The organism is Pseudomonas sp. (assembly GCF_050739775.1).
Lineage (GTDB): Bacteria > Pseudomonadota > Gammaproteobacteria > Pseudomonadales > Pseudomonadaceae > Aquipseudomonas.
The window spans coordinates 162,448-273,788 of record NZ_JBOICA010000001.1 but is presented as its reverse complement, the minus strand read 5'-3'; the positions used below and the strand labels follow the sequence as shown (position 1 = coordinate 273,788).

Below are 111,341 nucleotides of genomic sequence, written 5' to 3'. Positions count from 1 at the left end.
GACGACTGAGCTTCGGATTGGGTGATGGTGGTCGTTCTGATTCGGGTCGATGTCGAGGTAATTTTTTGGGGGAAGGGTGGGCAGTCCGCTCACTTCCTCTCCATCATTCCGGGTCGCACGATGATGAGATCTGAGGCGATCCCGGCTGGCACCGAAAAGAGCTTTTAGGGGTTTATTGGGTGGCCGCAGGGAGGCGACGGTCTGTCGATGCGTCATTTTGGACGGAGTCGACGGTGCACCAAATTTTGGTGACTATTTCGAGGGGCTTGGGGAGCTGGATTCGAGGGCTGCAATGAGGCTTTGATGGGCTTCGTGGTTGGGGGGGGATCCCCTGGGCGGCCCGGAAACACTGGCTGGAAGGTGGAGCGGGTAGAGGGAACCGAACCCTCACCGATAGCTTGGGAAGCTATAGTTGTACGATTCAACTATACCCGCTTTTTCTTGCCTTCACGGTGCACTAAAACGGCGTGTCCAATAAGAACCTGCGGCCTTCTCGTCCCGAACGAGACGCGCTACCTGGCTGCGCTACACTCCGATGGAGAAAATATTACTCAAATTCTTTTCCTCGACAAGCCCCCTCGGTGGGGGTTGCCGCAGGTATCAGAGGTCCTTGACGGTACGAACCTGATCCTTGTTGATGCGGGTGCGCTTGCCATCGAGCTGTTCGAATTCGTAGAAGCCCGACTCATCATCATAGTGCGGCGTGTCGACCGCCTGGATTTCGCGCCCGTCGTTCAAGGTGATCACGCTTGGCGAAGCGCAACCAGCCAGAGTGCCCAGGCCCAGGGCGAGCAGGAAAGCGGGAAGAGTCCGTTGAATCATTGTGTTTCTCCACTAAAGGATGGTGCGTAATGTTCATGAGACGCAGGGTGCCAGCGCAAGTTCCTTGCACATTGCAGCATAGCGAACGCTCAGCGTTATTGACCGGCAACAATCATCTGCAGGGCTGCGGGCGCGAGCCAGGCAGGGCTGTGATATAACACCGCCCATACTCCCTCAATGGATCAAGGTCCCATGAAAGCCAAGGCAGATGTTCCTTTCGTGCCGCTGAATATCGCGGTGTTGACGGTCAGCGATACCCGTACCCTGGAAACCGACACCTCTGGCCAGGTGTTTGTCGATCGCCTGACCGAGGCCGGCCACGGCCTCGCCGCCCGAGTATTGCTCAAGGACGATCTGTACAAGATTCGCGCCCAGGTCGCCACCTGGATTGCCGATGAGCAAGTGCAGGTAGTGTTGATCACCGGCGGCACCGGTTTCACCGGTCGCGACAGTACGCCCGAAGCGGTTGCATGCCTGCTGGACAAGCAGGTCGATGGCTTCGGTGAGTTGTTCCGCCACATCTCCCTGGCTGATATCGGCACCTCTACCGTTCAGTCTCGCGCCCTGGCCGGGCTGGCCAATGGCACCCTGGTCTGCTGCTTGCCTGGCTCGACCAACGCCGTGCGCACCGGTTGGGATGGCATTCTCGCCGAGCAGCTTGATGCCCGTCATCGTCCGTGCAACTTCGTCACCCACCTCAAGCAGGCCGAACCCTGCGCAAGCCGTGGTTGAGGTGCCTGTGAACAAGCCGCTGATGGCAGTCGAAGACGCGCTGGCACGCTTACTGGCTCTGGCCGAGGCTGCGCCCATCGTCGGGACCGAGCAGGTTGCCCTGGCGCAGGCCGAGGGGCGGGTGCTGGCCGAAGAGCTGATCGCCAGTCTGGACCTGCCGCCTTGGCCAAACAGCGCCATGGACGGCTATGCCTTGCGCCTGGCTGACTGGCACGGCGAGGGGTTGCCAGTCAGTCAGCGGATTTTCGCCGGCCACGCCCCTGAACCCCTGCAGCCAGGCAGCTGTGCGCGGATCTTCACCGGCGCGCCGTTGCCGCTGGGTGCCGATTGCGTCGAGATGCAGGAAAACGCCGAGGTCCTGGAGGATCAGCGGGTGCGCTTCAGCGAGCCGATGCACGCTGGCCAGAATATTCGTCCGCAAGGCCAGGAAACCCGCGTCGGTGAGTCGGTGTTGGCGGCGGGTACGCGCCTGGGGCCGATTGAGCTGGGGCTAGCGGCAACACTAGGTTGCGCCACGCTCACGGTGGTACGCAGGGTCAAGGTTGCCGTGCTGTCCACGGGAGACGAGCTGGTAGAGCCGGGCTTGCCGCTGGGGCCAGGTCAGATCTACAACAGTAACCGACGCCTGTTGGTCAGTTGGCTACAGCGCTTGGGCTGTGAAGTGGTCGATGCCGGGATTCTTGCCGATGACCTGCAAAAGACCCGCGATTGCCTGGCGGGCTTGAATCAGGTCGATTTGATCCTCTCAACCGGCGGTGTTTCCGTGGGTGAGGCTGATTACCTGGGGCTGGCCTTGCGCGAAGAGGGCGAACTGGCACTCTGGAAGCTGGCGATCAAGCCTGGCAAGCCATTGACCTTCGGCCACTATAAAGGTGTGCCAGTAATCGGCTTGCCAGGTAATCCAGCTTCGACGCTGGTGACCTTCGGCCTGCTGACCCGTCCGTACCTGCTGCGCCGCCAAGGTGTAAGGGAGGTGACACCCCTGCAGTTTCCGGTACCTGCCGGTTTCGACTGGCTCAAAGCTGGCAATCGCCGGGAGTATCTGCGGGCACGGTTGGACCAGGGCCATGCATTGATCTACAAGAACCAGAGTTCCGGCGTGCTGCGCAGTGCTGCCTGGGCCGAAGGCCTGGTGGAGGTCCGTGAGGGCACTACACCTGCCAAGGGCGATACCGTGCAGTTCATTCCCTTGAGCGAATTACTCGGTTGAGCGACTGAGCAAGCCATGGTCGCCCAGTTCACTTAGCATCGGTGCGCGCTGACTCAGGCGCGCATGCACGCTTTCCAGTTGCGCGGTGGCAATACTCCAGTCGTGCCGGTCATTGACGAACTGGCGTGCAGCCTCCGACAGCTGGCGCATGCGCCAGGGTTGGTTGAGCAACTGGGTGATGAGCAAGGCCAGTTGATCGCCGTCGTCACTGCCCAGGTAATGTTCGCCCTGGGTCACCTGCAGTCCGCATACACCTTGGGCTGTGGTGACCACCGGTAGTCCGGCGGCCATGGCTTCCAGTACCTTTATCTTCGAGCCGCCGCCATAGCGCAGGGGCGCGAAGAAAATCGCCGAATGACGTTGCAGCTCGCGCAAGTCAGGCAAGTAACCGACCCATTCGATTCGCGGATCGCTCCAGCGGGATTTCCAGCTGTCGGGCAAGGCATGTCCCACCACGGCCAGGCGTACGGCCGGGTTGCTCTGCCAGACCTGCGGAAGGATGTCCTCCAGCGCCCACTCGATGGCTTCGAGGCTGGCGCTGTACTCGAAATTACCGACGAACAATAGGCGCTGGCTGTGCAGCGATGGGTGGATATCCTGATAGTGCGCGCAATCCACGCCATTGATCACCAAGGAGGCGGGGTGGCCGGTCAGGCAACTGATGTGCTCGACATCCTTGGGGCTGACCGCCACCACTTCATCGGCCTGGCTCAGTACGCGGTTTTCCCAGCGCCGGTAGCGCCAGCGGTCGAAGGCATTGAAAGGTCGCAGCCACAGCGGCAGGCGGTCATGGCAGGCGGCACCGGACACTGATTCGATGGTGTGCTCACTGAGCAAAAAGGGCAGGCGCCGGGCTTGCAGGGCCTTTTCGAACGGCTGGAAGCTATAGCTGTGCTCGATCTGGATCACATCCCAGCGTTCTTCCAGCAGTTGCTCGAAACGATGGCGCAGATGCGGTGCCAGGCCATTTACGCTGGCGCGCACGGGGTAGCCGGCATACAGCGCTGCAAGCAGGTTCAGAGGGCTATGCAGGGGGCGCCTGGGTAACACGATCAGGCGTTCGAGCAGGGGCTCGAGCGCCTGGCGTGCCGCCTCGCTGGGCGGGATCTTTGACTGCACCAGCAAAGTGATCTGGTGGCCACGCTGCGCCAGGCTGCGTAGCAGGTGGTATTGCCGGGTTTTGCCGCCACTGGTGGTTGGCCAGGGCAGGTAAGGCAGTGTCCAGAGTACGCGCATGACCCCTTTCCTCTTGCCAGGCGAGTAACGGCATGGAGATATGAATGGACGCGCCTGGGGTGTCAGCTGCTGGCTGATTCCGGGGCGCGTCCATAGATATCAGTAAAGCGCACGATGTCGTCCTCGCCCATGTATTCGCCACTTTGTACTTCGATCATGATCAGGTCGATCACGCCGGGATTGGTCAGGCGATGTACCCGTCCCGGTTTGATGAAGGTCGATTCGTTAGTGTCGAGCAGAAACTCGGATTCACCGTTGGTCACGCAGGCCATGCCGCTGACCACTATCCAGTGTTCGCTGCGATGGTGGTGCATCTGCAGCGATAGCGAAGCTTGAGGGCGAACCATGATGCGCTTGATCTTGAAGCGTGGGCCTTCCTCGAGCACCGTGTACATACCCCATGGGCGGTTTACGGTACGGTGCAGGCGATAGGCGTTATGGCCCTGGTGTTTGAGCTGCTGGGCGATCACCTTGACCTCCTGGCTGCGCGAGGCATCGGCGATCAGCAGGGCGTCGGGTGTATCGATGATGATCAGGTTGTCCAGGCCCACGGCGCCGACCAGTCGGCGTGGCGAGTCGATGTAGCAATTGGTGACGTCGTGCAGCGCGGTCTCGCCATTGCACTGGTTGCCATTATGGTCGGCTTCCTTGAGTCCACGTACCGCCTGCCAGCAGCCGATGTCGCTCCAGCCCAGGTCGGCGGGCAGCACGGCCACTTGGCTGGAGGTTTCCATGACCGCGTAATCGATGGAAATGTCCGGTACTTTTTCGAAGGTCTGCGGGTCGAGCTCCAGTTGCAGTTCGCCCTCGCCCTGTTTACACGGGCTTTGCTGCAGGCAGTGATGGACGCTGGCGAGCACGTCCGGTACATGCCGGTCCAGTTCCGCCAGGATCGCGTCCACACGCATGCAGAATATGCCGGCATTCCACAGGTGTTGGCCACCGTCCAGATAACGCTGGGCAGTGATCGCGTCAGGCTTTTCGACGAAGCACTCGACTTTGTAGCCTTGGGCGCCCAGGGGTTGGCCCTTCTCAATGTAGCCAAATCCGGTCTCGGCGTGACTGGGTACCAGGCCAAATGTGGTCAGCCAACCTTCCTGCGCCAGATTACGGGCCTCAGCGACCGCGCGTTCGAAGGCTGGCAGATCGCTGATCAGGTGATCGGCGGGTAGTACCAGCAGCAGGGCGCTTTCGCCATATAGGCTGGCACAGTGCAGGGCGGCGGCGGCAATGGCTGGTGCGGTATTGCGACCAAAGGGTTCGAGGATGAAGTCCAGCGCCACGCCGGCCTGGTTCAACTGGCGGTACTCATCTTGAGTGCGGAAATACACTTCACGGTTGGTCACCGTCAGCACCCGCTCGACGTCTGGCAGGGCGCTGGCGCGGGAAAAGGTCTTTTGCAGCAGGCTCTGGCCGTCGGACAGGCGCATGAAGGGTTTAGGCATGGTTTCGCGGGAAACCGGCCAAAGGCGAGTGCCGGCGCCACCGGCGATAATGCAGGGGATCAGAACGCTCATTTCACAGCCTTGAGTCTGGGCACTGAGGCTACAGTGCAGTAAGGGGAAACCGGGACCTGACAGGCGTTCGCGCAATTAGTCAATAAAATGACTTTTGCCATCGGCATCTTCCATGGTGGCCAAATATTTGTCGAATGATGCGCCCAGGCGTTCGCGCTTTCAATGATATTTGTGTGAAAGCTCGGCAAATTTTTCTTTCAGTCGATCATTGGGCGTGCAGCAAAAGCCCGGGCTCTGTGGTCGAGATACTCGAGTTTTCCTTCACGGGGGAGGCAAGATGACGCAGCACAAAACCTTAATGATCCTGCATGGCAAACAGGTCATGAACGAGCAGGTGCGCCTGCCGTCCGATTCGTTGCTACTTCAATCGTCGAGGCTGATGATCTGTTCGCGTACGGCGAACAGCACAAGGCCGGCAACATCGTAGATCTGCAGGCGTTTCATGATCTGTGAGCGGTGAGTCTCAACGGTCTTGATGCTCAAACCCAACCCGTGGGCAATTTCGCGGGTGGATTTGCCGCGCACGATCAAGCGCAGGATTTCCAGCTGGCGGGCTGTCAGGTTGTGGTTTTCCGAGGCCCGTGGCTTGGTTGTCTGGGCCCGCAGCAGGGCCTGGTTGATCACGGTGTGGGCAATCGCCGGGCTCAGGTAGCGCTCGTCGTTGCGCAGTGCCGCCAGGGCCTGTTCCAGTTCGGTGGCAGTGGTGTCCTTGAGCAGGTAGCCGTGGGCGCCGCTTTCCAGGGCCTGCATGATCAGTTCGGGGTCGGTGTGCATCGACAGGATCAGCACCTTGCTGCGACAGCCCCTGGCGCGCAACTGGGTGAGGGCGTCGAGGCCGTTGGTCGAACGCATGGAAATGTCCAGCAGGACGATGTCCGGGTCCAGTTGCAGTACAAGCTCGGCCACTTGGCTGCCGTCATTGCCTTCACCAACCACTGTGTACCCGGGAATATCTGATACCAAGGCGCGAACGCCGGCGCGAATCAGTGAGTGGTCATCTACCAGCAGCAATTTACAGGTCATGGGGCATTACTTGTCTTGGCGCGTTCAAGGGTGCGTGGAGGCCAGGGAAACAGGGCGTCGATTCGGGTGCCTTTGCCTGGCTGGCTGCTGACTGACAGTTTGCCATCAAGCAGGGCGGTTCGTTCGAGCATGCCGGCCATGCCGCGCTGTCCTTCATCAGCCGGGTTGCTGGCGGGCATGAAACCCTGCCCGTCGTCGCTGATGGACAAGGCAAGGCCTTCGGGCTGGCGCTGAATGCATACGACCAGGTTGCGTGCGCTGGCATGGCGGAGGATGTTGGTGACCGCTTCCTGGGTAATGCGAAAGGCTGCGATGGCCATGTCTTCGGAAATGCCGCCCAGGCGCTGGCGGCATTCAAGGCTCCAATGCACGCTAGTGTTTTCCAGGGTGCGCACCAAGTGTGCGCGCAGACTGGCCTCCAGTCCCAGACTGGACAGCTGGCGCGGATTGAGAATGGCCGAGACGTCACGGACATTGGCCAAGGTGTCGTCCAGGGTACTGCGCAGGGTGCTGCAGTGTTCCTGCAGTTCGCTTGGCACCCGGCGTTGCAGCCAGTCTGCCTGGAGTTTGGCGGCTGTCAGTAGTTGGCCAATATCGTCATGGAGCTCGCGGCTCAGGCGTTGGCGCTCGCTCTCCTGAACCTTGAGCAGGCGATCGGCAAGTTCTGCCGGGCGTATGGCAATCGAACGCGCCCAGTGGCGCAGATGCCAGCCAATGCTCAGCATCGCCACCAGGTGCAGGAGCAATACGCCGACCGTCATTGGCAGCGCGTAGAGGTACAACGCCAGGTTGGCGATGATCGAGACCAGGCACAGGAGTGCGGTCAGCCCGCGCAGTAGAGCGGCTCCGGGGCGCCAGAGCTTGAATCTATTGAGGCTTGAGAGCATAGAAAATGAAGCCACTGAAATATCGCTGAAGAAAGCCTTGAAAAGGTCAAACTAGAGACGTTGTCGTATTGCCTTCAATATCATTTAAATGTCGGCGCCGGGCGGTGTGATGAATGCCTGCGCCAAGAGAATGAATCTACGAGGGCATGATCGGCCAAAGTCTGACTAGCCTTCATCAGCGCGCATGGTATCACTTCAAGTACCAAGGGTGGCGAACTCTGATAACTGTCTGAATCGTCAGATTTTACGGGCTGGTACGGGGGTTCCGCTGAGCGTTCTGATCTAGCACTTTGCCACCATTTTTTAGGTGGTAAAACTTTCACACAATAAAAAAGATCTGCAGTTGCGAAAGCGACTGCAGCAATGATTGGTAAGCGGGAGAAGTTTCGGGTTAGTGCGTAGCGCAGAACATTGTGAGCACCCGGCAATGGATCTTTGCCTATTAGTCTTTAGTTACCCGTAGTTGGACGCTCAGTTGCCTCGTGCAGTACGTGCGGCGGGTGTTCGCAGGGGGTCATGCTCGAGGCACAGGAAGTGCAGGCCGAAGTCGGATTCAGGGCTGCTGCCAGATTATCCAGTAGCACCACTTGTTCATCGGTATCCAGGCCCAGGCGGCCGGTGCACGGGTCAACCAGTTCCAATTGCCAGGCCAACAGGGTCAGGCACTCTTCCAGGGCCGGCAGGGCACTGCCTGGCAAGCGCGCCGGATTCTGGGCCGTGTCCAGCAAGTGCTGCAGTTGCGTGCTGTAACTGGCCACTTCCACCAGCCCCAGGGACTGGGCGCGAGTGACCAGCGTGGCCAAGGTGTCGTTGAGGCAGTGGCAGGCATCCGGATCGTTGTCGATCAGTTCCAGATGCTGCAAGCACTCTTCGGCCTGGGTCAACAAGACCTGGGCATCCACCAGAAAGTCCTGCAGGACGCTGCTGTTCAGTGATTCGTTAGCCATCATTTGGCTCCAGCGCAAAGGGCTGGAGCAGGGGCTGGCCACAATGAGGCGATCGCTGACAAAAGCCTGACTCCGTTCATGCAATGAGAATGGTGTCACATTAATGGCTAATGGATATCGCGAACATCAGGTCTCACCCGATTGTTGCTAGGGGTTTCCCTGATAGGGTGATTTGTTTACGACCCTTTGCGGGGGTAAGCGACAGGAAGGGGCTGAGCGCAGTAAAGCATGATGTTAAAGTGACATCAATGCCCGGTTTAGCATTTTCTTCCGGGGGTCAAGCTGCGCCCGATCTGGCCGATACAGGGCCAATGGATTCATTTCTTGGAACAAACCTGGGGGTTCTTCAATGGCTGGCATTCTCGACACAATAGATCAAAGAACGCAGCTGGTGGGTGAGAATCGCCTGGAAATCCTGATGTTCCGCCTGGCCGGCCGACAGTTGTTCGCGATCAACGTGTTCAAGGTTCAGGAAGTGCTACAGATGCCCAAGCTGACCTTGATGCCGCAGCGCCATGCGTTCGTTTGCGGCGTGGTCAACCTGCGCGGTCAGACATTGCCGGTGATCGACCTGTCCCAGGCTATCGGCATGCGTCCGCTGACGCCTGGGCCAGGTAGCACCATTATCGTCACCGAGTACAACCGTTCGGTGCAGGCGTTTCTGGTCGGTGGGGTCGATCGCATCGTCAATATGAACTGGGAAGCCATCATGCCGCCGCCCACTAGTGCCGGCCGCCAGCACTACCTGACGGCGATCAGCAAGGTTGACGAGCAACTGGTGGAAATCATCGACGTGGAAAAGGTACTGGCCGAAATCGTGCCGTATAGCGCCAAGGTTTCGCGTGACAAACTCGAGGATCCAGTGCTGGCGCGTGCCCGTGGCCGCGAGGTACTGCTGGTGGATGACTCCACCGTAGCCTTGGCCCAGCTGCGCGATACGCTGTCCCAGTTAGGGGTGAAAATGCATGTCGCCAGTGATGGCCTCAAGGCCTTGCGCATGCTCAAGGCCTGGGCTGACGCCGGGGAAGATATGTGTGAAAAGCTGTTGATGATTTTCACCGATGCCGAGATGCCGGAGATGGACGGCTACCGGCTGACCACCGAAATCCGCAATGATCCACGCCTGCGTCCGCTACATGTAGTGTTGCACACCTCGTTGTCGGGTAGCTTCAACGAATCGATGGTGAAGAAGGTCGGCTGTGACAACTTCCTCTCCAAGTTCCAACCCGACAAGCTGGTCGATGTCGTACGCCAGCGTCTGATGCTGGATGAAGCGACGGCCTGAGTCGGTATAAGCTAGGGCTTTAAACCGGCAAAAGGACAGGTCACCCATGCAATTGAGTGCGTTGTACCGATATCCGCTCAAATCCGCGCGCGGTCAGGCGCTGCAATCGTCTTCACTGGGCCTGCTGGGATTGAGCGGTGACCGTCGCTGGATGCTTGTAGAACGCGACAATGGCCGCTTCCTGACCCAGCGTGCGTATCCGCAGATGAGCCAGTTGACAGCGTTGTACGGGGTAGGCGGCGATCTGATCCTGGAGGCGCCGGGGCGGCCTGCGCTGAAAGTCGTCGTGCCGCAGGCTGACAGCGATCTGCGTGGAGTCACGATCTGGCGCGACACCTTTCGCGTGCCGGATGCCGGTGATGACGCTGCGCAGTGGCTCAGCGAATTTATCGGCAAGGACGTGCGCCTGGTTTATGTGCCAGAGGCGCGCACCCGCTTCCTGCCGGGTGGTTATGGCCTGAACAGCGACCGGGTAGCCTTTGCTGACGGTTTCCCCTTGCTGCTGATCGGTCAGGCGTCGCTCGATGATCTGGTGCAAAAGGTCGGACGGCCGCTGGAAATGCTGCGTTCTCGTCCCAATCTGGTGGTGGAGGGCGCAGAAGCCTTTGCCGAGGATAACTGGAAGCGTATCCGCATCGGCGAGGTGGAGTTCCGAGTGCTCAAGCCTTGCGAGCGCTGCATCCTGACCACTATCGATCCGCAGACCGGCGAGCGCAGCCCGGATCGCGAACCCCTGACCACACTCAAGACCTATCGGCAGAAGGAAGGGGATGTGCTGTTTGGGCAGAACCTGGTTGCTGCTGGCAATGGGGTGCTTGAGGTGGGGATGCCGGTGACGGTGCTGGAATAGTCATCGCAGGGCAAGCCCGCTCCCACTGTGGGCTTGCCCTGCGGTTGCATTCAACTACTGATCATCAAAATACCGCTCATGCCAGTCCACCAGCGGCTGCGGCGAATTGAGCTTCTGTCCGTAGATCACCGAGTAGGACAGTACGTTCTGTACATACTGACGGGTTTCATCGAACGGAATCGACTCCACCCAGACATCGAAGCTGAGGTGGTCGGCGCCGCGCAGCCATTGTCGCACACGGCCCGGGCCTGCGTTATAGGCAGCCGAAGCCAGCACCCGATTACCGTTGAACTGACTGTGCACCTGGCTCAGGTACGCCGCGCCAAGCTGGATGTTCTTGTCCGGGTTGAACACCTGGGCCGGGGAGGCCAGCGGGATGCTGAACTTGCGCGCAGTTTCCTTGGCGGTGGCCGGCATCAGTTGCATCAGGCCGCTGGCGCCAACGCTGGAACGGGCATCCTCCATGAAGGCACTTTCCTGGCGGGTAATGGCGAACACCCAGCTTGAGTGCAGGCCGCGAACCTTGGCTTCGCGCACCAGGGTATCGCGGTGGGCCATGGGGAAGCGGATATCCAGGTCGTCCCAGTATTGCGCCTGGCTGATGGTACGAATCGCTGGGAAGTACCAGCGCATGTCATAGGCCAGGCGAGCCTGGGCCACCATTTCGTCGCGACTGAAGTGACGGCTGACGTGGTACCACTCGCGGCGACCGTCGACGATTTGACCGCGGGCATGGAACTCCAGAGCACGACGGATGCCCGGTGTGTTGCGAACCTTGTTCATCAAGGCCTTGCTCAGCACCAGTGGCTTATTGTTCAGCTGATAAGGCGTTTTCGCCCGGTCGGCGGCAAGGAAGCCATAGAAGTCACGCTCGCGGGCCACGGTTTTGTACAGTAACGGGATCTGCGGGTTCTGTGGTTGCGCCAATTCAAGGCTGCGCGCTTGCCAGTAACGCCAGCGATTGCTGCTGGCCAGGTCCTGGGGCAGGCGCTTGGTCAGTTCATAGGCATCTTCCCAGCGACCCAGGCGCAGCAGCAGACGCAGGCGCCATTCGGTGACGGTGTTGTCGCGCAGCTCGGGGTCGTAGCGGGTCATCAGCTCCAGGGCCCGCGGGTCGTAGCGGCGGGCCAGGGTCAAGCCGATTTCGCGGGCGATGGCGACTTTTTCGTCGCGAGAGAAATGCATGCGATTGGCGTAGTCGTCCAGCAGGCTCATGGCCCGCTCCGGATCCTGGCGCGCCAGGCGGCGCAGGCCCAAGCTGACCACATCGGACATGGCCTCGTTGACCGGTACGAAACGACCTGGCTGGTTCAATAGCTGTGGCTTCTGTGCCACCTCAACCAGCAAGCGACCTTGAGGTGCCAGCGTGGAGAGGGTTTTGGTCAGGCTGTTGGCCAGGGCATAGTTGCGGGCTTGGGCTGCCAGCTTGGTGCGCTCCCAGCGCTTGCGCTCGCTGAGTTGCCCTTCAGCTGCCCAGCGCTCGAACAAGGCATCACAGGCGGCGGGCTGGGACTTGCCCACCAGCCACAGTTTTTCTGCCGAGGCATAACCTTCGGCGCGCTGGCCCTGGATCAGCTGACGCTGACCATTGAGGCAGTCGAGTTCGGTGAAGTTCAGCTTCGGATCGTAATAGCGGCTGAAGGTGTCCCACTCGCCCCGCTCGGCCAGCCAGCGCAACCAGCGCAACTTCATCCAGTTGGCCTGGGGCAGGTCGCCATGGGTGGCGAGGAATTTCTCGATCTCCGCATTGCTGGCGGTTTTCAGGCGCGCGGTCAGTTCGTCGTAGGCCAGGTAGGGCGTCAGCGGATAGTCGCTCAGCGCCTGGGCGTAACGCAGGTACGGACCTTTGTCGCCCTTGGCCAGGGCGCGCTTGGCCTCGTCGTAGTACTGGCGCTGCACGGTGATATCGGTGGCCTGGGCGACGCTGGCCGCGGAGGCCGAGAGAAGCAGGCAGGAAACTAGGTTGAACAGGCGGCTGCGCATGAGACTTCCGGGCAGATTGACCATGAAAAGTGACGGCGAGGCCAGCACTGTTGGATTACGTTGCTTTAGCTTAGCCGTTTGCCGTAGGCGGATGAAAGCATTGTGCTTGTATCGAGTTGTAATCAAGCGGTCTGTCGGCGGATCTGTCTGTAGGAGCGCCTGCTTAATGTGAAGCAGGCCCAAGTCGGGTAGAATGCGCGCCCGGTTTTTGGAGAAGATCATGACCCTGCTCAAATTAAGCGATGTGTCCCTTGCGTTCGGCGCCATGCCGTTGTTGGACAAGGTGTCCTGGCAGATCGCCCGTGGTGAGCGGGTGTGCATCATCGGCCGCAACGGTACAGGCAAGTCGAGCATGCTGCGCCTGGTCAAGGGTGACCAGAAGCCTGATGAAGGCGAGGTCTGGCGCGCGCCTGGGCTGAAGATCGGCGAGCTGCCGCAGGAGCTGCCGGTAGCAGACGGGCGCACGGTGTTCGATGTGGTCGCCGAAGGCCTCGACGGTGTCGGCGCCTTGTTGGCCGAGTACCACCACCTGAGCCAGAACATCCATACCGATGCCGACCTGGAAAAGCTCATGCACGTCCAGCACGACCTGGAAGCGCGTGATGGCTGGCGCCTGCAGCAACTGGTCGACAGCACCCTGAGCCGCCTGCAACTGCCAGCCGACAAGACCCTGGCCGAACTTTCGGGTGGCTGGCGCCGCCGCGTGCTGCTGGCCCAGGCACTGGTGTCCGAGCCAGATCTGCTGCTGCTCGACGAACCGACCAACCACCTGGATATCGGCGCGATCGCCTGGCTCGAAGATGCCCTCAGTGGTTTCGGTGGCGCCGTGCTGTTCATCACCCACGACCGGTCCTTCCTGCAGAACCTGGCCACGCGTATCCTCGAACTGGATCGCGGCGGCTTGATTGACTGGAACGGCGACTACGCCAGCTTCCTGGTGCACAAGGAAGCCGCACTGGCCGCCGAAGAAACCGCCAACGCGCTGTTCGACAAGAAGCTGGCCCAGGAAGAAGTCTGGATTCGTCAGGGCATCAAGGCTCGACGCACCCGCAACGAAGGCCGCGTGCGCGCCCTCAAGGCCCTGCGCGTTGAGCGCAGCGAGCGCCGTGAACGCCAGGGCAAGGCCAATATCATGCTCGACGTTGCGGAGAAATCCGGCAAGCAGGTCATGGTCCTGGAAAACGTCAGCTTCAGCCATCCGGGCGGCCCGCAGCTGGTCAAGGACTTCTCCATGGTCCTGCAGCGCGAAGACCGCATCGGTCTGCTCGGCGCCAACGGTACCGGCAAGACCACCTTGCTCAAACTGATGCTCGGCGGTCTTGAGCCTACCAGTGGCAAGATCGAGTCCGGCACGCGCCTGGAAGTGGCCTATTTCGACCAGCTGCGCCATCAGCTGGACCTGGAAAAGACCGTGATCGACAACCTGTCCGAAGGTCGCGATTTTATCGAAATCGACGGCCAGAACCGTCACGTGCTGAGCTACCTGGGCGACTTCCTGTTCAGTCCGCAGCGTGCCCGTACCCCGGTCAAGGCGTTGTCCGGTGGTGAGCGTGCGCGTCTGCTGCTGGCCAAACTGTTCAGCAAGCCGGCCAACCTGCTGGTGCTCGACGAACCGACCAACGACCTCGACGTGGAAACCCTCGAACTGCTCGAAGAGGTGCTCTCGGCGTTCAAAGGCACCGTGCTGATGGTCAGCCACGACCGGGCCTTCCTCGACAACGTGGTCACCAGCACCCTGGTCTTTGAAGGCGAGGGCAAGGTGCGCGAGTACGTCGGCGGTTACCAGGACTGGATCCGCCAGGGCGGTTCGCCGAAGTTGCTCGGTGTCACCGAGAGCAAGTCGGGCAAATCGGAACTCAATACTGCAGTGGTCGAAGCCGTAGCGCCTGAACCGGTAGCCGCGCCAGCAACTGCTGAGGCGCCGAAAAAGAAGCTCAGCTACAAACTGCAGCGCGAACTGGAAGCCTTGCCGGGTCAGATCGACGAACTGGAACAGAAGATGGCGGCGGTGCAGGAAGAGATTTCCGATCCGGCCTTCTACCAGCGCCCGATCGACCAGACGTCCGCGGTGCTGGCGCGTCTGGAGCAGTTGCAGGCCGAGCTCGATGTGCTGGTAGAGCGCTGGGCCGAACTCGACAGCTAAGGGGAGGGGCCCGGCGCAGCCTGCGCCGGGCTGCCCTGGTTACTCTTTTTTCAGCAGGCGTACGGCAAGCACATCGCAGGGCGCGCCGTGCAGTACGTCGTTGGCGGTAGAACCTAGCAACAGTGCCAAGCCGTGCCTGCCGTGACTGCCAACCACGATCAGGTCGCACTGCTGGTCCTTGGCCAGTTGGTGGATTTCCTGGCGTGGCTGGCCGTAGGTCAGGTGCGAATCGCCGCGGTTGATTTCCGGGTACTTGTTGAACAGGCGATCCATGCGCTCCTTGGCCTGGTCGAACTGTTGCTGTTGCAGTTGGGACAGGTCCATCGGCACGTCCCCGCCAAAAGCCATGGCCATCGGCTCGACGATGTGCACCAGGGAAACCTTGGTACTGCCGGATATGGCCAGTTCGCGGGCGCGCTTGATGACCGGGTCGCATTCTTCGGTCAGGTCGACGGCAACCAGTATATGTTCGTAGGGCATGGGAGGCTCTCCTGACAGTCGCGGTAGTTCAAGTATGGTCGGTTTCAGGCTGATCGCTTGAAACCTCGGCTAACCAGCTCATTTGCAAAGCTTTATGGGAACAACAGATATGACGGTCTGGGTAGTGGTGTCAATCCTTGCGCTGATTCTCAGCCCTTTGGCCTGGTTGCGTCCTTCACGCAACCAGAGTGGTCGGATGGCCCTGCGCATGGAAGCGCGGCGCATGGGCTTGAATATGCAACTGGCGCCTCAGCAGTGGCCGCACTGGTTGCCCAAGGAGCCGCCAAGCCCCTGCGCGCAGTACGTGCGGCCGCGGCGCCAGGGCAGGGTAGACAGCTGGAGTTACTGGCAAACCACCCCGGGCACCTGGCTTAACCAATGGCGTGAGCCTTGTAGCGATCCTGTGCATGCAGAGCATCTTGCCCGCTTGCCTGAAAACGTCTTCAAGGTCGAAGCGGGCCCGCAGATGGTTGCTCTCTATTGGGGGGAGCGTGGTGAAACGGCTGTATTGCAGGATATTGCTGCAGTGTTGAAAGCCCTGGCCTGATCACGCTCGATAAAAAGCCCGATATACGCATCGGGCAGGCGGGCCAGGCAGGCCGGTATAAGTCTTGATTCCTTTCCAGTGTAGCGGGCTCCCTGCTACCCGCAGTTTTTCGTGCCCCTTTTCATTACACCCAGTAGGCGTAGATCCTGCGTTTGTGCGTGTAAGCCTTTAACCACTATTGCTGACGTGAATACGGTTCGATCACCGATGCCGAGGTTTGCCCGTGGTCAGCGGAAAATGACCGCAAAGTCGCGTTTTCACGCCGCTTTTGGGGATTTGACAACGGCGGTCTTTTCGTTGAATGTGTGCATACCCAAATCAAACGGGCGTATGAATTGAGCGTTTGTATTGTCAGAAGGCTCTTACAGAATCCCGACTATCGCGCTGACGGGTGTGCCTGGCGCAAGGATTCGGCAAATCACGGCCAGCGGCCGGCCGGGTCTTTCACCAGCGTTCGGCGTGTACAGTTCAGCTTCCATATCGTGGAGATCAGTTGATGATTTACGAAGGTAAAGCCATCACGGTTAAGGCTCTTGAAAGCGGCATCGTCGAACTGAAGTTCGACCTCAAGGGTGAGTCCGTCAACAAGTTCAACCGTCTTACCCTGAACGAATTGCGTCAGGCCGTAGACACCATCAAGGCCGACGCATCGATCAAAGGCGTGATTGTCAGCAGTGGCAAGGACGTGTTCATCGTCGGCGCGGATATCACCGAGTTTGTCGATAACTTCAAGCTGCCCGAGGCCGAACTGGTCGCCGGCAACCTGGAAGCCAACCGGATTTTCAGCGACTTCGAAGACCTGGGCGTGCCGACTGTTGTCGCGATCAACGGCATTGCCCTGGGCGGCGGTCTGGAAATGTGCCTGGCTGCCGACTACCGCGTGATGTCCAGCAGCGCCAAGATCGGCCTGCCGGAAGTCAAACTGGGTATCTACCCGGGCTTCGGCGGTACCGTGCGCCTGCCGCGCATCATCGGTGCCGACAATGCCATCGAGTGGATTGCCGCCGGTAAGGAAAACCGTGCTGAAGACGCCCTGAAAGTCGGCGCCGTCGATGCCGTGGTCGCCCCCGAGCTGCTGCAGGCCGCGGCCCTGGACCTGATCAAGCGCGCCATCAGCGGCGAGTTCGATCACAAGGCCAAGCGTCAGCCGAAACTCGAGAAGATCAAGCTCAACGCCATTGAGCAGATGATGTCCTTCGAAACCGCCAAAGGTTTCGTCGCCGGTCAAGCGGGCCCGAACTACCCGGCACCGGTCGAAGCGATCAAGAGCATCCAGAAGGCTGCCAACTTCGGTCGTGACAAGGCCCTGGAGGTCGAAGCCGCCGGCTTCGCCAAACTGGCCAAGACCTCGGTTGCACAAAGCCTGATCGGCCTGTTCCTCAACGACCAGGAGCTCAAGCGCAAAGCCAAGGCTCACGACGAAATCGCTCACGACGTGAAGCAGGCCGCTGTACTCGGTGCAGGCATCATGGGTGGCGGTATCGCCTACCAGTCGGCGGTCAAGGGCACCCCGATCCTGATGAAGGACATCAACGAAGCTGCCATCCAGCTGGGCTTGAACGAAGCCTCCAAGCTGCTCGGCAAGCGCGTTGAAAAAGGCCGCCTGACCCCGGCAAAAATGGCTGAAGCGCTGAACGCGATTCGCCCGACCCTGTCCTATGGCGACTTCGCCAATGTCGACATCGTCGTTGAAGCGGTGGTCGAGAACCCGAAGGTCAAGCAAGCGGTACTGGCTGAAGTGGAAGGCCAGGTGAAGGAAGATGCCATCCTGGCCTCCAACACCTCGACCATCTCCATCAACCTGTTGGCCAAAGCCCTCAAGCGTCCGGAAAACTTTGTCGGCATGCACTTCTTCAACCCGGTGCACATGATGCCGCTGGTAGAAGTCATCCGTGGCGAGAAGTCCAGCGACGTGGCTGTTGCCACCACCGTTGCCTACGCCAAGAAGATGGGCAAGAACCCGATCGTGGTCAACGACTGCCCGGGCTTCTTGGTCAACCGCGTGCTGTTCCCGTACTTCGGCGGTTTTGCCAAGCTGGTCAGCGCCGGTGTCGACTTCGTGCGCATCGACAAAATCATGGAAAAGTTCGGCTGGCCGATGGGCCCTGCCTACTTGATGGACGTGGTCGGTATCGACACTGGCCACCACGGCCGTGACGTGATGGCCGAAGGCTTCCCGGACCGTATGAAGGACGACCGTCGTTCGGCCGTCGATGCGCTCTACGAAGCCAACCGCCTGGGCCAGAAGAACGGCAAGGGCTTCTACGCCTACGAGACCGACAAGCGCGGCAAGCCGAAGAAAGTCGCCGACGCGGCTGTCCTCGAAGTGCTCAAGCCGATCGTCTACGAGCAGCGTGAAGTCACTGACGAAGACATCATCAACTGGATGATGGTCCCGCTGTGCCTGGAAACCGTTCGTTGCCTGGAAGACGGTATCGTCGAAACCGCCGCCGAAGCCGACATGGGTCTGGTCTACGGTATCGGTTTCCCTCCGTTCCGTGGCGGTGCACTGCGCTACATCGATTCGATCGGCGTAGCTGAATTCGTTGCCCTGGCAGACAAGTACGCCGATCTGGGTCCGCTGTATCACCCCACCGCGAAGCTGCGTGAAATGGCCAAAAACGGTCAGAGCTTCTTCGGTTAAGCGCCCAACGATAGAGAGCGAGAGAATATATGAGCCTGAATCCAAGAGACGTGGTGATTGTCGACTTCGGTCGCACACCGATGGGCCGCTCCAAGGGTGGCATGCACCGCAATACCCGCGCCGAAGACATGTCCGCGCACCTGATCAGCAAGGTGCTGGAGCGCAACACCAAGGTCGACCCTAATGAAGTCGAGGACGTGATCTGGGGCTGCGTTAACCAGACCCTGGAGCAGGGCTGGAACATCGCCCGTATGGCGTCCTTGATGACCCAGATCCCCCACACAGCTGCCGGCCAGACCGTCAGCCGTCTGTGCGGTTCGTCCATGAGCGCGCTGCACACCGCAGCACAGGCGATCATGACCGGCAACGGCGACGTCTTCGTCGTCGGTGGTGTCGAGCACATGGGGCACGTCAGCATGATGCACGGTGTCGATCCGAACCCGCACATGTCGCTGTACGCCGCCAAGGCCTCGGGCATGATGGGCCTGACCGCCGAAATGCTGGGCAAGATGCACGGCATCAGCCGTGAGCAGCAGGACCAGTTTGGCCTGCGTTCGCACCAGCTCGCTCACAAGGCGACGGTCGAAGGCAAGTTCAAGGATGAAATCATCCCGATGCAGGGTTACGACGAGAACGGTTTCCTCAAGGTCTTCGACTACGACGAAACCATTCGCCCGGACACCACCCTGGAAAGCCTGGCGGCCTTGAAGCCTGCTTTCAACCCTAAAGGGGGTACCGTGACTGCCGGTACGTCCTCGCAGATCACCGACGGTGCCTCGTGCATGATCGTCATGTCGGCCCAGCGTGCCCAGGACTTGGGCATCCAGCCGCTGGCCGTGATCCGTTCCATGGCCGTGGCCGGTGTCGATCCGGCGATCATGGGCTACGGTCCGGTCCCGGCGACTCAGAAAGCGCTCAAGCGCGCGGGTCTGACTATCACCGATATCGACTTCTTCGAGCTCAACGAAGCCTTCGCTGCACAGGCCCTGCCAGTGCTGAAAGATCTGAAAGTGCTCGACAAGATGAATGAGAAGGTTAACCTGCACGGCGGCGCCATCGCTCTGGGTCATCCTTTCGGTTGCTCTGGTGCGCGGATTTCCGGCACTCTGCTCAACGTCATGAAGCAGAATGGCGGGACCTTCGGTGTTTCGACCATGTGCGTCGGCCTGGGCCAAGGCATCACCACCGTCTTCGAACGCGTTTAAGCGTTTCGCGGGTGGAAACCGGGGCCTGGTGCCCCGGTTTTTGTTTTTGCAGGATTTTTTTCAAGAGAGTGAGCAACATGCAGATACAACCAGGCGTATACCGGCATTACAAGGGGCCTGAGTATCGTGTGTTCGGTACGGCGCGCCATTCCGAAACCGAGGAGTGGGTGGTCTTCTATCAAGCCCTGTATGGCGATTTCGGCCTCTGGGTCCGGCCACTTTCGATGTTCATGGAGTCGGTCGAGGTTGACGGCGAGCAAGTGCCGCGCTTTGCTTTGGTCAAGGCTGAAGCCGAGCTGTTTTCCCGGCCAGATGCTGAGGGTGGCTAACGCCTCGCGCTTGACCTCACTCTGTTGCCACTATATATAGCGGTGCCGCGTCAGGTACCTGCCGTGTTTTTATTTTCAGTATTCAGGAATTTTCCGATCCATGGGCAAATCGCTGGTCATTGTGGAATCCCCGGCTAAGGCCAAGACCATCAACAAGTACCTGGGCAGCCAGTACGTGGTGAAGTCGAGTATCGGCCATATCCGAGACCTGCCCACCAGCGGTTCGGCCAGCGCCAGCAAAGAGCCTGCCGCCAAACGTGGCAAGGCCGCCGCAGGCGAAGCGCCAGCGCTGTCGCCGAAAGAAAAGGCACGCAAGCAGCTGGTCGCGCGCATGGGGGTCGATCCGGACCACGGCTGGAAAGCCAAGTACGAAATCCTGCCGGGCAAGGAAAAGGTCATCGACGAGTTGCGTCGTCTGGCCAAGGATGCCGACACCATCTATCTCGCAACCGACTTGGATCGCGAGGGGGAAGCCATTGCCTGGCACCTGCGCGAAGCCATCGGTGGTGACGACAGCCGCTACAAGCGTGTGGTGTTCAACGAAATCACCAAGAAGGCCATCCAGGAAGCGTTCTCGCAACCGGGCGAGCTGGATATCGATCGGGTCAATGCGCAGCAGGCGCGTCGCTTCCTCGACCGCGTGGTGGGTTACATGGTCTCGCCACTGCTGTGGCAGAAGATCGCCCGTGGCCTGTCAGCCGGTCGCGTGCAATCGGTGGCGGTGAAGCTGGTGGTCGAGCGTGAGCGTGAGATCCGCGCGTTCATCCCCGAAGAATACTGGGAAGTGCACGCAGACCTTGGCACTGCAAAGGACGCCAAGGTGCGTTTCGAAGTGGCTCGGGAGAAGGGCGAAGCCTTCAAGCCGCTCAACGAAGCCCAGGCCATGGCTGCGCTGGAAAAGCTCAAGTCCTCCAGCTACACCGTCGCCAAGCGTGAAGACCGTCCGACCAGCAGCAAGCCGTCGGCGCCCTTCATTACCTCTACCCTGCAGCAGGCCGCGAGCAATCGCCTGGGCTTCGGGGTGAAGAAGACCATGATGATGGCCCAGCGTCTGTACGAAGCCGGCTACATCACCTATATGCGTACCGACTCGACCAACCTTTCGGTCGATGCGGTGGAAATGGCTCGCAGCTATATCGAAAGCGAGTTCGGCAAGAAATACCTGCCTGAAGCGCCGATCGTCTACGGCAGCAAGGAAGGCGCCCAGGAAGCGCACGAAGCGATTCGACCTTCCGACGTCAACACCCACCCGACCAAGCTCAGTGGTATGGAGCGCGATGCCGAGCGCTTGTACGAGCTGATCTGGCGCCAGTTCCTGGCCTGCCAGATGCCACCGGCGCAGTACCTGTCGACCACCGTCAGCGTCACCGCTGGCGACTTCGAGCTGCGCGCCAAGGGCCGTATCCTCAAGTTCGACGGTTACACCCGTGTGCTGCCGCAACAGAGCAAGCCGGGCGATGATGACGTGCTGCCGGAGATGAACCAGGGCGAAGTACTCAAGCTGATCCAGATCGACCCGAGCCAGCACTTCACCAAGCCGCCCGCGCGGTTTTCCGAAGCCAGCCTGGTCAAGGAAATGGAAAAGCGTGGCATTGGCCGTCCTTCCACGTACGCGGCGATTATCTCGACCATCCAGGATCGCGGCTACGTGACCCTGCACAACCGGCGTTTCTATTCCGAGAAGATGGGCGATATCGTCACCGAGCGCCTGTCCGAGAGCTTCTCCAATCTGATGGACTACGGCTTTACCGCCGGCATGGAAGAGAACCTCGATGACGTGGCCCAGGGCGAGCGCGACTGGAAAAACGTACTGGATGAGTTCTACGGTGATTTCAGCAACAAGCTGAAACTGGCTGAGGATGGCGAGAAGGGCATGCGTGCCAATCAGCCGACCCTGACCAACATTGCGTGCAAGGATTGCGGGCGGCCGATGATGATCCGGACCGCGTCCACTGGCGTGTTCCTCGGTTGCTCGGGCTACAGCCTGCCACCCAAAGAGCGTTGCAAGGCCACCGTGAACCTGGTGCCGGGCGATGAAATCGCCGCCGACGACGAGGGTGAATCAGAATCGCGCGTATTGCTCAACAAGCATCGCTGCCCGATCTGTGCCACGGCGATGGACGCCTACCTGCTCGACGAAAAGCGCAAGCTGCACATCTGTGGTAACAACCCGGATTGCACCGGTTATGAGATCGAAGAAGGTAACTACCGTATCAAGGGGTACGAAGGGCCGAGCCTGGAGTGCGACAAGTGCGGTAGTGAAATGCAGCTCAAGACCGGCCGTTTCGGCAAGTTCTTCGGCTGTACCAATGCCGAGTGCAAGAACACCCGCAAGCTGCTCAAGAGCGGCGAAGCAGCGCCGCCGAAGATGGATGCGGTGAAGATGCCGGAACTCAAGTGCGAAAAGGTCAATGACACCTATGTGCTGCGTGATGGTGCTTCAGGGTTGTTCCTGGCTGCCAGCCAGTTCCCGAAAAATCGCGAGACGCGTGCGCCGCTGGTGATCGAGATCGTTCCGCACAAGGACGAAATCGATCCCAAGTACCACTTCCTCTGCGAAGCGCCGAAGAAGGATCCTGACGGTCGTCCGGCGGTGATTCGCTACAGCCGCAAGACCAAGGAGCAGTACGTACAGACCGAAGTCGAGGGTAAGCCGACCGGCTGGCGTGCCTTCTACGACGGCAATGCTTGGAAGGTCGAAGACAAGCGCTGATCAATCTTTATTGATCCAATCGCGGGGCAAGCCCGCTCCCACAGGTGCTCCCTGTGGAAGCGGGCTTGCCCCGCGATGCTTTTCAGGCGTGCAGTAGTGTAAATTGAAAGACCGCCTTGCAGCCTTTCGGAGGGCACTCAGATGGCCCAGGAACTCTATACCCGTACCAATCAGAAGATTTACTTCGCAGGCCTGGCTCTCGAAGCCCTGGGCAAGGCGCAGGAAAGCCGGGCGATGAACTCCCAGGCCTTGATTCAGGCCGAACGCGAGTCGGCATTGTTCCACTTGTATGGGGCACTGCTAGGGCTGTGTCACGAGATTGCCGGGTTTTACCGTTTGCCGCAGGCCGGTGCGCCACGCGCAGAGCTACTGTTGACTCGTGAAGTACTCGAAGCGGTGGCGATTCCGGAAATGGCCGAGCTGGTCGAGTTGGCGGAGCAGCGGGAAACCTGGCTGGCGCAACTGTTAGGCGCTTATGCCGATTTGTTCCGACCGCTGGTCGTGAAAAAAGCGCCAAAAACCGACGTCAGCCAGCCTCTGATTCAGGCTGTGAGCCTTGATGAGCCTGAGGTGGTGGCGCTTTCGCGGGAAGAGTTGGAGAGCTGGCGGCAGAACCTCAAGGGGCTGACCGTTCGTTTTCGCGAGGGCTTGAGTGAGTGCTGATTGGGGCGGTCGCTGGTACAATGCTGGCCTTTCGTGGAGAACTGCCCTTTATGCCAACGTCCTTTCTAGAAATTGTCGAGTTGCCTGATGGCCGGATCGAGTTGCGCCGTGCCGAGGACGAAGGCTCCCTGGTAACCCTGGATTTCTCCGAGGACGCCAAGGCTTTCCTGCAAGGTCAGCACGTGGAAGTGGCCAAGGCCATGCTCAGTGTTGGCGTACAGATGGCTGGCAAACTGGTGGAAGGCGAAGTCGAGCGAGACGAAGGGCCACGCGTCCTGCATTGATCGCCCTGCGTGGCTTCCTCGTCCTGAGGAAGCCTGGCGAAACCAACCGATACTTATCCTGAATATCAGCCGAGGCGGATGTTCAGACTTTGTGCGTCTCCCGCACGGGCGGCGTTGCTCAATTGCTGGCGGGCGCTGCTGCTGACGGTGCTCAGCCAGCTGACCACGGTATGGCTGCGCCCCAGGCGCAGAGCCTCACAGGCCAGTTGCAGGGCGTTCTGGTTGCCGCGCGGTTGCAGCAGCAGGATGCGCTCGCGGTTCAGGCCAGCTTCGCGCAGCCACGCCTGGGTCAGGCTGGCCGGTGGGGCGATCAGGGTCAGCCAGCGGGCGTCCTGCTCTTCGCTCAACTCGCTCAGCTCACGCAGCATGGGGGCCAGCAGGCTCTGGCAGCTGCCCAATGCGCCGCGCAAGGACAGCTCGCTGAAAACCTGAGCGGCGCCAGGGTGCGGCGCAGGCTTGGCGGCTTTCAGTCCGGGCAGAACTGGCTGAGCCAGGAACGCTTCGAACAAGGGCAATTGTGCTTGCTGTGGTGCATGGGGGAACTGCATGACGCCTCCTTTACCGGCGAATGACGCCGACACTCAAGCCCTCGATCACCAGCTCCTGTTCTTTCAGGTCAACTTCGATAGGGGCGAACTCGGGGTTTTCAGCAATCAGCCAGACTTTGCTGCCTTCACGCTGGAAACGCTTGACCGTAACCTCATCACCCAGGCGGGCGACCACGATCTGGCCATTGCGAGCTTCGCGGCAGGTATGCACGGCGAGCAGGTCGCCATCGACAATGCCGACGTCCTTCATGCTCATACCGTGAACGCGCAACAGGTAGTCGGCCCGGGGATGGAAGAAGGCCGGGTTGATGTTGCAGGACTCTTCGATGTGTTGCTGGGCAAGAATCGGTGCACCGGCGGCGACGCGACCGATGATCGGCAGGCCGCTGTCTTCGGCCTTGGCTTCAAGGCCAGGGATGCGGATGCCGCGCGAGGCGCCGGGGGTCATCTCGATCGCGCCCTTGCGGGCCAGGGCCTTGAGGTGTTCCTCGGCAGCGTTGGGCGACTTGAAGCCCAGCTCCTGGGCGATCTCCGCACGGGTGGGCGGGAAGCCGTTGTCTTCCAGGCAGCGCTTGATAAAAGCCAGAATCTCAGCTTGGCGTGGCGTCAGTTTTAGCATGTCGATCGCTCTGTCTTTTTATACAGTGACTGTAATTATATACAGTGAGTGGCAAGCTGCAAGCGCCATGCTTCAAGAAAAAGCGGGTGCGGTACTCTTATGCCTTGCAGCTTGCGGCCTGCAGCTGTGATTTAATACGTGACCGGGTAGACGCAAAGCGGCTGTGCGGACTTGACAAATCACTGCTTTGAAACGTATGTTTCAAACAAGTGTTTGTCAGGCGGAGTAGTCATGGCCCAGTCGGAAACCGTTGAACGCATTCTCGATGCTGCCGAGCAGTTGTTCGCGGAAAAAGGTTTTGCCGAAACCTCATTACGGCTGATCACCAGCAAGGCCGGCGTCAACCTGGCGGCGGTGAACTACCATTTCGGTTCCAAGAAGGCGCTGATCCAGGCAGTCTTCTCACGTTTCCTCGGTCCTTTCTGCACCAGTCTTGAGCGCGAGCTGGAGCGTCGTCAGGCTCGCCCCGAACACAAGCCAAGCCTTGAAGAACTGCTGGAAATGCTGGTCGAGCAGGCGTTGGTGGTGCAGCCGCGTAGCGGCAACGACCTGTCGATCTTCATGCGCCTGCTAGGTCTGGCCTTCAGCCAGAGCCAGGGTCACCTGCGGCGTTACCTGGAAGACATGTACGGCAAGGTGTTTCGTCGTTACATGCTCCTGGTCAACGAGGCCGCGCCGCGTATCCCGCCCATCGAGCTGTTCTGGCGTGTGCACTTCATGCTCGGTGCCGCGGCGTTCAGCATGTCCGGGATCAAGGCCCTGCGCGCCATCGCCGAGACCGATTTCGGCGTCAATACCTCGATCGAGCAGGTCATGCGCCTGATGGTGCCGTTCCTCGCCGCCGGCATGCGTGCCGACAGTGGCGTCACCGACGAAGCGATGGCCGCCGCGCAACTGCGCCCACGCAGCAAGTCAGGCAGCACCCCGGTCGCCGCCAAGGCCTGAGCCACGGCTGGGCGCGGCGAGCTGCATCGGCTAAGCTAGCGCCCCATGGCCAGTCTCGATTTTTTGCACATTTCCCTCGCTGATCAATGCCTCTACGGGTTCTCCCAGGGGCAGTTGTGCCTGCGTCTGGCGGTTTCCACCGCGCGCAATGGCGCCGGTGAGCTCAATGGCTCGGGCTGCACGCCACGGGGTCGTCATCAGGTGCGGGCCAAGATTGGTGCAGGCCTGCCACAAGGTGCGGTGCTGCGCGGGCGGCGCTGGACCGGCGAGACCTGGTCTCCCGAACTGCACGCACAATTTCCCGGTCGCGACTGGATCCTCACGCGTATTCTCTGGCTCAGCGGTTGCGAGCCGGGCTTCAATCGCCTGGGGGCGGTCGACACCTTTCGTCGTTACATCTACTTGCATGGCACGCCCGATAGTGAACCTATGAGCGTGCCGTTGTCCCATGGCTGCGTGCGCCTGCGCAACACCGATTTGCTCAGCCTGTTCGACCAGCTGCCGGCGCATTGCCCGGTGCAGATCGATGAAGCCGCGTGCCCCCAATGGGCTCACATCAGCGTCAACTGAAGGATCAATTATGAGTGCCAGCCTGCAAGGCTCCTTGATGGTGGACATCGCCGGTACCTGGCTGACCGCCGAAGATCGCCAGCTTTTGCGCCAGCCCGAAGTGGCCGGCCTGATCATCTTTGCCCGCAACATCGAAAGCCCGCGCCAGGTGCGCGAGCTGACCGCCTCGATCCACGCCATTCGCCCGGACCTGATCCTGGCTGTGGACCAGGAGGGTGGTCGGGTCCAACGCCTGCGTCAGGGCTTTGTGCGGCTGCCGGCGATGCGTGCGATTGCCGATAACGACAACGCCGAGTATTTAGCCGAGCAGTGTGGTTGGCTGATGGCGACCGAAGTGCTGGCGGTCGGCCTGGACCTGAGTTTCGCGCCTGTGCTGGACCTGGATCATCAGCGTAGCGCTGTGGTCGGCAGTCGTGCCTTCGAAGGTGACCCGCAGCGCGCCACCACCCTGGCCGGTGCCTTTATTCGCGGCATGAATGCCGCGGGCATGGCCGCCTGCGGCAAGCACTTTCCGGGGCATGGCTGGGCCGAGGCCGACTCCCATGTGGCCATTCCTACCGACGAGCGCAGCCTGGAACAGATCCGCGCCGTCGACCTGGTGCCCTTTGCGCGCCTTAGTGGCCAACTGGCGGCGGTGATGCCGGCGCACGTGATCTATCCGCAGGTCGACAACCAGCCGGCGGGCTTCTCGCGGCGCTGGCTGCAGGACATCCTGCGCGGTGAGCTGGGCTTTGATGGAGTGATCTTCAGTGATGACCTGTCTATGGCTGGCGCCCATGTGGTCGGTGATGCCGCCAGTCGTATCGAGGCAGCGCTGAGTGCCGGTTGTGATATGGGGTTGGTGTGCAATGACCGGGCGGCGGCCGAGCTGGCGCTGACGGCGGCCCAGCGCCTGAAGGTCAAGCCCTCGCCACGTATTGCACAGATGCGCGGGCAGGGCTTTGCACGTACCGACTATCGCCAGCAGCCGCGGTGGCTGGAGGCGCTTGGAGCGCTCAAGGAAGCTCAGCTGATAGATTGATTTGCAGCCCATCGCGGGCTTGGCCCGCGATGAATTCAACTCGCTTTCGACGCTTTGCGCTTACCGGGCAGCGGCGCAAACAACGCGTCAATATCTTCCGTCGCCAACCGCCAGTCCCCCGCCTGGCGCCCATCCAGCACCCCGGCCGCCAACGCCGACTTTTCCTGCTGCAGTTGCTGGATCTTCTCTTCCACCGTGCCTCGGGTAATCAGCTTGTAAACAAACACCGGCTTTTCCTGGCCGATGCGATAGGCGCGGTCGGTGGCCTGGTTTTCGGCTGCCGGATTCCACCAGGGATCATAATGGATCACGGTATCGGCAGCGGTCAGGTTCAGGCCAACGCCACCGGCCTTGAGACTGATGAGGAATATCTGCAGGCGACCGCTCTGAAAGTCTTGCACCGGCGCCCGACGGTCACGGGTCTCGCCGGTCAGCAGGGCATAGGCGATGTTCCGTTGCTGTAGCTCGGCCTCTATCAGCCGCAACATGCTGGTGAACTGCGAGAACAGCAGCACCCGCCGCCCTTCGGCAAGCAGCTCTTCGAGCATTTCCATGAGGCTGGCGAGTTTGCCCGAATGGGCGCCGCGGGCGGTGCAAGCCTGGCTATTGACCAGGCGCAGGTCGCAGCAGACCTGGCGCAGCTTGAGCAAGGCTTCAAGGATGATGATCTGGCTGCGCGCCACGCCCTTGCGGGTGATCTCGGCGCGTACCTTCTGGTCCATGGCCAGGCGCATGGTCTCGTAGACGTCGCGTTGGGCGTCGCTGAGGTCAACCCAGTGGATCATCTCGGTCTTGGCCGGTAGCTCGGTGGCCACCTGTTCCTTGGTGCGCCTGAGCAGGAAGGGCTTGATCCGCGCATTGAGGTGTTGCAGGCGCTCATCGTTACCCTGACGCTCGATCGGTACCCGATAGTCGCGGTTGAACGCCTTGGCGTCACCCAGCCAGCCAGGCAGCAGGAAGTGGAACAGCGACCACAGCTCGCCCAGATGATTTTCCAGTGGCGTGCCGCTCAGGCACAGGCGCTGGCGTGCCTGCAACTGGCGCGCAGCCTGGGCGGCCTTGCTGCTCGGGCTCTTGATGTACTGCGCCTCGTCGAGGATCAGCACGTGGAGCATAAGGTCCTTGAAGTGCTCCAGGTCTTTGGGCAACAGGGCATAGGTTGTTAGCAGCAGGTCATAGTCCTGCAAGTTGTCAAAGTGCTTGCGTCGGCCGATACCTTGCAGGGCCAGGACCCTCAGGCCAGGGGCGAAGCGCGCCGCCTCATCCTGCCAGTTGGGAATCAGGCTGGTGGGCATCACTACCATGGCCGGGCGGGTCAGGCGTCCGGCATTCTTTTCGGTGAGCAGGTGAGCGAGGGTTTGCAGGGTCTTGCCCAGGCCCATGTCGTCGGCAAGGATGCCGCCGACTTCCAGCTCGCGCAGGGCTTGCATCCAGCTCAAGCCTTCGAGCTGGTAGGAGCGCAGGGTTGCGCTCAGGCCGTCCGGTGCCTGCACCGAATGCAGGCGGATGTCGCGCAGGCGTTCGGCCAGGCTGCGGACCTGGGCGCCGCCTTGCCAGCTCAGTGGCAGATCTTCCAAGGCGTTGAGGCGGGTGGCGTCGAGGGTGGGCAGGCGCAGGCTGGTGTCGCCCGGTTCTCGCAAATAGAAGTCGCCCAATGTCGCCAGCACAGGTTTAAGCCGGCCATAGGGGAGCGCCACCTGCAGGTTGTGGCGAACGCTGCCTGGCGGGGCGGGTATTTGCACCAGCAGTTGTTCATCGTCTCGACGCTTTTGCAACTGCGCCGGATTGAGTAGTTCCGGATGGCTGCGCAGTACGTTGAGCAGGATGGGCAGCAGGCTCAGGCGCTCACCATTGACCTCAATGCCTAACTCCAGGTCGAACCAGTCGCGGCCGCTGGTCTCGTCGATCTGGACATACCAGTCATCTACCTGGGCGAGATTGAAGGCGAAGTCATCGGTGTATTCAACTTCCCATCCCTGCTCGCGTAGTACTGGCAAGTCATTGAGAATGAAGCGTAACCAGGCGCCTTCGGAAGCAAGTTCAAGCAGGTCTCCAGCGCTTTCCGGCAGGGCTTTGCTTTGCCGCGTGGCGACCTTGAATCCCAGGCGCTGAAGTGTCAGTCGGATCAGGTTCTCGGCTTCCGGGTGGCGCTGGATGCGTTGACTGGTGTTGCCGTCGAGCCGCGTGACTTCCTTGGCATGCCGGCCACTGGCCCGAACACCGTCGTAGACAAATGACAGAGCGGCCCTGTGCTGGTGCTGACGCTGCATCCTGCCGCTTTGCGGTACGTATGCACTGAATTCGTGGCTGCCCAAGGTTAGGTGGGGCGTGGGTGTAATGCCTTCGATGATCTTTTCGCTCAATGTTCTGGGGGTGGGGATCTGACGATTGAGGGTCTGAATCCGATGGCTGAATTTTACCACCTGGCTTTCTGGGACTACGGGTGCTGAAGCGAGATAAGAGGCAATGATTTCATCGTAGTTGTGACGTAAGCGGCCAATCTGGTCCTCGGTTTCATCGAGGTAATAAAGCGGCTGTAAGGCCAGTACGTGCTTGAGCAATTTGCCATGGCTGTACCAGCAGCCCTTGTAGTGATCGTCGTCAAGCTTCACCCAGCGGAACTCGCAGGCAAGTGGCGCTCCTCGGGTGATGGGTTGTCGGCTGGTGGCGAGGGTCAGGCGCTCGGTTGCCAGGGCCAGTTCGAGCAGCTCGGCGCCTTCATGCCCTTCCAGTTTCACGTCGCTGTTGAATGTGCCGATCGGAGATCTGGCGACCACCAGTCGCAGAAATTTGGCGTCGGGCTCTTGCAAGTAGCGCGGCTTCAGTCGCAGGACTTCGTCCGGATAGTAGACGGGTTTGAGGTCCGTGAAGCTGCCATCTTTGAGGCGATTGCACTTGTACGGTGTAATGGATGCCTTGCCGTCTGCTATCAAGTCCAGTGCGTACATCAGGGTGCGTCCGCCAGATTTTGCGGATTTTCCCGTGTCGAGGTCGGCCTTCGCCAGGTTGTCGATCCAGTGCTCCAACTGCGGGCTGAGGCGATCATCTTTATCGGACTGCGGTGTTGTATCTTCTTCTGGCAGTCCCAGCAGGTAGTACAAGGCTGCAGCGCAGTGTTTGCAATTGAAGCCTACCGGGCAGCTACAGTTGGCCTCGAGAAACGCTCCTTGTTCGAGCCCCTCCATCTCAATGAGCTGCGTGTAGACATTGTTTCCAGAACCGCGGCAGGTTGAGGTGATCGTGCCATGTACCAGCGAGACGAGCTTTATGCGGTCTTGGGTCGCATACTCAAAGCCTCTGTCCAGCGCTCGCCCACTGAAAGCTGAGGGCCAGTCCTCATTCTCAAGCAATTGCCGCAGTTTTTTTTGCATCAGGCTACTGCTCCATCATCTCCGGTTGAGGGCTGGGCGCGCTGACTGGCCTGTTGGCTGTGACCTTGAGCAGCAAGGCCAGGTGGCCGCCGTCAAGGAAGGTCAGTTCTCCGTTTTTCACCGTGCTGTTGCTCTGCTTGAGCTGCTCGCTCTGGATCACCGCGCCATTGCCATCGAACTGGTTGACCCAGAGGCTGGCCTCGACGCTGATGAAGCGCTCTTCCTTGAGGTGCAGGTTGCCCTCGATAGGGAAGTGCCCGAACTGCTTTTTACCGTCACTGATGGCGACAGTGCCGGCATCCTGTTGCCAGGCTTTGTGCAGCAGCACGGTGTATTGATTGTCGGCGCTCAGCTTGGCCGCTTCGTCGGTCATGGCCGGTTGGCGCAAGTCGCCTTCGGCAATGGCCTGGGCGCCGTTGCTCCAGTCTTCCGGGGCGAACTGGCTGGTGATTGCTGGCACGGCGTTCTGCCGCACCAGGATCATTTCGACCCGATAAACGCCGTCAGCAAAAGCGCCTGGCGCGAACAACGCCAACAGCAGGGTCAGGCTACGCAATGCACGCATGGATCTTCCTTCACACAGATTGTGGGGTCAGGCGCTCAAACAGCGCCTCGAGGTTGTTGAAGCGTTCTTCCGGGTGCTCCATCGGCACCATGAACTTGAACTGGGTTGCACCTTCGAACTTGTAGCGCTTGGGCTGGCCCTGGATCAGCTTGATCAGCGCCAGCGGATCGACCGGCGTCTCGGTCTCGAACTCGATCTTGCCGCCGTTGGGGCCGGCATCGACTTTCTTGATACCGAGCTTTTCCGCCTGCAGCTTGAGCAAGGTCAGGCGCACCAGGTTTTTGGTTGGCTCTGGCAGTAGACCAAAGCGGTCAATCATCTCAACCTGCAGGTCCTTGAGGCCGTCTTCGTCCACCGCCGAGGCGATGCGTTTGTACAGGATCAGTCGTGCGTGCACATCCGGCAGGTAGTCTTCGGGGATCAGCGCTGGCAGGCGCAGGTTGATCTCCGGGCCACCGCCCAGCGGCTGGTCGAGGTTCGGCTGGCTGCCCTTGCGGATGGCCTTGACCGCACGCTCGAGCATTTCCATGTACAGGGTGAAACCGACCGCCTGGATTTGCCCGCTCTGGCCCTCGCCGAGCAGTTCGCCGGCGCCACGGATCTCCAGGTCGTTGGTGGCCAGGACGAATCCGGCGCCCAGGTCCTGGGTGTTGGCGATGGCCTCCAGGCGCTTCTCGGCGTCCGGGGTGATCTGTTGGCGCGGCGGCGTGAGCAGGTAGGCGTAGGCCTGGTGGTGGCTACGTCCGACCCGGCCGCGCAGTTGGTGCAGTTGGGCCAGGCCGAACTTGTCGGCGCGCTCGATGATGATGGTGTTGGCGCTGGGTACGTCGATACCGGTCTCGATGATGGTCGAGGCGATCAATACGTTGAAGCGCTTGTGGTAGAAGTCGCTCATCACCTGTTCGAGTTCGCGCTCGCGCATCTGTCCGTGGCCGATAGCAATGCGGGCTTCGGGCACCAGTTCGGCGAGGTCGGCGGCGCATTTCTCGATGCTCTTCACATCGTTGTGCAGGTAATAGACCTGGCCGCCGCGCAGCAGCTCACGCAGCAGCGCTTCCTTGACCGTGCTCTTGTTCTGCTCCATGACGAAGGTGCGCACCGACAGTCGGCGCGCGGGCGGTGTGGCAATGATCGACAGGTCGCGCATGCCGGCCACGGCCATGTTCAGGGTGCGCGGGATTGGCGTGGCAGTCAGGGTAAGGATATCCACCTCGCTGCGCAGGGCCTTGAGCTGTTCTTTCTGGCGCACGCCAAAACGGTGTTCTTCGTCGATGATCACCAGGCCCAGGTCCTTGATCTTGACGTCGTCCTGCAGCAGCTTGTGGGTGCCGATGACGATGTCGATCTTGCCTTCGGCCAGGTCGGCGACGGCGGCAGCGACTTCCTTGGGCGACTTGAAGCGGCTCATCACTTCCACGCTCACCGGCCAGTCGGCAAAGCGGTCGCGGAAGCTGTTGTAGTGCTGCTGAGCGAGCAGGGTGGTCGGTACCAGGATGGCGACCTGGCGACCGCCGTGCACGGCGATGAAGGCGGCACGCATGGCCACTTCGGTCTTGCCGAAACCGACGTCGCCGCAGACCAGGCGGTCCATCGGCTTGGCTGCCAGCATGTCATCGCGCACCGCCTCGATGGCGCTTTGCTGGTCCGGGGTCTCCTCGAAAGGGAAGCCGGCGCTGAAGGTGGCATAGTCGGCCGAGGGGTCGGCGAAGGCATAGCCTTTGCGCGCGGCGCGGCGGGCATAGATGTCCAGCAGTTCGGCCGCCACATCGCGAACTTGCTCGGCCGCCTTGCGCTTGGCCTTCTGCCAGGCCTCCGAGCCAAGGCGGTGCAGCGGCGCCAGGGCGTCATCGCTGCCGGTATAGCGGGCGATCAGGTGCAAGTTGGCCACCGGCACGTAGAGCTTGGCGCCCTCGGCATATTCCAGGGTGAGGAATTCGGCGGCCTGGTTGTCGATTTCCAGGGTCGCCAGGCCCAGGTAGCGGCCCACGCCGTGGTCGATATGCACCACCGGCGCGCCTTCGCGCAGCTCGGCGAGGTTCTTGATTACCGCATCGTTATTGGCGTCGCTGCGTTTGTCCCGGCGTCGACGCTGCATTACCCGCTGGCCGAACAGCGGGCTCTCGGCGACCAGGGCGATGGCCGGGTCGTCCAGCAGCAGGCCCTCGTCCAATGGCGCGATGGTGATTGCCAGGCGCTCTTTGCCCGCGACGAAAGCGCTCCAGCTGTCGACGGTTTGCGGGCGTAGCTTCAAGCGCTCGAGCAGTTCCAGCAATACTTCACGACGGCCAGCAGATTCGGCGGTGAACAGCACACGGCCGGGGAACTGCTCGAGAAAGCCTGACAGCGCCGCCAGCGGCTGGTTGGCTTTGGCTTCGATGGCCAGGTTCGGTAGCGCCTGGGCTGGGAAGCGCTCGCGACCGACACCGCTGTCGACGTCACCCTGGCTGACGACCACGCGTGGCCAGCTCTTGAGGCGGGCAAAGCAGTCTTCCACCGGCATGAACAGTTCGGCCGGTGGCAGCAGGGGCCGCGACGGATCGATGCGCCGCTCCTCATAGCGGTTGCGCACATCGCTCCAGAAGTGCTCGGCGGCCTGCTCGACGCCTGGCAGGGAAAACACCTGGGTGTCCTGAGGCAGGTAGTCGAACAGGGTCGAGGTGTCTTCGAAGAACAGCGGCAGGTAGTACTCGATACCGGCTGGAGTAATGCCGCTGGACAGGTCCTGGAAGATCGGGCAGCGGCGGAAATCGACATCGAAGCGCTCGCGAAAGCGCGCCTTGAAACGGGTCACCGCATCCTTTTGCAGCGGGAACTCGCGGGCTGGCAGCAGGCGTACCGAGTCGACCTTGTCGATCGAGCGCTGGGTCTCCGGGTCGAAGGTGCGCAGGGTCTCGATTTCGTCATCGAACAGATCGATCCGGTACGGCAGCTTGCTGCCCATCGGGAACAGATCGATCAGCGCGCCGCGCACGGCGAATTCGCCATGCTCATACACTGTATCGACACAGCGGTAGCCGCTGGCCTCCAGGCGCGTGCGCATCTGCTCGACGTCGAGCTTCTGGCCGATGTCCAGCACCAGGCTGCTGCCCAGCAGGAAGCGGGTCGGCGCCAGGCGGTGCAGGGCGGTGGTGATCGGCACCACGAGAATGCCGTGATCAAGCTCCGGCAGCCGATACAGGCTGGAGATCCGCTGGGAGATAATGTCCTGGTGCGGCGAGAACAGGTCGTAGGGCAGGGTTTCCCAGTCGGGGAAAGGCAGCACCGGCAGCTCGGGCGCGAAAAAGCGCAGCTCCTGCTCAAGCCGGTCAGCGCTCTGGCTGTCGGCGGTCAGTAACAGGGTGAAGCGCTTGGCGGCGCTGGCAGCCTCGGCAATGGCCAGGCTCAGGGCGGCGCCCGGCAGGTTGCCCCAGGTTTGTTTGCCGGCAGTGGCCGGCAGGTGCGGTAGACGCAGAACAGGCACGGGAGGTCAAGCTCCAAGCGTTGCGACAAAGACGCCAATTGTACCGGCCACAGCCCCGTGCTGTCAGGTTTGCGCAGGCTAAAATATATGTAGTGACTGAGCGGCGACAGGCGCTCATTGCTCGATGGGCTGCGGGGCGTCATAATGTAGCCCCTTTTTTCTGTCCCTACATGTGGAAGGTTCCCGTGACTCAGAAGCCCGACCAGTGTCTTGGTGAGTGGATTGATCGTGAAGCACTTGCAGAAGCGATGATCCCGCTTATCGGTCAGCTCTACCGCAATAACAATGTGGTGAGTTCGATCTATGGCCGCAGCCTGATCAACCGTTCGGTGATCTCGATCCTCAAAGCGCACCGCTTTGCTCGTCATCGCCAAACCGACGAAACCGAACTCTCCGTCCACGAGACATTCCCGCTGCTCAAGGCCATGAGCGAGCTGAAACTGGGCGCCGCTTCGGTCGACCTGGGCAAGCTGGCCAACAAATTCAAGCAAGAAGGCAACGGCCGCAGCGCCGAGCAGTTCGTGCGTGAAGAAATGGCTGACGTGGTTGGTCAGCAGAACGCTTCGGCGCGCAAAGGCACCGACGTTGTGCTGTACGGCTTCGGTCGTATCGGCCGTCTGCTGGCGCGCATCCTGATCGAAAAAACCGGTGGTGGTGACGGCCTGCGTCTGCGCGCCATCGTCGTGCGCAAAGGCGCCGAGAACGATCTGGTCAAGCGTGCCAGCCTGCTGCGTCGTGACTCGGTTCACGGCCCGTTCGATGGCACCATCACCATCGACGAAGAGCACAACACCATCACTGCCAACGGCAACCTGATCCAGGTTATCTACGCCAAGAGCCCGAGCGAAGTCGACTACACCCAGTACGGCATCGAAAACGCGCTGATCGTCGATAACACCGGTGTATGGCGTGACGCCGACGGCCTGGGCCAGCACCTGGCCTGCCCGGGCGCTGCCCGCGTGATCCTCACCGCACCTGGCAAGGGCGCGCTGAAGAACATCGTGCACGGTATCAACCACGGTGATATCACTGCTGACGACAAGATCATCTCGGCAGCTTCTTGCACCACCAACGCCATCGTGCCGGTGCTCAAGGCTGTCAATGACAAGTACGGCATCGTCAACGGCCACGTCGAAACCGTTCACTCGTTCACCAACGACCAGAACCTGATCGACAACTTCCACAAGGGCAGCCGTCGCGGCCGCGCCGCGCCGCTGAACATGGTCATCACCGAAACCGGTGCTGCCACCGCAGCCGCCAAGGCGCTGCCAGTGCTCAAGGGCAAGCTGACCGGTAACGCGATTCGCGTTCCAACGCCGAACGTGTCGATGGCCATCCTCAATCTGAACCTGGAAAAGGCCACCAGCCGCGAAGAAATCAACGAGTACCTGCGCCAGATGGCCATGCACTCGGATCTGCACAAGCAGATCGATTACGTCAGCTCCCAGGAAGTGGTGTCCACCGACTTCGTTGGCTCGCGCCACGCCGGTGTGGTCGACGCTGAAGCCACCATCTGCAACGATAACCGTGTTGTCCTGTACGTCTGGTACGACAACGAGTTCGGTTACAGCTGCCAGGTTGTGCGCGTGATGGAAGACATGGCCGGCGTTAATCCGCCAGCTTTCCCACGCTAAGCTTGGCTTGGTTGTGAAAGACGGGAACCTCAGGGTTCCCGTTTTTTTTGCCTGAATTTTCCAGGAGGACGAATGCGCAACGCGTTGCTGGTGAGTGTGCTGGTGAGCCTGATCGGCTGTGGGCAGAGCGAAACGCTTGAGCGTATCAGTGGCCCGACCATGGGCAGCAGTTACACCGTGCAGTATGTGCGCACGCAGCAGGGACCGGCCCCGGAGCAGATCAAGCGTGAGGTGGAGGGTATCCTCGAGGGCGTCGACAAGCGCTTCTCCACCTATCGCAACGACTCGCTGGTCGAGACTTTCAATCGCTTGCCCGCCAACAGCTGTCAACACATGCCCGCTGACGTGCTGGAGCTGGTGCGCGTCGGCGAGCAGCTGTCGCGGCAAAGCGAAGGCGCGTTTGACCTGACTGTGGAGCCATTGCTCAACCTGTGGGGCTTCGGCCCGCAGTCGCGCAGGGAAAAAGTACCTGACGCACAGGCACTGGCCAGCGTGCGCCAACGCGTCGGGCATGGGCATTTGCGCATAGTGGGCGAGCAGCTGTGCAAGGACGCGCCGGTGGAAGTGGGCTTCAACAGCATCGCCGCAGGGCATACGGTGGATCTGCTGGTTGAACGGCTAAAAGCCCTGGGTGTCGCGGATTTGCTGGTCGAAGTCACGGGTGAGCTCAAGGCATTGGGGCGAAAACCTGATGGCAGCAGCTGGAAGGTGGCCCTGGAGTTGCCCCGCGACGATCGCCAGATTGCCCAGCAAGTGGTGGCCGTGGATGGTTTTGGCGTTTCTACCTCCGGTGACTATCGCAATTATTTCGAGGAGAATGGCCAGCGCTATTCGCACACCTTCGATGCGCGCCTGGGGCGGCCAGTGAAACACGATCTGGCGGCGGTGACGGTGTTTGCTCGCTCGACGCTGATGGCCGATGGTTACTCGACCCTGCTGTTGATCCTTGGGCCGCAACAAGGCTGGGAGTTTGCCCTCAGGCACGAGATTGCCGCGGTGTTTGTGACCCGGGTTGCTGACGGTTTCGTCTCCCGGAGCACGCCGGCGTTCGAGAGTGTGATGCAGTAGGAGCGGATTTATCCGCGAAGGGGCGCGGAGCGGCCCCGGATCGTGAATCGGGGCGACGTTGTCGCCCTTCGCGGATGAATCCGCTCCCACAGGTTTGCATAAATAACATGTAGTGCAGAGAAAAATAGCCTACGACGCGACCAAGGGTTAATGTGCGCGGCGTTCAAGCTTGATTAGACTGCACCCGAATTTTTTCATGGCGCCGCTGGCGACATGATCTAGCCCCGATCGCCGGCGTGGCGAGCGGGCCTGTTCTGAAGGAGTACGCATGGCTGTCTACAACTACGACGTAGTGGTGCTGGGTTCCGGTCCAGCAGGAGAAGGGGCGGCAATGAATGCTGCCAAAGCAGGACGCAAGGTGGCGATGGTCGATAGCCGTCGCCAGGTCGGCGGCAACTGCACCCACCTGGGCACCATCCCGTCCAAGGCCCTGCGTCACTCGGTGCGCCAGATCATGCAGTTCAACACCAACCCGATGTTCCGGGCCATTGGTGAGCCGCGCTGGTTCTCGTTCCCTGATGTGCTCAAAAGCGCCGAGAAGGTGATCTCCAAGCAGGTTGCCTCGCGCACCGGCTACTACGCGCGCAACCGGGTCGACGTGTTCTTTGGCACCGGCAGCTTCGCCGACGAGCAGACCATTGAAGTGGTCTGCGCCAATGGCGTGGTCGAGAAACTGGTGGCCAAGCACATCATCATCGCCACCGGTTCGCGTCCGTACCGTCCGGCCGATATCGATTTCCATCACCCACGCATCTACGATAGCGACACTATCCTCAGCCTGGGTCACACCCCGCGCAAACTGATCGTTTACGGCGCCGGTGTCATCGGTTGCGAATACGCCTCGATCTTCAGCGGCCTGGGTGTGCTGGTGGAACTGGTGGACAACCGTGGTCAGTTGCTGAGCTTCCTCGACTCGGAAATCTCCCAGGCGCTGAGCTACCACTTCAGCAACAACAACATCACAGTTCGTCACAACGAAGAGTATGAACGGGTCGAGGGCCTGGACAACGGTGTGATCCTGCACCTGAAGTCGGGCAAGAAGATCAAGGCCGACGCCTTGCTCTGGTGCAACGGCCGTACCGGCAACACCGACAAGCTGGGTCTGGAAAACATCGGCATCAAGGTCAACAGCCGTGGCCAGATCGAAGTCGACGAGAACTACCGCACCCACGTGCCGAACATCTACGGTGCCGGTGACGTGATCGGCTGGCCGAGCCTGGCCAGTGCTGCGCACGACCAGGGGCGCTCGGCGGCTGGCAGCATTGTCGACAACGGCAGCTGGCGCTTCGTCAACGACGTGCCGACCGGTATTTACACCATTCCGGAGATCAGCTCGATCGGCAAGAACGAGCAGGAACTGACCCAGGCCAAGGTGCCTTACGAAGTCGGCAAAGCCTTCTTCAAAGGCATGGCGCGGGCGCAGATCGCCGGTGAGCCGCAAGGCATGCTGAAGATCCTGTTCCACCGTGAGACCCTGGAAATCCTCGGTGTGCATTGCTTCGGCTATCAAGCGTCGGAGATTGTCCACATCGGTCAGGCGATCATGGACCAGCCGGGTGAGCGCAATACCCTGAAGTACTTCGTCAACACCACCTTCAACTACCCGACCATGGCCGAAGCCTATCGGGTAGCGGCCTACGACGGCCTCAACCGGCTTTTTTGAGCGGCTCCGGCCGGTGGCCTGAGCCGGCCGGGGAGACCGATTTCAGCGATTCTCGAGGGTGGCGCTGGCCAAACCGGGAAAGTCTGTAATCAGGCTGTCTACGCCGAAGTCGGCGAGCCTGCGCATCAGCGCCGGCTCGTTGACTGTCCACACCGACACGTGCAAACCCTGGCGCTGGGCCTTGATCAGACGCTCAGGGGTGCATAGTGTCCAGTTCAACGCCAGCAAGTTGCAGTCATAGTTCTGGGCGACCTTCAACGGGTCGAGCCAGGCGTACTCGGCTACCAGTCCCCGCGAAATATCCGGCGTCAGCTCAAGCGCCGCACCCAGCACTTCCCGTGAACTGGAGGTGATGGTGACCCTGTCGAGCAGGCCGAACTGCTGGGCCATCTCGCGAATGGCCAGCACCGTGGTGACGGCGCGGGTACGCGAGGCGCTCTTGACCTCCAGTTGCCAGTGATCGAAGTCGCACTTTTCGAACAGCTCTTCAAGCCGTGGAATGGGGCTCGGCGATACCCAGCCCGGTCCCCCCTTGCGTGCATCGTAGGTTACCAGGTCAGCCGCCCTGTGTTCGGCCACCTTGCCACGTCGGCCGGTAGTGCGTTTGAGCGTTGGGTCGTGGATCACCATCAGCTCGTTATCGGCCGACAGGTGCAGGTCCAGTTCGCAGCGACGCACGCCGTGTTTGAGGCACTGCTGGAAGCTGGTCAGGGTGTTCTCGGGGGCTTCGCCCTTGGCGCCGCGGTGGCCGTAAATCTGGGTCACGTTTGTTCCTTCAAGAATAGGTGAGACTCAAGAAGCGCTCGGGGTGTTCTGTTCCAGCGTCTGGCGTCGTTGTTGCGCCTGTCGTTGCAGGATGTAGCGAGCCAGCAACTGGCGCTGGGCGTCGGTTATGTCGACGAATTCAGTGCCGATCTCGTACAGGCCGTCGGCCTGGTGGTCGCAGTGGGTGACCCTGGCGCGCAGCAGCAGGCCCAGGGCCTGAGGCATCAATACCATCTTCACCGCAACCCGGCTGTCAGGGGCAATGGGCTGGGCCTGGTTGAACTTTATACCGCCTTCGGACAGCACCACAGTTCGTGGTGCGCTGAGCTGTCCCAGCAGGGTTTGTGCAACCACGGCGCTGAGCAGGTCGATACGTTTGTTCTGGGCCTTGAGAAAGGCGGCCAGGGTGCGATCCTTGTCGCTGAGCTGACGCAGCAGGTGCTGGGACTCGAATTCGCTCAGGTGCAGTTCGCTGAGCAGGTTGAAAAGCGGTGAATCATCTTGCAACAAGTCTGGGCCAAGGGCTTCGGCAGCGCTCAGCGGGCTAATTTCCAGTGCGATCCGATCCTCGATACGGTAGTATTCGCGGCGATCTTCTTCATCTAATGTCGACATGGCGAACCCATGGTAGCGGCGGTGGTCTGAGTGTAAAGCTGCTATTCAAGCCCCGCCACAAGGACGTTCCTCTTTCATCCGAACAAGCCCCGACATGTTCAGACCTCTCTTCGTATTCATCGGTACGCGTTACACCCGTGCCAAGCGTCGCAACCACTTCGTCTCGTTCATTTCGCTGACCTCGATGATCGGCCTCGCCCTGGGCGTGGTGGTGATGATCGTGGTGTTGTCAGTCATGAACGGATTCGATCACGAGATGCGCACCCGGGTGTTGGGCATGGTGCCCCATGCCACGCTGGAAACCGGCCAGCCGATCAATGACTGGCCCGCCCTTGCCAAGCAAGTAAAGCAGAACCCCCAGGTTGTTGCGGTGGCGCCCTTCACCCAGATGCAGGGTCTGTTGACCCATGCGGGCAAGGTGCAGAAGGTGCTGCTCAACGGCATCGACCCGGCCCAGGAACGGCAGGTCTCGATCATCGACAACTTCATCCGTGAAGGTAAGCTCGACGCCCTGGCGCCGGGCGAGTTCGGCATCATGATCGGTGACAAGGCGGCGGCCAAGCTGGGTGTGGGCATCGGCGACAAGCTGACCTTCGTCGCCCCGGAAGTCACCGTGACCCCGGCCGGCATGTTCCCGCGCATGAAGCGCTTTACCGTGGTCGGCATCTTCCACGTCGGCGCCGGAGAAATCGACGGCTACCTGGGCCTGACCAACGTCGCCGACCTGTCGCGCCTGCACCGCTGGAAAGCCGATCAGGTCCAGGGCCTGCGCCTTAAGTTCGACGACCTGTTCCAGGCGCCGCGCACGGCCTGGGATATCGCCCAAAAGTTGGGTGACCGGGAGTTCTACGCCCGTGACTGGACCCGTACCCATGGCAACCTGTACCAGGCGATCCGCATGGAGAAGGCCATGATCGGTCTGCTGTTGCTGCTGATCGTGGCGGTAGCGGCGTTCAACATCATTTCCACCCTGGTGATGGTGGTCAACGACAAGAAGGGCGATATCGCCATCTTGCGGACCCTGGGTTCAACCCCGGGGCAGATCATGGCCATCTTCATGGTCCAGGGCACGGTGATCGGCGTGGTTGGCACCCTGATCGGCGGCGTGGTCGGTATCGCCGCCGCGCTGAATGTCAGCGCGGCCATTGCCGGGCTCGAGACCCTGATCGGACACAAGTTCCTCAATGCTGACGTCTACTTCATCGACTACCTGCCGTCCCAGGTCATGGCTGAGGATGTGTGGATGGTCTGCGGTGCGGCATTGGTCCTGAGTTTCCTCGCCACCCTGTATCCGGCTTGGCGTGCGGCACGCACCCAGCCTGCGGAGGCGCTACGTTATGAGTGAGTTGGGCATGAGTGATAAAGCAGTGCTGAGTTGCCGCAACCTGGGCAAGTCCTACGAGGAAGGCCCAGAGTCGGTGCAGGTGTTGTCCGGCTTGCAGCTGGAGTTGCATCCCGGTGAGCGGGTGGCCATCGTCGGCAGTTCGGGCTCGGGCAAAAGTACCTTGCTCAACCTGTTGGGCGGTCTCGATACCCCAACCGAGGGTAGCGTCTGGCTGGCCGGTGAAGAACTGTCGGCGCTCGGCGAGCGTGCCCGTGGTCTGCTGCGCAACCGCGCGTTGGGCTTCGTTTACCAGTTCCACCATCTGTTGCCAGAGTTCACCGCCCTGGAAAACGTGTGCATGCCGTTGCTGATCGGCCGTACTGCGATCCCGGACGCGCGTGAACGCGCTGGGGCGCTGCTCAAGCGCGTTGGCCTGGCTCATCGCCTGAGTCACAAGCCGGCCGAGCTGTCCGGTGGCGAGCGCCAGCGGGTGGCGATTGCCCGCGCCTTGGTCAATCGCCCGGGGCTGGTGATGCTCGACGAGCCGACCGGCAACCTCGACCATCACACTGCCCAAGGCATTCAGGATCTGATGCGGGAGCTGAGCAGCGCGTCGCAGACTGCCTTCCTGGTGGTCACCCATGACCTCAACCTGGCGCGGCAGATGGACCGTGTTCTGCGCCTGGAAGACGGGCACCTGGTAGCGATCTGACCTGGCCGTGCAGCGTGCCCGCAGGCTTTGGCGGGCACCTTGTTCCTTTTCTTTACCTGGGTGCTTCCGTTCATGTTCAGACCCTTGTCTATTTTCATCGGCGCGCGCTACACCCGCGCCAAGCGCCGCAACCATTTCATCTCGTTCATTTCCATGACCTCGATGATCGGCCTGTCCCTGGGCGTGCTGGCGATGATCGTGGTGTTGTCGGTGATGAACGGTTTCCAGCGCGAAATGAGCGTGCGGATTCTCGGCATGGTGCCTCATGCCAGTATTTTGGGTGTGCAGCCGCTGGATGACTGGCGTCCTGTGGCCGAAGCTGCATTGGAAGACCCGCAAGTGATTGCTGCCGCGCCGCTGACCGAGATGGAGGGCATGCTGTCCTACAAGGGGGCGATGCAGCCGATCCAGGTCAGCGGCATCGATCCGGCGCAGGAGGGCAAGGTCTCGATCGTTGGTCAGCACATTGTCCAAGGCAGTCTGCAGGCACTGGAGCCGGGCGAATATGGCGTGGTGATCGGCGAAATCAGCGCCCGGCGTTTTCGCTTGAACGTCGGTGACAAGCTGACCCTGATCGTGCCGGAAGTGAGCAGCGCCCCAGGCGGTATCACACCGCGCATGCAGCGCCTGAACGTGGTCGGGGTGTTCAAGGTGGGGGCCGAGCTGGATGGCTCCATGGCCTACATCCATATGGCCGATGCTGCGCAGATGCAGCGCTGGCAGCCGGACCAGGTGCAGGGCGTGCGTCTCAAGCTCAAGGACCTGTACAGCGCGCCGCAAGTGTCCAAGGCCATTGCCGCAGGCCTGGGCGAGCGCTACCGCGCCGATGACTGGTCACACACCCAGGGCAGCCTGTTCAGTGCCATGAAGATGGAAAAGACCATGATCGGCCTGTTGCTGCTGATGATCATTGCCGTGGCGGCGTTCAACATCATTGCCACGCTGATCATGGTGGTCAATGACAAGGGCGCGGACATCGCCATCCTGCGCACCATTGGCGCGACCCCGGCGCAGATCATGGGCACCTTCATGGTTCAGGGCACGTTGATCGGGATTGTCGGTACCTTGATCGGCGGCGTGCTTGGGGTGATTGCTGCGCTCAATGTCAGTCAGATTGTCGGCTGGCTGGAGCGGGTCAGCGGGCAACACATCTTCACCTCCGATGTGTACTTCATCAGCAGCCTGCCGTCGGAGCTGCAATGGGGGGATGTGGCGCTGATCTGCAGTGCCGGCCTGGTGATGAGCTTCCTGGCGACCTTGTACCCGGCGTATCGGGCTTCGCAAGTTGAGCCGGCGTACGCCTTGCGCTACGAGTAATGGTTTGCAGCCTATCGCCGGCATTGCCGGCGATAGGGGCTATACAGCTGGCAGGTCAATCACAAACCGCGTCCATCCCGCCGCCGACTCGGCACGAATACTTCCGCCATGGGCCTGGACAATCGAGCGAGTAATCGCCAGGCCCAACCCCGCATGCTCGCTACTGCCTTCACGACGCGCCGGGTCGGCCCGATAAAAACGGTCGAACAGTCGCGGTAGCAACGGCGGATCTATGGGGTTGCCCGTATTGGCCACCTGCAGGCGCACCTGGTCGTCCCGCACCTCGATACTTACCCGAATCTCCCCCTGTGCGGGGGTAAAGCGCAAGGCATTGTCCAGCAAATTGGACAGGGCCCGGCGCAGCATGTGCCGGTCGCCTTCCAGGCTGGCCTGGCCATCCCGATGTAAAGTTACCCCGGCCTCTTCGGCCAACGGCATGTAGTACTCGAGCAAGGCATCGGCTTCCTCTTCCAGGGCAAGCCTCTGGCGGCTAGGCATCAACAGGCCGTGATCGGCCTTGGCCAGGTAGAGCATGTCGTTGACCAGTTGCGCCATCCACTGCAGTTCTTCAAGGTTGCTGTGCAAGGCTTCGCGGTATTCGTCCAGGCCGCGTGGGCGGGTGAGGGTGACCTGGGTGTGGGTCAGCAGGTTTGACAGTGGCGTGCGCAGTTCATGGGCGATGTCGGCGGAGAAGGCCGACAAACGCTGGAAGGCGTCATCCAGGCGCTCCAGCATGGCATTGACGGTCTGCGCCAGTTCGGCCAGCTCCACTGGCATCTGGCTCTCGGGCAGGCGTGTGGTCAACGAGCGCGCCGATACCTTTGACGCCACTTCACCCATCTGTCGCAACGGACGCAGGCCGCTACGCGCAGCCCAGGCACCCAACAGGGCAGTGGCCAGGGCCGAAAGGCCGACGGTCAGCCAGATCAGTTGCTGCATGCGCTGGAGAAAGTGCTGGTGGTGAGTGATGTCGAGAAACAGCGTCAGTTGTGCCGACTGCGGGTCGCCATTGTCCAGATTGACGCACAGGCTGCGGTAGTCGCTACTGGTGCTACGCAAGGTGCTGAGCCCGGGCACCTGAGGCGAGTCGGGCAGGTTGGCCTGGCTGTCGAACCATACCCGGCCATCACTGCCGCGTACGCGTACAGCGAGGTCGGTCTGATGGCTCAATTCGCTTTGCAGGGCAGGCAGGCGTGGGGCAAGGCTGGCCGGGTCGTGGACGCCGTCGAGCATCTGGCGCAACACTGACAGGCGACTTTCGAGCAGTTGCTGGTCCAGCTCGATGAAATGGTGCTGGCTGGCGCGGCTGAACAGCACACCCGCCGTCAACGACACCGCCGCGGTGCAAGCGGCGAACAGCAATGCCAGGCGGCTGCCCAGGGACAATCGGCGCATCAGGCAAGCCGCTCTTCAAGCACGTAGCCCATGCCGCGCACGGTATGGATCAGCTTGTGCTCGTGGTGGTCATCGATTTTCAGTCGCAGACGGCGGATCGCCACTTCGATGACGTTGGTGTCGCTGTCGAAGTTCATGTCCCAGACCTGGGAGGCAATCAGTGACTTGGGCAGCACTTCGCCCTGACGCCGCAGCAGCAGTTCGAGCAGGGCAAACTCCTTGGCGGTGAGGTCGATGCGCTGACCGCTGCGCTCGACCCGGCGACGGATCAGGTCCAGACGCAGGTCGCCAAGACCCAGGCTGGTTTCCTGGGGCGGGCTGCTGCCCCGGCGCAGCAGGCTGCGCACCCGAGCCAGCAGCTCGGAGAAGGCAAACGGCTTGACCAGGTAATCATCGGCGCCCAGCTCCAGGCCATGCACGCGGTCTTCCACGGCATCGCGGGCGGTGAGGAACAGCACGGGAACCTCACTACCTGATGCGCGCACGGCCTGGAGAATCTGCCAGCCATCGCGGCCGGGCAGCATCACATCGAGGATCAGCAGGTCGTGGTCGCCAGTTAGGGCCAGGTGCTGGCCAGTATTGCCGTCAGTGGCCAGCTCTGTGGCAAAACCTGCTTCACTGAGACCTTGGCACAGGTAGTGGCCGGTCTTGCTCTGGTCTTCGACGATCAACAGTTTCATCGGGTGGCTCTTGGAGATGGGTTGCCGGGTGGTTATACCGCGCCGGGCGTTGCGGGTGGCCAAGCTGACAAAGTTGTAATCTTTTTGTCAGGTAGCTGCCAGCGCCGATTTTCTACAGTGAAGCCTGATTCGTCGCAACCCTGGAAGTGGGCCTGACATGAAACACCTTTTATTTGCTGGCGTCTTGGCGTTGTTCAGTTTGCCGGCACTGGCGTCTCCAGCACATTCGTTTGCTTTTGGCGCGCCTGCACCTGCTGCCAAGGCAGATCGCAGCGTGGAAATCGTCATGGGCGATATGTATTACGAGCCGCGCAGCCTGCAGGTCAAGGCCGGGGAAACGGTACGCTTTGTGCTGATCAACAAGGGCGCGGTGGCGCATGAGCTCAGCCTCGGTGACGCGGTCATGCATGCCAAACACCAAAAGGAAATGATCGCCATGCAGGGGCAGATGGACCATGCGGCCATGGGGCACGGTGGCATGCAGCATGGTGGCAGCATGAAGCATGACGATCCCAATACAGTGATGGTCGATCCCGGCAAGCGTGGCGAGTTGACGTGGACCTTCAGCCAGGCCACTCCCATCGAGTTCGCCTGCAACGTGCCGGGCCACTATCAGGCCGGCATGGTCGGCAAGCTGACTATCGGCCAATAACAGGCGATTACCCAATGTATGGCACAAACCCGATAAACTAGGCGTATTTCGTCCTTCAGGTTTGAGCCATGCATCCCGCCGCCGAACATTCCCCGCTGGGCAAGTCCAGCGAATACATCGCCACTTACACACCATCGCTACTGTTCCCGATCCCCCGAGCGGCCAAATGGTCCGAGCTGGGCGTCAGCGCCCAGACCCTGCCTTGGCAAGGTGTGGATTTCTGGAACTGCTTCGAGTTGTCCTGGCTGCTGCCGTCGGGCAAGCCGGTAGTGGCCATTGGCGAGTTCGCCATTCCCGCCGACTCGCCAAACATTATCGAGTCCAAGTCGTTCAAGCTCTACCTGAACTCCCTGAACCAGACCGTGTTCGAAACACCAGCAGCGTTGCAGGCGTGCCTGGCAAAAGACCTCTCGGCTGCAGCCGGCAAACCCGTGGCGGTGCAGGTCCGCAGCCTGGCCGAAGTCGAAGGGCAGGGTGTGGTTGCCTTGCCGGGCCTGTGCATTGACGCGTTGGACGTCAGCATCAGCAACTACGAGCAACCGCAACCGGAGTTGCTGCGTTGTGACAGCAGCCGCATCGTCGAAGAAACCCTGCACAGCCATCTGCTCAAATCCAATTGCCCGGTCACCGGCCAGCCGGACTGGGGCAGCGTCACCGTGCATTACCGTGGAGCGGCGCTGGATCATGCCAGCTTGTTGACCTACCTGATCAGCTTCCGTCAGCACGCCGATTTCCATGAGCAGTGCGTGGAGCGCATCTACCTGGACCTCAAGCGCCTGCTCAATCCTGAGTTTTTGACGGTTTATGCCCGTTACGTGCGTCGCGGTGGGCTGGACATCAACCCGTACCGCAGCACCGAAACCGTGACACTGCCAAACCTGCGTCTGGTTCGTCAGTAGCTGTAAATTATCGCGGGGCAAACCCGCTCCCACAGCTCAACTTCCTGTGGGAGCGGGCTTGCCCCGCGATGGGTATTCAGATACCCATGCTTTGCAGGCTTTGAACGATATTGCGCAAAGTGGCGGTCAGGCCTGGGTGCTCGACTTCGAAACGCTCCACCGCCAGGTTGATGCCGTCGACCAGATTGTTGTCTGGTGTCACGGCCTCCAGTTTGATCTCGGCCTCGATCTTCTGCATCAATTCCTGCAGGTGTTCGCGCTCTTCCAGCGAGAGCGGCGGATTTTGCTCCAGTTGCTCGCGCAGGGCGTTGATTTGCTCTTGCAGTTCGCGGGCAGGCATGGGTGATCTCCCTCTATGAATAGGCGCAGTCATGGACCCGGTAGTGGCCGAAAGGTCCATGCCTTGCCTACTAGAGTAATCCACTGGGCGATGCTTTGCATGACCCGGATCAACAGCCCTGTGTCAGGGTCTTTCGCCCTTGAGGCGGCGCTGGGCGATGTCGGCCAGGCAGTCTCCCAGTGCTTCGAGGTGGTCAATCACCGAATGCACGCCCAGGGCGAACAGTTGCAGGGTCGCCTTGCCGCGCTTGCGTTCCTGCTCCTGGGGGCTGAGCGCCTGCCAGTGCTGGCTATCGGTACCGCAGAGCGAGCCGCTGGTGGCAAGGCCGATGGTCCAAAGACCGGCATTGAGGCCCGATTGCAGCAGGCGCGGCTCGCCACTGACCAGTACACAGCCATCCAGAGTGTGGGTCTTGAGGGTCATTAACGCCTGCCAGCAGGCGTCCGGCGCTGGCCAAGGGTTCGGGGTGTGATACTGAGCCTTGATCCAGGCAGGCAATAGCCTGGCCAGGTGCTCGGCGTCGGCGCTGGTCAGCTCGTCAACCCAGGCACAGGGCACCTGCTGCTGACTCAGCCAGTCAAGGGTCTGCAGTGCGCCGGGGGTGGGTTGCGGCTTCGGGTTGATGCCCGCTTCGACGAGGCAGCCGCGTAGGCCGAATAGCAGAGCGGTAATGGCGGGGGAGTCTGGCATGGCAACGTCCCTGAAATAGCCTGCAGGCTACGCGCGATGTATTACACCTGAGTTACGACGCCGCAACACAGTTGTTCACAAAATCCTGACCTCGTTTATGTCAGGCTGTTTATCAGTGGAAGACCCTTTATACTTGTTTCCTTTTAAGCGTAGGACGCGCAACGTCCGGCGCAGTGACTGTCGAGGAGTAACTCTATGCGTAGGACCGGTACAGGTGTGATTGAGCGGATGACCCGGGCCTGTGTCTGTGCCAGCCTGCTGCTGGCGCCGATGGGCGCAGCCCAGGCGGCGACCGAGGAAGATCCGTGGGAGCGCATCAACCGGCCGATCTTCACCTTCAACGATACCGTCGACACCTACGCGCTCAAGCCGCTGGCCAAGGGTTACCAGGCGGTCACCCCGCAGTTCCTCGAAGATGGCATCCATAACATGTTCCGCAACCTGGGTGACGTGACCAACCTGGCCAACAACGTTCTGCAGCTCAAACCCCATGCGGCGGGTGTCGATACTGCGCGCTTGATCGTCAACACCACGTTCGGTCTGGCCGGCTTCTTCGATGTCGGCACTCAGATGGGCCTGCAGCGTAACGATGAAGATTTCGGCCAGACCCTGGGTTACTGGGGCGTAGGCAGTGGTCCTTACGTGATGCTGCCGTTGCTTGGCCCAAGCACGGTGCGTGACGCCATCGGCAAGTACCCGGACACCTACACCGAACCCTACCGCTACATCGATCACGTGCCAACCCGCAACACCGCGTTTGCCGTGGATGTCGTCGATACCCGCGCCAGCTTGCTGTCGGCGGAAAAGCTGATCAGCGGTGACAAGTACGTGTTCATTCGCAACGCTTACCTGCAGAACCGCGAGTTCAAGGTCAAGGATGGCGAAGTCAAAGACGACTTTTAATCCTTGCTTGACCTTTGCTTGCAATAAATCGGAATCCGATGCCTGCTCTGGCATCGGATTTTTATGCGTCTCGCTTAGGCGTTGGCGCTGGCCCTCAGCGCGCAAAACTGAACCGATCATGGCGTTGGCCAATATGCTCTCTGGTAACTGAAAGTGAGCGCCTAATAACTCTTGGTGATTTAGCCTGCAAAGAGCAGCCGCGAGCATCGGCGTACCCTTGAAACCCCCGGCGGATGGGAGTACCGTCTGCGCCTTAGAGGGCACCTCTGCTAGTTGCCGGACAGCCTGACTTGTCCTACAACTTTTATAAGAGTGGCTAGAAGCGAATCCAGTACGTGTGCTCATGCCTTGTCGAGCCACCTACGCCAACCTAATTCTGGCGCCGTTTGCCCACATGCAGAAAACCAGTGCAACGCTGCTGATAATCGATGACGACGACGTCGTACGTGCGAGTCTTGCCGCCTACCTTGAAGACAGTGGTTTCAGTGTCCTGCAAGCGAGCAATGGCCAGCAGGGCCTGCAGGTCTTCGAACAGGAACAGCCTGATCTAGTGATCTGCGATCTGCGCATGCCGCAAATGGGCGGCCTGGAGCTGATTCGCCAGGTAACCGAGCTCGCGCCTGAGTTGCCGGTGATCGTGGTCTCCGGTGCCGGGGTGATGAACGATGCGGTGGAAGCGTTGCGCCTGGGCGCTGCCGATTACCTGATCAAGCCCCTGGAAGACCTCGCGGTGCTGGAACACTCGGTACGCCGTGCGCTGGACCGGGCTCGCCTGGTGCTGGAAAACCAGCGTTACCGGGAAAAGCTCGAAACCGCCAACCGCGAACTGGAGGCCAGCCTGCACCTGTTGCAGGAAGACCAGACGGCCGGACGCCAGGTGCAGATGAACATGCTGCCGGAAAGCCCCTGGGTGGCCGACGAGCTGTCGTTCGAGCACCAGATCATTCCATCGTTGTACTTGTCGGGCGACTTTGCCGACTATTTCCGGGTCGACGAGCGACGCATCGCCTTCTACCTGGCAGACGTTTCCGGTCACGGCGCTTCTTCGGCGTTCGTCACTGTATTGCTGAAGTTCATGACCACCCGGCTGTTGTTCGAATTCAAGCGCAATTCCAGATTGCGCGACTTCAGGCCTTCGGAAGTGCTCGGGCACATCAACCGCGGCCTGATCAACTGCAAGCTGGGCAAGCATGTGACCATGGTCGGCGGCGTGATCGATGAAGACACGGGCCTGATGACCTACAGCATCGGCGGCCATCTGCCATTGCCGGTGCTCTATACCCCGGGCCAGAGCCGCTACCTGGAAGGGCGCGGGTTGCCGGTCGGACTGTTTGAAGAGGCGACCTACCAGGATCATGTTCTGGAGTTGCCACCGCAGTTCAGCCTGACATTGCTCTCTGATGGCATTTTGGACCTTTTGCCCGGGGGAACACTCAAAGATAAAGAGGCCGCCTTGCCTGAAATCGTCAAGGCCGCGGGGGGTAGCCTGGATGGGCTGCGCCAACGATTCGGATTGGCTACGCTTGGGGAGATGCCGGATGATATCGCCCTATTGGTGTTGAGCAGGAACCTTCAATGAGTACGGGAAGAATCCAGTTCGCCGAACAGAACGGCACCTTCGTTCTGAAGTTTGTCGGCGAAGTGCGCCTGACCTTGTGTTCGGCGCTGGATGCGACTATCGAAAAGATCTTCACAGCGCTGAATTTCTCGGCGATCGTCATCGATCTTACTGAAACCGAAAGCATCGACAGCACCACCCTGGGCTTGCTGGCCAAGCTCTCGATCCTGTCGCGGCAGAAGGTCGGGCTGCTGCCGACCGTGGTGACCATCAACCCGGACATCTCGCGGTTGTTGCAGTCCATGGGCTTCGATCAGGTGTTCAACATTGTTGATCGGAAGATTCCGTGCCCCGAGCGCCTGACTGATTTGCCGTCCCAGGATCAGAGCGAAGACGTGGTGCGCTCCAAAGTGCTTGAAGCGCACAAGATCCTCATGGGCCTGAACGACTCCAACCGCGAAGCCTTCCACGACTTGGTCAACGCCCTCGAGCGTACCTGACCTGGCTCACAGGCGCCGTTAGGCGCCTGTATTGCCTGACTAATCCGTTGCCCTGGGTGGGAACTCGGTCGGCGCCGTACCGTTGGCGTTGAGCTGGAAGATCCGCTGAGGCTGCCCCTGCTCATTGAAAAACACCTGGCCCAGGCCTGCGCTGTTCCACAGCCGCTCGCCAGCCTTGCTGTGGCTGGGCGTGCGCGGAATCACCTGCATCTGGCGGCGCTTGGTGAACCAGTTGAGCGGTGAGCGTGGAGAGTAGAGCCAACGGTTGAGGCGGTCGAAGGTGTCCAGCAAGCGCTTGGGGAACTGGTTCTTGATGCCGCTGCTGGTGATTTGCCACAGGTGTGGGCTGCGCTGTCGATGACGGATCAGCACTTCGTAGACGAAGGAATAGTGCACGTCGCCGGACAGAATCACGTAATGACCCGGCGTGCGCGAGTGACGGAAGATGTTCAGGATCACCTGCGCCGCGCCCCGATGGGCCATCCAGTTTTCAGCGTCGACCAGCAGTGGATAGCCCAGCCAGCTGAACACCCGTTGCACCGTTTCTATCAGCTTGACACCGAATATCGGCGCTGGGGACACGATGATTGCCGAGGGGTGGTCGAGCAGGGCCTGTTGCAGCTCACTCAAGGCTTCCCAGTCGAGTAGCCCTGAAGGCTTGTTGAAGTTGCTTTCGCTGCGCCAGCGGCGAGTGCGGGTGTCGAGTACCAGCAGCGGTGGATTGCTCGGCAGTACGAACTGCCAGCCTTGAAAGCGCAGCACTTCATCGATCAGCGCGTCCTGCAGTGGGGTGTCCAGGCTCTGATCACTCAGGGCGCTGTGGCTCAGTGCCTGGCATTTTTGCACCAGCTCGCGACAGGTATCGGGATCATTGCCCCAGCCTTGGCACAGCAGGTAAGCAAGCAGCGCGTTGCCAATGATGCGCTTGGAAAAGGGATGCCCATAGGCAGTTTCTTCCCACTGTGCTGACAGGTTCCAGTCATCAGTGATGTCGTGATCGTCGAAGATCATCAGGCTAGGCACATGGGCCAGCACCCGTGCTACACCGCCCAGACCGCTGACAAATGCGCGGATCAGCTGTTGTTCCTGCTGGTAGCGCGCCTGGCGCTGTACCGTGAGCCCAGGTGGCATTTGCGGCTCGATCAGGGTCCAGGGCACGGGCGACCAGACCAGCAGGTACATGGCCATGACCTCGGCAAAGGTCACCAGGTGATTATCGGCATTGCTGCTGGTGAAGATCGGCTTGCGTGCGCCGCCGAAGAAGCGCTCACGCAGGGTTTCATTGCTTTCCAGTGCCGGTAACAGGTCGGCCCGGTGGTAGTAGCTGGCAGGGTGCCGATAGAGCGCGGTGCTGTTATCGACTACCGCACCTTGCAGGTGCTCGCCAAACAGCCCGAGGCGTTCAATCAGTGTATGTATCGCACGGAGCATGGGTCCGGCGACATCGTCGGCGTAGACCTGATCGCCGCTCATCATCAGCAGGACCGGGCGCGACTTGGGTTCGGTACATTCCATCAGCAGCCGGTCAGCACAAAGCAGGCCATCGTCGGCGGGGTGGTGGGGTTTGCGGCAGGAGCCGTGGAGCAGTTGCTCAAGGCGCGAATGCAGGACGAAGCTGGGCTGCCGGGTGCCGTCGTAGAGCAGGTGTGGCGCCCATTGGGCAATGCCCTGGGCACCGTCGGCGGTCTGCAGGATCAGGTCATAGTCGATCTGCACATCGCAGGGCAGCGCATTGTCGAGGTGAATGTCGATCAGGTGTACGAATGCCTGGCGGCCGATGGCAATGACCTGGCAATCGATGTCGGGCGTGATGCCCGGGCAGCTCAGCGACAAGGTCGGTTGCAGCGCTTGCGAGCCGACCAGCCAGAACACCATCCGCGAGGGTTCGAGGCGGCGCAGTAGGGGACCGGCCAATACTGCGGGCAATGCGGAAGGTTCAGGCATCAACATCTCTGGAAGCACAGTCAAAAGCATCGCGGGTCAAGCCCGCTCCTACATGCAGGGTAGGAGCGGGCTTGACCCGCGGTGAGGCCCTCAAGGCCGTAAAAAAGCAAGGATACTCAGCATTCCTCGCCGTAGTGGCAAATGCCGTTTTGTATCAAGCCTTTGCCGCCAACAGCGCCTCAAGCTTTTCCTGATCCCGGGCAAACTGGCGAATACCCTCGGCCAGCTTCTCGGTAGCCATGGCATCTTCATTGGACGCCCAGCGGAATTGGGCTTCGCTCAGCTGCTGACGGGCTTCACCTTGGTTGCCCGGCTTGAGAATACGTGGCAGCTCGCCCTGATCATCGCTCAGCTGCTGCAGCAGTTCGGGACTGATGGTCAAGCGGTCGCAGCCAGCCAGTTGTTCGATCTGGCCGATATTGCGGAAGCTCGCTCCCATGACCACGGTGTTGTAACCGTTGGTCTTGTAGTAGTCGTAGATTCGCGTGACCGATTGCACACCCGGGTCTTCGGCACCGACGTATTCCTTGCCGGTGGACTTCTTGTACCAGTCGTAGATACGGCCCACAAACGGCGAAATCAGGAACACTCCGGCATCGGCACAGGCCTGGGCCTGAGCGAAAGAGAACAGCAGGGTCAGGTTGGTCTGGATGCCTTCTTTCTCCAGCACTTCGGCGGCACGGATACCTTCCCAGGTCGAGGCGAGTTTGATCAGCACCCGATCGCGACCGATACCGGCTTGCTCATAGAGCGCGATCAACTGCCGGGCCTTGGCCAACAGGGCAGGCTGGTCGAAGGACAGGCGGGCGTCGACCTCGGTGGATATACGCCCCGGAATCACCTTGAGAATGCCGGCACCCACCGCCACGGCAAAGGCGTCACAGGCAAGGCCGACATCACCTTTGCTGTGTTCGACCGATTGCTTGAGCAGCTCGGCATAACCGGGCATGGCTGCGGCCTTGAGCAGCAGGGAAGGGTTGGTGGTGGCATCGACTGGTTTCAGGCGGCTGATGGCATCGATATCACCTGTGTCGGCAACCACAGTGGTGAACTGCTTGAGTTGTTCCAGCTTGGAGGTCATGGGCGTGCTCTGTCCTGTGCAATGGATCGACATTACCCGAGCGCTGCCAACCGCTCAAGGGCTGGTTGGCAGGCGGGGCGAAGGGATAAGCCTTCGAGTGTCCAGGTGCGCACAGGTTCCGGAGCTAGCGCCCCTGCAACAGTTCGCCGGCCTGGTCGAGCAGGGCCAGTGGATCCGTGCTCTTGTGGATGTCCACCGAGAGCAGCTGCCGGAACTTGCGCGCCCCCGGGAAGCCCTGGCCGAGGCCGAGGATATGACGGGTCACATGGTGCATCGCGCCGCCGGCAGCCAGGTGTGCGGCGATATACGGACGCAACTTGGCCAGGGCTTCACTGCGGCTGATCACCGGTGCCTGGCTGCCGAACAACTGCTGGTCGACTTCGGCCAACACATAGGGATTGTGGTACGCCTCGCGGCCCAGCATCACCCCGTCGAAGGTCTGCAGGTGTTCCTGGCACTCGGCCAGGGTCTTGATACCACCGTTGAGGACAATCTCCAGCTCTGGAAAGTCAGCCTTCAGTTGCGCGGCCACGTCGTAACGCAGCGGCGGAATCTCGCGGTTCTCCTTCGGTGACAAACCTTCCAGGATCGCAATGCGTGCGTGCACGGTAAAACTGCGGCAGCCGGCATCACGTACCTGGCCGACGAAATCGCACAGCTCGGCATAGCTGTCGCGGCCATTGATGCCGATACGGTGCTTGACCGTCACCGGAATCTGCACGGCGTCCTGCATCGCCTTGACACAATCGCCGACCAGCGCCGGATGGCCCATCAGGCAGGCGCCGATCATATTGTTCTGCACCCGGTCGCTCGGGCAACCGACGTTGAGGTTGACCTCATCGTAGCCGGCGTCTTGTGCCAGTTTGGCACAAGCGGCGAGGTCCGCCGGCACGCTGCCGCCCAGCTGCAACGCCAGGGGATGCTCGGCCTCGTCATGGCGCAGGAAGCGCTCGGCATCACCGTGCAGCAGGGCGCCGGTAGTGACCATTTCGGTGTAGAGCAGGGTGTTGCTGGAGAGCAGGCGCAGGAAGAAGCGGCAATGACGGTCCGTCCAATCCATCATCGGCGCAACGCTGAAGCGGCGGGAGGGTTCAGGGCATGGATTTACGGATGTTGATGCAGTAGTGGCTAGCATTGGTGCTCGGGATCTGTCGCATTAAGCCGACATTCTATCAAACTGCGAGGCATCCGCCTGTCAGTTGCTTTGCTGGCGGTCGTGAAACCGCGAGCCAAGCAAATGACGATCAATCAAGCCGGCCACCTCGCGCGCATGGCTAAAACCCAAGTCATGGCCTGCTCCTGGCAAAACATGCAGCGTTGCGCAGGGCAACAGACGGGCAAGGTGTTCACCGACCTCGACCGGACTGATTGGATCATTGTCCCCCCAAAGCAACAGCACCGGCATCTGCAGCTCGGCCAGGCGGTCGCTGAGGTCGCTGTGATCATCGATGAACCAGCGCGGTAAGCTCGGATACTCAGCAGTGAACTCCGGACGCCAGTCCTGTGCGCCAAAGGCGGGCATGTTGACCCCGCCAGAGGTGGCGCTCAGCACCAGGTGCGTTATTTGCTCAGGCCTTTGCAGTGCGGCGCACACCGCAACGATCCCGCCCATCGATTGCGCGATCAGCGCAGTCGGCTGGTCGATGTCGGGCAGCAGACGGGTTACCAGGTCGTCCATGCTTTGTACGCTTGGATCCGCCGGTGTACGGCCGAAGCCGGGCCAGCCGATATGCAGCTGTGTTGCCGGGTAGACAAGGCATTGTGCTGCCGGGTGCCAGAACTCGGTGTTGCCGGAGGCGCCGGGAAGGAAGATCAGTCTGGAGGGTAGGGTAGACACCAGGACCTCTGTGCACACGCGGTTGCAAGGGCGGCAGGATGCCGAAAGCCGCTGCAAGTATACATTGCCCAGGATGGGTATTTTCGAGTACGCATCCTGGGCCTGAGCCGATAGTTGAGTGCTTGGCTGCTGCTCTTCAGAACGCCAGCTTGTAACCGATCATCAGCAGCATGCCGGCCAGGCACGGGCGCAGGACGCTGTCGGAAATGCGTCCGGTCAGATGGCTACCCAGGTAGATGCCCGGCAGCGAGCCCAGCAGCAGGTAACCGAGCAGCGACCAGTCCATGTTGCCCATGCTGGCGTGGCCCAGGCCTGCGACCAGGGTCAGGGGCACTGCGTGAGCGATCTCGGTGCCGACCAGGCGGCGGGTGACCAGGTAGGGGTAGAGCAGGAACAGGGCCACAGTACCCAGGGCGCCCGCGCCGATGGAGGTCAGCGAGACCATGACACCGAGTAAGACGCCGGTGACCACAGTCAGCAGATTGAGGCTGGTGCCGCTCAAGTGATAGCGGTCGCCAGCATGTTTGCTGGCGAAGGCTTGCAGTTTGCTTTTGAACAGGATGGCCAGGGCGGTGAGTACCAGGACTACAGCCAGGCCTTGTTTGATCACGGTGTTGGCGGCCTGGGTGTCGGTGTCCAGGGTGCTGAGGAACCACAGGGTTACAGCAGCGGCCGGGACGCTGCCCAAGGTCAGCCAACCGGTGATTTTCCAGTCGATGTTTTTGTTCTTGCTGTGGACCCAGACGCCGCTGGCTTTGGTAATGGCGGCATACAACAGGTCAGTGCCCACCGCGGTGGCCGGGCTGATGCCGAACCAGAGCAGGATCGGTGTCATCAGTGAACCGCCGCCGACGCCGGTCATGCCGACGATGAAACCTACCACGAGGCCTGCAATGCTGAAGCCGAAGGAACCTACATCCATAATCTACCTAATCGCCCATCGTGCCCGTGATCGGATGGCAGCCAGCATAAAGGTTTTTTTATAGCCAAATAGACTAGTTCGTTATTAGGTTATAACTTGATGTAGTGGAGATCGGGGGCTTTGCGATTCAGGGGGTATCCGTTTGCAGCAACAGACGCCTGGCGAGGGCACTGTCAGCCCCCGCCGGCGCGCTTGCTCAGATCTTGAAGCTGTCGACCAGTTGCTTGAGGCGACCGGCCTGTTGGGCCAGGGCATCGCAGTGACGCAGGGTGTCATTGAGGTTGGCCACGCCTTGCTGGTTCAACACGTTGATCTGGGTGATGTCCAGGTTCAGGCTTTCGACTACGGCAGTCTGTTCTTCGGTCGCTGCAGCCACCGACTGGTTCATGCCGTCGATCTCGCCGATGCGCTGGGTAACGCTGCTCAGGCGTTCACCGGCCTGGTTGGCAACCATCACGCTTTCCTCGCTCGACACCTGGCTGGCGTTCATGTTGTGCACCGCCTCGCGTGAACCGACCTGCAGGGTGGTGATCATCTTGTGGATCTCTTCGGCCGACTCCTGGGTACGGTGCGCCAGGTTGCGCACTTCGTCGGCGACCACGGCGAAACCGCGACCGGCTTCCCCGGCACGGGCAGCTTCGATGGCGGCGTTCAAGGCCAGCAGGTTGGTCTGCTGGGAGATGCCCTTGATCACGTCGAGGATCTGCCCGATGTCGTCGGTGCTGGCGTTGAGGGTTTCGATCTGTTCGCAGGATTCGCTGATCTTCTGCGACAGCGAAGTCATCGCCGAGATGGTTTCTTCCACCACCTGGCGGCCGTCGTTGGCCTGTTCGCTGGCACCGCTGGCGTGCTGCGAAGCATCGGCGGCGTTGCGGGCGATTTCCTGGGTAGCGGCGCCCAGTTCGTTGATCGCCGCGGCCACGCTGTTGGTGCGCATGCTCTGCTCTTCGGAGCCGATGATCGAGGCGTTGGACGCGCTCATCACCCGTTCGGAAAGGTCATGCACCTGGCGGGTGGCTGACGACACTTCGGCAATCGAGGCGTGAATACGTTCGACGAACTGGTTGAAGGCACCCGCCAACTCACCGAACTCGTCCTTGTTCTCCACGACCAGGCGGCGGGTCAGGTCGCCTTCACCCTGGGCGATGTCCTGCATGGCGCGGCCCATGGTGGTCAGCGGACGCATCAGTACCGGAATCAGCAGGCTGAGCAGGCCGGCAATGGCCGCCACGGCGATGAGCATGGCGATGATGGCCGAGGTGCGGAACTGGCTGAGGGCGACGTAGGCTTTGTCTTTGTCGATGGACAGGCCGATGTACCAGTCGGCCGATGGCAGGCCGCTGACCGGCGCGAACGAAATGATTCGCTCTTTACCGCCCAGGGTCACGTCATGAATGCCCGGCGCCACTTGCACGCTGCTGCCCGGATAGATGTCCTTGAGGTTCTTCATCACCTGGTCTTTGTCCGGGCTGACGATCACCTGGCCATTGCGGTCGACCAGGAAGGCATGACCGATACCGCCGAAGTCCACAGCATTGATGATGTCGACCAGGGTCGCCAGGCTCAGGTCGCCACCGACCACACCGAGCAGCTCGCCGCTGGTCTTGCTCTTGACCGGCATGGCAATGGTCACCACCAGGCCACCGACTGCGGCCATATAGGGCGGGGTCAGCATGGTCTGGTTGGCGGCGACAGCGGCGGTGTACCAAGGACGCTGGCGTGGGTCATAGCCGTCAGGCATCTTCGCATCCGGGCGCTGGGTGAAGACACCGTTGGCCTGGCCGACGTAGGTGAACTGGAAGTTGCTGGTGAACGAAGGCTGGTCGACCAGTCCCGGGAAATCGGCGTTGGCGCCCTGGTGGGCAACGTCCTGGGCTAGGTTTTCCAGGACCAGGATGCGGCCGCTCATCCAGTTCTGCACGCTACTGGCGGTCAACGCTCCGGCTTGTTTGACCGACGACTCGATGTTCTGTCGGATGGTGTTGCGTTGCAGGTAATCGTTGTAGAGGGTGAACAAAGCAAATGCCAGAACCACGACGCCGCAGGCGCACAGCAGGATCTTGTGGCGGAATTTCAGGTTCATGTTCCGAGACCTTGTGCCAGTAAGGAGGAGTGCCGAGCGGTGCTTTTGGCGAATGCTCGTACCTATCCACATGGCTATCGGCCGCAGCGGTGAAAAATTGAAAGGCAGAATGCCGCAGGGGCTGACAGGTTTTTCCCTCGCAGAGACCTAGGCAAACCCCTACACCCCAAGCAACCTGACCAGTTCCTGTGCCGCTTTCTGCAGCGGCTGGTTGTGCCGCCAGAAGGCATGCACCGGCAGTTGCAGTTCGTTGCGGGTGTTCTTGAAGTCCAGGCGTAGCAGACGCCCTGCCTCCAGCAGTGGTGCCACCCGTGACAGCGGAAAGTCGCCCCAGCCCAGACCCGCCTCTACCATCTCCAGGGCCATGCTCAGGCTGTCGGTACGCCAGTGGGCCTTGCCGATCAGGGCGCGGGTGTCGGTGATTGGCAGGTCGCGGCTGGCCACCAGGATCTGTCGGACATTGACCAGGTCTTCGAGGTAGGCGATCTGCCGGGGTTGGCGCTGCAGGGCAGGGTGTTGCGGCGAGATGGTCGCCACCAGCGACTCCATGCCGATGTTCTGGAAACGTTGCTGCGGATCGACCGCCAATCCGGCGAATGCCAGGCACAGGCTGACCCGGCCGCTGTGCAGCAGATGCAGGGCTTCTTCCTGAGGGGCGCTGAATATCTCGACCTCCAGCATTGGGTAGCGTTCGCTGATGGTCTTGATCGCCGCCAGCAGCGGACCGTGGTCGATGTCCGGGACCACGCTGATGGCCAGGGTGCTTTCCAGTCCCAGGGACAACTCCAGGGCGTGCACCTGTAATTGCCCCAGTTGCGCAGCGATCATCCGCGCGTGAGGCTCCAGCGCCAGGGCCAGCGCGGTGGGCCGGGTTTCCCGGTGCGTGCGCTCGAACAGGGCGTAGCCCAACTCGGCCTCGAGGTTGCCGACCGCCATGCTCACGGCTGAAGGCACCCGGCCCAAGGCGCGGGCGGCGGCCGAGAATGAACCACGGTCAAGCACTGCAAGGAAGAGTTCGATGTTGTCGCTGGAAAAATTCAAATGGGCAATCTCCTGTCAGTAGATCTGATAGCTGCTGACTTTTTCTGTCAAGAAGATTGACGCACGCTTGCGCACCTCTGCCGCCTGGACGGGTGGCGATTGATGATGCAATCGAGGTAATACGGTGCAAGGTGTAAAACGCAAACTGGTCTACGTGACCGCCTACGAAGTGATTGGCCTGTGCATGTCGACCCTGGGTCTGGCCTACCTGTCGGATACGGCACCGAGCAATACCGGGCCGCTGGCGGTGATGATTACTACCATCGCCATGGCCTGGAACTTCATCTACAACACCCTGTTCGAGTACTGGGAAAGCCGCCAGGTCAAGCGCGGGCGCAGCGTTGCCCGGCGGGTCGCCCATGCCATCGGCTTCCAGCTGACCCTGGTGGTCTACCTGATTCCGCTTATTGCCTGGTGGCTGGACATGAGCCTGGTCGAAGCCTTCCTGGTGGACTTGGCCTTCATCATCCTGATCCCTTGCTACACCTTCCTCTACAACTGGCTGTTCGATCGCATTTTCGGCCTGCCGACTTCGGCTCAAGCTGTGGACGACAGCCGCGTCGCCGCCTGAGACGGGTTATTGCGCCGGCAGGACGATGCGCAATGAACCGCTCTCAGGTTCATCGTGCAGGCGCCTGGCGCCGAGCAGGCTCTCCTCGATCTCGCCGGACAAGTAGTAGACCCCGGCCATGGCACCGGTCTTGCGGTTCTCCGTGAGTTCGCGCCATTCCTCGTTGAGCGCCACATTGAGGATCACCCGTAGCTGCTCGGTCATGGCCGGTTGTTCCTGGCTATGGGTCACAGCGCCGTAGCCGGCCGCTACCACCGAGATCAGGGCGCCCGCGACGCGGCCCACGGCGCTGGATACGGCACTGGCGATGCCGCGCGGCGCCAGGGTCGCGCCGAGCTTTTCACTGGCCTGTTGTGCCACCGATGACAGGCCGACGTCCGAGCGCTGGGTGCCGGCGCGCACGGCGCTGTGCATGTGCCCGACCAGTGCCGCATAAGCCGGCTGCTCGACCAGCGACTTGCTGTAAAGCAACTGGTAGAGCGAGGCATTGCGTGCCGCCGGTGGCCCCAGGTTGATCGCCTGGGTCCGGGTCAGGCGCAGGTTGAATTGCTCGGGCGGCGCCCGGTAGCGCTGGGCAAGCTGTTGCAGCTGCTGGCCAAGCAACTGGATATACAGCTCCATGGCGCGGTTGCGAATGCCTTCGGGGTCGATCTCCTTGGCCACCTGGTCGAGCACCCGGCGGTGATACTGCTCTTGCAGGTATAGGGCCAGGCGCTTCTGCGGCGGCGCCTTGCCTTCGCCGCTGTTCATTTTGTACCAGACCACTTTCATGGTCAGCCATTGCTGGGTCCAGTAGCCGGTGAACCAGGGGATGAAGTCGCTTTCGGTGAATTGCTGCACGCGCTCTTTCCACACGCGCATGGAGCGTCGGGTGTAGTCATTGACCGAACTGGTACTGGCCAGAGAGGCGTCGATGATTTCCCGGTCGATCTGCTCCCAGGTGGCGGGGCTCAGTTGCACAGGGGGTGGCTCGGCGGCTTTTTGCCGCGAGGTGCAGCCGCCCAGCGCAAGCAGCAGGAAAAGCAGGAAGAGAAGGGCACGGGGGGTCACAAGCGCTACCCCCTCGTGACGGAATTCTTGGCGGGTTCGATGCCTCGGTGTCTTCAGTATAGGTGGGAGGTGATTGCGGGATGCATCAGAAGGTAATAAGACCGGCCAAGGATTACTTGTGCCTTGCTCAGAGATCCCGCAGGCCTCAAGCCTCCAGGTCCAGCTTGGCCTCAATATGATCCAGGTGCTGGTGCATCAAGGCCAGGGCCGCTTCGCCGTCACCCTGCTCGAGCGCATCAATGATTGCTGCATGCTCTTGCCAGGCGCAATGGCTGCAGGGGCGGGTTTCGTACTGGGCGATAATCAATGAGGTTTGCGGCACCAGACCGTTGAGAAAACGTGTCAGCGGAGCGTTGTTGGCGATCTCCGCCAGTTTCAGGTGGAACTCGCCTCCGAGGCGGATTGCCGTGCAACGCTGGCCCTGTTCGTGGTGCTGGCGTTCGCGCGCGACCAGTTCGCGCAACTGGCGGATTTTCGCGGGTCGCGAGCGTTGCGCGGCAAGGGTGATCAGGGTGGTTTCAGCCAGGCGCCGGGCGCTGAGGATCTGCCGCGCCTGTTGCCGGTCGGGGGCTGCCAGGCGCGCGGTGTGACTTGGGCGCTGGACGATCACCTGCTGGTCGCACAGGCGGCCCAGCACCCGGCGAATCACGGTGCGACTAACCCCAAATGCCTCGCCCAGCGCCTGCTCGGGCAGGGCGCTGCCCGGCGCCAGGCGCTGTTCGAGTATGGCGTCGAACAGGCGCGGGTAGATCTGCTCGGCCGACAGGCGCACTTCGCCATGGGCGAGCAGGGGAGGCAGAAAAGTCACAGGGGCTTGGGCGCTGGCGTTCATCAATGCTCTCCTGAGTTCAAGTGGCCGGATGTTCGTCCGGGATGTTCAGTTCGATACCCATGCGCCGGCCTTCCTGGAGGATGTGGTGGCGCATTTGCGCACTGGCCTGGGCGCTGTTCTTGTTACGGATGGCACGGACCACCGCTTCGTTTTCTTCCAGGCGCGCCGCCAGGTGTTCGGGAGAGTTGCGCAACACTGCAGCGCTCTGCTTGAGGGCGTTGCTGGTCTGCTGCACCACACTCTGGAAAATCGGGTTGGCGGTGAGGGTGAACAACTCTTCGTGGAAGGCGATGTAGGCGTTGACTCCGGCTTCGCTGTCCTCAGCCTCAAGGGCTTCGCGCATGTCCATCAGGGTCAGGCGCAACTGGCCGATCTCTTTGCTGCTGATCGACTGGGCAACCAGGCCGACGATGAACGGCTCCAGGGTGTAGCGCAGTTGCAGGACGTCTTCCAGGCTGGCTTCGGCCACCCCGGTCTGCGGCAAGGTGGTTTCGGCCATGTCGGCGTCGAGCACCAGCACTCCTTTGCCCGGCATCGAACGTACCAGGCCGAGGGTTTCCAGCACGGTCACCGCTTCACGCAGGCTGGGGCGGCTGATACCCAGTTGCTCGGCCAGCTCGCGCTGGCCCGGGAGCATGTCGCCGGAACGCCACTGGCCGCGGGCCAGGGCCTGGCGGAGTTTCTCCACCACGGTATTCACTACTGTCGATGAAGTAATCACAGTTCACTCCATGAGCACGCTTGCATGGTTTGCTCCTGTGGCCGGCGCTGTCAGCGCCGGCCATTTCACTCAGAACTCTTGTTGATGGGCATTGGGCGTCTTGCGTTGGGCAAAGCCAAAACCCTGTTTGCCGGCCAGTACATTATTGGCCCGTTCCATGTCGATATCCCCTTCCCAGCGGCCGATGGCGACGGTAGCCACGCAGTTGCCGATCAGGTTGGTCAAGGCCCGGCCGATGCCCATGAACCAGTCCACTGCCAGCACCAGCACCAATCCGACTACCGGGATTGCCGGAATTGCGGTCAGGGTCGCGGCCAGAATCACCAGCGCCGAACCCGGGATGCCGTGGGCGCCCTTGGAGGTGATCAGCGACACCAGCAGGATGGTCAGCAGGTCAGTCATCGCCAGTGGTGTGCCGGTGGCGTTGGCGATGAAGACAATGGCCAGGGTCAGGTAGATCGAGAAGCCATCGAGGTTAAAGGAATAGCCGGTCGGGATCACCAGGCCGACGGTGGAATTACCGATGCCCAGGTGCTCGAGTTTGCGCATGATCTGCGGCAGCACAGCGTCGGAGGACGCGGTGCCAAGGACGATGGTCAGCTCTTCGCGCAGGTACTTGATGAACGGCAGGAGGCGCAGGCCCGACAGGCGCATCACCGTACCCAGGATCAGTAGCACGAAACCGGTGCAGGTCAGGTAGAACAAGGCGACCAGGCCACCCAGGTGCTGCAGCGATTCCAGGCCATATTTGCTGGTGGTGAAGGCGATGGCTCCAAACACGCCGATCGGCGCCAGGCGCACGATCATGCCCATGATGCGGAAGATCACATGGCTCAGTTCGTTGATCAGCCGCGAGATACCTGAAGCCGCTTCGCCGACCAGGTTCAGGGCGCTGCCGAACAGCACCGAAAACAGCAGTACTTGCAGGATGTTGTTATCAGCGAAGGCACCGATCACCGAGGTCGGGATCAGGTCCATGAGGAAGGCCGCCGTGCCGTGGATATGCTGGCCTCGCTCGGCCAGGTTGCCGGCTTCAGCGCTGGACAGTTGCTCCAGATGAATGTTGGCGCCGCTGCCGATCCCGGAGGTAAAGGCAAACACCAGGCCGATGACCAGGGCAATGGTGGTGAGGATTTCGAAGTAAATCACCGATTTGAGGCCGATCCGTCCGACCTTCTTCAGGTCGCCGGCGCCGGAAATACCGCTGACCACGACACAGAACACGATCAGCCCGATGAGCATTTTGATCAGCTTGATAAAGCCGTCACCCAAGGGTTTGAGCTGCAGGGAAACTTCGGGAAAGCTGAGGCCACAGGCGACGCCAAGCGCCAGGCCGAGCACTACTTGGAGGAAGATCGAACGCGAGCACCATTTGAGCATGGGAGGGATCTCTGATCGGTGTCCTTGCTTCGAGGCCGGAGGAGGGCGAAAGAGCTGAGGACTTAATTATTGTGGTCTTACCGGTATGTCCAGTGCGTGGTCAGTGTAGGCGTGGGTTTTCCAGGTTTGCAATAGATTCTTGGATGTGCGTTTAAAGCCAAATTTCCAAGCTAGGTAGATCAATAGATTACGAAGCTTTTAGCGCCGGTTTTTGTTTTGCTTTTGCGCCCATTTCGCTGCTAAGGGCACTTTTGCTCATCCAAACACGCACCTATACTATCGGTCTGGTCAGACCGGTTTGTCCAATTTTTTGATGACGAGCTTGTGCAGCACGCGAACGACGGGGTTCAAGATCATGCACCAGCTGCGCGTGCCCATGATCAGGCGCGAAGTCTTGGAGGCCGAGGAAGCCAGGGCAGCCAAAATGCTTTCGGGGAGTCTGAAAACGATGCACAGCGACGCGATTCCGTCAGCACGGCCGAAGTACATGCACTGCGGATATAGAGTGACTACAGATTATGCAAATCAGGAGTCGGTTTAGAATATGGTTTTCTTGGTCGCCGTACAGGGGCACGTTGGCGTTGATCTCCAGCCAGGTCGGGTCGAACGGTGTACCGAAGGCGAGCTGCGGTTTGACCGCCCAAGCAGTTGGCGTCGATGTTGATCACTTTGTCCTTGTCGTAATCACCGGTTGGCGCGATGACCCACAGGACGCCGGAGAAGAAGGTGCCTGGGGTCCAGGTGGCAAACTCTTCCTGGGGCAGCGCCGGTGCGCCATAGAAGTTGTGCGCGAAGATCACCTGGGTGTCGCCCATGCCGCCATTGTGCTTGATGCCGGTGAAGAACCTGGCGTCGTCGAACGAAGCCAAAATATCAACATAAGGCTGTGCAGGATCTGGACCGTATTGTCACGCCCGTCAAGCCCAAAGGAGTGGGCCACGCAGCCCGTCCAGGGGCAGCGAGGTGTCGATGGAGGTGTTGGTATCAATGCGGTTGTAGTAGCCGAACACCATGTTTAGACCAATTGGCAGGTTCTGCCAGTCCCGCGCGTTGTCGGCAACGTCGACTATAGATGAGAGCGCCAATGCATCAGCGGCCAGGCGGACCCGCGGTGAGACAACCCATGGTGGTGTTCCTGGCTTACAAGCAGGTTGGCGGGATGTGTTCATGGGCTGGGGATATAGATAGCGTTCTAGACATCTCAATCAAGACGAGGGGTCGGACAGGCAAGATCTGCTGTGCCTGGACCCTTGGCGAACGCTGTTCATCCCGCCAAGGGGCCGGCATTAGCCAATTACGCCACTTGCGCTAGGCAGGCGTAGACCACCAGCTCCACGAGCATTTCCTCACGGGCCAGCCCCGCCACCACGACCGCTGCGCGGTTGGGGTAGGGCGCCTGGAAGTACTGCGCATACACCGCATTGACCGTTGCCAGGTAGCTGCGGTCGGTGACGTAGATCAACACCTGGGTCACGGCGTCGAGCGAGCTGCCTGCTGCCTCCAGGGTGTGGCGCAGGTTGTCCAGGGTCTGGCGGGTCTGGGCTTCGATGCCGCCGGCGACCACCTGGCCCTGTGCATCAATCGGGATCTGTGCGGTGTAGAGCGTACCGTTGCCGACGACAGCCCATTCCAGCGGGGCTTTGGAGGCAAACAGATCGGTCTTGATGGCGTATTTCATAAGGGGATTCCTGAGTGAGCGGGATGGGGGCTGTCAGTCGCTATCACTGCCGCCGCCAGCGCCATGCTGGCGTGAGGCTGCGGTGCTTTCGACGAGGACGTTGTCGGCCAACTGCTTGAGCCGCTGCCAGGTCTGCTCGCTGACGTTGAAGCCCAGAGCGAGCGCCGATTGCGTGCTGGCCTGGAGGCGCGCCGGGGCGGCCGGGCGGCTGAACACCACAGTGACGCTCTGCTCGGCACCTGCAGCGGCAGGCAGGTCTTCGATGTGCAGGTCAGGGCGGTTGTTACCTGCATCGAACGACGCAATGTGCACCTGGCGAGCATCGCCCCAGCGGGCCTGCACTTGCAGCCCCAGTTCGGCGGCCCGACACAGGTAGCCGAGCAGCAGCAACCGGTTGTGGCAGTGATGGATGCGCAGCACCGCCTGGCCGTTGCTCAGTGCCTTGCCCAAGGCCAGCTCCACCGCAGTCGCGGCGCAGCGCAGGACACTCTGGCCTTTGGCGTCGATTACCAGCAGGGCGCTGTCTTCGAAGCACAAGGCAAACGGCTGGTCGGCTTCCTTGTGCAAAAAGTCCAGGGCCTTTTCCAGCGCACCGATGCCATCCAGCCCTTGCAGTTGCAGCCAACCGACCATGTCGGCGGCGTCCTCGCAATCGCCCATGGCAAAGCCCATGCCTTCGAACGCCTTGCGGCACATCACCTGAATTTCGTTGAGGGATACACGCATGGTCACTGATCTCCGCCCGGCATCACCGCAAAGTTCCAGTCGTCCTCGAACGGCTGACCAATCTCATTCACCAGAGGCGCACCCTGGAACAGGGTGATACGCACCCAGCGGCTGGATTTCGGGTCGAACTTGCCTGCGCCGAAGAAGGCCAGTTTGCAGCGCAACAGGTGGATCGGCAGCATGTCGCGCGCCAGCAGGTTGGCGCGGATCTCGCCAAAGGCGCACTGCGCCATGCCTTGCAAGCGGCGCACGGTGCCCTTGTAGGCCGGCTGGGCGATCAGAAAATGCGCGGTCAGTTCGCCTGGGTGCGCGTGCAGATGCTCGAGCAACGCGGTATGGCAGCGCTGAATATTGCGGGCGATGCCCAGTTGCATCTCCTTCTCGGCGCCCGGCTCCTCGGTGCGCATACCCAGGCGCGGCTCTTCTTTTTCTGCCGAGCGGTACCAGAAGAAGTGTTCCGCGTCGGTGTCGCTGAAGTCATAGGCCAGGGCCCAGCCATACTGGCGTTCGATCAGTTCGCGCAGTTGGCTCAGGGGCATCTGCGCATCCAGGCGCCAGCCTTCGACCACGCCCATTTGCTCGGCCAGCGGCGTCACTTGTTCGGGGTACAGCTCCAGCAGCAGACTGACCAACAGTTCCTGGCAGCCGATGCCGGCGTGTGCTTCGCTCCAGGCCAGCAAGCGTGACCAGAGATCGTCGCTGCTGGGTTGGCGGTTGAGCCAGTCCGCCAGCGGGCCCAGGTCGGCCAGGGTCTGCAGGTCTTGTTCGTGCTGGTGCTGGTCTTCAGTTTGGGTTTGCTGCAGGTGCAGGCGGGCGCGTTGCAGGAGCGCATCGAAACGCTGCATCCGGTCAGGCGTGGCCGCTTGTGCCAAGACTCGGCTCAGGGCGGTTTCTCGCGCCCAGATCCACTGGTTGACCAACTGCGGGTGGTTGAGCAGGTAGGGCGCCATGCCCAGCCCGGTGGAATTGCCGACACCCAGGTAACGCGCCAGCGCCGCGTCCAGCTTCACCGCGCGCTGCGGGTTGCGTGCCCGCGCCATGTGCTCGATTTGCTCGATGCTGAAATGGCGCAACAGGTACACGGTAAACATCTGCGCGCTGAACGGCTGGTTGAAGTCCGGGTTGTCTTGCAGGCAACCGAAGTCGGCAATGCCGAACTTGCCGTTGCCGTACACGGCGGTGGTGCGATACAGGTAACCGACGTCGGCCAACTGGCGTGCGGCGGGTTGCTGGCCTTCGGCCAAGGCCGTGAGGAACTGCTCGAAATTACGCAAGCTGCGGTTGGCGCGAGACAGCACCAGCACCCGTGCATCGAAGCGACCGGCTTCCTGCAGAGGCACGTTGCGCTGCAGGTCGGCCAGTTGAGCGTCGTCGACATCGCCGGCAACCAGTACGAAGCTGACGTCCCATTGATCGGCGATCACCCGGTCGCTGCGCTTGTGCGGTGGCAAGTAGGCACTGAAGATCACGCAGTGGTAGTGCGCGGTGGGTGTGTCGATACGGTAGATGACGGTGCCAAAGCCTTCACTGTCCAGGTCGAAACGGCGGCACTGGATGCCCCAGTGCTGGTTCATCATCCGGCGCATGCTGGCGCGCACGAAGCTCAAGGGGCTCTGGAAGTGGCTGCCCAGCCGGGCCAGGTCCATGACCTGGCTGGCGGGGCGTAGCGTAGGCGCTGTACACGCGGTATTGGACATTGTTGTTATTCCTCGATACATCATGATCAAACGCCTTGTTCACGGGCCATGTGCCGGGCAATGCGCACGGCATCCCACAGCGCCGGCAGAATCAGCAGTGACACCGGTACGGCGGTGATGACAATGAACGATTGCAGGGCGGTGACGCCCCCTGCACCGATAGTGATCAACACCACCGCGGCCAGGCCCATGCCGATGGCCCAGAAGCCGCACAGCCATTTCTTCGGTTTATCAGTGCTGGACATCGCCAGCGCTACGGTAAAGGCCATGGCATCGCCATTGGTGGCGACCGAGATGAAGCTCAAGAACAGGAACAAACCGCTGATCAGGCCACCGAGCGGCAGGTTCTGAGTGACCCCCAGCAGCAGGTCTTCAGGTTTGCTGCCGTGACCTGTGACCACACCGGGCGTCTGCAGCTCCAGACCAATGCCGGTGCCACCGACCACGGTGAACCAGAACATGGTCACCAGCGGGGCGATGATCGACAGCGTCATGATGATCTCGCGAATGGTCCGGCCCCGCGAGATCCGTGCGACGTACAGCGCAACCATCGGCGCATAGCCGATGAACCAACCCCAGTAGAACACCGTCCACCAGTCCAGCCACTTGGGGTCGGCACGGAACAGTGTCAATGGGATGAAGTTTTCCACGTGCAGGGCAAAGGCCGACGGGAAGCCACCAAGGATGAACAGCGTAGGCCCGAACACCACCATGAACAGCGCCAGGCCCAGCATCAGCCAGACGTTGATCTCGCTGACGAAACGGATGCCCTTGAGCCCCACCAGGCAGGAGGTGGTGTACATCAGGGTGACCAGGACGATGGTGATCGATTGGGTCACGATGCCATTGGGCACGCCCCATACGGTGTGCAAGGCACTACTGATCTGCAAGCCAAGGAAGCCGATCGGGCCGATGGTGCCGGCGACCACGGCAATGATCGAGGCCGCATCGGCAAAGGTGCCAATCGGGCCTTTCAACGCACGTTCACCAAACAGTGGATAGAGCAGGGTGCGCGGAGCCAGTGGCAGACCCTTGTCGTAGTGCAGATGCATCAGCACGATCGCCAGCAGGCTGCCCAGTACCGCCCAGGCGAGGAAACCCCAGTGCACGAACGACTGCGCCAGTGCGGCAGTGGCCGCTGCTTCGCTGTTTGGCAGCACACCGGCGAAGAGCGGCGGCGGGCTGGCAAAGTGCATCAGCGGTTCTGCCGCCGCCCAGAAGGCGCCGCCGCCGGCGAGCAAGGCGCACATGATCACCGCGATCCAGTTGAAGGTGCTGATATCGGGGCGTTGCTCGACGCCGCCCAGACGCACGCGTCCACATTTCGAGAAGCCGATGCCCAGGCTGACCACGAAGGTTGCCAGCATCAGCACCTGCCAGTACAGGCCGAAGGCCTTGGTAGACCAGGCGAACAGGGTGTTGACCAGCGCCGATACCGTATCGATGTCGACCAGCGCCGCGAGCAGGAAGGCCCCCAGAAACCCGCCGCTGATCACGAACAGCGGCCAGTTGATGCCACGGGCGAGCGGCAGGCGCACGGCCGGGTCATCGGCCTGCAGGGTGGTTGAATTTTTCATGAAGCCTCCGGAACCTGCGATTGTTTTTATTGTTGATGCTGTCCGTGCAGGAAGGGCTCAGGCCTGCGCCGTGGTGGCGGTTTCCATCAGGCGCAGCCAGTTGAGTCCCATGATCTTGCGCACATCCTCTTCGGCAAAACCGCGCGCCCGCAGGCCCTTGGCGATGTTGGAAAAGTCGCGGCTGTCGCGGAACCATTGCAGCGGTGTTGGCCAGTTGGCGTTGTCCTTGGAGCCTTCGCCGTAGTCCTTCTCCTTGCTCCAGCGCCCGTTGCGCATCCACTCAAGCACCGACAGCGGTTGTGACTGGCACAGGTCGGTACCGATACCGATGTGCTCGACCCCCATCAGGTCGGCGGTGCTGGCGATCATGTCGCAGAAGCTCTCCAGGCTGCAGCCCGAAGCACCCTTGAGGTGGAACGGGTAGGTGCTGAAACCCAGCAGCCCGCCGGACTCGGCAATGCCGAGCAGTACCGCATCGGACTTGTTGCGCTTGGCCGCGTGGAAGCTCGACGGGTTGGCGTGGGAGATGATCACTGGCCGGCTCGACAGCTCGATGGCTTCCAGGGTGCTGCGTTCGGCGCTGTGCGACATGTCGATGAGCATGCCGACGCGGTTCATCTCGGCGATCACCTGGCGGCCGAAGCGGCTGATGCCGTTGTCTTCACTTTCGTAGCAGCCGCTGGCGAGCAGGCTCTGGTTGTTGTAGGTGAGCTGCATGACGAACACACCCAACTGACGGAAAACTTCCACCAGGTCGATGTCGTCTTCGATTGGCGAGCAGTTCTGGAAACCGAAGAAGATACCCACCCGGCCTTCCTCATGGGCCAGGCGAATATCGCCGGCCGAGCGCACCGGGCGGATCAGTTCGGGCCAGGCTTCGAAGCGGCGGTTCCACTCGCCCAGGCGCGACAGGGTTTCCCGGGCGTTCTCGTGGTAGGCGATGGTCGCGTGCACCGCGCTCAAGCCGCCGCTCTGCATTTGTTGGAAAATTTCCGGGCTCCAGTTGGAGTACTGCAAGCCGTCGATCATCAGAAGGTCGTGCATGGCGAGGGCTCCATCAAGGCCGGACGTAGGTGGTCTTGACCACGGTGTAGAAGTCGCGGGCGTACTGACCTTGTTCGCGCGGACCGAAGCTGGAGGCTTTGCGGCCGCCGAATGGCACGTGGTAGTCGGTACCGGCGGTTGGCAGGTTGACCATCACGCAGCCGGTCTGGGCGCGGCGCTTGAACTCGCTGGCATGGCGTAGCGACTGGGTGATGATCCCTGCCGTAAGGCCGTACTCGGTGTCATTCAGGGTCGCTAAGGCTTCCTCGAAATCAGCCACGCGGATCACACAGGCGATTGGGCCGAACATTTCTTCACGGTTGATGCGCATGTCATTGCGGCTATTGATGAACAGCGCCGGGCGCATGTAGTAGCCGTCGGTTTCCAGGTGCAGGCGTTCGCCGCCTTCGACCAGAGTGGCGCCTTCGGCCTGGGCCAGGCGCAGGTACTCCAGGTTCTGCTCCAGTTGACGCGCCTCGGCTACCGGGCCGATCTGCACGCCGGCCTGCAAGGCAGGGCCGACAGTGAGCTGGCGCATGCGTACACGCAGGGCTTCGACGAAGCGGTCATGAATGCCGTCGCAGACGATCAGTCGCGAAGACGCCGTGCACTTCTGCCCGGTACCAAAGAACGCTCCGTTGAGGGCGCATTCGACGGCCAGGTCGAGGTCGGCGTCGTCCATGACCACCAGGGCATTCTTGCTGCCCATCTCCAGCTGGCAACGCACCAGGTTGCCCGCCGTGGCGACGGCGACCCGACGGCCGGTGGCCAGTGAACCAGTGAAGGTCAGGGCATCGATATCGGCTGACTGCACCAGGGTCTCGCCGACGCTGGCGCCACTGCCCATGACCAAGTTGAAGGTGCCGTGGGGCAGGGCCTGGCGACTGATGATTTCAGTCAGCGCCCAGGCACTGGCGGGCACCAGGTTGGCCGGCTTGAACACTACGGCGTTGCCGAAGGCCAGGGCCGGGGCGATCTTCCAGGCGGCGGTGGCCATGGGGAAGTTCCACGGGGTGATGATGCCAACCACACCCACCGGTTCGCGGTGCACCTCGATGTCGATGCCAGGGCGTACAGACGCTGCGGTCTCGCCCATCTGGCGCAGCACTTCGGCGGCGTAATAGTGGAAGAACTGGCCACTGCGGTTGACCTCGCCAATGCCCTCGGCGAGTGGCTTGCCTTCTTCACGCGAAAGCAGCTCACCGAGCTCTTCCTTGCGGGCAATCAGCTCGTCGCCGATGGCCATCAGTAGCTGCTGGCGCGCTTCCAGGCCCGTGGCGGCCCAGAGCGGCTGTGCTGCACGAGCGGCCTGGATGGCCTGCTGGGTCTGTTCGGCGCTGGCCTGGTGGTACTCACCGATCAGGTCGCGGGTGTCCGAGGGACTGTGGTTGCTCAGCGTGGTGAGACCTTCGCACCACTGGCCATCGATGTAGTTTTTGTAGGGAGTAAGTGACATTGAGAAGCCTCCGTTTGCCTGGCTCTCATCTTGCGAGCAATATGGCTCAAATAAAAATTAATAAAAAAAATGATTCGATAAGGATTGCTAACAATGTTGCCCGAGCTGAAAATCGCCCAGATGCGCTACTTCGTGCTGGTGGCCGAGCTGAAAAGCTTCAACGCCGCTGCCCGCCAGGCCTACCGCACCCAGCCGGCGGTATCGCTGGCGGTGCGCGAGCTGGAGCAGAAGCTGGGCCAGGCGCTGATCGAGAAGGGCGGTGGCCGGGTCGAGCTGACGCCCTTTGGCGAGCACTGCCTGCCGTTGTTCCGGGGCCTGATCGAGCACCATGACCGCATTGCTCGCGAAGTCACCCTGATGGTCCAGCATGAGATCGGCCAGGTCAGCATCGCCACCGTGCCGTCGGTGGCCAGCCGGTTATTGCCGGGGCCATTGGCACGCTTCGTCATTGAGCATCCGAACGTACAGGTCAGTATCCAGGACGGCACCGCCGAGAGCGTTCAACAACTGTTGACCCAGGGCCAGGTGGATTTCGGCATCAGCAGTATGTGGATGGCCGACGAGCAGGTTGAATTTGCGCCGATCATCAGTGACCAGGTGGGCGTGGTCTGTCGGCGCGAGCATCCCTTGGTGCAGGCGGGAGGCGCATTGCACTGGTCGCAATTGCTGGGATTGCCGATGATTCGCAACGGCACCTCGCGGCTACTCGAAGGCACCGACGCCGAAGGCTTGCTGGAGCACAGCCGCTTGTTCGTCTCCAACATGATCTCGCTGATTGCGATGCTGGAAGAGGGGGTGGGGATCAGCACCTTGCCGTATCTGGCGTTTCCCCAGGAGAACGAAAAGCTGGCCTTCCTGCCGCTTGCCGAGCCCAAGGTCGAGCGCCAGATCGGCGTGCTCACGCGCAAGGGGCGCAGCCTGTCGCCGGCGGCGCAGGCGCTGATGACGTTTCTACAGGCCCACGCGACGCCGACGGCGTTGAAGTTGCCCTAGAGCACCCGCTCAAAGGTGGTCTGCATCAATTTGAGGACGCGTGACTGGTTAATTCCACAGTCAAAAAGCAGACAATCCACAAGGAGCTTCTGTCTATGTTTAGTCCATGAATCGGACCGTGAAGGAAATAGCGTTTCTCATACTCTACTGGCGACAGCTGCATAGCACTGCTGTGTCGGCGCTTAGGGTTATAGAACATCTTGATGTAATCGAAAATATCACTTCGGCCTGCCAGCAGTTGGGTGTGCAGTTCTCACTGGATGATTTCGGTACGGGCTACTCGTCTCTGAGCTACCTCAAGCGTCTGCCGGCCCGCACCATCAAGATCGACAAATCCTTCGTGCGCGACATCCTCCAAGACCATGACGACCTGGCGCTGACCCGGGCGGTGATCGGTCTGGCCAGGGCCTTCGGTCGCCAATTATGTACAGCCGCCGCAATGGCTGGCCCTGGCAGGGCATTAAGGGCGTTCTTTACGCATTCTTTATGTCCTGGCCAGGGTGGTGGTCTCGCGCCTTTACAGCTGCTCTACCGACAATGACCGCCAGCGGCGAAGTGCCGTAAGGACGGAGAGTTTCGATGAGCATTCTGGACGGGGTGTCACTGCTGTTGGCAGTGGCCTTGATGATCTACCTGATGGTCGCGCTGCTGCGCGCTGACCGGGGTTAGGAGCGACCATGCACAGTTACGATTACGCGTTGCTGCTGGCGTTCTTTGCGCTGGTATTAGTCCCGGCGCCCTGGCTCGGGCGTTTCTATTACAAGGTGATGGAAGGCCAGCGCACCTGGCTGTCGCCCGTGCTGGGGCCGGTGGAGCGTGGCTGCTACCGGATGGCCGGGGTCAATGCCGACACCGAACAGAACTGGAAACAGTACACCCTGGCTTTGCTGGCCTTCAACCTGGCCGGATTCGTACTGGTCTTTGCCGTGTTGCTTCTACAGGGCTACCTGCCGCTCAACCCGCAGAGCCTGCCGGGCCAGGAATGGTCGCTGGCGTTCAATACCGCGGTGAGTTTCGTCACCAACACCAACTGGCAAGCCTACAGCGGCGAAGCGTCGGTCAGCTATTTGAGTCAGATGCTCGGCCTGACGGTACAGAACTTCGTCAGTGCTGCCACCGGCCTTGCCGTGCTGGTCGCGCTGTGCCGTGGCATTGCCCGGCGCTCGACCAGCACGCTGGGTAACTTCTGGGTCGACATGACCCGGGCCACACTCTATGGGTTGCTGCCGCTGTGCCTGCTACTGGCCCTGGTGTTGGTCTGGCAGGGCGTGCCGCAGACCTTTGGCGACTACGTCCAGGCCTTGACCCTGCAAGGTGCTGACCAGACCATCCCGCTCGGCCCGGCAGCCAGCCAGATCGCCATCAAGCAACTGGGCACTAACGGCGGTGGCTTCTTCGGTGTCAACTCGGCGCACCCGTTCGAGAACCCGACAGCCTGGAGCAACCTGTTCGAAGTGGCCTCGATCATTCTGATTCCGGCGGCCCTGGTGTTCACTTTCGGTCACTACGTCAAAGACCTGCGTCAGAGCCGGGCGATCATCGCTTGCATGCTGGCGTTGTTCCTGATCGGTGGCAGCGCTGCGCTGTGGTCCGAGCACCAGGCCAACCCGAGCCTGAACAACCCGCAGGTCGAACAGACCGCGCCGCTCGAAGGCAAGGAAAACCGTTTCGGCACCACCGCCAGTGTGCTCTGGACGGTGACCACTACCGCAGCCTCCAATGGCTCGGTGAACAACATGCACGACAGCCTCAACCCTATCAGCGGCATGGTCGCGCTGGTCAACATGATGGTCGGCGAGGTGATCTTCGGCGGCGTCGGTGCCGGGCTCTACGGCATGTTGCTCAACGTCCTGATCGCGGTGTTCCTCGCCGGTTTGATGATTGGCCGCACACCGGAGTACCTGGGCAAGAAGCTCCAGGCGCGGGAAGTGCAACTGCTGGTGGCGACCCTGCTGGTAATGCCGGTAGGCGTGCTGGTTCTCGGTGCCCTGGCGGCCAGTCTGCCAGGCCCTGTAGCCTCGGTCACCAACCCGGGTGCCCATGGTTTCAGCCAGGTGCTCTACGCCTATACCTCGGCCAGTGCCAACAACGGTTCCGCCTTTGCCGGTTTCGGCGCCAACACCACCTTCCACAACCTGATGCTGGGGTTGGGTATGTTGATCGGCCGCTTCGGCTACATCCTGCCGGTGCTGGCCCTGGCGGGCAGTCTGGCGATGAAGAAGACCGCCCCGCTGGGCGAGAACAGCTTCCCGACCCACGGTCCGTTGTTCGTCACCTTGTTGGTTGTAACCATTCTGTTGATCGGTGGCCTGACCTTCCTGCCAGCCCTGGCCCTGGGCCCGATTACCGAACACCTGAGCCTGGGTTTCTGAGGAGCGAATCATGAACATGCCGATTCCTGAAGTGAAAGCGGCGCCGGCCCCTGCGGCACGGACCACCTTTGCCGCGCTATGGCGCCCGGCGCTGGTGCAGGCTTTCGTCAAGCTCGATCCACGTCAGCTCAAACGCTCACCGGTGATGCTGGTGGTGGAACTGACCGCGATCTTCACCACCTTGCTGTGCCTGGTGCCCGACAATGGCGTGCCTACTGCAGTGGCGGTGCAAATTGCCCTGTGGCTGTGGTTCACCGTGTTGTTCGCCAACTTTGCCGAAGCCCTGGCCGAAGGCCGCGGCAAGGCCCGCGCCGACAGCCTCAAGGCCGGTAGCCAGGGCTTGAGCGCCCGGCGTCGCAACGCTTCGGGCAATTTCGAGGTGGTGCCAGCCACTAGCCTGCGCAAGGACGATGTGGTCAAGGTGCTGGCCGGGGAGATGATCCCCAGTGACGGCGAAGTGCTCGAAGGGATTGCCGCAGTCAACGAAGCGGCCATTACCGGTGAGTCCGCGCCGGTGATTCGTGAGTCCGGTGGTGATCGCTCGGCAGTGACCGGCAATACCCGGCTGGTCTCCGACTGGTTGCTGATCCGCATCACCAGCAACCCGGGCGAGTCGACCCTGGACCGCATGATCGCCCTGGTCGAAGGCGCCAAGCGCCAGAAGACCCCCAACGAGATCGCCCTGGACATCCTGCTGATCGGCCTGACCATGATCTTCCTAGTGGTCGTGGTGACGCTGCAACCGTTCGCGCACTTTGCTGGTGGCAGCATTCCGCTGGTGTTCCTGGTGGCGCTGTTGGTCACCCTGATCCCCACCACCATCGGTGGCCTGCTCTCGGCCATTGGTATTGCCGGCATGGATCGCCTGGTGCGCCTCAACGTCATTGCCCGCTCTGGCCGCGCCGTGGAGGCCGCCGGTGACGTGCATGTGCTGATGCTCGACAAGACCGGCACCATCACCTTCGGCAACCGTCGTTGCAGTGCCTTGCATGCCGCCCCTGGGGTAACGTCCAAGGAGCTGGGCGAGGGCGCTTTGCTGGCCTCGCTGGCTGACGACACGGCCGAGGGCAAGTCGATCGTCGAGTACCTGCGTCAGTTGCACGACTTCGACGAGCCGCGCGCTGATCAGTTGACACCAGTGGCCTTCAGTGCCGAGACCCGCCTGTCCGGTGTTGATTACCAGCAGCGTCGGATCCGTAAGGGCGCGGTGGATTCGGTGCTGGCCTTCGTCGGTATGCAGCGCCTGGAGTTGCCGTCGTCGCTGTCCCGCGAAGTGGACAAGATCGCCCAGAGCGGCGGTACACCCTTGCTGGTCTGTGTCGACAAGCGCCTGCTGGGGGTGATCCACCTCAAGGACGTGGTCAAGCCGGGGATTCGCGAGCGCTTTGCCGAACTGCGCAAGCTGGGCATCCGCACCGTGATGGTTACCGGTGACAACCCGCTGACTGCCGCGGCCATCGCCGCCGAAGCCGGGGTCGATGACGTGCTGGCCGAAGCCACGCCGGAGAAGAAACTGGCGCGCATTCGCCAGGAGCAGAACGACGGCCGCCTGGTCGCCATGTGCGGCGACGGCGCCAACGATGCCCCGGCGCTCGCCCAGGCCGATGTCGGCATGGCCATGAACGACGGCACCCAGGCGGCCCGCGAGGCAGCCAACATGGTTGACCTGGACAGCGACCCGACCAAGCTGTTGGATGTGGTGCAGGTTGGCAAGGAGTTGCTGGTAACCCGCGGCGCCTTGACCACCTTCTCGATTGCCAACGACGTGGCCAAGTACTTCGCCATTCTGCCGGCCCTGTTTGCAGCGATCTACCCGCAGTTGGGTGTGCTCAACCTAATGCACCTGAGCAGCCCGCAGAGCGCGATTCTTTCGGCCATCGTCTTCAACGCGCTGATCATCGTCGTGCTGATTCCCCTGGCCCTGCGCGGAGTGCGGGTACAGGCCGCCAGTGCTGCACACCTGCTGCGTCGCAACTTGCTGATCTACGGTGTGGGCGGGCTGGTTGTGCCGTTTGCCGGGATCAAGCTGATCGACATGCTGCTTACCGCTTTGCACCTGGTCTGATACCAAGGAGACGACCATGACAACTTACGTACGTCCGGCCATGAGCCTGATTTTGCTGATGACCCTGATCACCGGCGCGGTGTACCCGCTGGTGGTCACCGGGGTGGCCCAGGTGGCCTTCCCTGAACAGGCCAACGGCAGCCTGCTGCGCGATGACCAGGGCCAGGTGCGCGGTTCGCTGCTGATCGCCCAAGCTTTCAAAGGCGATGCCTGGTTCCACGCGCGGCCATCAGCGGCTGACTATGCCACCGTCGCCAGTGGTGCCAGTAACCTGGCACCGAGCAACCCGGCGCTGGCCCAGCGCATTGGCGAGAGTGCCGCGCAGCAGTATATCGAAACGCAGGGGGCGGTGCCGCTGGACCTGCTGACCACTTCCGGCAGTGGCCTGGACCCGCATTTGTCGCCTGCCGCCGTGGCCTATCAACTGCCGCGGGTGGCGGCTGAACGTCAGCTCAGCACGCAGGCCTTGCAAGCCTTGGTCGAGCAGTCCACCCTGCAGCCATTGATCGGTCCGCCGGTGGTCAATGTACTGGCCTTGAACGCCGCCCTAGAACGGCTGGCCCCGGCTTCGAAATAAGGACAAGCAGTGAGCGATAGCAACTCCGAACGCGCCGATGCGTTGTTGGCCGGGCTGCCGCGCGAAGGGCGCGGCAGGCTCAAGGTGTTCTTGGGGGCGGCGCCGGGGGTGGGCAAGACTTACGCCATGCTCCAGGCTGCCCATGCCCAGGTGCGCCAGGGCGTGCAAGTACTGGCAGCGGTGGTCGAGACCCATGGCCGGGCCGAAACTGAATCCCTGCTCGGCGGATTGGCGCAACAACCTCTGGTGCGCTCGGAGTACCGCGGTGTACAGCTTGAGGAGATGGACCTGGATGGCCTGCTCAAGGCCTCGCCACAACTGGCGCTGGTCGACGAGCTGGCCCACAGCAACGCGCCTGGCAGTCGCCACGCCAAACGCTGGCAGGATGTGCAGGAGCTGCTGGCCGCGGGCATTGATGTCTACACCACGGTCAACGTCCAGCACCTGGAAAGTCTCAACGACCAGGTGCGCGGCATCACTGGCGTGCAGGTGCGTGAAACCCTGCCGGACTGGGTGCTGCAGGAAGCCTTCGAACTGGTTCTGATCGATCTGCCGCCGCGCGAATTGCTGGAGCGCCTGCGCGAAGGCAAGGTGTACGTGCCCGAACAGGCACGGGCGGCGATCGATGCCTTCTTCAGTCAGACCAACCTCACCGCTTTGCGCGAGCTGGCCATGCAGACGGCGGCAGCCCAGGTCGATGCCGACCTGGCTCACGGTTACCGCCAGCTCGGCCAGGAGGCACCCTCCTTGCGCGGTCGTTTGCTTGTCGGGGTGGATGGTAACGCCCAGGCCGAGCGCCTGGTGCGCCATGCCAGCCGGGTGGCCCAGCGTCGTCACCTGCCCTGGAGCCTGGTGCATATCGACAACGGCACACTGCGTGACGAAACGGCCCGCCAGCGCTTGCAGGCTGCCCAGCAGTTGGCCGAGCGCCTGGGTGGTGAAGTGGTGTTACTGCGTGCTGGCGAAGTGGCCAAGACGCTGATCCAGCATGCTTTGGAGCGTCGCGCCAACCTGGTGCTGGTTGGCCAGTCCCGCGATCGTCTGCGGCGGCGGTTGTTCGGTGCCGGCGTGGCCACACGCTTGTTGCGTGAGGCCCATGGTCTGGAAGTCAACGTGCTTGACCGTGACGAGAGGCCCGAACCGCCGAGCGCGGCAGTGAAAAAAGTCTGGGTCTGGCGGCACTATCTGTTGGCGCTGGTTGCCACGGTGCTGGCTGCGGGAATTGCCTGGGGCGTTTCCGGTGTCCTGGCCTTGCCCAATATCTCCCTGGTGTTTCTTGCCGCCGTGTTGCTGGTGGCCGTGCGCAGCAGCCTGGGTCCGTCTCTGGCCTGTGCGGCAATGTCGTTCCTGACCTATGACTTCCTGTTTATCCCACCGACCTTCTCCTTCAGCATCCAGCGTGAAGAGGATGTGCTGACTTCGCTGTTCTTTCTGTTGATGGCGGCGCTCACTGGCAACCTCGCTGCACGCCAGCGCCGGCAGTTGCAGGCGCTGCGCGAAACCCAGGAGCAGACTAACCAGTTGCTCGATCTGTCGCGCAAACTGACTGCCGCCACCGACCGCCAGGCCGTGTTCAACGCTGCCGGGCAGCACCTCGACGGCTGGAACGATTTGCAGGTGTGCCTGCTTGAACGGGATGTCGAAGGTCGTCTGCAGGTCGCCAGTGCTGGCAGCGTGCAGTTCAGCGACAACGAACGGGCCGCCGCCGACTGGGCCTGGCAGCACGATCAGGCGGCGGGGTTGGGCAGTGATACCTTGCCCAATGGCCGCTGGTGGTGGTGGCCGTTGTCGGTGGAGGAAGAGCCCCTGGCACTGCTTGGGGTGCGTCCGCACCAGGGGCAGACGCTGACGCCACAGCGCCGGCGCCTGCTCAAGGCCCTGAGCCAGCCGCTGGCCCAGGCCCTGGCTCGGGCACGCCTGGCCGAACAACTGGAAGCGGCGCGCCTGCATGGCGAGACCGAGCAACTGCGCAGCGCCTTGCTTGCGTCGGTGTCCCACGACCTGCGCACACCGCTGACGGCCATGCGCGGCAGTATTGACAGCCTGCTGGCCTTGGGCGAATCGATCCCCCAGGGCGATCGCCACGAGCTGCTCGAAGGCACGCGCAATGAAGCCGAACGCCTGGATCGCTATATCCAGAACCTGTTGGACATGACCCGCCTGGGCCACGGCGGCCTGAAGCTGGCCCGTGATTGGGTGGCGCCCACCGATATCGTCGGCAGTGCCCTCAATCGCCTGCGTATCGTGCTGGCGCCGCTGCAGGTGATCACCGAGGTGCCGGATGGTTTGCCGCTATTGTTCGTGCATGCCGCTTTGATCGAGCAGGCGTTGGTCAATGTACTGGAGAACGCCGCGCGCTTTTCGCCTGCCAACGGACGTCTGCAACTGCGGGTATCGGCGGCCGACGAGCATCTGTATTTCGCCGTCAGCGATGAAGGGCCGGGTATTCCCCTGGCCGACCGTGAGAAGATCTTCGATATGTTCTACACCGCTGCCCGCGGTGATCGTGGCGGGCAAGGCACAGGCCTTGGCCTGGCGATCTGCCAGGGCATGATTGGCGCCCACGGCGGGAATATTCTGGTGGGCGATGGTATCGATGGCCAAGGCACCTGCATCACATTATGCTTGCCGCTTCCGACCCAGCCCGAGCCTGAAAGCGAAGCCCCATGAGTCAGATCGCAACCCTGCTTGTCATCGATGATGAACCACAGATTCGCAAGTTCCTGCGCATCAGCCTCAGTTCCCAGGGCTACAAGGTGCTGGAGGCCGCCACTGGCGCCGAAGGACTGACCCAGGCCGCGCTGGCCCGGCCCGACCTGGTGGTGCTGGACCTTGGTCTGCCGGACATGGACGGGCAGCAGGTGCTGCGCGAGTTGCGTGAATGGAGTCCAGTGCCGGTACTGGTTTTGTCAGTGCGTGCCAGCGAAATCCAGAAGGTCGAGGCACTCGATGGCGGTGCCAACGACTACGTGACCAAGCCGTTCGGCATCCAGGAATTTCTCGCCCGGGTGCGGGCGTTATTGCGCCAGGCGCCCCAGGCCACGGCAACGGACGTCGCGCCGAGCTTTGGCCCCTTGACGGTCGACCTGGCTTTTCGCAAGGTGATCCTGGACGGTGTCGAGGTCGCCCTGACGCGCAAGGAATACGCGCTGGTGGCACAGCTGGCGACGCATCCGGGGCGGGTGATCACCCAGCAGCAACTGCTCAAGGACATCTGGGGGCCCACCCATGTCGATGACAGTCACTACCTGCGTATCGTTGTCGCCCATGTGCGGCAGAAGCTGGGGGATGACCCGACGGCGCCGCGCTTCATCATCACCGAGCCAGGGGTGGGGTATCGCTTGGTGGGGCCGGAGCAGGCTTAAGCCCTACCGTTCCCACAACTGCGGTGGATTCAAACATTCAGCGCCGTTCCGCCTCATAGTTTTCCATGGTATCCCGCGCAATTTCCCTGCCCAAGGCGATCAGCTCCGGCGCCTTGTAGAACTCGAAGAAGCGACACACCCGCTTGGGTACGTTGATCAGCACGTCCGGCGGGTAGCCGGCGATCTTGTACTGGGCCAGCGACGTCTGCATCACCTCGAAGCTCTGGTTGATCAGGTCCAGCAGTGACCCGGGCCCGACGTTGTCGATGATGAACGAACCTGCCGCCGACTTCGGTGCGCCGTCACTTTCCGGAGCCGCTGCCGGTTGCTGCGCCTCAGGGGCGGCGGCATCGCTGAGCCAGGGGTTGGGAATGTGCACTGCCTGGGGTGTGAGTTCCTGCTCGATGCGCATCAGTTGCTCGGCTTGTTTGCGCCTGAACGGCAGGTGTGAACCCAGGGAGCTGATCAGGCTGTCAAAGCGCAGCTTGAAGGCTGCCGGGCGTTCGATCACCGGCAGTTGGTACTGCTTCTGGTTGGTCGAGTTGAGGTTCACGGCAATGATCAGGTCGCAGTGGCTGGAGACCACCGGGATGATCGGCAACGGGTTGAGAATGCCGCCGTCGACCAGCATGCGGTTGCCTTGTACCACCGGGGTGAACAGGCTGGGGATTGCTGCCGAGGCACGCATGGCCTGATGCAGGCAACCTTCCTGGAACCAGATTTCCTGCTGGTTGGTGAGGTCGGTGGCCACTGCCGTGTAGGGAATGCGCAGTTCTTCGATGTTCACTTCGCCAACGATCTTGCGAATCTGCCCGAACACTTTCTCGCCGCGAATGGCCCCTAAGCGAAAGCTCACATCCACCAGGCGCAGCACGTCCAGGTAGTCCAGACTTTCGATCCAGCTGCGATACTCCTCAAGCTTGCCCGCCGCATAGATGCCGCCAATCACCGCACCCATGGAGCAGCCGGCTACGCAGGCAATGTCATAGCCGCGACGTTCCAGTTCCTCGATCACACCAATGTGCGCATATCCACGAGCCCCGCCTGAGCCCAGTACCAATGCCACGCGTTTGCTCATGATGGCTCCCGGTTGTATGCCGTCGATGCTCTAACAATGCGCCTATTGGTGTCTGTGCTTCAATCGTCACGCGTGCTGCGCTACGCTTTGCAGGGCACTTTTCTTCTTTGTTGCCGTCGAACGCGCCATCCTGAACATTTCTTTTGAGGTATCACCGATGAAAGCCTGGATTTGCCTGCCCCTGATTGCTCTGGCCCTGACCGGTTGTGCTGGCAAGACAGCCTATCGCGACAGTTGTGCCAATCAGCTGGATTCGGCCTGGAAGGAGCTCGATCTGGCCAAGGCCGAAGGCTTTGCCGGTACGGTCAGTTATTCCAAAGCGCTTTCGTTGTTGACCGGGGCCAAGACCCAGCAGCAGTTCGAAGCCTTCGAAGGTTGCAGCAACAAAGCTCAGAAGGCCCGTTTCTACATTCGTGAGTCCCGCGCCGGTCGCTGACCCAGGAGAACACCATGTCGGTCATGCTCGACCATGTGATTGCCCAGGTACTGGCCCTGCAGGTTCGCCTGCTCGGTTGCCAGGCGCGGCTGGCGGCTGACACCGACAGCGAGGCACTGCACGACCTGCGTACCGCCACGCGCCGCTTACGCAGCTTGCTGCGGCCGCTGCGCGAGTTGCCTGGGGTCGAACAGCTTGAGGGTGCGGCGCAAGCGCTGGGCAATCTGACCACGCCGCTGCGTGACCGTGAGGTGCTGGCGGCGCAACTGCTCGAACGCGATCAGTTGGCGGCGGCGCAGGCACGCCTGGCTCATCGCCGGGAGACCTTCGCCAGCGTTGCCGAGAGTGTCGAGCTGGGGCGTTTGTTGGCGATTGTCGATGCCTTTCCGATCTTCTTGCGTGCCGCTGAGCGGGAAGGCTTGATTCGCAGTTTGCGCAAGCGTATCGACAGACGCCTGGAGAAGCAGTGGAAAAAGTTGCGTGAAGCGCTACAGGACCCGGCCCATGACCGTCATCGCCTGCGCTTGCTGATCAAGCGCGTGCGCTATGCGGCTGAAGCGTACCCGCAACTGGGGCATGCCGGGCGACGTTTGCAACAGGTGCTCAAACGCGCCCAGAGCGATCTGGGCAGTTGGCACGATCTGCTCCAGTGGTTGTTGCAGGCCGAGCAGCAGCGCGACCTCGCGCCTTGTGTTGAGCACTGGCAAGCACAGCTTCACCAAGCCGAACAGCGTGCCGATTTCACCCTGGAGCGCTTGCAAGCGCTGCTGGCGCAGCGATAAGCCGCAGATATGGCCGAAATGCGGGCTGTCGCTGTCGTCTCTGCTGGTTAAGATCGGACTTTTCCCACGGATGAGGTCGGCATGAATTTTTCGCAATTGCTCAAGGCGGTCCGCCTGCATCCCCAGGCGGTGTCCATTCCTGCCAGCTGGGCGCAAGGGCGTGCCTGTTTCGGCGGTTTGATGGCGGCCCTGCTGTACGAAACCATGCGCACCAAGACCTCGCCCGGTCGCCCGGTGCGTTCCCTGGCAATCACCTTCGTGGGCCCGGCCGAGCCTGAGGTGCCGATCAGCTTCGAAGTGGAGTTGCTGCGTGAGGGCAAGGCGGTCAGTTCGCTGTTGGGCCGCGCCGTACAAAATGGCCAAGTGGTGACCCTGATGCAGGGCAGCTTCGGTGGCGGGCGCGATTCAGTGGTCGATGTTCCGGCACTGCCCGCCGTGGAGATGAGTAGCCTTGAAGCGGCCACTGGTGAGCTTCCCTACATCAAAGGCGTGACCCCTGAGTTCATGCAGCATGTATCCCTGCGCTGGGCGATCGGCGGGATTCCGTTCAGCAACAACCACTCGCGCAGCATGGGCGGCTGGGTCAGGCTGCGTGACGAAGGCGGTGACGAAACCCTGAGTGAAGCGCACCTGCTGGCCCTGGCAGATGCCTGGCCGCCGACTTTGCTGTCGCACCTGAAGAAACCGGCGGCAGGTAGCACTCTTACCTGGACCATCGAGTTCATTCAGCCGGTGCCAAGCCTGACCACCCTGGACTGGTGCAAGTATTGTGCGCAGACCGAACACGCCCGTGATGGCTATGGGCATGCCTCTGCGGCGCTGTGGACCGCCCAGGGCGAGTTGCTGGCCATCAGCCGGCAAACGGTGACCGTCTTTGCCTAGTGGCGATGGCCCTGGCGCTGCAGGCCAAGGCCTGCGATCAGGGCGATGATGCCGACGGCCAGTTGCCCCAGGTCCAGGGAGAACAACCCCGACAACACCAGCAGCGCACCGAGGACAAACAACGGCACGGCGATCAGGTACAACACCAGGTTGGTCGGGTTATGGTGGTAGCCACGCCATTGCCAGGCGTGCAGGTTGGGCAAGCGTTTGCGCATGGGAAATTCCTCAGGGCTATATCTGAAGAATAGTGCGGCCCCCGTCAGGGGGCCAATCAGCGCCGGCTATCGGGCTTATAGCTTTAGTTGGCCGATGGCTTTGTTCAGTTCGCCGGCCAGGGTGGCCAGCTCGCTGCTGGTGGTGGCCGAGTCGACGGTCTGCTGGACGGTCTGTTCGGTGACGTCGCGGATACTCACCACCGCACGGTTCATTTCTTCGGCCACCTGACTTTGCTGCTCAGCGGCGACGGCAATCTGAGTGTTGCTTTCACGCATCTGTGCCACCGCGCTGGTGATCTCGGCCAGGGCAGCGCCGGCTTCCTGGGCCTGCTGGACACAGTCGTCAGCCTTGAACGAGCTCTCCTGCATGAAGTCCACAGCATCGCGGGTGCCTGCCTGCAGCGCCGAGACCATGGTGGTGATCTCGTCGGTGGAAGCCTGCACACGTTTGGCCAGATTGCGCACCTCATCGGTGACCACGGCAAATCCACGACCCAGATCACCGGCGCGGGCGGCTTCGATGGCCGCGTTAAGGGCCAGCAGGTTGGTCTGCTCGGCAATGCTGTGGATCACCCCGACCACGCTGTTGATCTTCTGGCTGTCCTCGGCCAGTTGGTGAATCATTTCGGCGGTCTGCTGCACGCCGTTGGACAGCCCGGAAATCGAGGTCTGCACGCGGCTGACCACTTCCTGGCCGCTGCCGGCCAGGGTGTCGGCGGTCTGCGACAGGTCGCGGGTGGCACTCGCATGCTGGGCGATGTGATAGACCGTGGCCGACATCTCATTGATGGCGGTGGCGGCCTGGTCGGTCTCGCTCTGCTGGCCGAGCATGCCATGGCGCACCTCGTTCATGCTCGTGGCCAGGCGCGCGGCACCGGAATCGAGCTGGGCGGCGGTGCGTGCCACGGTGTTGACCACGCGGTGATAGGTGGTCTGCATGGCGTTGAAGGCACTGGCCATCTGGCCGACCTCATCGCCGCAAGACAAGGGTACCCGCGCCGAGAGGTCGCCGGTCTTTTCCACGTGCAGCATCACGTCCTTGAGGGTGTTGAGCTGGCTGAGCAGGAAGCGTATCAGCAACTGCGAGGCGCAGAGCATGGCGAGCATCAGGATCAGGACGCAGATTGCGTAGTTGGTGAAACGGTCGGTAAACACCTGGAGCAGGCTGGGGGCGGGGGCGAGGACGGCGATCTGCTGGCCGTCGCGGCTGATCACCTGGGCGCCGCTCAGTGGATCAGTGCCGGTCAGGGGCAGACCACGCAGCTCGACCCAGCCCTGGGCATTGGCCAGGGCTTCGAGGTTGGCATCGGCAAAGAATGGTACTTGCCCAGGGGCGTACTGCAGCCACAACGGATTGTGCGGCAAGGCCTGGCCGTTGGGCCAGGCTGCCAGTAACTGAGCCTCGGCCTGGGCTTTGGCTTGGGCATCCTGCGCCCGGGCCTGTTGCTCCAGGTGCACGGCATAGAGCACCAGGAACAGGGTTGTGACGAAGGCCACCGCATTGACGGCCCAGAACTTGTATTTCAGGGAGATATTGCTAAGCCAGGCACCCATGGAAGGTCTTCTCTGATTGAGCGGAAACATTGTTGGCAAGGTGCCATCATTGTGCCGGACCGAGCAGGGGGCGCCTTGATATGCGTCAAATAATCGCGGGCAGGTCAAAGAAGGCACGTGCGCAGGCGCTGGTATGGGCTGCCAGCTGTTGGGTGCTTTCGCCACGGTGCAGGGCAACTTCGCGCAGGACTTCGGTGAGGAAAGCTGGTTCATTGCGACCGTTCTTGGGCTTGGGCCGCAGGCTGCGCGGCAGTAGGTACGGCGCATCGCTTTCGAGCATCAGGCGGCCCTGGGGAATGCTGCTCACCAACGGGTGCAGGTGCGTGCCGCGCCGCTCGTCGCAGATCCAGCCGGTGATGCCGATGTGCAGGTCAAGGTCCAGGTAGCCGAACAGGGCCGCGCGCTCGCCGGTAAAGCAGTGCACCACAGCGGCGGGCAGGCGGTCACGGTAGTCCTTGAGGATCGCCAGCAGGCGCTCGCTGGCATCACGCTCATGGAGAAACACCGGCATCTGCAACTCGACCGCCAGGGCCAGTTGCTCCTCCAGGGCTTTTTCCTGTTGTGGGCGGGGTGAGAAATCACGGTTGAAATCCAGCCCGCATTCGCCCACCGCACGCACCCGGGGTTGCTCCAGCAAGGCGCGCATCTGTCGGGCGCTGTCGCTGTTCCAACTGCTGGCATCGTGGGGGTGAACCCCGGCGGTGCTGAACAGTCGCTGGCCGCTTTCATCCAGTGCCAGGCACAGTTCGAGTGCCTGCTCACTGCCTTGCAGGCTGGTACCGGTGACTATCATCTGCAGCACACCGGCGGCCTCGGCGCGCTCGAGAATCGCCTGGTGTTTGTCGGCAAAACTTGGGTTGGTCAGATTGACGCCGATGTCGATGAGTTGCATGGTGCTACCTCAGGCCGCTGGCCGGCCAGCATAGCAAAGCTCGGGGTATTTCGATAAATCCAAGAACTTCAATGAGTTGTCGTGGTCTTTTGCGGTCAATTGTCATGTTACGACCGCACACTATGACGCCAACCCCACACGCGCGGACCTTGATACGGATGACCCGAGCGCTGTTTTTGTTGATTGTGCTGAGTTTAGGGCTGCTTCAGGCAGGTCCGGTCAGTGCGCGCCTGCCCGGTCCGCAACAGGCGGTGGCCAAGACCCAGGTCCGCGACCTTGCACAGATTCGCAGCAGCCGAGAACTCAAGGTGCTGGTCAACCAGAGCCGCAACAGCTCCGGCGAAGTCAAGGGCGAGCCGGTGGGTGTTGAGTACCACCGCCTGCGTGCCTTTGAGCACTACCTCAATGGCCGCGCCCGCGACGGCCAGGAAATTCGCCTGAAAATCATTCCCCGGGCCAAGGAGCAACTGTTGGCGGCCTTGCAGCGCGGCGAAGCCGATCTGGTGGCGCCGGGCGAATTGCTCGACCCAACCTCCACCCGCGGCCTGGTGGCCAGCGATCCGGTGGTCGACAACGTGCCCATGGTCCTGGTGGGACGCAAGGGCGAGCGCAGCTTCCAGCGGGTCGAGCAACTGTCCGGCCGCACCCTGGCCCTGACCAGTGCCAGTGCCGCCGGCGATACCCTGCATGAAATCAACCAGAAGCTGGCCCTGCGCAAGCTGCCACCGATTAAAGTCGAATGGGTCGATCCGACGTTGGCGGTGGAAGATGTTCTGGAAATGGTCCAGGCCGGCATCTTTCATCTGACCGTTGTCGAGCAGCCGATAGCCGAGCGTTGGGCCAGGGTTATGCCCAAGCTGCGTATCGACCGCAAAGTGCAGGTTGCCGCTCCCGAGGCCATGCGCTGGTATGTGCGGCGCGATGCGGTGATGTTGCACGCCAGTGTCGACCGTTTTCTGCAAGGTTATCGGCCGCCGGCGAATCAGGACGCGGCGTTCGAGCGTATCTATCGACGCCTGTACCGGGTACACAATCCTTTGGCGCGTAATGATCGTAAACGACTGGAAGCGCTACGTCCGGTGCTGCAGCGCCATGCCAGCGAACAGAATATCGACTGGCTGAACCTGGCGGCGGTGGCCTTCAAAGAGTCCTCGCTCAATCCTTCGGCCCGAGGTGCCGGGGGAACCCATGGGTTGATGCAGATTACCGCCAGTGCGGCCCAGTGGGTGGGGGTGAGCAATATCAGTAATGTTGATGGCAATGTGCAGGCCAGCGCGCGTTATATGGCGCTGATTCGGCGCAAGTTCTTTTCCAGCAATCAGCTCAATGAGCGTGAGCGGATGGCCTTTACCTTGGCGGCCTACAATCTGGGGCCTGAGCGGGTTCAGGCGATGCGCGCCGAGGCTCGGCGTCGTGGACTGAATGGCAATCAGTGGTTTTTCCAGACCGAGCGGATTGCCATGGAGCAAGTGGGGATGGGGCCGGTCAGTTACGTCAATAGCGTCAATAAGTACTTTCTGGCGTTTGATCGTGAGCGGGAGTCGCTGGAACCGCAAGGACGTAAGGTGGCGGGGCGTAAATGACTGTGGGAAATCATCGCGGGGCCGCATACCCAGCAGCCCTCACAACGGAGCACAATTCGCTTCGCTATTGTTTTGTGTCGTAATGTTAATAAAGGTAGCTCCCTGCGGGTTGACAGTTCGCCCGCAGCTTCTCTAGGATGCTGACTTGCGCCGATTTAAACAGCTACTTGCGGGGCGCAGGAGGAACCTTACGGGTTTCACCAAATACCGCTAAAACGCTGGTTCGGTGACGCCTCCCACCGCAGCCCAGCGGGATCTGCGAGGCGGAGAATTACTCCATGAGTTGTCCACGTACCAGTGTCTGTCTGACCCCTCTGCCTGCCAGCCAGGCCACCCGCGTGCCGCGCATTTTGCTGGGCGGTAGCCACCAGCCTACACTCCTGCGATTTCTCGATGGCTGGCCACGCCGCAAAGGCAGTGCCACCGCTTTTCTGATCCAGTTCGCCGACACTCGCGCTTCTCTTGAGCAGTTCGCCAGTGACCGCTTCGACCTGGCTGTGATCCAGGCGCCTAGCGCCGAAGACGCCGCTGAGGTGATCGGGCACCTGACCCGCGTTGCGCGGCAAGGTCTGATCACCCGCGGTTGATCCTCTGGTTCGGCTCAATGCTCCTTGGCTTTTCTGATACGCAACAAAATCAGCAGCAGGATAAGGAGCGCTACCGGCGCCATGGCCAGTAGCGCATCGCGTGCCGAAATCGGTGCGCCCAGGGTATGCAAGCCGGCGTAGAACAGTTTGAACAGGCTCAGCAGGTAGTAGGTGATGGCAATGATCGACAGGCCTTCCACCGCCCGCTGGATCTTGATCTGCGATTCGGCGCGTGCATTCAGGCTGTGCATGATCTCAGCGTTCTGTTCTTCCATTTCCACCTGCACCCGCGCTTGCAGCAGGTCACCAAGGTTGGCGACGTTTTCAGCCAGTTGTTCAAGGCGTTGCTCGGTGGCCGCGCAGTAGCGCACGGTGGGCTTGAAGCGGCGCTCGATGAATATGCCCAGGCGCTGGTAATCGCCGACATGGCTTTCACGCAATTCGCCCAAGCGTTCAAAAACCAGTTGCGCATAGGCTTGGGTGGCGCTGAAGCGATTGCGGCTTTTTACTGTGCTGCCGACCACCTGGCGTGACAGTTGGGCAATGTCCTCCAGCAGTGCCTTGGCATTGCCACCGTCGCTGGCCACGTTGCGTTCCGACAAGCTGACCAGGCTGCGGTCATAGGCATCCAGTTGGCTGCTCAAGGCTTTGGCGGTGTCCAGACTTAGCGAGGCCATCATTCGGTAGGTCTCGATTTCCAACAGGCGGCGGACCATGCGGCCCTGGCGATAGGCATTGAGCCGCCGGTTGATGAACAAAAAGCGATTGGTGCCGTCTTCGGTCAGGCGAAAATCGCTCCAGACCACGGCATCGCCACCGCCGACACAGGAGCCGCAGGGGTCCTTGAAGCCATACCGGCTGAGGTCGAGCCCGGTCTCGTCGCGCACGATCACTTGTACGGAATTGATGATCAGCGGTTGGCAGGGCTCGATCGCTTGTGCCAGCGCCTCGGGAAGTGTTCCCCAACGCAGCTCGCTGTTGTCTGCGGGCACCACCAGGGTCACGGTAAAGAATTCGGCATGGCGTTCCCATTTGAATGGGTGGCCATGGAATTGAGTGATGCCCTGAGCTGCTTCGGGTTCGAACCTGTCGGGAGCGCAGCGCTGCAGCAGGGCAGTGCATTGGGCGGCAGTGCCGAGAAACGCCAGGTGGTAAACATGAGCCGGCTCGTCGAAATACAGCGACGGGCGAGCATGCAACTCGTTGTGCAGTGCTTTTCGTTGGGCATGCATGAGGGTTCAGGCCGTATTGTTGTGTTTGTCTGCTGTTCCAGGTGCCAGGGGCACTTGCATGTGACAGGTCAAAGGCCGGTACGAGTCACGCTGCAGGTGAGCCGCTGGCTGCAATGAAGGTCAGTGCAGCAAACACATGACACGGTTACGCGTCTTCGGATGAGCCCGGTGGTCTGTAGGTGACACTGTTGATGTACCAGGTGGCTTCCCCCCCAGGCGTTTGCACCACCACCTCGTCATCTTTACCTTTTTTCAGTAACGCTCGGGCCATGGGTGAATCGATCGAAATGTAGTCATTGCGCCCATAGATCTCGTCGTAACCTACGATCCTGAAGGTCTTGATCTCGCCTTTGTCGTTCTCTATTTCCACCCAGGCGCCGAAGAAAACCCGGTCTTCCTGCTCAGGCGAGTAATCGACGACTTTTGCGTCTTCCAAGCGCTTGCGCAGGTAGCGTACCCGTCTGTCGATCTCTCGCAGCAGTTTCTTGTTGTACTGGTAATCGGCATTCTCACTGCGGTCACCCAGCGACGCAGCCCAGGCAACCTTGGCGGTGATCTCGGGACGGTAGGTGCGCCAGAGGTGATCCAGCTCGCTCTTCAGCGCCTCGTAACCTTCTCTGGTGATGATGTTTGTAGCCACGCTTGGTCCTTCATCGGGTAGGTATGGCGATAGATGCTCAGGATTCTAACGATATCTCATCGCTACAACCTGCTTTCTATCAGCCTTCGCGCAGCACTTTCAGCGGGCTGGCATTGAGCGCCCGGCGGGTGCCGTAGACGCCGGCCCCACCCACCAGCAAGGCACCGATCACTGGCAGCACCAGCAACCACGGATGTGGGCTCCAGCTCAGGTCGAAGGCGTAGCTGTACAACAACAGGGTGATCAGCTCGCAGCCGATGGCTGCCAGTAAGCCGCTGGCAGCCCCCAGCAAGCCGAACTCGATACGCCGGGCCTTGATCAGCAGGCCGCGCCCGGCGCCAAGGGCACGCAGCAGTGCGCCTTGGCGAATGCGCTCGTCCAGTGTGGCCTGCAGACCGGCAAACAGCACTGCCAACCCCGCCGCAAGGACAAACAACAGCACATACTCCACCGCCAGGGTGACTTGGGCGAGGATGCTGCGCAGCTGTTCCAGCAGCGCATCGACTTGCAGGATGGTCACTGCCGGGAATGCCCGCGACAGCGCCACCACCTGCTGGTCGTGGCCGGAGGCGAGGAAGAAGCTGGTCAGGTAGGTGGTGGGCAGGTCCTGCAGGGTGCCGGGCTGGAAGATCATGTAGAAGTTGGGCTGGAAACTGTCCCAGTTGACCGTGCGCAGGCTGCTGACCACGGCCTGGCGTTGCTGGCCGCCGATGCTGAAGGTGAGCTGGTCGCCCAGCTTGAGCTTGAGGCTCTGGGCCAGTTCTGCTTCGACCGATACGCCGGGCCCGACGTTGTCCGGGGCCGGGTGGGCCTGCCACCACTGGCCTTCGCTCAGGGCGTTGCCCTGGGGCAGGTCGGCAGCCCAGGTCAGGCTGAGGTCGCGCTGCACCGCGCGATCACCGGTGGATTCCTTGCTGACGATCTGTTGCACGGCCTGGCCGTTGATTTCGGTCAGTCGCCCCTGGATGACCGGGTAGAGCGGCGCGGCTTCGACGGAGAATTCGTTCAGGCGTTGGGCGAAGGTGTTCTTGTCGTCGGGCAGGATGTTCAGGGCGAAGTAGTTCGGCGCGTCTTTGGGCAACTGGTTCTGCCAGGTGTCGAGCAACTCGGCACGCAGCAGGGCGATCAGTGCCATGGCCAACAGGATCAGGCCGAAGGCCAGGGATTGTCCGGCCGCTGCCAGCGGGTGGCGCAGCAGTTGGCCCAAGCCCAGGCGCCAGGCCAATGGCGAGCCGGCAAGCATACGGCGCAGGCTGCGTAGGCCGAGTAACAGCAGGCCACCGAGGAGTACCGCCGCCACCAGGCCACCGCCGAGCAGGGCAAAGGTCAGCAGCAGGTCGAGGCTCAAGCGCCACATGATCAGGCCCAGGGCGAGCAGGGCGGCGCCGTACACCAGCCAACTGCTTGGCGGTACTGGCAGCAAGTCGCGGCGCAGCACTCGCAGGGGTGGCACCCGGCCCAATGCGGCCAGTGGTGGCAGGGCGAAGCCAGCCAGGGCCACCAGGCCGGTGGCGATCCCGGCCAGCGCCGGTGCCAGGCCGCCCGGTGGGATTTGTGCGGGCATCAGGCCTTGCAACAGCTTGAACAGGCCTAGTTGCGCCAGCCAGCCGAGCAGCGCGCCACCCAGGGCGGCGAGGCTGCCGAGTATTGCCAGTTGCAGGCAGAACAGGCTCAGCGCCTGGCGTCGCGACAGGCCCAGGCAACGCAATAGGGCGCTGGCATCGAATCGGCGGGTGGCAAAGCGGCTGGCCGACAAGGCCACGGCCACACCGGCCAGCAACACGGCAACCAGGCTGGCCATGTTCAGGTAGCGCTCGGCCTTGCCCAGGGCGCCGCCGATCTGGCGGTTGCCGTCGCGTGAATCCTGCAGGCGCTGGTTGGGTGCCAGGCTTTTACTGACGCCGTCACGGTAGCTGGCCAGGGCCTCGGGTTCGCCACGCCAAAGGTCGCGGTATGTGACCCGGCTGCCAGGTTGCACCACGCCGGTGGCATCGAGGTCGACAAGGTTGATCAGCACGCGTGGGGTAAGGCTGTAGAAATTGCCGGCGCGGTCTGGCTCAAAGGTCAGCACCCGGCTCATGCGCAAGGTCTTCATGCCGACATCAATGCTGTCGCCGATCTTCAGGTCCAGGGCGGCCAGCAGTCGCGGTTCGACCCAGGCCTCGCCCGGCGCCGGTCCGCCACCGCTGGTTTCGCTGGCATAGGGCTCGGCGGCGCTGCGCAGTTCACCGCGAAGCGGGTAGGCATTGTCGGCGGCCTTGATGCTCGACAGCTGGATGCCATTGTCGGTGGCAATCACGCTGGAGAACTCGACAACCTGGGCGTGCAACAGCCCAGCGGACTTGCCACTGGCGATCTGTTCGGGTTGGGCTGGTGAGCTGCCTTGCAACACCAGGTCAGCGCCGAGAAACTCGGTAGCGCGCAGCAGCATGGCGCCGTTGAGGCGGGCACCGAAATAACCGATGGCGGTACTGGCTGCCACCGCCACCAGCAGGGCGAAGAACAGCACGCGCAGTTCACCGGCGCGAGCGTCGCGCAGCAGTTGGCGCAGGGCCAGGGCCAACAGGCGCAAAAACGGCAGGCGGGCCATCAGGGCTCCAGTGGCGCGACCAGATGGCCGGCGTCCAGGCGGATCAGACGACGGCAGCGCTGGGCCAGGCGTTCGTCATGGGTGACCAATACCAAAGTGGTGCCGCGTTCCTTGTTCAGTTCGAACAGTAGATCGCTGATGCGCTCACCGGTGTGGCTGTCGAGGTTGCCGGTCGGCTCGTCGGCGAACAGCACCGCAGGTTCGGCGGCAAAGGCCCGGGCGATGGCGACGCGTTGCTGCTCGCCACCGGACAATTGGCGCGGCGAATGGCTCAGGCGCTGGCCCAGGCCGACTCGCTCCAGCAGGCTGCGGGCATGTTCTCGGGCATCGCGGCGACCGTCCAGCTCCAGGGGCAGCATGACGTTTTCCAGGGCGTTAAGGCTGTCGAGCAACTGAAACGACTGAAACACGAAACCGACGTGCTCGGCGCGTACCCGTGCGCGCTGGTCTTCATCCAGTGGGCCGAGGTCATGCCCTGCCAGGGTCACGGAGCCCGCGCTGGGCAGATCCAGGCCGGCGAGCAGGCCGAGCAGGGTCGATTTGCCCGAGCCCGAGGCACCGACAATGGCCAGGCTGTCGCCCTGTTTCAATTCCAGTGAGAGTTCGTGCAGGATGGTCAGGTCGCCTTCCGCGCTGGGAACCACTTTGCTAAGGTTGCGCGCAGTGAGAATGCTGGGGCCCATGGAGAATCCGATGCGAGTGTGGTTATTGAGTGCTGGCCTGGCCTTGATGTGCTTGGCCCAGGGCGCAGCAGCGGGGACCGTGCTGATTGTCGGCGATAGTATCAGTGCCGCTTTCGGCCTGGATACCCGCCAGGGCTGGGTTGCCTTGCTGGAGCAACGCCTTGAAACCGAGGGGATTGACGCCAAAGTGGTCAATGCCTCGATCAGTGGCGATACCAGTGCAGGAGGCCAGGCACGGCTGCCGGCGCTGCTTGCAGAGCACAAACCGGAGTTGGTGGTGCTGGAGTTGGGTGGCAATGACGGCCTGCGTGGGCAGCTTCCAGCGCAATTGCAACAAAATCTTGCCTCAATGATCGATCGTTCCCGCGCAGCCGGTGCCAAGGTGTTGTTGCTGGGCATGCGTTTGCCGCCCAATTACGGTAAGCGTTACACCGATGCGTTCGCCCAGGTTTATGAAAATCTTGCGACAGATAAGCAGGTGCCGCTGGTGCCGTTTTTTCTTGAAGGAGTCGGTGGCGTGCCCGAGCTGATGCAGGCCGACGGTATCCATCCGGGACAGGGCGCCCAGGCCCGGTTGCTGGAAAATGCCTGGCCGCAGCTAAAACCGCTGCTTTGACGCTTTTATACTGACCGGCTTTCGGCTAATGTGGCGCCCCCGATCTGGAGCCCCCGATGCCGCGTCCCGCCTGGTCCCTGTTTGCCTATCAATTGATCGAGCCTGACGAACAGCTTGACCTGTTCGCCTGCCAGGAGATCCGCGTCCATCTGGTGGCCCGTCAGCTCGAGCTGGGGGGCTCGGCCGACCGCACCCTGTGCGGCACCTTGTTGCCAGCGCAGCCGCGCTGGTCGGCGGTCGAGCGCGGTATCTATCGCGATCGCCGCCTGTGCGCCCTGTGCCGGGCTATTCTCGATGCCCAGCGCCGCGGCACACGGCCTGTCTGGCCCGAACTGTAACGCTCCGATCTAGCCTTTCATCCCCTGTAACGTCTTCCTCCGTCCGGATCACTCCCGATTGTGCTGGGGGCGGTGTACAATCGTCATCTTGACCTCACTGAATTAGCGAAGGATTTCCCGGATGTTGCCGCGCTTTCCCGCCGTCACCCGTTGCCTGTCCCTGGCCGCCCTGCTGGCGGCAGGTCCTGCTGCTGCGTTGGAGTTCCCCCTGCCGCCGCCTGGTCAAGACGTCATTGGCCAGGTTCAGGTGATCAAGGCCAAGTACGAAGACACCTTCGCCGATATCGGCACCGCCAACGACCTTGGCTACCTGGAAATGATCGCCGCCAACCCGGGCGTCGACCCCTGGCTGCCGGGTGCCGGCACCGAAATCATTCTGCCGACCCGCTTCATCCTGCCGCCGGGCCCGCGTGAAGGCATTGTCATCAACCTGGCCGAGTACCGCATGTACTACTACCCGAAAGGGCAGAACGTGGTACACACCTATCCGTTGGGCATTGGTCGTGAAGGTTGGGGTTCGCCGATTGCCAATACCAAGGTCACGGCCAAGACGCCGAACCCGACCTGGACGCCACCGGCCTCGATCCGCAAGGAGCACGCCGAAGATGGTGACATCCTGCCAGCCGTGGTGCCGGCAGGCCCGGACAACCCACTGGGCCCGTTCAAGTTCACCCTGGGCGTGCCGGGCTACCTGATCCACGGTTCGAACAAGAAGTTCGGTATCGGCATGCGCACCAGCCATGGTTGTTTCCGCATGTTCAACAACAACGTGCTGGAGCTGGCCAAGATGGCCCCGGTCGGTGTTCCGGTGCGCATCATCAACGAGCCGTACAAGTTCGGCCTCAGCGCTGGCAAGGTCTACCTCGAGGCGCATACGCCGCTGGACGACAAGGGTGACCCATCGGTGGTCGACAAGCACACCGCGGTGATCAACGCCTTGCTCAAGCGCGAAGACCTGGCCAACAACCTGCACATGAATTGGGACATGGTGCGTGACGTGGTTGCCGCTGAAGACGGCATGCCGGTGGAGATTGCCGTGCCGACCACTGGCCAGCAGCCGATGGTCTCGAGCGTACCGCTGGACATGCAGTAACCTTAGGGTTGTTGCATCCGAGGCCTGCCATTGTGCAGGCCTCGTCGTTTCTGCAGGTTGCCGGTTACTTTCCTGCCGGCAATAAAAAAGCCGACCCACAAGTGGGTCGGCTCCAAATAAAAATCCCGAGGGATAATTACTTACGGCTGGCTTTGTCCAGCATACGCAGAGCGCGCTCGTTAGCTTCGTCAGCGGTCTGTTGTGCTTTTTGAGCAGCAGCCAGAGCGTCGTCAGCTTTACGGTAGGCTTCGTCAGCGCGAGCTTGTGCACGAGCAGCTGCGTCTTCAGTAGCGGTCAGGCGAGCTTCGGTTTCTTTGGAGACGCTGCTGCAACCGGTAGCCAGAACTGCGGCCAGAGCCAGAGCAGAAAATTTCAGAACGTTGTTCATCGTGTTCCCCTTCAAGGACTTTCTATTAAATAGCCATCTCTCAGCAAAGAGAAACTAGCCGGTGTACATAGTACCCATTACTTGTAGTAAGTAAACTGACAGAGCGCAAGAACTGCAAAAAAATACGCTTGTCTGGGGGCGCCACAGCCTTTGTAAAAAAACTGTGAAGGTGCCGCAGCAGCAGCTGTAATCTAGTCTAGCGAGTGTGTTTTTTGTTGAACTAGCGGTGACTTAAAGTGTCGTTCAGCGTCTTAGCACTACAACATCCGGCAACTGTTCAGGTCGCTGCCCGCTGCCTGGTTCGCTGACTGCAAGTGCACGAATTTTACGACCAGACGCCTTGAGCATCCGGGCCCTGGGCGCCTACTATTTGTACGTGCTCTTTTGCCAGAGAACGACCAGGCTGTTCTTGTTGTCCAACCGGGCACGGGGTGGCGTAGAGGTTCCTTCGCCGGACAAACATCGGTAAGGTAGGGGTCAGATCATAAGACCCGCGAGGAGTAGTGATGAGCGAGGCGTTGTCCATCCACCATGACCAGGCTGGTCATCAATTCGAGACCAATGTGGACGGTCATCGTGCTTACCTGACCTACATGGACCTGGGTAAGCAAACCTTGGATATCTACCGTACCTTTGTTCCCAATGCGTTGCGGGGCCGGGGTATTGCCGCGGCGCTGACCGAGAAGGCGCTGCAGTACGCAGAAGACATGGGCTACACCGTGATTCCGTCATGCTCGTACGTAGAACGTTACATGGAGCGCCAGCAGCGGCACTCCACCAAGGCCTGAGAATCGCGAAGGGCAGCCGCGCAGCTGCCATTCAACGCACCCACAAAAACGCCGGGCAATGCCCGGCGTTTTTGTATCTGCCTATCAGGCGCGGTCGCGCTTGGGCAGTACGTCCTTGAGCTTGGCGTGCATGCTGCGCAGGGTCTTCTCGGTGGCGTCCCAGTCGATGCAGGCGTCGGTGATCGAGACACCGTACTGCAGGTCGTTGAGGTCCTTCGGAATCGCCTGGCAGCCCCAGTTCAGGTGGCTTTCGACCATCAGGCCGATGATCGACTGGTTGCCTTCGAGGATCTGGTTGGCGACGTTTTCCATCACCAATGGCTGCAGGGCCGGGTCCTTGTTGGAGTTGGCGTGGCTGCAGTCAACCATGATGTTCGGCTTGATCTTGGCCTTGACCAGCGCCTGCTCGCACAAGGCAACACTGACGGAGTCGTAGTTCGGTTTGCCGTTGCCACCGCGCAGCACCACGTGACCGTAGGCGTTGCCTTTGGTGGTGACGATGGACACGCCGCCTTCCTGGTTGATACCCAGGAAGCGGTGAGGGCTGGAGACCGACTGCAGAGCATTGATTGCCACGGTCAGGCCGCCATCGGTGCCGTTCTTGAAGCCCACGGCCGAGGACAGGCCCGAGGCCATTTCGCGGTGAGTCTGGGACTCGGTGGTACGTGCGCCGATGGCTGACCAGCTGATCAGGTCCTGCAGGTACTGCGGGGAGATCGGGTCGAGGGCTTCGGTTGCGGTAGGCAGGCCCATTTCCGCCAGGTCCAGCAGCAGCTGGCGGCCGATGTGCAGGCCGTCCTGGATCTTGAACGAGTCGTCCAGGTACGGATCGTTGATCAGGCCTTTCCAGCCGACCGTGGTGCGTGGCTTCTCGAAGTACACGCGCATGACCAGGTACAGGGTATCGGACACTTCGGCGGCGAGGACCTTGAGGCGCTCGGCATATTCATGGGCCGCTTTGATGTCGTGAATCGAGCAGGGACCGATCACCACGAACAGGCGGTGATCCTTGCCGTCGAGGATATTGCGCACCACTTCGCGGCCCGCAGTCACGGTCTTGAGCGCAGCGGCGCTCAGGGGAATTTCCTTCTTGAGCTGATCGGGGGTGATCAAGGTCTCGTTGGAGGCAACGTTTAGGTCATCGATCGGTAAATCAGCCATCGTGTTACTCGTCAGGTCACGGGTGCCGGCCGCCAGCGATCCCCGTGCGGCGGAGCAGCAAGATTGAACGCAGCGGGAAGCCGAACCTTAGCGCGTTACACCGTGGCTCGACAATGGGCAGAGCCCGCTTTCCTGCGTGTGAAAGCCCGCAGGGGCAGGGTTTTTGCCCTTAAATGAGAATCTGTCTGGTATGGCTGGCCTTCAGGCTGGCCTCGGAGAACTCGCCAGCATGCAGGCTGACCCACTGTTGGGCGAGGACATTGAAGTCGGGCGGGGTGGTTTGGTCTAGGGCCTGCTGCTGGTAAAGGTGCTGGATCTGACAGACCTGTTCACTCATTCTCGCCCCGAATAGCGCCTGTTCATCGATGAAGGCGATGCCGACCCGGTAGCCGTCCTGCTGCTTCTGGCACCAGGTCACGTAGCCGGGGTAACGTGCCGTTTCGCCGAGGGAGGGGATGATCATTTCTACCGCCATGCCGCGGCGGTAGGCGCGGGGGTGGTTGCAGGCAATACCGCCCAGGCTGATAGTGTGCAAGCGCTGGCGAAACAGGCTGGCTGACTGGCGCAGGACCAGTTCGACCGGCACATCGTCCGGGTGAGGCAGGTATCCATGCATGGTCGACTCCGTGTCGATTTTTTGACCTTGTTCGCATCAGTATAGTGAAGGATCGTAAAGCAGTTGATTTACGTGTAAAAAATTGAACAAAAAATGAACAGTTGAGGAGGGCGGGATGAACACCAGCAGTCCGCGTATTGGCGTCATCGGCACCGGCGCCATTGGCGGTTACTACGGCCTGATGCTGGCCAGGGTCGGGTTCGATGTGCACTTCCTCTTGCGTAGCGAGTTCGATGCGGTCCGTACCCATGGGATGCGAGTCGAAAGCGCGGTGCACGGCACGTTGCAGATGCCGGTGCAGGCCTATGCCGATGCCGCCGACATGCCACCCTGCGACTGGTTGCTGGTGGGCGCCAAGACCACCAGCAATACCGAACTTGCGCCGGTGATTGCCAAGGCTGCGGCCAGCGATTGCAAAGTGCTGTTGTTGCAGAATGGCCTGGGGGTCGAAGAATGCCTGCGGCCGCTGCTACCGGCCAACCTGCACCTGCTTGGCGGCTTGTGCTTCATCTGTGTCAACCGCGAGGCGCCAGGGGTAGTTCGCCATCAGGCCTTGGGGGCGGTGAACCTGGGGTATCACAGCGGCCCAGCGGCGGACGGGGTCGAGCGTCAGAATATTGCCGAGGCCGGTGCCGAGCTGTTCCGCGCTGCCGGCATCGACTCACAGGTCATGAGCAATCTGGCTCAGGCACGCTGGCAGAAGCTGGTGTGGAATGTGCCTTATAACGGCCTGTCCGTGCTGCTCAGGGCCAGCACCACGCCCTTGATGGGTGATCCGCACAGCCGTGCATTGATCCAGGCGCTGATGGCTGAGGTGATCGAAGGTGCTCGCAGCTGTGGCCATGAATTGCCCCAGGGCTATGCTGAGCATCTGTTCGCAGTGACGGAAAAGATGCCGGACTATTGGCCAAGCATGTACCACGACTTTGCCCAGCAGCGGCCGCTGGAGTTGACGGCGATCTATGCTGAACCGCTGGCGCAGGCGCGTGCGGCGGGTTGCAGCCTGCCGCGCATCGAGGCGTTGTATCAGGCATTGGCGTTTCTCGACCGGCATAATTGATTGATGAATCATCGCGGGCAAGGCCTCCAGGAGGAGAGTATGAGCAAAAACCTCGGCGACAAACTGGTAGTCGCCATCTCCTCGCGGGCGCTGTTCGACCTCAGCGAAAGCCATCGCCTCTACCTGGCGCAAGGGGTCGAGGCCTATCGCCAGTATCAGATCGAGCACGAAGACGAAGTGCTGGAGCCGGGTGATGCATTCCCGCTGGTGCAAAAGCTGTTAGGCCTCAATGCCCATCTTGGCCAGCCCCGGGTCGAGGTGGTGCTGGTGTCGCGCAACAGTGCCGACACTGGACTGCGGGTGTTCAACTCCATCGAGCATCATGGCCTGGGTATTTATCGCGCAGCCTTTGTCGGCGGGCGCAGCCCTTATCCGTATCTGGCGGCCTTCGGTTGCCATTTATTCCTGTCCACCGATGCTGACGATGTACGCAGCGCGCTTGAAGCCGGCTTCGCCGCGGCAACCATCCTGTCCGGAGGTGCGCAACGAGCAGCCAGCGATGAGCTGCGTATAGCTTTTGACGGGGATGCGGTGCTGTTCTCCGACGAATCCGAGCGGGTCTATCAATTGGGTGGCCTGGAAGCGTTCCAGGCCAGCGAGCGCCAGTCGGCCCGCGAACCCTTGCGGGGAGGGCCGTTCAAGCCATTCCTCGCCGCGCTTAACCTGCTGCAGAAGGAGTTCCCCGAAGGCGCCTGTCCGATTCGCACGGCCCTGGTGACCGCGCGTTCGGCGCCGGCGCACGAGCGGGTGATCCGCACCCTGCGCGAGTGGGATATCCGCCTGGACGAGTCACTGTTCCTTGGCGGCCTGGACAAGTCGGCGTTCCTTGAAGCCTTTGCCGCCGATGTGTTCTTCGACGACCAGGCCGGCCATTGCGAGCGGGCGCGCAGTGTCGTGGCAACCGGTCATGTGCCTCACGGCATCAGCAATGAACCGACCCTGGGCTAGGCCGCTGGTGCCGGGCGCCAGACGGAACTGCGCGTGATCGGCGCGCTGCTAAGCTGAAGCTTGCTCTGCCCATGCGGCAGTCGAGGAGGTCGAATGATCCGATCCATGCTGTATGCCACTGACCTCGGCGTCTACGCGCCTTTTGTCATGCAACACGCGCTGGCGCTGGCACGCACCTTCAATGCAGAGCTTTACGTGATTCATGCCGTCGAACCCATGGGGCAGTTTGCCGAGTCCCTGCTGCAAAGTTACCTGGACGAGCAGACTCTGGACCAACTGCACAGCCAGGGGGTCAATAACGTCATGGCCAATATCGAACAGCAGGTCCTGGAAAATTTTCGTGACGAATTAGGCGAGGAAGCGGATCTGGCGCTGATCAAGGCGGTACGAGTGCGCCAGGGCGATCCGGCACAGGTGATCCTGGAGCAGGCGCAGCGCCTGAATGTCGATCTACTGATCTTCGGCAGCCACAGCCAGGGGGCGGGCGTTGATATTCCCATCGGCCGCACCGCTGTGCGTCTGCTGCAGCTTTCGCCGGTGCCGGTGTACATGGTGCCGTTGGCCCAGCACCTGGGGCGTCGGAAGGTATAGCGCTGCGTTGTCGGAGGACTCCCACTAGACTGCTAAAATAGTTCTAGATTTATTCTTCAAACCACTAATATAGTTATAAATCGTCGCTGCTGCCGGTGACGCCCCAGCTGATTTGAGGGATACCTATGAAGCTTCAACAATTGCGCTACATCTGGGAAGTGGCGCACCACGACCTCAACGTCTCCGCGACAGCGCAGAGTCTGTATACGTCCCAGCCGGGCATCAGCAAGCAGATCCGCCTGCTCGAGGACGAGCTGGGCGTTGAAGTGTTCGCCCGCAGCGGCAAGCACCTGACCCGCGTTACGCCGGCCGGTGAACGTATTATCACCACCGCTGGCGAAATCCTGCGCAAGGTCGAAAGCATCAAGCAGATTGCCCAGGAGTTCTCCAACGAGAAGAAGGGCACCCTGTCGATCGCCACCACCCACACCCAGGCACGCTATGCGCTGCCGCCGGTGATCAGCAGCTTCATCAAGCAGTACCCGGAGGTGGCCCTGCACATGCATCAGGGTTCGCCGATGCAGATTGCCGAAATGGCTGCGGACGGCACTGTGGATTTCGCCATCGCCACTGAAGCCCTGGAGCTGTTCGGGGACTTGGTGATGATGCCGTGCTACCGCTGGAACCGTTGTGTGGTGGTGCCGCAAGGCCACCCGCTGACCAAGCTGCCCAAGCTTACCCTCGAAGCCTTGGCCGAATACCCGATCGTTACGTATGTGTTCGGTTTCACCGGTCGCTCCAAGCTCGACGAAGCCTTCAGCCATCGCGGCCTGACCCCGAAAGTGGTGTTCACCGCCGCTGACGCCGACGTCATTAAGACCTACGTACGCCTGGGTCTGGGTGTGGGTATCGTGGCCAAGATGGCGGTCGATACCAAGCTCGACAATGACCTGGTGGTTCTTGATGCCAGTGAACTGTTCGAGTCCAGCGTGACCAAGATCGGCTTCCGCCGTGGCACCTTCCTGCGTGGTTTCATGTGCGACTTCATCGAGAAGTTCGCCCCGCACCTGACGCGTGAAGTGATGGCCAAGGCTATCCAGTGCCACAACAAGCAAGAGCTTGAAGAGCTGTTTGCAGATGTCGAGTTGCCGGTGCACTAAGCAGGAGCGGCAAGCTGCAAGCGGCAAGCCACAAGAAAAAGCAGCTAATGCGCGGATTGCTCTTTCTTGCAGCTTGAAGCTTGCCGCTTTGAGCTAGCTCTTGGCAATCAGATTGCCGGCATGCAGGCCGCATTCCTTCTGAGTCGACTCTTCCCACCACCAACGTCCTTCGCGTTCGTGCTGGTTCGGCAGCACCGGGCGGGTGCAGGGCTCGCAGCCGATGCTGATGAAACCGCGCTCGTGCAGGCTGTTGTAAGGCAGTTCGAGCATGCGGATATAGCCCCAGACTTCTTCGCTACTCATCTGCGCCAACGGGTTGAATTTGTACAGGGTGTGCTCGGGTGTAGAGAACGCACCGTCAATTTCCAGTGCCGCCACCTGGCTGCGGGTGCCCGGGCTCTGGTCGCGGCGCTGGCCGGTGGCCCAGGCACTGACGGTGCTCAGCTTGCGGCGCAGCGGCTCGATCTTGCGGATGCCGCAGCATTCGCCGTGGCCATCCTTGTAGAAGCTGAACAGGCCTTTCTCTTTGACAAAGGGCTCAAGCTTGCTGTGATCGGGGGAGAGGATTTCGATTGGCAGGTTGTAGTACTCGCGCACCTGATCGATGAAGCGGTAGGTCTCCGGATGCAGGCGGCCGGTGTCGAGGCTGAACACCTTGACGTTCTTGTTCAGCTTCCAGGCCATGTCCACCAGCACCACGTCTTCGGCGCCGCTGAAGGAGATCCACAGGTCGTCGCCGAAGTGTTCGAAGGCGAGCTTGAGGATGTCTTGCGGGGACTTGTTGGCATAGGTCGCGGCCAGGGCGGCGACGTCGAAGGATTGGCTCATCAGGCGGCTTCCGGTGATTGAATGGCGCTTGGCGCTCGTAATCTCTCGATCTTAACAAAAATTGCCCGGGCAGACGTCTCGCATGTAGAGTGCGGCTTCCCATTTTTGGCGTTGTTCGAGGAGTGTGCTGTGGAAATTGCCTGTCTCGACCTGGAAGGCGTGCTGGTCCCGGAAATCTGGATCGCTTTCGCGGAAAAAACCGGAATCGAATCGCTGCGGGCCACCACCCGTGATATTCCCGATTATGACGTGCTGATGAAGCAGCGCCTGCGCATTCTCGATGAGCATGGGTTGAAGCTTTCCGATATCCAGGCGGTGATCGCCACGCTCAAGCCGCTGGACGGCGCCATCGAATTCGTTGACTGGCTGCGCGAGCGCTTCCAGGTGGTGATTCTCTCCGATACTTTCTACGAGTTCTCTCAGCCACTGATGCGCCAGCTGGGTTTCCCGACCTTGCTCTGTCATCGTCTGATTACCGACGAGACGGACCGGGTGACTGGCTACCAATTGCGCCAGAAAGACCCCAAGCGCCAGTCGGTGCTGGCCTTCAAGAGCCTGTACTACCGGGTGATTGCCGCTGGTGACTCGTACAACGACACCACCATGCTTGGCGAGGCCGATGTGGGGATTCTGTTCCATGCGCCGGAGAATGTGATTCGCGAGTTTCCGCAGTTTCCGGCGGTGCATGATTTTGAGGCGTTGAAGCAAGAGTTCATCAAGGCTTCTAACAGGTCGCTCAGTCTGTAGGGTCTCTATCGCGGGGCTAGCCCCGCGATGTTTTTCAGAGGCTTTGCAGGGTGTCGAGCAGCACCTTGACCTTGGTAACCGACTCCTCGTACTCCGCCTGCCAATCCGAATCAGCCACCACCGCGCCACCACCCCAGCAGCACACCTGCCCATCCTTGACCAGCAAGCTGCGAATGGCGATCGAGCTGTCCATCTCGCCACGCACGTCCACATACAGCAATGACCCGCAATACAGTGCCCGACGGCTCGGTTCCAGCTCGTCGATGATCTGCATGGCGCGGATCTTCGGCGCGCCGGTGATCGAGCCGCCGGGAAAGCTGCCAGCGATCAGGTCCAGGGCGTCCTTGTCGGCAGCCAGTTGGCCGGTGACGCTGCTGACCAGGTGATGCACATTCGGATAGCTTTCCAGGCTGAACAGTTCCGGCACTTTCACCGAACCGATCTCGCAACTGCGGCCCAGGTCGTTGCGCAGCAGGTCGACGATCATCAGGTTTTCCGCGCGGTCCTTGCTGCTGGCCAGCAGTTCGGCACTGTTGCGTGCATCTTGTGCCGCATCTGCGCTGCGTGGACGGGTGCCCTTGATCGGCCGGGTCTCGACCCGGCCGCCACTGACCTGGATGAAACGTTCCGGTGAGAAGCTCAGCAGGGTGCTGCCATCAGCCAGCACCTGGAAGCCTGAGTAGGGCGTAGGGCAGGCTTGGCGCACGGCCTGGTAGGCATGCCAGGGATCGCCTTGGCACGGTGCGCGAAAGCGCTGGGTGAGGTTGATCTGGTAACAGTCACCGGCATGGATGTACGCCTGCACCCGGTCAAAGGCTTGGTGGTATTCCTCGGCGCTGATATCGCTGCGCATCGGCGCCAGCAGGGAGAAATGCGCCTCGCAGTCCGTCACCGGCGCCTCGAACAGCGCAATCAGGCGCTGGCGCTCGGTTTCGGCCAGGCGCGGGTGAAACAGCAACTGGCAGCGTCCGAGCTGATGGTCGCAGATGAGCGCCCAGGCATAGAGCCCGAGGCTGGCGTCGGCCAGGCCCAGGTCGTCGACGGCCAGGTGCGGCAGTTGCTCCAGGCGCCGCCCGAAGTCATAGCTGAGGTAGCCGATCAGGCCGCCGGCAAAGGGCAGTTCGATGCCGTCTGGCAGTTCCGCCCGTCCCAGTTGCGCAAGGCTTGCGCGCAGGCGTTGCAGGTAGGCTTCACCGCTTTCAGTGGCCTGTGGCGCCAGGGTTTGCAGCGGCCAGGCGCTGAGCAGGTCGAAGCGTCCGCGCTCAGCGCTTGGGCGGGCGCTATCGAGCAGCACGGCGCCTGGCGCCTGGCGGATGCGTGCGAAGTAGGCCGCAGGATCGGCCAGGTAGGGCAGGGCGTGGAGCGTACAGGTCGGCATGCAAGTGAACAGCTATGAATGCGGGGAGGCGATTGTAGTCCTGTGTAGGAAATGCGCCTAGCGCGGACTACGACCTTGAGTGCCTTGCTTGCGTCAGCCAGGGCTGGCTGACGCAAGCAAGGTGGTGGCCTCAGCTGCTGGACGGTACGTGGCCGAACAGCTCCTGAGCGAAGCGTACGCGCTCTTCGACAGTTTCCTTGCGACCGTCTTTGGCTAGTTGCTCCAGGTGTGCTTCTACTGCGTGAGTACGCTTGGTCAGGCCGCAATCGTTGGCGATCTGGATGTTCAGGCCGGGGCGGGCGTTGAGCTCAAGGATCAACGGGCCCTTGTCCTGGTCCAGCACCATGTCGACACCGATGTACCCCAGCCCGCACAGCTCAAAGCAGCCGGCTGCCAGCTTCATGAAGCCGTCCCAGTTCGGCAGTTGCACGCCGTCCACCGCGTTAGTGGTGTCCGGGTGCTTGCTGATGATGTTGTTCAACCAGGTGCCGCGCAGGGTCACGCCGGTCGCCAGGTCCACGCCGACGCCGATAGCGCCCTGGTGCAGGTTGGCCTTGCCGCCGGACTGGCGGGTCGGCAGGCGCAGCATGGCCATCACTGGGTAGCCCATCAGCACGATGATGCGGATGTCCGGCACGCCTTCATAGCTGATGCTTTTGAAGATCTGGTCGGGGGTCACCCGGTACTCGATCAGGGCACGGTCACGGTGACCGCCCAGGGAGTACAGGCCAGTGAGGATGCTGGAGATCTGGTGCTCGATTTCCTCGTGGCTGATGATCTTGCCTGAGACCGTGCGATAACGGTTTTCGAAGCGATCAGCCACCACCAGGATGCCGTCACCGCCGGCGCCCTGGGCGGGCTTGACGACGAAGTCGTTGCGCCCGCCGATGATCTCGCCGAGTTTGTCGATCTCTTTCTCGGTGGAGATGATCCCATACATTTCCGGCACATGAATGCCGGCCCGGATCGCACGCTCCTTGGTGATGATCTTGTCATCGACAATCGGGTACAGGTGGCGCTTGTTGTACTTGAGGACGTAGTCCGCATTGCGCCGGTTGATACCCATGATGCCCCGGGCCTCCAGGGCTTTCCAGGTTTTCCAGAGACCGAACATCAGGCGTCAGCCTTCACGAAAGCTTTGAAACGCACCAGCTCCGTCAGGCGGTAGCCGCGGTAGCGGCCCATCGCCAGCATGAAGCCCACCAGAATCAGCAGCACCGCCGGGAAGGTGAAGACGAAGTACACCAGCTCCGGCACGCTCATCAGCAGGTGTGCCAGGGAGGCGGCGAACAGGGTGCCGATGGCGACTTTCATCGCATGGCCACCACCACGTTCTTCCCAGGTGATCGACAGGCGTTCGATGGTCATGGTCAGGATCACCATCGGGAACAGCGCTACCGACAGACCGCGCTCCAGGCCCAGCTTGTGGCTGAACAGGCTGATCGCGGCGATCAACACCACGACGAAGGTCAGTACCACCGACAGGCGCGGCAGCATCTGCAGTTTCAGGTGTTCGAGATAGGAGCGTAGTGACAGGCCCAGCGCGGTAATCACCGTGAACAGGATGATACCGAAGCCCAGTTGGGTTTCGCGGAAGGCCAGGGCGATCAGTACCGGGGTGAAGGTACCCAGGGTCTGCAGGCCGACCAGGTTGCGCAGTATCAGGATCACCAGCACGCCGATCGGGATCATTACCATGATCATGAAGGTCTGCTGGGTCTGCAGCGGCAGGCCATAGAGCGAGTACTCGAGGAAGTCGGCGTCGGTGTTCTCGTCGGTCAGCTTGGCCAGGCGGATGGCGTTCATCTCGCTGTTGTTCAGGCTGAAGCTGACGTTGGCTTTCTTGCCGCCATCGACGGTGATCAGGTTGTCATCACCGGTCCACCACAGCAGGCGGTCGCTAGGCAGGCCTTGTTCGCCGGTGTCCGGGTTGAAGTACAGCCAGTCGGTGCCATTGAAGCTGCGCAGCCACAGTTCAGGGGTTTGCGGCTGGTCGGCGACCAGGCGGATGGTGTGGACCTTTTCTACCGGGACGTGGGCAATGGACAGCAGCAGGTCGATGACCTTGGCCTTGTTCAGCGACGAGGCATCACCGGCCAGCAGCAGTTTGACATTGTCGTCATTGAGGTTGTTGACCCGCTTGATAGTTTCGCTGACGAAGGTTTCGACGTCGGCGGAATGCTGGCGGATCGGCGCCATCAGGGCTTCAGCGGCGACTTTTTCCGGACCTTCTACGGCCAGGCTGTCGCGGAAGGTAGGGCCCTTGATCTTGGTTTTTTCGGTGCTGTAGCGCTTGGTCAGGACCAGGCGGTAGTACAGGGTCTGATTGCCGCTGGCGCGACGGGCCGACCAGGTCACCTTGCGGTTGCCGTCGACACGGTTGACGCTGACCCCGTAGTTGTTGGAGATGAAGCTCTCATTGAGGCTGACGTAATCGCGGCTCAATGGCGGTACGAACATCTGTATCTTGACCGGATCCTTGGGGTTGGCGACGAACTCGACCTTGGCGTCGATGTTCCACAGGTCGTCAGTCTCGTCTTCGGTCACCGGGATCCCGAGAAAGAAGATCTGATAGGCCGTGACAATGATGCCCAGTAGCACCAGTACGGTGATCAGGACTTTCAGATGAAGGGTAAGAGAGCGCATCGGGATTACTCTGCGGTGTGAGCGTCAGCGGCGCAGGCAGGTTTGCCGGCCGCGTATTTAAGGCTTGGGTCGACCAGCGCATCAAAGTGCTTGAGGGCCTCGGAGCCAATCAGCAGCGGGTACTGGAACGCGCTGCGGTCGGTCAGGTTCACTTCGATCACGCGTTGGGCCGTGCCCATGCAGATGTTCAGTTCAATCACCGGGCGGGCGGTGTAGGCCTTGCCCTCGTCCGGGTTGTAATCACCGGCGCGTCGCTTGATCTTGCTGACACGGGCCAAGGGTCGTTCTATCGGATGCGCATGGGCGGCGTCAATTGCCAGGTAGAAGCGCACCCAGGACTCGCCATTACGCTTGAAGCGCTTGATATCGCGGGCGCTGAGCGAGGCGGTCTTGGCCCCGGTGTCGAGCTTGGCGGCAACCTCCAGGTCGATATCGGCAAGGCGGGCGTATTCATTAAGGCCGTACACGGTCTTTTCCGCGGCCTGGCCAAGGGCCGGCAACAAAAACAGGCTGAGCAACAGTGGAAGGGGCGTAAGTCTCATAAATCCTGGCGCGGTGCTGTGCGATGTTCGGGTCAAGGCCACTGGCAGTACTGCGCAAGCTTCCTCGTTTATCTGTCATCACCACAAAATGATGACAAGCACACTATTCATGCCCTGTGTGGGGCGCGGCATTCTATCACGCTGGTGTGCTGGCGCCAGCGCGCTGCAGTCAGACAACACTTTGGGGTGTGAAGTTCGTTCTTAGACGATTGTCGACAATATTGATTTTGTCTTTGACTATGCTTGTCGATTTGGCTAGTTTTGGCCTCATTGATTTATGAGGTGTCGACAATATGTTGGACGCAGCCCAAGCTTCCGGCGCGATCGCAGAGGATTCCGAAACCCTCTCGGAAAACGTCTTCCGGCGTATCCAGGCGGCCATCGTCAAGGGCGAGATCGCCCCGGGCAGCAAGATCTCCGAGCCTGAGCTGGCGCGCACCTACGGCATCAGCCGCGGGCCGCTACGTGAGGCGATTCACCGCCTGGAAGGCCAGCGTCTGCTGGTGCGTGTGCCGCATGTCGGCGCACGGGTGGTATCACTGAGCCATGCCGAATTGATCGAGCTGTACGGAATCCGCGAGTCGCTGGAAGGCATGGCGTGTCGCCTGGCTGCCGAGCGTATGAGCGTAGCCGAGATCGATGAGCTGCGCCGGGTGCTCGACACCCACGAGCGCGATGCCACTTTCCAGGCAGGCCTGGGCTATTACCAGCAGGAAGGCGATTACGACTTTCATTACCGGATCATCCAGGGCAGCGGCAACCGCACCCTGGTGCAAATGCTCTGCGGCGAGCTGTATCAACTGGTGCGCATGTACCGCATCCAGTTCTCCGCCACGCCCAACCGGCCACGTCAGGCGTTCGCTGAACACCACCGGATTCTCGATGCCATCGCCGAGCGTGACGGCGAACTGGCCGAGCTCTTGATGCGTCGTCACATCGGCGCCTCCAAACGCAACATTGAGCGTCATTATCTGGACGCTACCAGCCCACGAGGTGAGTCATGAGTCAGAAAAGCAGTCCC

General features: G+C 61.3%; 102 protein-coding genes, 1 tRNA gene and 5 pseudogenes (2 of these 108 only partly in view). 52 read left to right on the top strand and 56 right to left on the bottom strand.

Annotated features, from left to right (window positions below):
- Nucleotides 1-9 carry the 3' portion of a hypothetical protein gene (locus ACRESH_RS01455; RefSeq protein ID WP_431740250.1) on the top strand. 819 nt of this gene lie to the left of the window's left edge, so 9 of the gene's 828 nt are visible here — the last part of the coding sequence; the start codon falls outside the window, past its left edge; the stop codon is at nt 7-9.
- A 352-nt stretch (nt 10-361) separates the two neighbouring features.
- Here the strand turns inward: ACRESH_RS01455 and ACRESH_RS01450 are convergent.
- A tRNA-Gly gene (locus tag ACRESH_RS01450) sits at nt 362-435 on the bottom strand.
- A gap of 165 nt (nt 436-600) precedes the next feature.
- Nucleotides 601-822, bottom strand: coding sequence for a YgdI/YgdR family lipoprotein (locus ACRESH_RS01445; RefSeq protein ID WP_431740249.1), 222 nt, complete (start codon nt 820-822; stop codon nt 601-603).
- Between the two features lie 192 nt (nt 823-1,014).
- On the opposite strand from ACRESH_RS01445, the gene moaB reads away from it, so the two are divergent.
- On the top strand, nt 1,015-1,554 hold the full coding sequence (gene moaB / locus ACRESH_RS01440) for a molybdenum cofactor biosynthesis protein B (RefSeq protein WP_107022870.1): 540 nt from the start codon (nt 1,015-1,017) through the stop codon (nt 1,552-1,554).
- A 22-nt stretch (nt 1,555-1,576) separates the two neighbouring features.
- Complete coding sequence (locus tag ACRESH_RS01435; protein ID WP_431740278.1) at nt 1,577-2,764, top strand: molybdopterin molybdotransferase MoeA; 1,188 nt, start codon at nt 1,577-1,579, stop codon at nt 2,762-2,764.
- Here ACRESH_RS01435 and ACRESH_RS01430 read toward each other — a convergent pair.
- From ACRESH_RS01430 to ACRESH_RS01410, 5 genes are all read right to left on the bottom strand, one after another.
- The gene (locus tag ACRESH_RS01430; protein ID WP_431740248.1) at nt 2,753-4,000 is read right to left on the bottom strand and encodes a glycosyltransferase family 4 protein; all 1,248 of its coding nucleotides are present in this window, start codon (nt 3,998-4,000) and stop codon (nt 2,753-2,755) included. The two genes, ACRESH_RS01435 and ACRESH_RS01430, sit on opposite strands and share 12 nt — an antisense overlap.
- A 62-nt stretch (nt 4,001-4,062) precedes the next feature.
- Nucleotides 4,063-5,517: a mannose-1-phosphate guanylyltransferase/mannose-6-phosphate isomerase gene (locus tag ACRESH_RS01425; protein WP_431740247.1), complete on the bottom strand. Its 1,455-nt coding sequence runs from the start codon at nt 5,515-5,517 to the stop codon at nt 4,063-4,065.
- Between the two features lie 363 nt (nt 5,518-5,880).
- Nucleotides 5,881-6,540 carry a response regulator gene (locus tag ACRESH_RS01420; protein WP_431740246.1) on the bottom strand — a complete coding sequence of 220 codons (660 nt, stop codon included), beginning with the start codon at nt 6,538-6,540 and terminating at the stop codon, nt 5,881-5,883.
- Nucleotides 6,537-7,427, bottom strand: coding sequence for a sensor histidine kinase (locus ACRESH_RS01415; protein WP_431740277.1), 891 nt, complete (start codon nt 7,425-7,427; stop codon nt 6,537-6,539). The genes ACRESH_RS01420 and ACRESH_RS01415 overlap by 4 nt, the downstream gene beginning before the upstream one ends.
- Nucleotides 7,428-7,876: 449 nt before the next feature.
- Complete coding sequence (locus ACRESH_RS01410; protein ID WP_431740245.1) at nt 7,877-8,374, bottom strand: histidine kinase; 498 nt, start codon at nt 8,372-8,374, stop codon at nt 7,877-7,879.
- Nucleotides 8,375-8,723: 349 nt separating this feature from the next.
- On the opposite strand from ACRESH_RS01410, the gene ACRESH_RS01405 reads away from it, so the two are divergent.
- Both ACRESH_RS01405 and ACRESH_RS01400 read left to right on the top strand, forming a co-directional pair.
- Nucleotides 8,724-9,659 carry a chemotaxis protein CheV gene (locus tag ACRESH_RS01405; protein ID WP_431740244.1) on the top strand — a complete coding sequence of 312 codons (936 nt, stop codon included), beginning with the start codon at nt 8,724-8,726 and terminating at the stop codon, nt 9,657-9,659.
- Nucleotides 9,660-9,705: 46 nt separating this feature from the next.
- Complete coding sequence (locus ACRESH_RS01400) at nt 9,706-10,509, top strand: MOSC domain-containing protein (protein WP_431740243.1); 804 nt, start codon at nt 9,706-9,708, stop codon at nt 10,507-10,509.
- Between the two features lie 54 nt (nt 10,510-10,563).
- On the opposite strand, the gene ACRESH_RS01395 is transcribed toward ACRESH_RS01400, so the two are convergent.
- Nucleotides 10,564-12,492, bottom strand: a complete 1,929-nt coding sequence (locus tag ACRESH_RS01395) for a transglycosylase SLT domain-containing protein (protein WP_431740242.1) — start codon at nt 12,490-12,492, stop codon at nt 10,564-10,566.
- Between the two features lie 220 nt (nt 12,493-12,712).
- On the opposite strand from ACRESH_RS01395, the gene ACRESH_RS01390 reads away from it, so the two are divergent.
- On the top strand, nt 12,713-14,635 hold the full coding sequence (locus tag ACRESH_RS01390; protein WP_431740241.1) for an ATP-binding cassette domain-containing protein: 1,923 nt from the start codon (nt 12,713-12,715) through the stop codon (nt 14,633-14,635).
- A 39-nt stretch (nt 14,636-14,674) separates the two neighbouring features.
- On the opposite strand, the gene ACRESH_RS01385 is transcribed toward ACRESH_RS01390, so the two are convergent.
- Nucleotides 14,675-15,115 (bottom strand): universal stress protein, encoded by a 441-nt coding sequence (locus ACRESH_RS01385; protein ID WP_431740240.1) that lies wholly within the window; start codon nt 15,113-15,115, stop codon nt 14,675-14,677.
- A 109-nt stretch (nt 15,116-15,224) separates the two neighbouring features.
- Between ACRESH_RS01385 and ACRESH_RS01380 the strand changes: the two genes are divergently transcribed.
- The 7 genes from ACRESH_RS01380 to ACRESH_RS01350 all read left to right on the top strand — a co-directional run bounded on the left by ACRESH_RS01380 (nt 15,225) and on the right by ACRESH_RS01350 (nt 23,500).
- A complete protein-coding gene (locus ACRESH_RS01380; protein ID WP_431740239.1) occupies nt 15,225-15,662 on the top strand; it encodes a hypothetical protein in 438 nt (145 codons plus the stop codon).
- A 496-nt stretch (nt 15,663-16,158) separates the two neighbouring features.
- Nucleotides 16,159-18,306, top strand: a complete 2,148-nt coding sequence (gene fadB, locus ACRESH_RS01375; RefSeq protein ID WP_431740238.1) for a fatty acid oxidation complex subunit alpha FadB — start codon at nt 16,159-16,161, stop codon at nt 18,304-18,306.
- A 29-nt stretch (nt 18,307-18,335) separates the two neighbouring features.
- Nucleotides 18,336-19,511: an acetyl-CoA C-acyltransferase FadA gene (gene fadA / locus ACRESH_RS01370; protein WP_431740237.1), complete on the top strand. Its 1,176-nt coding sequence runs from the start codon at nt 18,336-18,338 to the stop codon at nt 19,509-19,511.
- A gap of 77 nt (nt 19,512-19,588) precedes the next feature.
- Complete coding sequence (locus tag ACRESH_RS01365) at nt 19,589-19,840, top strand: DUF1653 domain-containing protein (protein ID WP_431740236.1); 252 nt, start codon at nt 19,589-19,591, stop codon at nt 19,838-19,840.
- A gap of 100 nt (nt 19,841-19,940) precedes the next feature.
- Complete coding sequence (topA, locus tag ACRESH_RS01360; RefSeq protein WP_431740235.1) at nt 19,941-22,553, top strand: type I DNA topoisomerase; 2,613 nt, start codon at nt 19,941-19,943, stop codon at nt 22,551-22,553.
- A 141-nt stretch (nt 22,554-22,694) separates the two neighbouring features.
- Complete coding sequence (locus ACRESH_RS01355) at nt 22,695-23,216, top strand: DUF6586 family protein (RefSeq protein WP_431740234.1); 522 nt, start codon at nt 22,695-22,697, stop codon at nt 23,214-23,216.
- A 50-nt stretch (nt 23,217-23,266) separates the two neighbouring features.
- The gene (locus ACRESH_RS01350; RefSeq protein WP_400173038.1) at nt 23,267-23,500 is read left to right on the top strand and encodes a hypothetical protein; all 234 of its coding nucleotides are present in this window, start codon (nt 23,267-23,269) and stop codon (nt 23,498-23,500) included.
- Nucleotides 23,501-23,565: 65 nt separating this feature from the next.
- Here ACRESH_RS01350 and sulA read toward each other — a convergent pair whose 3' ends face one another.
- Nucleotides 23,566-24,048, bottom strand: a complete 483-nt coding sequence (sulA, locus tag ACRESH_RS01345; RefSeq protein WP_431740233.1) for an SOS-induced cell division inhibitor SulA — start codon at nt 24,046-24,048, stop codon at nt 23,566-23,568.
- A gap of 10 nt (nt 24,049-24,058) precedes the next feature.
- Nucleotides 24,059-24,667, bottom strand: a complete 609-nt coding sequence (lexA, locus tag ACRESH_RS01340) for a transcriptional repressor LexA (protein ID WP_431740232.1) — start codon at nt 24,665-24,667, stop codon at nt 24,059-24,061.
- A 231-nt stretch (nt 24,668-24,898) separates the two neighbouring features.
- Between lexA and psrA the strand changes: the two genes are divergently transcribed.
- The 3 genes from psrA to nagZ are packed head-to-tail and all read left to right on the top strand — an operon-like array spanning nt 24,899 to nt 27,203.
- Nucleotides 24,899-25,612 carry a transcriptional regulator PsrA gene (gene psrA, locus ACRESH_RS01335; RefSeq protein WP_431740231.1) on the top strand — a complete coding sequence of 238 codons (714 nt, stop codon included), beginning with the start codon at nt 24,899-24,901 and terminating at the stop codon, nt 25,610-25,612.
- 45 nt (nt 25,613-25,657) lie between these two features.
- Nucleotides 25,658-26,182, top strand: coding sequence for a L,D-transpeptidase family protein (locus ACRESH_RS01330; RefSeq protein WP_431740230.1), 525 nt, complete (start codon nt 25,658-25,660; stop codon nt 26,180-26,182).
- A 22-nt stretch (nt 26,183-26,204) separates the two neighbouring features.
- Nucleotides 26,205-27,203 (top strand): beta-N-acetylhexosaminidase, encoded by a 999-nt coding sequence (gene nagZ / locus ACRESH_RS01325; RefSeq protein ID WP_431740276.1) that lies wholly within the window; start codon nt 26,205-26,207, stop codon nt 27,201-27,203.
- 35 nt (nt 27,204-27,238) lie between these two features.
- On the opposite strand, the gene ACRESH_RS01320 is transcribed toward nagZ, so the two are convergent.
- The 3 genes from ACRESH_RS01320 to mfd are packed head-to-tail and all read right to left on the bottom strand — an operon-like array spanning nt 27,239 to nt 34,599.
- A complete protein-coding gene (locus tag ACRESH_RS01320; RefSeq protein ID WP_431740229.1) occupies nt 27,239-30,574 on the bottom strand; it encodes an SNF2-related protein in 3,336 nt (1,111 codons plus the stop codon).
- Between the two features lie 4 nt (nt 30,575-30,578).
- The gene (locus ACRESH_RS01315; protein ID WP_431740228.1) at nt 30,579-31,139 is read right to left on the bottom strand and encodes a CsiV family protein; all 561 of its coding nucleotides are present in this window, start codon (nt 31,137-31,139) and stop codon (nt 30,579-30,581) included.
- A gap of 10 nt (nt 31,140-31,149) precedes the next feature.
- Entirely contained in the window at nt 31,150-34,599 is a 3,450-nt protein-coding gene (mfd, locus tag ACRESH_RS01310; RefSeq protein ID WP_431740227.1) for a transcription-repair coupling factor, read from the bottom strand.
- 170 nt (nt 34,600-34,769) lie between these two features.
- Here mfd and ACRESH_RS01305 point away from each other — a divergent pair, with 170 nt between their 5' ends.
- From ACRESH_RS01305 to sthA, 3 genes are all read left to right on the top strand, one after another.
- Nucleotides 34,770-36,233, top strand: a complete 1,464-nt coding sequence (locus ACRESH_RS01305) for a glyceraldehyde-3-phosphate dehydrogenase (protein ID WP_431740226.1) — start codon at nt 34,770-34,772, stop codon at nt 36,231-36,233.
- Between the two features lie 72 nt (nt 36,234-36,305).
- The gene (locus ACRESH_RS01300) at nt 36,306-37,301 is read left to right on the top strand and encodes an FAD:protein FMN transferase (protein WP_431740225.1); all 996 of its coding nucleotides are present in this window, start codon (nt 36,306-36,308) and stop codon (nt 37,299-37,301) included.
- A gap of 268 nt (nt 37,302-37,569) precedes the next feature.
- A complete protein-coding gene (sthA, locus tag ACRESH_RS01295; RefSeq protein WP_197875899.1) occupies nt 37,570-38,964 on the top strand; it encodes a Si-specific NAD(P)(+) transhydrogenase in 1,395 nt (464 codons plus the stop codon).
- A 42-nt stretch (nt 38,965-39,006) separates the two neighbouring features.
- Here sthA and ACRESH_RS01290 read toward each other — a convergent pair whose 3' ends face one another.
- Together ACRESH_RS01290 and ACRESH_RS01285 are read right to left on the bottom strand one after the other, a co-directional pair.
- On the bottom strand, nt 39,007-39,729 hold the full coding sequence (locus ACRESH_RS01290) for a glycerophosphodiester phosphodiesterase (protein ID WP_431740224.1): 723 nt from the start codon (nt 39,727-39,729) through the stop codon (nt 39,007-39,009).
- A gap of 27 nt (nt 39,730-39,756) precedes the next feature.
- Nucleotides 39,757-40,344, bottom strand: coding sequence for a PilZ domain-containing protein (locus ACRESH_RS01285; RefSeq protein WP_431740223.1), 588 nt, complete (start codon nt 40,342-40,344; stop codon nt 39,757-39,759).
- Between the two features lie 94 nt (nt 40,345-40,438).
- Between ACRESH_RS01285 and ACRESH_RS01280 the strand changes: the two genes are divergently transcribed.
- The 3 genes from ACRESH_RS01280 to ACRESH_RS01270 all read left to right on the top strand — a co-directional run bounded on the left by ACRESH_RS01280 (nt 40,439) and on the right by ACRESH_RS01270 (nt 43,697).
- Complete coding sequence (locus ACRESH_RS01280; RefSeq protein WP_431740222.1) at nt 40,439-41,689, top strand: lipoprotein-releasing ABC transporter permease subunit; 1,251 nt, start codon at nt 40,439-40,441, stop codon at nt 41,687-41,689.
- A 7-nt stretch (nt 41,690-41,696) separates the two neighbouring features.
- Nucleotides 41,697-42,380, top strand: coding sequence for a lipoprotein-releasing ABC transporter ATP-binding protein LolD (gene lolD, locus ACRESH_RS01275; RefSeq protein ID WP_431740221.1), 684 nt, complete (start codon nt 41,697-41,699; stop codon nt 42,378-42,380).
- Between the two features lie 72 nt (nt 42,381-42,452).
- Nucleotides 42,453-43,697, top strand: coding sequence for a lipoprotein-releasing ABC transporter permease subunit (locus ACRESH_RS01270; RefSeq protein ID WP_431740220.1), 1,245 nt, complete (start codon nt 42,453-42,455; stop codon nt 43,695-43,697).
- A 39-nt stretch (nt 43,698-43,736) separates the two neighbouring features.
- Here the strand turns inward: ACRESH_RS01270 and ACRESH_RS01265 are convergent, their stop codons facing one another.
- Both ACRESH_RS01265 and ACRESH_RS01260 read right to left on the bottom strand, forming a co-directional pair.
- The gene (locus ACRESH_RS01265; protein WP_431740275.1) at nt 43,737-45,095 is read right to left on the bottom strand and encodes a heavy metal sensor histidine kinase; all 1,359 of its coding nucleotides are present in this window, start codon (nt 45,093-45,095) and stop codon (nt 43,737-43,739) included.
- Nucleotides 45,092-45,772: a heavy metal response regulator transcription factor gene (locus ACRESH_RS01260; RefSeq protein WP_431740219.1), complete on the bottom strand. Its 681-nt coding sequence runs from the start codon at nt 45,770-45,772 to the stop codon at nt 45,092-45,094. Before ACRESH_RS01260 ends, ACRESH_RS01265 begins: the two co-directional genes overlap by 4 nt.
- 157 nt (nt 45,773-45,929) lie before the next feature.
- Between ACRESH_RS01260 and ACRESH_RS01255 the strand changes: the two genes are divergently transcribed.
- Nucleotides 45,930-46,424: a cupredoxin domain-containing protein gene (locus ACRESH_RS01255; protein ID WP_431740218.1), complete on the top strand. Its 495-nt coding sequence runs from the start codon at nt 45,930-45,932 to the stop codon at nt 46,422-46,424.
- A 68-nt stretch (nt 46,425-46,492) separates the two neighbouring features.
- Nucleotides 46,493-47,323 (top strand): NADPH-dependent 7-cyano-7-deazaguanine reductase QueF, encoded by an 831-nt coding sequence (gene queF / locus ACRESH_RS01250; RefSeq protein ID WP_431740217.1) that lies wholly within the window; start codon nt 46,493-46,495, stop codon nt 47,321-47,323.
- A gap of 76 nt (nt 47,324-47,399) precedes the next feature.
- Here the strand turns inward: queF and ACRESH_RS01245 are convergent, their stop codons facing one another.
- Both ACRESH_RS01245 and ACRESH_RS01240 read right to left on the bottom strand, forming a co-directional pair.
- Nucleotides 47,400-47,663 (bottom strand): DUF4404 family protein, encoded by a 264-nt coding sequence (locus ACRESH_RS01245; RefSeq protein ID WP_431740216.1) that lies wholly within the window; start codon nt 47,661-47,663, stop codon nt 47,400-47,402.
- Between the two features lie 123 nt (nt 47,664-47,786).
- A complete protein-coding gene (locus ACRESH_RS01240; RefSeq protein WP_431740215.1) occupies nt 47,787-48,353 on the bottom strand; it encodes a phosphonoacetaldehyde phosphonohydrolase-related protein in 567 nt (188 codons plus the stop codon).
- 195 nt (nt 48,354-48,548) lie between these two features.
- Here ACRESH_RS01240 and ACRESH_RS01235 point away from each other — a divergent pair, with 195 nt between their 5' ends.
- From ACRESH_RS01235 to rssC, 3 genes are all read left to right on the top strand, one after another.
- Nucleotides 48,549-49,256 (top strand): MlaA family lipoprotein, encoded by a 708-nt coding sequence (locus tag ACRESH_RS01235; RefSeq protein ID WP_431740214.1) that lies wholly within the window; start codon nt 48,549-48,551, stop codon nt 49,254-49,256.
- 394 nt (nt 49,257-49,650) lie between these two features.
- Entirely contained in the window at nt 49,651-50,835 is a 1,185-nt protein-coding gene (gene rssB, locus ACRESH_RS01230; protein ID WP_431740274.1) for a two-component system response regulator RssB, read from the top strand.
- Nucleotides 50,832-51,314: an anti-sigma factor antagonist RssC gene (gene rssC, locus ACRESH_RS01225; RefSeq protein ID WP_431740213.1), complete on the top strand. Its 483-nt coding sequence runs from the start codon at nt 50,832-50,834 to the stop codon at nt 51,312-51,314. Before rssB ends, rssC begins: the two co-directional genes overlap by 4 nt.
- Nucleotides 51,315-51,353: 39 nt before the next feature.
- On the opposite strand, the gene ACRESH_RS01220 is transcribed toward rssC, so the two are convergent.
- The 8 genes and pseudogenes from ACRESH_RS01220 to ACRESH_RS01185 form a co-directional block, all read right to left on the bottom strand.
- Nucleotides 51,354-53,258, bottom strand: coding sequence for an alkaline phosphatase D family protein (locus tag ACRESH_RS01220; protein WP_431740212.1), 1,905 nt, complete (start codon nt 53,256-53,258; stop codon nt 51,354-51,356).
- Between the two features lie 154 nt (nt 53,259-53,412).
- Complete coding sequence (gene tal, locus ACRESH_RS01215) at nt 53,413-54,339, bottom strand: transaldolase (RefSeq protein WP_431740211.1); 927 nt, start codon at nt 54,337-54,339, stop codon at nt 53,413-53,415.
- 124 nt (nt 54,340-54,463) lie between these two features.
- Nucleotides 54,464-55,474, bottom strand: coding sequence for a tRNA dihydrouridine(20/20a) synthase DusA (dusA, locus tag ACRESH_RS01210; protein ID WP_431740210.1), 1,011 nt, complete (start codon nt 55,472-55,474; stop codon nt 54,464-54,466).
- Between the two features lie 60 nt (nt 55,475-55,534).
- The gene (locus tag ACRESH_RS01205; RefSeq protein WP_431740209.1) at nt 55,535-56,176 is read right to left on the bottom strand and encodes an alpha/beta fold hydrolase; all 642 of its coding nucleotides are present in this window, start codon (nt 56,174-56,176) and stop codon (nt 55,535-55,537) included.
- A gap of 136 nt (nt 56,177-56,312) precedes the next feature.
- Nucleotides 56,313-57,098, bottom strand: a complete 786-nt coding sequence (locus ACRESH_RS01200) for a sulfite exporter TauE/SafE family protein (protein WP_431740208.1) — start codon at nt 57,096-57,098, stop codon at nt 56,313-56,315.
- 196 nt (nt 57,099-57,294) lie between these two features.
- Nucleotides 57,295-58,035: a methyl-accepting chemotaxis protein gene (locus ACRESH_RS01195; protein WP_431740273.1), complete on the bottom strand. Its 741-nt coding sequence runs from the start codon at nt 58,033-58,035 to the stop codon at nt 57,295-57,297.
- A gap of 114 nt (nt 58,036-58,149) precedes the next feature.
- Nucleotides 58,150-59,181: pseudogene (locus ACRESH_RS01190) on the bottom strand (HAMP domain-containing protein); the annotation flags it as partial.
- A gap of 159 nt (nt 59,182-59,340) precedes the next feature.
- Nucleotides 59,341-60,222, bottom strand: coding sequence for a LysR family transcriptional regulator (locus ACRESH_RS01185; protein WP_431740207.1), 882 nt, complete (start codon nt 60,220-60,222; stop codon nt 59,341-59,343).
- 124 nt (nt 60,223-60,346) lie between these two features.
- Here ACRESH_RS01185 and ACRESH_RS01180 point away from each other — a divergent pair, with 124 nt between their 5' ends.
- Nucleotides 60,347-60,793, top strand: coding sequence for a PACE efflux transporter (locus tag ACRESH_RS01180; RefSeq protein ID WP_431740206.1), 447 nt, complete (start codon nt 60,347-60,349; stop codon nt 60,791-60,793).
- A gap of 6 nt (nt 60,794-60,799) precedes the next feature.
- On the opposite strand, the gene ACRESH_RS01175 is transcribed toward ACRESH_RS01180, so the two are convergent.
- The 11 genes and pseudogenes from ACRESH_RS01175 to ACRESH_RS01125 all read right to left on the bottom strand — a co-directional run bounded on the left by ACRESH_RS01175 (nt 60,800) and on the right by ACRESH_RS01125 (nt 72,954).
- On the bottom strand, nt 60,800-61,843 hold the full coding sequence (locus ACRESH_RS01175) for a hypothetical protein (protein ID WP_431740205.1): 1,044 nt from the start codon (nt 61,841-61,843) through the stop codon (nt 60,800-60,802).
- Between the two features lie 145 nt (nt 61,844-61,988).
- Complete coding sequence (locus tag ACRESH_RS01170; protein WP_431740204.1) at nt 61,989-62,675, bottom strand: GntR family transcriptional regulator; 687 nt, start codon at nt 62,673-62,675, stop codon at nt 61,989-61,991.
- Between the two features lie 16 nt (nt 62,676-62,691).
- Nucleotides 62,692-63,396, bottom strand: a complete 705-nt coding sequence (locus ACRESH_RS01165) for a FadR/GntR family transcriptional regulator (RefSeq protein ID WP_431740203.1) — start codon at nt 63,394-63,396, stop codon at nt 62,692-62,694.
- Between the two features lie 69 nt (nt 63,397-63,465).
- Complete coding sequence (locus ACRESH_RS01160; RefSeq protein ID WP_431740202.1) at nt 63,466-64,776, bottom strand: C4-dicarboxylate transporter DctA; 1,311 nt, start codon at nt 64,774-64,776, stop codon at nt 63,466-63,468.
- Nucleotides 64,777-65,320: 544 nt separating this feature from the next.
- Nucleotides 65,321-65,789 (bottom strand): annotated as a pseudogene (locus tag ACRESH_RS01155) (transporter); the annotation flags it as partial.
- Nucleotides 65,790-66,070: 281 nt separating this feature from the next.
- On the bottom strand, nt 66,071-66,454 hold the full coding sequence (locus ACRESH_RS01150) for a RidA family protein (RefSeq protein WP_431740201.1): 384 nt from the start codon (nt 66,452-66,454) through the stop codon (nt 66,071-66,073).
- Nucleotides 66,455-66,487: 33 nt separating this feature from the next.
- Nucleotides 66,488-67,180 (bottom strand): DUF3726 domain-containing protein, encoded by a 693-nt coding sequence (locus ACRESH_RS01145; RefSeq protein ID WP_431740200.1) that lies wholly within the window; start codon nt 67,178-67,180, stop codon nt 66,488-66,490.
- Between the two features lie 2 nt (nt 67,181-67,182).
- The gene (locus ACRESH_RS01140) at nt 67,183-68,877 is read right to left on the bottom strand and encodes a hypothetical protein (protein WP_431740199.1); all 1,695 of its coding nucleotides are present in this window, start codon (nt 68,875-68,877) and stop codon (nt 67,183-67,185) included.
- Between the two features lie 26 nt (nt 68,878-68,903).
- The gene (locus ACRESH_RS01135; RefSeq protein ID WP_431740198.1) at nt 68,904-70,454 is read right to left on the bottom strand and encodes a BCCT family transporter; all 1,551 of its coding nucleotides are present in this window, start codon (nt 70,452-70,454) and stop codon (nt 68,904-68,906) included.
- A gap of 57 nt (nt 70,455-70,511) precedes the next feature.
- Nucleotides 70,512-71,498: a dipeptidase gene (locus ACRESH_RS01130; protein ID WP_431740197.1), complete on the bottom strand. Its 987-nt coding sequence runs from the start codon at nt 71,496-71,498 to the stop codon at nt 70,512-70,514.
- A 13-nt stretch (nt 71,499-71,511) separates the two neighbouring features.
- A complete protein-coding gene (locus ACRESH_RS01125; RefSeq protein ID WP_431740196.1) occupies nt 71,512-72,954 on the bottom strand; it encodes an aldehyde dehydrogenase family protein in 1,443 nt (480 codons plus the stop codon).
- 93 nt (nt 72,955-73,047) lie between these two features.
- Between ACRESH_RS01125 and ACRESH_RS01120 the strand changes: the two genes are divergently transcribed.
- Nucleotides 73,048-73,947, top strand: a complete 900-nt coding sequence (locus ACRESH_RS01120; RefSeq protein WP_431740195.1) for a LysR substrate-binding domain-containing protein — start codon at nt 73,048-73,050, stop codon at nt 73,945-73,947.
- 121 nt (nt 73,948-74,068) lie between these two features.
- On the opposite strand, the pseudogene ACRESH_RS01115 reads toward ACRESH_RS01120, so the two are convergent.
- A pseudogene (locus tag ACRESH_RS01115) lies at nt 74,069-74,173 on the bottom strand (IS3 family transposase); the annotation flags it as partial.
- Between ACRESH_RS01115 and ACRESH_RS01110 the strand changes: the two are divergent.
- From ACRESH_RS01110 to ACRESH_RS01080, 7 genes and pseudogenes are all read left to right on the top strand, one after another.
- Nucleotides 74,174-74,371: pseudogene (locus ACRESH_RS01110) on the top strand (EAL domain-containing protein); the annotation flags it as partial.
- Nucleotides 74,372-74,526: 155 nt separating this feature from the next.
- Nucleotides 74,527-74,616, top strand: coding sequence for a K(+)-transporting ATPase subunit F (gene kdpF / locus ACRESH_RS01105; RefSeq protein WP_105642480.1), 90 nt, complete (start codon nt 74,527-74,529; stop codon nt 74,614-74,616).
- A gap of 8 nt (nt 74,617-74,624) precedes the next feature.
- Complete coding sequence (kdpA, locus tag ACRESH_RS01100) at nt 74,625-76,319, top strand: potassium-transporting ATPase subunit KdpA (protein WP_431740194.1); 1,695 nt, start codon at nt 74,625-74,627, stop codon at nt 76,317-76,319.
- 10 nt (nt 76,320-76,329) lie between these two features.
- The gene (gene kdpB / locus ACRESH_RS01095; protein WP_431740193.1) at nt 76,330-78,384 is read left to right on the top strand and encodes a potassium-transporting ATPase subunit KdpB; all 2,055 of its coding nucleotides are present in this window, start codon (nt 76,330-76,332) and stop codon (nt 78,382-78,384) included.
- A 16-nt stretch (nt 78,385-78,400) separates the two neighbouring features.
- Complete coding sequence (gene kdpC, locus ACRESH_RS01090; RefSeq protein WP_431740192.1) at nt 78,401-78,961, top strand: potassium-transporting ATPase subunit KdpC; 561 nt, start codon at nt 78,401-78,403, stop codon at nt 78,959-78,961.
- Between the two features lie 9 nt (nt 78,962-78,970).
- Nucleotides 78,971-81,631 carry a DUF4118 domain-containing protein gene (locus ACRESH_RS01085; RefSeq protein WP_431740191.1) on the top strand — a complete coding sequence of 887 codons (2,661 nt, stop codon included), beginning with the start codon at nt 78,971-78,973 and terminating at the stop codon, nt 81,629-81,631.
- A complete protein-coding gene (locus ACRESH_RS01080) occupies nt 81,628-82,326 on the top strand; it encodes a response regulator (RefSeq protein WP_431740190.1) in 699 nt (232 codons plus the stop codon). The genes ACRESH_RS01085 and ACRESH_RS01080 overlap by 4 nt, the downstream gene beginning before the upstream one ends.
- Nucleotides 82,327-82,363: 37 nt before the next feature.
- Here the strand turns inward: ACRESH_RS01080 and ACRESH_RS01075 are convergent, their stop codons facing one another.
- Complete coding sequence (locus ACRESH_RS01075; RefSeq protein WP_431740189.1) at nt 82,364-83,404, bottom strand: patatin-like phospholipase family protein; 1,041 nt, start codon at nt 83,402-83,404, stop codon at nt 82,364-82,366.
- Between the two features lie 157 nt (nt 83,405-83,561).
- On the opposite strand from ACRESH_RS01075, the gene ACRESH_RS01070 reads away from it, so the two are divergent.
- From ACRESH_RS01070 to ACRESH_RS01060, 3 genes are all read left to right on the top strand, one after another.
- Entirely contained in the window at nt 83,562-83,840 is a 279-nt protein-coding gene (locus tag ACRESH_RS01070) for a hypothetical protein (protein ID WP_431740188.1), read from the top strand.
- Nucleotides 83,841-83,854: 14 nt separating this feature from the next.
- Complete coding sequence (locus tag ACRESH_RS01065) at nt 83,855-84,622, top strand: CHAD domain-containing protein (protein ID WP_431740187.1); 768 nt, start codon at nt 83,855-83,857, stop codon at nt 84,620-84,622.
- An 81-nt stretch (nt 84,623-84,703) separates the two neighbouring features.
- Complete coding sequence (locus ACRESH_RS01060) at nt 84,704-85,504, top strand: acyl-CoA thioesterase (RefSeq protein ID WP_431740186.1); 801 nt, start codon at nt 84,704-84,706, stop codon at nt 85,502-85,504.
- 2 nt (nt 85,505-85,506) lie between these two features.
- Here the strand turns inward: ACRESH_RS01060 and ACRESH_RS01055 are convergent.
- From ACRESH_RS01055 to ACRESH_RS01045, 3 genes and pseudogenes are all read right to left on the bottom strand, one after another.
- A pseudogene (locus ACRESH_RS01055) lies at nt 85,507-85,719 on the bottom strand (terminase); the annotation flags it as partial.
- A 75-nt stretch (nt 85,720-85,794) separates the two neighbouring features.
- On the bottom strand, nt 85,795-87,273 hold the full coding sequence (locus ACRESH_RS01050) for a methyl-accepting chemotaxis protein (protein ID WP_431740185.1): 1,479 nt from the start codon (nt 87,271-87,273) through the stop codon (nt 85,795-85,797).
- Nucleotides 87,274-87,358: 85 nt separating this feature from the next.
- Nucleotides 87,359-88,165, bottom strand: coding sequence for a TatD family hydrolase (locus ACRESH_RS01045; RefSeq protein WP_431740184.1), 807 nt, complete (start codon nt 88,163-88,165; stop codon nt 87,359-87,361).
- Nucleotides 88,166-88,323: 158 nt separating this feature from the next.
- On the opposite strand from ACRESH_RS01045, the gene ACRESH_RS01040 reads away from it, so the two are divergent.
- Together ACRESH_RS01040 and ACRESH_RS01035 are read left to right on the top strand one after the other, a co-directional pair.
- On the top strand, nt 88,324-89,748 hold the full coding sequence (locus tag ACRESH_RS01040) for a transglycosylase SLT domain-containing protein (RefSeq protein WP_431740183.1): 1,425 nt from the start codon (nt 88,324-88,326) through the stop codon (nt 89,746-89,748).
- 278 nt (nt 89,749-90,026) lie between these two features.
- Nucleotides 90,027-90,335: a hypothetical protein gene (locus ACRESH_RS01035; RefSeq protein WP_431740182.1), complete on the top strand. Its 309-nt coding sequence runs from the start codon at nt 90,027-90,029 to the stop codon at nt 90,333-90,335.
- A gap of 14 nt (nt 90,336-90,349) precedes the next feature.
- Here the strand turns inward: ACRESH_RS01035 and ACRESH_RS01030 are convergent, their stop codons facing one another.
- From ACRESH_RS01030 to ACRESH_RS01015, 4 genes are all read right to left on the bottom strand, one after another.
- Entirely contained in the window at nt 90,350-91,567 is a 1,218-nt protein-coding gene (locus ACRESH_RS01030; protein ID WP_431740181.1) for a DUF3422 domain-containing protein, read from the bottom strand.
- Nucleotides 91,568-91,712: 145 nt separating this feature from the next.
- Entirely contained in the window at nt 91,713-92,207 is a 495-nt protein-coding gene (gene greB / locus ACRESH_RS01025) for a transcription elongation factor GreB (RefSeq protein WP_431740180.1), read from the bottom strand.
- A 79-nt stretch (nt 92,208-92,286) separates the two neighbouring features.
- On the bottom strand, nt 92,287-94,797 hold the full coding sequence (locus tag ACRESH_RS01020) for an ABC transporter permease (protein ID WP_431740179.1): 2,511 nt from the start codon (nt 94,795-94,797) through the stop codon (nt 92,287-92,289).
- A complete protein-coding gene (locus ACRESH_RS01015; protein ID WP_028941428.1) occupies nt 94,797-95,480 on the bottom strand; it encodes an ABC transporter ATP-binding protein in 684 nt (227 codons plus the stop codon). The genes ACRESH_RS01020 and ACRESH_RS01015 overlap by 1 nt, the downstream gene beginning before the upstream one ends.
- Nucleotides 95,481-95,490: 10 nt before the next feature.
- Here ACRESH_RS01015 and ACRESH_RS01010 point away from each other — a divergent pair, with 10 nt between their 5' ends.
- The 3 genes from ACRESH_RS01010 (at nt 95,491) to ACRESH_RS01000 (ending at nt 97,527) form a co-directional block, all read left to right on the top strand.
- Nucleotides 95,491-96,096, top strand: coding sequence for an arylesterase (locus ACRESH_RS01010; protein ID WP_431740178.1), 606 nt, complete (start codon nt 95,491-95,493; stop codon nt 96,094-96,096).
- Nucleotides 96,097-96,152: 56 nt separating this feature from the next.
- On the top strand, nt 96,153-96,434 hold the full coding sequence (locus ACRESH_RS01005; RefSeq protein ID WP_431740177.1) for a hypothetical protein: 282 nt from the start codon (nt 96,153-96,155) through the stop codon (nt 96,432-96,434).
- Nucleotides 96,435-96,555: 121 nt separating this feature from the next.
- Nucleotides 96,556-97,527 (top strand): L,D-transpeptidase family protein, encoded by a 972-nt coding sequence (locus ACRESH_RS01000; protein WP_431740176.1) that lies wholly within the window; start codon nt 96,556-96,558, stop codon nt 97,525-97,527.
- Nucleotides 97,528-97,663: 136 nt separating this feature from the next.
- On the opposite strand, the gene oprI is transcribed toward ACRESH_RS01000, so the two are convergent.
- A complete protein-coding gene (oprI, locus tag ACRESH_RS00995; RefSeq protein ID WP_003259780.1) occupies nt 97,664-97,915 on the bottom strand; it encodes an outer membrane lipoprotei OprI in 252 nt (83 codons plus the stop codon).
- 506 nt (nt 97,916-98,421) lie between these two features.
- On the opposite strand from oprI, the gene ACRESH_RS00990 reads away from it, so the two are divergent.
- Nucleotides 98,422-98,703 (top strand): GNAT family N-acetyltransferase, encoded by a 282-nt coding sequence (locus tag ACRESH_RS00990; protein ID WP_136475380.1) that lies wholly within the window; start codon nt 98,422-98,424, stop codon nt 98,701-98,703.
- An 84-nt stretch (nt 98,704-98,787) separates the two neighbouring features.
- On the opposite strand, the gene ACRESH_RS00985 is transcribed toward ACRESH_RS00990, so the two are convergent.
- Both ACRESH_RS00985 and ACRESH_RS00980 read right to left on the bottom strand, forming a co-directional pair.
- Complete coding sequence (locus tag ACRESH_RS00985; RefSeq protein ID WP_431740175.1) at nt 98,788-99,864, bottom strand: 3-deoxy-7-phosphoheptulonate synthase; 1,077 nt, start codon at nt 99,862-99,864, stop codon at nt 98,788-98,790.
- Between the two features lie 169 nt (nt 99,865-100,033).
- Nucleotides 100,034-100,480 (bottom strand): PilZ domain-containing protein, encoded by a 447-nt coding sequence (locus ACRESH_RS00980; RefSeq protein ID WP_431740174.1) that lies wholly within the window; start codon nt 100,478-100,480, stop codon nt 100,034-100,036.
- Nucleotides 100,481-100,595: 115 nt separating this feature from the next.
- Here ACRESH_RS00980 and ACRESH_RS00975 point away from each other — a divergent pair, with 115 nt between their 5' ends.
- From ACRESH_RS00975 to cysB, 4 genes are all read left to right on the top strand, one after another.
- Entirely contained in the window at nt 100,596-101,540 is a 945-nt protein-coding gene (locus tag ACRESH_RS00975) for a putative 2-dehydropantoate 2-reductase (protein ID WP_431740173.1), read from the top strand.
- A 39-nt stretch (nt 101,541-101,579) separates the two neighbouring features.
- Nucleotides 101,580-102,488, top strand: coding sequence for a 5'-nucleotidase (locus ACRESH_RS00970; protein WP_431740172.1), 909 nt, complete (start codon nt 101,580-101,582; stop codon nt 102,486-102,488).
- 93 nt (nt 102,489-102,581) lie between these two features.
- Nucleotides 102,582-103,079 (top strand): universal stress protein, encoded by a 498-nt coding sequence (locus ACRESH_RS00965; protein WP_431740171.1) that lies wholly within the window; start codon nt 102,582-102,584, stop codon nt 103,077-103,079.
- A gap of 125 nt (nt 103,080-103,204) precedes the next feature.
- On the top strand, nt 103,205-104,179 hold the full coding sequence (cysB, locus tag ACRESH_RS00960; protein ID WP_038609205.1) for an HTH-type transcriptional regulator CysB: 975 nt from the start codon (nt 103,205-103,207) through the stop codon (nt 104,177-104,179).
- Between the two features lie 93 nt (nt 104,180-104,272).
- Here the strand turns inward: cysB and ACRESH_RS00955 are convergent, their stop codons facing one another.
- The gene (locus ACRESH_RS00955; RefSeq protein ID WP_431740170.1) at nt 104,273-105,007 is read right to left on the bottom strand and encodes a phosphoadenylyl-sulfate reductase; all 735 of its coding nucleotides are present in this window, start codon (nt 105,005-105,007) and stop codon (nt 104,273-104,275) included.
- 129 nt (nt 105,008-105,136) lie between these two features.
- On the opposite strand from ACRESH_RS00955, the gene thrH reads away from it, so the two are divergent.
- A complete protein-coding gene (gene thrH / locus ACRESH_RS00950; RefSeq protein ID WP_431740169.1) occupies nt 105,137-105,754 on the top strand; it encodes a bifunctional phosphoserine phosphatase/homoserine phosphotransferase ThrH in 618 nt (205 codons plus the stop codon).
- Between the two features lie 34 nt (nt 105,755-105,788).
- On the opposite strand, the gene pabB is transcribed toward thrH, so the two are convergent.
- The 4 genes from pabB to ACRESH_RS00930 all read right to left on the bottom strand — a co-directional run bounded on the left by pabB (nt 105,789) and on the right by ACRESH_RS00930 (nt 110,320).
- Nucleotides 105,789-107,132 carry an aminodeoxychorismate synthase component I gene (gene pabB / locus ACRESH_RS00945; RefSeq protein ID WP_431740168.1) on the bottom strand — a complete coding sequence of 448 codons (1,344 nt, stop codon included), beginning with the start codon at nt 107,130-107,132 and terminating at the stop codon, nt 105,789-105,791.
- A 130-nt stretch (nt 107,133-107,262) separates the two neighbouring features.
- Nucleotides 107,263-108,246, bottom strand: coding sequence for an alpha-L-glutamate ligase-like protein (locus tag ACRESH_RS00940; protein ID WP_431740167.1), 984 nt, complete (start codon nt 108,244-108,246; stop codon nt 107,263-107,265).
- Nucleotides 108,246-109,778 carry an inactive transglutaminase family protein gene (locus tag ACRESH_RS00935; protein WP_431740166.1) on the bottom strand — a complete coding sequence of 511 codons (1,533 nt, stop codon included), beginning with the start codon at nt 109,776-109,778 and terminating at the stop codon, nt 108,246-108,248. Before ACRESH_RS00935 ends, ACRESH_RS00940 begins: the two co-directional genes overlap by 1 nt.
- 5 nt (nt 109,779-109,783) lie before the next feature.
- The gene (locus ACRESH_RS00930; RefSeq protein ID WP_431740165.1) at nt 109,784-110,320 is read right to left on the bottom strand and encodes an ATP-dependent zinc protease family protein; all 537 of its coding nucleotides are present in this window, start codon (nt 110,318-110,320) and stop codon (nt 109,784-109,786) included.
- A gap of 293 nt (nt 110,321-110,613) precedes the next feature.
- On the opposite strand from ACRESH_RS00930, the gene ACRESH_RS00925 reads away from it, so the two are divergent.
- The gene (locus ACRESH_RS00925) at nt 110,614-111,324 is read left to right on the top strand and encodes a GntR family transcriptional regulator (RefSeq protein ID WP_431740164.1); all 711 of its coding nucleotides are present in this window, start codon (nt 110,614-110,616) and stop codon (nt 111,322-111,324) included.
- A protein-coding gene (gene prpB, locus ACRESH_RS00920) for a methylisocitrate lyase (protein ID WP_431740163.1) crosses the window boundary here: on the top strand, nt 111,321-111,341 show its 5' portion. The gene runs 870 nt beyond the window's last position; only the first 21 of its 891 coding nucleotides appear in the window; the start codon lies at nt 111,321-111,323; its stop codon lies off the right edge, out of view. Before ACRESH_RS00925 ends, prpB begins: the two co-directional genes overlap by 4 nt.

What these genes read in the sequence shown, in the direction of transcription:
- ACRESH_RS01445 (WP_431740249.1), bottom strand. Translation starts at nt 822, where the DNA reads ATGATTCAACGGACTCTTCCCGCTTTCCTGCTCGCCCTGGGCCTGGGC.
- moaB (WP_107022870.1), top strand. Translation starts at nt 1,015, where the DNA reads ATGAAAGCCAAGGCAGATGTTCCTTTCGTGCCGCTGAATATCGCGGTG.
- ACRESH_RS01435 (WP_431740278.1), top strand. Translation starts at nt 1,577, where the DNA reads ATGGCAGTCGAAGACGCGCTGGCACGCTTACTGGCTCTGGCCGAGGCT.
- ACRESH_RS01430 (WP_431740248.1), bottom strand. Translation starts at nt 4,000, where the DNA reads ATGCGCGTACTCTGGACACTGCCTTACCTGCCCTGGCCAACCACCAGT.
- ACRESH_RS01425 (WP_431740247.1), bottom strand. Translation starts at nt 5,517, where the DNA reads ATGAGCGTTCTGATCCCCTGCATTATCGCCGGTGGCGCCGGCACTCGC.
- ACRESH_RS01420 (WP_431740246.1), bottom strand. Translation starts at nt 6,540, where the DNA reads ATGACCTGTAAATTGCTGCTGGTAGATGACCACTCACTGATTCGCGCC.
- ACRESH_RS01415 (WP_431740277.1), bottom strand. Translation starts at nt 7,427, where the DNA reads ATGCTCTCAAGCCTCAATAGATTCAAGCTCTGGCGCCCCGGAGCCGCT.
- ACRESH_RS01410 (WP_431740245.1), bottom strand. Translation starts at nt 8,374, where the DNA reads ATGGCTAACGAATCACTGAACAGCAGCGTCCTGCAGGACTTTCTGGTG.
- ACRESH_RS01405 (WP_431740244.1), top strand. Translation starts at nt 8,724, where the DNA reads ATGGCTGGCATTCTCGACACAATAGATCAAAGAACGCAGCTGGTGGGT.
- ACRESH_RS01400 (WP_431740243.1), top strand. Translation starts at nt 9,706, where the DNA reads ATGCAATTGAGTGCGTTGTACCGATATCCGCTCAAATCCGCGCGCGGT.
- ACRESH_RS01395 (WP_431740242.1), bottom strand. Translation starts at nt 12,492, where the DNA reads ATGCGCAGCCGCCTGTTCAACCTAGTTTCCTGCCTGCTTCTCTCGGCC.
- ACRESH_RS01390 (WP_431740241.1), top strand. Translation starts at nt 12,713, where the DNA reads ATGACCCTGCTCAAATTAAGCGATGTGTCCCTTGCGTTCGGCGCCATG.
- ACRESH_RS01385 (WP_431740240.1), bottom strand. Translation starts at nt 15,115, where the DNA reads ATGCCCTACGAACATATACTGGTTGCCGTCGACCTGACCGAAGAATGC.
- ACRESH_RS01380 (WP_431740239.1), top strand. Translation starts at nt 15,225, where the DNA reads ATGACGGTCTGGGTAGTGGTGTCAATCCTTGCGCTGATTCTCAGCCCT.
- fadB (WP_431740238.1), top strand. Translation starts at nt 16,159, where the DNA reads ATGATTTACGAAGGTAAAGCCATCACGGTTAAGGCTCTTGAAAGCGGC.
- fadA (WP_431740237.1), top strand. Translation starts at nt 18,336, where the DNA reads ATGAGCCTGAATCCAAGAGACGTGGTGATTGTCGACTTCGGTCGCACA.
- ACRESH_RS01365 (WP_431740236.1), top strand. Translation starts at nt 19,589, where the DNA reads ATGCAGATACAACCAGGCGTATACCGGCATTACAAGGGGCCTGAGTAT.
- topA (WP_431740235.1), top strand. Translation starts at nt 19,941, where the DNA reads ATGGGCAAATCGCTGGTCATTGTGGAATCCCCGGCTAAGGCCAAGACC.
- ACRESH_RS01355 (WP_431740234.1), top strand. Translation starts at nt 22,695, where the DNA reads ATGGCCCAGGAACTCTATACCCGTACCAATCAGAAGATTTACTTCGCA.
- ACRESH_RS01350 (WP_400173038.1), top strand. Translation starts at nt 23,267, where the DNA reads ATGCCAACGTCCTTTCTAGAAATTGTCGAGTTGCCTGATGGCCGGATC.
- sulA (WP_431740233.1), bottom strand. Translation starts at nt 24,048, where the DNA reads ATGCAGTTCCCCCATGCACCACAGCAAGCACAATTGCCCTTGTTCGAA.
- lexA (WP_431740232.1), bottom strand. Translation starts at nt 24,667, where the DNA reads ATGCTAAAACTGACGCCACGCCAAGCTGAGATTCTGGCTTTTATCAAG.
- psrA (WP_431740231.1), top strand. Translation starts at nt 24,899, where the DNA reads ATGGCCCAGTCGGAAACCGTTGAACGCATTCTCGATGCTGCCGAGCAG.
- ACRESH_RS01330 (WP_431740230.1), top strand. Translation starts at nt 25,658, where the DNA reads ATGGCCAGTCTCGATTTTTTGCACATTTCCCTCGCTGATCAATGCCTC.
- ACRESH_RS01320 (WP_431740229.1), bottom strand. Translation starts at nt 30,574, where the DNA reads ATGCAAAAAAAACTGCGGCAATTGCTTGAGAATGAGGACTGGCCCTCA.
- ACRESH_RS01315 (WP_431740228.1), bottom strand. Translation starts at nt 31,139, where the DNA reads ATGCGTGCATTGCGTAGCCTGACCCTGCTGTTGGCGTTGTTCGCGCCA.
- ACRESH_RS01305 (WP_431740226.1), top strand. Translation starts at nt 34,770, where the DNA reads ATGTGGAAGGTTCCCGTGACTCAGAAGCCCGACCAGTGTCTTGGTGAG.
- ACRESH_RS01300 (WP_431740225.1), top strand. Translation starts at nt 36,306, where the DNA reads ATGCGCAACGCGTTGCTGGTGAGTGTGCTGGTGAGCCTGATCGGCTGT.
- sthA (WP_197875899.1), top strand. Translation starts at nt 37,570, where the DNA reads ATGGCTGTCTACAACTACGACGTAGTGGTGCTGGGTTCCGGTCCAGCA.
- ACRESH_RS01285 (WP_431740223.1), bottom strand. Translation starts at nt 40,344, where the DNA reads ATGTCGACATTAGATGAAGAAGATCGCCGCGAATACTACCGTATCGAG.
- ACRESH_RS01280 (WP_431740222.1), top strand. Translation starts at nt 40,439, where the DNA reads ATGTTCAGACCTCTCTTCGTATTCATCGGTACGCGTTACACCCGTGCC.
- lolD (WP_431740221.1), top strand. Translation starts at nt 41,697, where the DNA reads ATGAGTGATAAAGCAGTGCTGAGTTGCCGCAACCTGGGCAAGTCCTAC.
- ACRESH_RS01270 (WP_431740220.1), top strand. Translation starts at nt 42,453, where the DNA reads ATGTTCAGACCCTTGTCTATTTTCATCGGCGCGCGCTACACCCGCGCC.
- ACRESH_RS01260 (WP_431740219.1), bottom strand. Translation starts at nt 45,772, where the DNA reads ATGAAACTGTTGATCGTCGAAGACCAGAGCAAGACCGGCCACTACCTG.
- ACRESH_RS01255 (WP_431740218.1), top strand. Translation starts at nt 45,930, where the DNA reads ATGAAACACCTTTTATTTGCTGGCGTCTTGGCGTTGTTCAGTTTGCCG.
- queF (WP_431740217.1), top strand. Translation starts at nt 46,493, where the DNA reads ATGCATCCCGCCGCCGAACATTCCCCGCTGGGCAAGTCCAGCGAATAC.
- ACRESH_RS01245 (WP_431740216.1), bottom strand. Translation starts at nt 47,663, where the DNA reads ATGCCTGCCCGCGAACTGCAAGAGCAAATCAACGCCCTGCGCGAGCAA.
- ACRESH_RS01240 (WP_431740215.1), bottom strand. Translation starts at nt 48,353, where the DNA reads ATGCCAGACTCCCCCGCCATTACCGCTCTGCTATTCGGCCTACGCGGC.
- ACRESH_RS01235 (WP_431740214.1), top strand. Translation starts at nt 48,549, where the DNA reads ATGCGTAGGACCGGTACAGGTGTGATTGAGCGGATGACCCGGGCCTGT.
- rssB (WP_431740274.1), top strand. Translation starts at nt 49,651, where the DNA reads ATGCAGAAAACCAGTGCAACGCTGCTGATAATCGATGACGACGACGTC.
- rssC (WP_431740213.1), top strand. Translation starts at nt 50,832, where the DNA reads ATGAGTACGGGAAGAATCCAGTTCGCCGAACAGAACGGCACCTTCGTT.
- ACRESH_RS01220 (WP_431740212.1), bottom strand. Translation starts at nt 53,258, where the DNA reads ATGCCTGAACCTTCCGCATTGCCCGCAGTATTGGCCGGTCCCCTACTG.
- tal (WP_431740211.1), bottom strand. Translation starts at nt 54,339, where the DNA reads ATGACCTCCAAGCTGGAACAACTCAAGCAGTTCACCACTGTGGTTGCC.
- dusA (WP_431740210.1), bottom strand. Translation starts at nt 55,474, where the DNA reads ATGCTAGCCACTACTGCATCAACATCCGTAAATCCATGCCCTGAACCC.
- ACRESH_RS01200 (WP_431740208.1), bottom strand. Translation starts at nt 57,098, where the DNA reads ATGGATGTAGGTTCCTTCGGCTTCAGCATTGCAGGCCTCGTGGTAGGT.
- ACRESH_RS01195 (WP_431740273.1), bottom strand. Translation starts at nt 58,035, where the DNA reads ATGCGCACCAACAGCGTGGCCGCGGCGATCAACGAACTGGGCGCCGCT.
- ACRESH_RS01170 (WP_431740204.1), bottom strand. Translation starts at nt 62,675, where the DNA reads ATGAACGCCAGCGCCCAAGCCCCTGTGACTTTTCTGCCTCCCCTGCTC.
- ACRESH_RS01160 (WP_431740202.1), bottom strand. Translation starts at nt 64,776, where the DNA reads ATGCTCAAATGGTGCTCGCGTTCGATCTTCCTCCAAGTAGTGCTCGGC.
- ACRESH_RS01150 (WP_431740201.1), bottom strand. Translation starts at nt 66,454, where the DNA reads ATGAAATACGCCATCAAGACCGATCTGTTTGCCTCCAAAGCCCCGCTG.
- ACRESH_RS01145 (WP_431740200.1), bottom strand. Translation starts at nt 67,180, where the DNA reads ATGCGTGTATCCCTCAACGAAATTCAGGTGATGTGCCGCAAGGCGTTC.
- ACRESH_RS01140 (WP_431740199.1), bottom strand. Translation starts at nt 68,877, where the DNA reads ATGTCCAATACCGCGTGTACAGCGCCTACGCTACGCCCCGCCAGCCAG.
- ACRESH_RS01135 (WP_431740198.1), bottom strand. Translation starts at nt 70,454, where the DNA reads ATGAAAAATTCAACCACCCTGCAGGCCGATGACCCGGCCGTGCGCCTG.
- ACRESH_RS01130 (WP_431740197.1), bottom strand. Translation starts at nt 71,498, where the DNA reads ATGCACGACCTTCTGATGATCGACGGCTTGCAGTACTCCAACTGGAGC.
- ACRESH_RS01125 (WP_431740196.1), bottom strand. Translation starts at nt 72,954, where the DNA reads ATGTCACTTACTCCCTACAAAAACTACATCGATGGCCAGTGGTGCGAA.
- ACRESH_RS01120 (WP_431740195.1), top strand. Translation starts at nt 73,048, where the DNA reads ATGTTGCCCGAGCTGAAAATCGCCCAGATGCGCTACTTCGTGCTGGTG.
- kdpF (WP_105642480.1), top strand. Translation starts at nt 74,527, where the DNA reads ATGAGCATTCTGGACGGGGTGTCACTGCTGTTGGCAGTGGCCTTGATG.
- kdpA (WP_431740194.1), top strand. Translation starts at nt 74,625, where the DNA reads ATGCACAGTTACGATTACGCGTTGCTGCTGGCGTTCTTTGCGCTGGTA.
- kdpB (WP_431740193.1), top strand. Translation starts at nt 76,330, where the DNA reads ATGAACATGCCGATTCCTGAAGTGAAAGCGGCGCCGGCCCCTGCGGCA.
- kdpC (WP_431740192.1), top strand. Translation starts at nt 78,401, where the DNA reads ATGACAACTTACGTACGTCCGGCCATGAGCCTGATTTTGCTGATGACC.
- ACRESH_RS01080 (WP_431740190.1), top strand. Translation starts at nt 81,628, where the DNA reads ATGAGTCAGATCGCAACCCTGCTTGTCATCGATGATGAACCACAGATT.
- ACRESH_RS01075 (WP_431740189.1), bottom strand. Translation starts at nt 83,404, where the DNA reads ATGAGCAAACGCGTGGCATTGGTACTGGGCTCAGGCGGGGCTCGTGGA.
- ACRESH_RS01070 (WP_431740188.1), top strand. Translation starts at nt 83,562, where the DNA reads ATGAAAGCCTGGATTTGCCTGCCCCTGATTGCTCTGGCCCTGACCGGT.
- ACRESH_RS01065 (WP_431740187.1), top strand. Translation starts at nt 83,855, where the DNA reads ATGTCGGTCATGCTCGACCATGTGATTGCCCAGGTACTGGCCCTGCAG.
- ACRESH_RS01060 (WP_431740186.1), top strand. Translation starts at nt 84,704, where the DNA reads ATGAATTTTTCGCAATTGCTCAAGGCGGTCCGCCTGCATCCCCAGGCG.
- ACRESH_RS01050 (WP_431740185.1), bottom strand. Translation starts at nt 87,273, where the DNA reads ATGGGTGCCTGGCTTAGCAATATCTCCCTGAAATACAAGTTCTGGGCC.
- ACRESH_RS01045 (WP_431740184.1), bottom strand. Translation starts at nt 88,165, where the DNA reads ATGCAACTCATCGACATCGGCGTCAATCTGACCAACCCAAGTTTTGCC.
- ACRESH_RS01040 (WP_431740183.1), top strand. Translation starts at nt 88,324, where the DNA reads ATGACCCGAGCGCTGTTTTTGTTGATTGTGCTGAGTTTAGGGCTGCTT.
- ACRESH_RS01035 (WP_431740182.1), top strand. Translation starts at nt 90,027, where the DNA reads ATGAGTTGTCCACGTACCAGTGTCTGTCTGACCCCTCTGCCTGCCAGC.
- ACRESH_RS01030 (WP_431740181.1), bottom strand. Translation starts at nt 91,567, where the DNA reads ATGCATGCCCAACGAAAAGCACTGCACAACGAGTTGCATGCTCGCCCG.
- ACRESH_RS01020 (WP_431740179.1), bottom strand. Translation starts at nt 94,797, where the DNA reads ATGGCCCGCCTGCCGTTTTTGCGCCTGTTGGCCCTGGCCCTGCGCCAA.
- ACRESH_RS01015 (WP_028941428.1), bottom strand. Translation starts at nt 95,480, where the DNA reads ATGGGCCCCAGCATTCTCACTGCGCGCAACCTTAGCAAAGTGGTTCCC.
- ACRESH_RS01010 (WP_431740178.1), top strand. Translation starts at nt 95,491, where the DNA reads ATGCGAGTGTGGTTATTGAGTGCTGGCCTGGCCTTGATGTGCTTGGCC.
- ACRESH_RS01005 (WP_431740177.1), top strand. Translation starts at nt 96,153, where the DNA reads ATGCCGCGTCCCGCCTGGTCCCTGTTTGCCTATCAATTGATCGAGCCT.
- ACRESH_RS01000 (WP_431740176.1), top strand. Translation starts at nt 96,556, where the DNA reads ATGTTGCCGCGCTTTCCCGCCGTCACCCGTTGCCTGTCCCTGGCCGCC.
- oprI (WP_003259780.1), bottom strand. Translation starts at nt 97,915, where the DNA reads ATGAACAACGTTCTGAAATTTTCTGCTCTGGCTCTGGCCGCAGTTCTG.
- ACRESH_RS00990 (WP_136475380.1), top strand. Translation starts at nt 98,422, where the DNA reads ATGAGCGAGGCGTTGTCCATCCACCATGACCAGGCTGGTCATCAATTC.
- ACRESH_RS00985 (WP_431740175.1), bottom strand. Translation starts at nt 99,864, where the DNA reads ATGGCTGATTTACCGATCGATGACCTAAACGTTGCCTCCAACGAGACC.
- ACRESH_RS00980 (WP_431740174.1), bottom strand. Translation starts at nt 100,480, where the DNA reads ATGCATGGATACCTGCCTCACCCGGACGATGTGCCGGTCGAACTGGTC.
- ACRESH_RS00975 (WP_431740173.1), top strand. Translation starts at nt 100,596, where the DNA reads ATGAACACCAGCAGTCCGCGTATTGGCGTCATCGGCACCGGCGCCATT.
- ACRESH_RS00970 (WP_431740172.1), top strand. Translation starts at nt 101,580, where the DNA reads ATGAGCAAAAACCTCGGCGACAAACTGGTAGTCGCCATCTCCTCGCGG.
- ACRESH_RS00965 (WP_431740171.1), top strand. Translation starts at nt 102,582, where the DNA reads ATGATCCGATCCATGCTGTATGCCACTGACCTCGGCGTCTACGCGCCT.
- cysB (WP_038609205.1), top strand. Translation starts at nt 103,205, where the DNA reads ATGAAGCTTCAACAATTGCGCTACATCTGGGAAGTGGCGCACCACGAC.
- ACRESH_RS00955 (WP_431740170.1), bottom strand. Translation starts at nt 105,007, where the DNA reads ATGAGCCAATCCTTCGACGTCGCCGCCCTGGCCGCGACCTATGCCAAC.
- pabB (WP_431740168.1), bottom strand. Translation starts at nt 107,132, where the DNA reads ATGCCGACCTGTACGCTCCACGCCCTGCCCTACCTGGCCGATCCTGCG.
- ACRESH_RS00940 (WP_431740167.1), bottom strand. Translation starts at nt 108,246, where the DNA reads ATGTTCGGTCTCTGGAAAACCTGGAAAGCCCTGGAGGCCCGGGGCATC.
- ACRESH_RS00935 (WP_431740166.1), bottom strand. Translation starts at nt 109,778, where the DNA reads ATGCGCTCTCTTACCCTTCATCTGAAAGTCCTGATCACCGTACTGGTG.
- ACRESH_RS00930 (WP_431740165.1), bottom strand. Translation starts at nt 110,320, where the DNA reads ATGAGACTTACGCCCCTTCCACTGTTGCTCAGCCTGTTTTTGTTGCCG.
- ACRESH_RS00925 (WP_431740164.1), top strand. Translation starts at nt 110,614, where the DNA reads ATGTTGGACGCAGCCCAAGCTTCCGGCGCGATCGCAGAGGATTCCGAA.